Consider the following 115343-nt stretch of genomic DNA (forward strand, 5'->3'; position numbering starts at 1 on the left):
TGGTGAGGAAATCAATAACGCGTTGTAGCGCTTCAGGTGGCTCCTGGCGTTTAATCTGGGTATGAATGGAGTATTTAGCTCGTGTATCGGTCGAACGGGTCTGTTCGGATTTATGCGATACTTTACCGGTCATTTTTGCTTTGAATACGCCCCAACCGACGGAGGCTTCAACAGAGGCTTCCGCTTCGGTGCTGCTTGAGCTGGCTTCGCTCTGGCTGACCTCAAGTTCAAAATCGATCGTCCCTTCTTCAATACAAATGATGGGATGGGTAACCGCCGCCAGCAGCGGAATGCTCATTTTGCGGGTGACACTGCCTTTATTGACACCCTGTTCATCTACCACCGTTTCGTCGTAGTCAAACTCGATAGCGACGGCCTTGCCATCTTTAATACAGACCGAGAGCAGGAAGTCGGTATAAGACTTGCTTGCCTGGACCTGCGCTTTGATCATTGCCTGCAGCGGGCCGCCGATCATGTGTTCCAGCGGCAGGGCATTAATGACTGAACCAATAAATTGTGAATCCATAATGAGAACTCCTTGAGTGAATGAATGCGCGTTTGCGCAGGACTCACATTACGGGAGTAGGAAAGAGGACAATATTGGGTAAATGACAGGGCGGGAGGATGCAAAAAACCTATGCCAATCGCAGGATAATCTGAAGGGGTGGTGTTACGTCCTCTTCCGGTTTATTGTTGAAATCCCTGCCTTATCGAATTCCGGAGAATCATCGCGTGTTTCAGAAAGTAGACGCCTACGCCGGCGACCCTATTCTCTCCTTAATGGAGCGTTTCAAAGAAGATCCTCGCAGCGACAAAGTGAATCTGAGTATCGGTCTGTATTACAACCATGATGGCTTAATTCCGCAGTTGCGGGCCGTGGCCGAGGCTGAAGCACGCCTTAACGCGGCGCCTCACGGCGCCTCGCTTTATTTGCCGATGGAAGGGTTAAACACGTACCGAAATACCATCGCCCCCCTGCTGTTCGGGGCCGATCACGCGGTGCTGGCGCAAAAACGCGTGGCGACTATCCAGACACTGGGCGGTTCAGGGGCGCTGAAAGTCGGCGCGGACTTCCTGAAAAAGTATTTTCCGGATTCTGGCGTGTGGGTTAGTGACCCAACGTGGGAAAACCACGTCGCCATTTTCGAGGGCGCAGGTTTTGAGGTGTCGACTTATCCGTGGTTCGACAGCGAAACCAACGGCGTGCGCGTGGACGCGCTGCTGGAAGAATTGGACACCCTGCCTGAGCGCAGTATTATTCTGCTGCACCCGTGCTGCCATAACCCAACCGGAGCAGATCTAACGAATGCCCAGTGGGATGCTGTCATTGAGGTGCTGAAGGCACGTAATCTGATCCCATTCCTTGATATCGCCTATCAGGGCTTTGGTGCGGGTATGGAAGAAGACGCCTACGCCATCCGCGCGATTGCCCACGCCGGGTTGCCTGCGCTGATCAGTAACTCGTTCTCTAAAATCTTCTCCCTGTACGGCGAGCGCGTGGGCGGTTTGTCCGTGGTATGCGAAGACGCAGAAGCCGCGGGCCGCGTGTTGGGACAGCTGAAAGCCGCGGTTCGGCGCATCTACTCCAGCCCACCCGCCTTTGGCGCGCAGGTGGTGGCGACGGTTCTCGGCGATGAGCAGTTGAAAGCGAGCTGGCTTGCCGAAGTGGACACAATGCGTAACCGCATCCAGGCAATGCGTCAGGCACTGGTTAATGTCCTGAAAGAGGCTGCTCCCGGGCATAACGTCGATTACCTGCTAAAACAGCGCGGTATGTTCAGCTACACTGGTCTCAGCGCCGCTCAGGTCGATCGGCTGCGCGATGAGTTTGGTGTGTACCTGATCGCCAGCGGCCGTATGTGCGTGGCGGGCTTGAATGCAAACAACGTACAGCGCGTGGCAAAGGCCTTTGCTGCTGTAATGTGAGTGCTCACTTACATTTACCCTCTTCCTGTGGGAGAGGTCGAATAGCCTTTTGTTCAATCGCTCAAGTTAAAACGATAATAAACTGAATATAAAGGAAAAATATGCGCAAGACCCTACTGGCGCTCAGCGCCGCCTGCTTATTGTTTTCGCTTAACAGCGCCGTCGTCGCTAAGGCGTCTGCACCAACGCCGCTCTATACCGGCACTTCCGCCGCGATTCTTGCCGAACAGGCTCCCATTCACTGGGTTTCGGTGGCACAGATCGAAAACAGCCTGATGGGCCGTCCGCCCCAGGCGGTGGGATTTGATATCGACGATACCGTGCTGTTCTCAAGTCCGGGCTTCTGGCGTGGTAAGAAAACCTTCTCGCCGGACAGCGAAGCCTATCTGAAGAACCCTGAATTCTGGGAAAAGATGAACAACGGCTGGGACGAATTCAGCATCCCGAAAGAGGTGGCTCGCGCACTGATCGCCATGCACGTTAAACGCGGGGACAGTATTTATTTTGTGACCGGGCGTAGCCAGACAAAAACGGAAACCGTCTCTAAAACGCTGCAGGACGATTTCCAGATCCCGGCCTCCAGCATGAATCCGGTTATTTTTGCCGGTGACAAAGAGGGGCAGAACACGAAAATCCAGTGGCTTGAACAGAAAAGCATCAAAATCTTTTACGGCGATTCGGATAACGACATCACAGCCGCTCTGGACGTAGGCGCCAGAGGGATCAGGGTATTACGTGCCTCTAACTCAACCTATCGACCGCTGCCGATGGCGGGAAAGTTTGGCGAAGAAGTGATAGTAAATTCTGAGTATTAAACCCTGCGCGGCGGTTTGAATCTTTTTTAAGCAAATCTTACCGCGGTGGGTTTTACCTTTCGCTTTCTTGCTGCACACTTAGAAAGATTGATCTTTCATTATCACGGAGCAGCCAATGTGGTATCAACAGATCCTGACATTAAGCGCTAAATCTCGTGGATTTCACCTGGTGACGGACGACGTCATCGACAAGCTACGCGACCTGGCGAGCGTCAAAACGGGTTTACTGCATCTGCTGCTTCAGCACACTTCAGCCTCTCTCACGCTAAATGAAAATTGCGATCCCAGCGTGCGGTCTGACATGGAACGCCATTTTCTCAAGGCCGTTCCGGACAACGCCACCTATGAACATGATTATGAGGGGGCGGATGATATGCCTTCGCACATTAAATCTTCTCTGCTGGGCGTTTCGCTGATGCTGCCAGTACACCATGGGCGGCTGCAGTTGGGGAGGTGGCAAGGGATCTGGCTGGGAGAGCATCGCATCCACGGTGGTCCGCGTAAAATTATCGCAACGCTCCAGGGGGAACAGAGATGACTATTTCGGAAATACTTCAGTATTGCATGAGTAAGCCAGGCGCAGAACAAAGCGTTCATAGCGACTGGAAAGCCACGCAGATCAAGGTGGGTGATGTGCTCTTTGCCATGGTCAATGAAGTCGACGGACGTCCGGCAGCGTCGCTCAAAACCAGCCCGGAATTGGCTGCTTTGTTACGCCAGCAGCATCATGACGTCCGGCCGAGCAAGCATCTCAACAAGGCGCACTGGAGCACCGTCTGGCTCGATGGCTCTCTGCCAGGTTCGCAAATTTATTATCTGGTGGATGCGTCTTATCAGCAGGCGGTTGAGCTACTGCCGGAAACGACCCGGCAGCAACTCTCCGTGTGACAATTACAGTAACGGCTTGAGGAAGCGCGCGGTGTGCGAGGCTTCGCACCCGGCAACGGTCTCTGGCGTACCGGAGACGAGGATTTCACCGCCGCCGCTCCCGCCTTCCGGGCCAAGATCGACAATCCAGTCCGCGGTCTTGATCACGTCAAGGTTGTGTTCAATCACTACAATAGTGTTGCCCTGATCGCGCAACTGGTGCAGAACCTCGAGCAACTGCTGGATGTCGGCAAAATGCAGACCGGTCGTGGGCTCATCCAGAATATACAGCGTTTGCCCCGTTCCGCGTTTAGAGAGTTCACGCGCCAGCTTCACGCGCTGGGCTTCCCCACCGGAAAGCGTGGTCGCGGACTGTCCGAGGCGAATATAGGTCAGGCCTACGTCCATAAGCGTTTGCAGCTTACGTGCCAGCGCCGGGACGGCATCAAAGAACTCGCGCGCCTCTTCGATGGTCATATCCAGCACTTCGTGGATGGTCTTGCCTTTGTACTTAATCTCCAGCGTTTCGCGGTTATAGCGTTTGCCTTTGCACTGGTCGCACGGCACGTAAATATCCGGCAGGAAGTGCATCTCAACTTTAATAACACCGTCGCCCTGACAGGCTTCGCAGCGGCCGCCGCGAACGTTAAAACTGAAACGTCCTGGCGTATATCCGCGTGAACGTGATTCCGGTACGCCGGCAAAAAGTTCACGTACAGGCGTAAATACGCCGGTATAGGTCGCCGGGTTGGAGCGTGGGGTGCGCCCAATCGGGCTTTGGTCGATATCGATAACCTTATCGAAATGTTCCAGCCCGTGGATATCACGGTACGGTGCAGGCTCTGCGAGTGTCGCACCGTTCAACTGCGTCTGAGCAAGCGGGAACAGCGTATCGTTGATAAGCGTCGATTTACCGGAACCAGAAACCCCGGTTATACAGGTAAACAGGCCTACCGGAAGCGTCAGGGTCACGTCTTTCAGGTTGTTGCCGCGTGCGCCCGTCAGCTTCAGCACTTTTTCCGGATTCGCCGCTACGCGTTGTTTCGGCACTTCAATTTTACGCTTGCCGCTCATAAACTGGCCGGTCAGGGAGTCTGGCACCGCCATAATGTCTTTCAGCGTCCCTTCCGCAACCACCTGGCCGCCGTGCACGCCAGCGCCTGGGCCGATATCGATCACGTGGTCCGCGGCGCGGATCGCATCTTCGTCGTGCTCAACCACAATCACCGTATTACCGAGGTCGCGCAGATGAACCAGCGTGCCGAGCAGACGCTCGTTGTCGCGCTGATGCAGGCCAATAGACGGCTCATCAAGCACGTACATCACGCCCACCAAGCCCGCGCCGATCTGGCTGGCCAGGCGAATACGCTGCGCTTCACCGCCGGAGAGCGTTTCTGCCGAGCGGGAAAGCGTCAGGTAGTTCAGGCCAACATTCACCAGGAACTTGAGGCGATCGCCAATCTCTTTCAGCACTTTCTCCGCGATTTGCGCACGCTGTCCGGAGAGCTTCAGGTTGTTGAAGAAATCCATCGCGTGACCGATGCTCATGTCTGAGATGGTCGGCAGCGCCGTATTTTCAACAAACACGTGGCGCGCTTCGCGACGCAGACGCGTGCCCTCACAGGTGGTGCAGGAACGGTTACTGATGAACTTCGCCAGCTCCTCGCGCACCGCGCTGGATTCCGTCTCTTTGTAGCGGCGCTCCATATTGTGCAGCACCCCTTCGAACGGGTGGCGGCGCACGGAAGTATCACCGCGATCGTTCATGTATTTGAATTCGATGTTCTCTTTACCGGAACCAAAGAGCACTACTTTGTGCACATTCTGGCTCAGGCTGGCCCACGGTGCGTCGACATCGAATTTATAGTGCTCTGCCAGCGACTTCAGCATCTGAAAGTAATAGAAGTTGCGGCGATCCCAACCGCGGATTGCGCCGCCGGCCAGCGACAGTTCCGGGTTTTGTATCACGCGGTCCGGGTCAAAATACTGCTGAACGCCCAGACCGTCACACGTCGGGCACGCCCCTGCCGGGTTGTTAAACGAGAACAGACGTGGCTCCAGTTCGCGCATGCTGTAGCCGCACACCGGGCAGGCAAAGTTGGCGGAGAAGAGCAACTCTTCCGCTTTCGGGTCATCCATATCGGAGACCACCGCCGTACCGCCGGAGAGCTCCAGCGCCGTTTCAAAAGATTCAGCCAGACGCGTCGCCAAATCGTCACGTACCTTAAAGCGGTCAATCACCACTTCGATGGTGTGTTTCTTCTGTAGTTCAAGTTTTGGCGGATCTGACAGGTCGCACACTTCGCCATCAATACGGGCGCGGATATAGCCCTGGCTTGCCAGATTCTCCAGCGTTTTAGTGTGTTCACCTTTGCGCTCTTTAATGATGGGAGCCAGCAGCATCAGGCGTTTGCCTTCCGGCTGCGACAGCACGTTATCCACCATCTGGCTCACGGTCTGCGCTGCCAGTGGGACCTCGTGATCCGGGCAGCGCGGCTCACCCACGCGCGCATACAGCAGACGCAGGTAGTCGTGTATTTCGGTAATGGTACCGACCGTTGAACGCGGGTTATGCGACGTGGATTTCTGCTCAATAGAGATAGCAGGGGATAACCCTTCGATATGGTCTACATCCGGTTTTTCCATCAGTGACAGGAACTGACGCGCGTACGCCGAAAGCGATTCCACGTAACGACGCTGTCCTTCGGCATACAAGGTGTCGAAAGCCAGTGAAGATTTGCCAGACCCCGAAAGCCCGGTCACGACAATGAGCTTGTCGCGAGGGATTATGAGGTTGATATTCTTGAGATTGTGGGTGCGGGCGCCCCGAACTTCGATCTTATCCATTCACCTTTCCCGGTTGGAACACGGATTGCCTGGTTTGTTTGAAGGACAAACGGCTGTCTGAAACGGCTAATTATGACACAATTTGACCTGTTTGAATATACAGTATTGGAATGCATTTTCTGATTCGTTGTGTAACAATGTCGAGTTCGCGATAGATTTCTGAAGCTGCTACGCAACTATGCAAATTGCAGCATGGAAATGGTACACTCGCGCGTTTACACTATTAAGAAACGTATTCAGGAGACACGAACATGGCCAGCAGAGGCGTAAACAAGGTGATTCTCGTCGGTAATCTGGGCCAGGACCCGGAAGTACGCTACATGCCGAGTGGTGGCGCAGTTGCCAACATTACGCTGGCTACTTCCGAATCCTGGCGTGATAAAGCGACCGGTGAGATGAAAGAGCAGACCGAATGGCACCGTGTTGTGCTGTTTGGCAAACTGGCGGAAGTGGCCGGTGAATACCTGCGTAAAGGCTCTCAGGTGTATATCGAAGGCCAGCTGCGTACCCGCAAATGGACCGATCAGTCCGGCGCTGAGAAATACACGACGGAAGTGGTGGTGAACGTGGGCGGCACCATGCAGATGCTGGGTGGTCGTCAGGGCGGCGGCTCACCGGCCGGTGGCGGTCAGAGCCAGCAGCAGGGCGGCTGGGGTCAACCTCAGCAGCCACAAGGCGGTAATCAGTTCAGCGGCGGCGCGCAGTCTCGCCCGCAGCAGCAGTCTGCTCCGGCGCCGTCTAACGAACCGCCAATGGACTTCGACGACGACATTCCGTTCTAAATTTGCTATTTTGCTTTGTAAATCAAGTAATTAGCTCAATGCCCTGAGCTGATCACAGGCTGTTGGAGAGCGTAGTGCAAGCCTGGCTTATCCTTACCCAGTCATGGGTTTGAACCTCGAAAGAGGAAGGGGAGTGTAGCATGTCAGGAAAAGGCTGGTTGCGGGGAAATAACTTACTTTGCGCCAGCCATTGCAATTCCCATATGGTTAAGCCTGATTGGTTGAATGATAGTTCATAGTGGGTTTCGGGATGCCTTTGTATACAAAGCAATACGCGATTACCTAAGTTGATTAAGTAATTAACCAATATGCTAACGGACACTCCGTAGTACCCAACGTAGCTCTGTAACGGAGTCGCAATTGGCTAGTATTTATTTCACCGCACTCGCGATATTAAAAAACCGTCAGGTGCCCCCTATCAATTCAGTAAAAAGAAACAACGTCAATTCATTGAATATTATGAGGAACTGAAAGCCACTGCAGGCGATGAACCGGTTCTTTTTATTGATGCTGTCCATCCGATTCAGGCCACTAAAATCAGTTATGGCTGGATACGCAAAGGCCAGAAAAAAGCAGTAAAAACAACAGGCAGCCGCACACGCCTGAATATCATGGGGGCGCTGAATCTGAAAGCACCGGAGTCTTCGTTAAAAACCATTAATGAATAAGTATCCGGGCAGGTTTCTTTCGTCCGAACAGCGCGGCCATATTGCTCAGGACATCCTCGAGTCCTGCTGACTTTCTGGACCTGATCACGGGAGACCTGATAACACGTAAAACTAGAACCCCGCAGCAGCAAGCAGCGCCGTAAAGATCGGTCCCATCAGACTGGTGCCCATCATATTCTCCTTATAGATGGTCATACGGCCATCCGAGGCAGCCAATGACGCAAATATACCCTTTTTATCAATTAGTGCTATTACTCGGTGCGAAAAGTGCTATTTATTATTTTTGGTAATGATATTGTATTTTAATCGCGAAGCATGATTTTTCCTTCGGCTTTCTAACCGAAGATCTGAAAAAAGTATGTCCGGATCTTCCCGAGCCGCACTGTGGCCTCCACAGGGCATATCTTGTGGTCGCTGTCTCTCTCCCGTCGAGAAGTCACCCCATATGTTGTGTTTGACTTTCCCCTCGCCCTCCGGTGCTATACACCATGAAACGGACTTTAGGTAATTTAAATTAGTGACTATATGTCTGATTATTATAATAATGCAAATTATAACATAATGGTAAAATCGCATAACAAAACTTATGGGTAATTAATAGTATGCTTTTTTAAGCTATCACCACAGCATGCCTGTCATCTATACTGATGTGCATATCATAAGTATGTTAGTGGGGGCTTATAATGAAGCAGCGTATTACTGTCACTATAGACAGTGACAGCTATCAGTTACTCAAATCCGCAGACGTAAATATTTCCGGCCTGGTGAATACCGCCATGCAGAAGGAGGCCCGACGTCTTCGCGCGGAACACTGGCTGGCTGAAAATCAGGAAGGGATGGCTGAGGTCGCCCGGTTTATTGACGTGAATGGCTCCTTTGCCGATGAAAACAGGGACTGGTGAGATGCAGTTTAAGGTTTACACCTATAAAAGAGAGAGCCGTTACCGCCTGTTTGTGGATGTGCAGAGCGACATCATCGATACTCCAGGCCGGCGCATGGTGATCCCGTTGGCCAGTGCCCGTCTGCTTTCGGATAAGGTCTCCCGCGAACTCTATCCGGTGGTACACATCGGGGATGACAGAAACCCTAAGTTTTATTAGCCCCAATAAAAATGGAAAGAAAATCGCCTCCATTTTTATTTGTGATACGGTAGAAGCACTTATCTAACGAACTGTTTGCTTCAATAATAACGTTGTTTTTGTGCCCTGGCGCCGCGATTCTTTAAGCTGAAAAAAAGTGTCTTCGACTTCTTCTCTGGATATGTCCGGTTGAGGTTAGCAAAGCTTAAGAATGCATTGCATCATCAATATGATTATTGAAGAAAAATATTTAATTTTTCCCGATGAGTCCAGTTTCGAGAAACTATCAGGCATTTTTGTCTCATGTATTGTCTGGATACTTATGCTGGCTGGTAAAAACACTGAAGCAGAACAAACACCCATAAATTATCTCCATCAACAAGTTTAATTTATTATTTAATCAACTTTCTAATAATTAATAAATACGGTGAGAAATTGAATTGTAGAAAGTTATTGCCAGCAACCATCTTCGAGGAAGATCCATCCATAAACAGTGCGTGCGCTACGTGAAAAATAACTAATGAACAACGTCATTCCCCTGCAGAACTCACCAGAACGCGTTTCGTTATTACCGATCGCCCCGGGCGTAGATTTTGCGACCGCGGTAGCATTACGACGCATGGCCACCTCCACCGGTGCCACTCCTGCTTATCTTCTGGCTCCCGAAGTGAGCGCCCTCCTCTACTCTACGTCTATTAGACGTCCACCATATCACCCCCCCCCCTGAAAACTATTGGCGAGGGCTATAAAATAGATCCGGTCAGGGATAGGGTTCCTCAGTGCCCTAATTGTCACACGATGGTGCACAGGTCGAATGAATCCAGACCATTGTCGGTTGAGGCGCTGCAAAGCATAATCGACACAGCCAAAAAACAGGCCGGTGCTACCGGCTAGTTAACGTTACTTCTTTTATTATGCTTACGCTGGCCGCCTGGGGATTGCGTTAGCAGAAAACAAAAAAGAGCACATGTATTCCATGAACTCTTTCGTAAATGTCTCGGTTATTTTGGCTATCTTTTGCTGAGCAGTACGCAAAGGAGGCTTTTAACATCGCGTTTCACTGAGTCTCTCAGGTAATGACCATCGGCCAGTCCGGTGGGGTATGGCTCATGGCTTCGACCATCACGACTTTGATATTTTCCCATACGGTAGCGATATCCAGTAGCGTGATGCCCAGCAGGCCTGTCGCGAACCAGCACGCTGCGCCCACACCCAGCAGCGTGCTGATTACCGCAAGACCCGCGTAGTCAGATTTACGAAACTGTATGTTTAGCGTGCTGGCTAAAAACATCAAAACCGCACTGAACAGTGGCCAGCGCAGGAGTACCATGCTGGTGGTAATGGTTGCCATAAAATCCATCCTCAACAAAAGAGACTAACTGGAATGAAACAGTGTTTCTCGTTACACGATATGTGTGAACTGTATCACAGTTGCTGTTTTATTCGCCAGACTGTTTTTTAGTAAACTGAAGAATATATCCTTCAGGCCTGAGGCAGCTTGCGTAAGGCAAGGGGCGCTGCGTGGCCGAACCGTGCCGGTTAAGCCTGCTCTGTGTCAGGCGCACGCGAAAAGCAAGAATCACGGAGGTATAATCAACGCTTAAAATACCTGCGAGTAGATAGCTAAAATTTCACCTTCATTTTGTGGCTTTTTTATACTGACAGAAATTGGGCTAAATCAAGGTCCTCTGTTGCGCTATCTTAAAACGTCTTGCTTAATCTGGATAAATATATTCCTTAATAAAAACGGAACGAATACTTTTAGTTTAACTTACGGAAAAATATTATCGTCATAACTCACTTTAAGATTTTTAATACTAAAAGTCAGTTGCTAACTTTTTATGATTCATGCAACGTAATCACCTGTTTATCAAAACATCCGGCCTTCATTACTACAGGCGTATAAAATGCAGGGATATAGGGCGGGAAATGAATCATAGCGCGCGGCGCAAGATGCTCAGGGTAGTAGGGATCATCATGGTAGTTTTACTGCCGGTGATGCTCGCCCTATGGTTTGCCCAGCTAAGAGCCGTGTCGGAAACAAGTGCCCAGCTGCGTACATTCGCTGATCTGGCTTTAGGCAAAACAGAGTTGGTAATACAACAGGTTGATCTGGCGCGTGATGCTGCCGAAAAATATACGGGTGAACATTGTACTGCGAAACATCGTCAATATATGTTGAACGCTGTTCGCGCTCGCCTGTTCGTCGCCGATTTAATTTATGCAGAAGGGCAGGAATTTCGTTGTTCAACCCTACAGTCTCCGGACCTGCCTTACGTTATTTCCGCCGCAAATTTCACGCGTAAACCCGATGTCGCAATCTATTATTATCGCGATACGCCATTTTTTTCTGGCTATAAAATGACATATATGCAGCGTGGGAATTATGTTGTTGTGGTCAACCCGCTTTCATACAGTGAGGTGATGTCGGCAGATCACTCCCTGGCATGGGGCATTTACGATACAGTGACCAATGCATTTTTTTCCGTTAGCCAGCAAGCCAATATTGCTTTATTAAATTCGATGATTCTACACAGGGAACCATCATTTCAAAAAGAAGGCCGTTTCTATACGATCGTCAATTCCGATAAACGTCCTATTGCTGCCATCGTATCGACTTCTGACAAACGCTTTTATGGCGTTCTCTATCACCAGGCAACATTAATGCTGCCGCTAGGGATGATATGCAGCATCATCATTCTGCTGGTGTGGTCGCGTACCCAGCGTGAACTCAACTCCCCGGGACGTTTGCTACAACGGGCGCTACATAAACGTCAGCTTTGTGTTCACTATCAACCCATTATCGATATCAAAAATAATCAGTGCGTGGGGGCCGAGGCGCTGTTGCGCTGGCCGGGATTTAACGGACAGCCGGTGATGAGCCCAGTGGAATTTATTCCGCTGGCAGAAAAAGAGGGCATGAGTGAGCGAATAACCGATTACGTGGTGCAAGAGGTGTTCAGCGATCTTGGTCATTTCCTGGCGATCACTCCGCATCTCTATATCTCAATTAACCTGTCGGCCACCGATTTCCACTCCTCGCGCCTGATCGCCATGATTTCCGACAAAGCCCGGTTCTACAGCGTGAGCGCACAGCAAATCAAAATCGAAGTGACGGAACGGGGATTTATCGATGTGCCTAAAACGACGCCCGTCATTCAGGCTTTTCGCCAGGCTGGCTATGAAGTAGCGATTGATGATTTTGGAACAGGGTATTCCAACCTGCACAATCTCTATTCGCTGAACGTCGATATTCTCAAAATCGATAAATCCTTTGTTGATACCTTAACCACCAACAGTACCAGCCATCTTATTGCCGAGCATATCATCGAGATGGCGCAGAGCCTGCGGCTTAATACCATTGCGGAAGGCGTTGAGACGGCGGAGCAGGTGAGCTGGTTACTCAAGCGTGGCGTACAGTACTGTCAGGGATGGCACTTCGCGAAAGCAATGCCGCCGCAAGAATTTATGACCTGGCAGCAGCAACCTTCACGCTGATTGGCGTTAATTCAACTGGTGGCGGTAATCGCTCGGCGTGCGGTCGAACTCGCGGCGAAACACGCGGGAAAAGGTTTGTTGCGACACATAACCGAGATCCATTGCGATATCAAAAATCGGCCGTTGCGTTGAGCGTAGCGCCTGAGCCGCCAGCAGCAGTCTGCGCTGGCGTATGTACTCACCCAGCGTCTGATGCATAACGGTGCGGAACATCCGCTGAAGGTACCATTTCGAATAGCCCGATTTTTTAGCGACCACATCAATGTTTAACGGTTGGTCGATATGTTCATCAATCCATTCAATAAGTGTCTGAATAATTTGCTGATGCGACATAAGGTTGCCCCTCTGTGGATACAACTATCTTTGTTGATTCGTCGTTTTCTCTGTGGGGGAGTATAATTCCTCAAGTTAACTTGAGGTAAAGGGGTTTTATGGAAAAGAGATTGCCGCGAATAAAAGCGCTTTTAACGCCCGGCGAAGTAGCAAAACGAAGCGGTGTGGCGGTATCAGCGCTCCATTTCTATGAAAGCAAAGGGTTAATTAAGAGCATCCGCAATGGCGGAAACCAGCGGCGCTACACGCGCGATGTCCTCCGCTATGTTGCGATTATCAAAATTGCGCAACGTATCGGTATTCCCCTGGCCACGATTGGCGATGCGTTCGGCGTGCTGCCAGAAGGGCATACGTTAAGCCCGAAAGAGTGGAAACACCTTTCGTCCCAGTGGCGTGAAGAGCTCGACAGACGCATCCATACGCTGGAGGCGCTGCGTGACGAGCTGGATGGTTGTATCGGATGCGGCTGTTTATCACGCAGCGATTGTCCATTGCGTAACCCGGGAGACAGGCTGGGCGAGCAGGGGACGGGCGCACGGCTGCTGGGGGAGGAGTGAGTAGGTGCTATCCGGCGTCAAATGGCTAAAAAACTAAAGCGCCAGACTTAGGCGCTTTAGTTTATTCCCGGTCTTTCTGTCTATCCCGCTGGTTCACGGGAGGGTTTCCCCTGACATCAGCACCCCTTGTGTCGAGCTGGTTGAGAAGGTTCCGGCTTGTGCTGACACTTTAATTCTATGTTCTACCCTGAATTTTGCCAGCCTGACTGGCGCTTATTTAGGCAAAATTTTTTCGCGATGTTGTTCGATTTTCTATAGTTAATATGTATGAATCACAGGAGATAGACATGCTCACGTTACACCACCTTAACCAGTCGCGATCGCACCGGGTTATTTGGGCACTGGAAGAGCTTTCCCTTACCTATGAAATAGTTCACTATCAGCGTGAAAAAACCATGCTTGCCCCTGAATCCCTGAAAAAAGTGCATCCATTAGGAAAATCGCCGGTTCTTGAAGACAACGGGCTGATCCTCGCGGAGTCGGGAGCAATTCTGGAATATCTTCAGGAAACCTACGATCCAGGTTCACGGCTAAAACCGTTAGAGCCCGCCCATAAGGTGCAGTACCGCTTCTGGTTGCATTACGCAGAAGGTTCACTGATGCCGCTGCTGTTAATGAAGCTGGTGTTCAACAGTCTGGGCAAGCCCCCCGTTCCCTTTGGTATCAGAACGCTGGGTAAAGCGCTCGGGCAGGGCGTACAAAAGGCCTATCTCAACCGGCAGATCGAGGCACATGCACGTTTTATCGAATCACATCTTTCACGAAACAGCTGGTTCGCCGGTGATTCACTCAGCATGGCTGACATTCAGATGAGTTTTCCGATATTTGCGCTACTGACCCGTGGCGGTATCGATAATTTGCCGCATACCCAGGCCTGGAAGGAAAAGGTTGAGAGCAGTCCGGGCTGGCGGAGAACGCTCGAACAGGGCGGGCCGTTAAGTCTCCCCGGGTAAGGGTCAAGTGTAACGAAATTGCGCATCGACGATAACGTTTGCGCATCCTCTGCTTTATTCTTCAGCGTCATAAGGTAATTTTAGTGAAAAATGAGAAAGTTCAGTTGAAAAGGGCGGGTATTAGGCTAGATAATCGTTTGCCTTAAATTTACCACCCGTTTTGCAAGTGCGGAGCTAAACGTTTGCTTTTTTTGTGACGCCCTTTCGTCGCAAACGCAGCACAAGGATCTGACGTTTTGCTGGCAGTGGAGTCTCCACCACGCTTACGGACTTTCTATAAAAACTCTCAGGGGATGTTTTCTATGTCTACGCCATCTGCGCGTAATGGCGGTTCACTTGACGCCATGTTTAAAATTTCTGCTCGCGGTAGCACCGTGCGCCAGGAGGTTGTTGCTGGTCTGACAACGTTTCTGGCGATGGTCTACTCCGTCATTGTTGTGCCAGGCATGCTGGGCAAGGCGGGCTTCCCGCCTGCCGCCGTCTTTGTTGCCACCTGCCTGGTGGCGGGTGTTGGTTCCATCGTGATGGGCCTGTGGGCGAACCTGCCGCTGGCGATTGGCTGTGCCATCTCCCTGACTGCCTTTACCGCTTTCAGCCTGGTGCTGGGTCAGCACATCAGCGTACCGGTCGCCCTTGGTGCCGTGTTCCTGATGGGGGTGCTGTTCACCATTATTTCTGCGACCGGCATACGTAGCTGGATTTTACGCAACCTGCCGCAGGGCGTGGCGCACGGTACCGGTATTGGTATCGGCCTGTTTCTGCTGCTGATTGCTGCCAATGGCGTTGGTCTGGTGGTGAAGAACCCGCTGGACGGCCTGCCGGTTGCGCTGGGCCATTTCGCCAGCTTCCCGGTCATTATGTCCCTGATCGGTCTGGCGGTGATTATCGGCCTGGAAAAACTGAAAGTGCCGGGCGGTATCCTGCTGACCATCATCGGTATATCCCTTGTCGGCCTCATTTTCGATCCTGGCGTGCATTTTTCCGGTATTTTCGCTATGCCATCGCTGAGCGATGATCAGGGCAACTCCCTGATTGGCAGTCTGGATATCATGGGCGCCCTGAACCCGGTCATCCTGCCAAGCGTGCTGGCGCTGGTGATGACCGCAGTGTTTGATGCTACCGGGACTATCCGCGCGGTAGCCGGCCAGGCAAATCTGCTGGATAAAGACGGTCAGATTATCGATGGCGGCAAAGCGCTGACCACCGACTCCCTGAGCAGCGTCTTCTCAGGCCTGGTGGGGGCTGCCCCGGCGGCAGTGTACATTGAATCCGCAGCGGGTACGGCGGCAGGCGGCAAAACCGGCCTGACGGCGATCACCGTAGGGGTGCTGTTCCTGCTGATTTTGTTCCTCTCACCGCTCTCTTACCTCGTGCCAGCTTACGCCACTGCGCCAGCGCTGATGTACGTCGGCCTGCTGATGCTGAGCAACGTGGCGAAAATCGACTTTGCTGACTTTGTTGATGCCATGTCTGGCCTGATCACCGCAGTATTTATCGTGCTGACCTGTAACATCGTTACCGGCATCATGATCGGTTTTGCGTCGCTGGTGATCGGTCGTCTGGTCTCCGGTGAGTGGCGCAAACTCAACATCGGCACGGTGATTATCGCTATCGCGCTGGTGGCGTTCTACGCGGGCGGCTGGGCAATTTAAATTGACCTTTGATGCGAAAACGGGTGGCTTTGGCTGCCCGTTTTTATTTTCAGAACACACATCGTTGCCATTTGCGTTACTCTCTGGACGATAGAATAAAAGGCACGACGCCTTCCGTAGTAAATAAGTAACACAGCAAACAGGGAACGCATGGAAATTTTCTTCACAATACTCATCATGACCCTTGTGGTCTCGCTATCCGGGGTAGTCACACGCGTACTGCCCTTCCAGTTACCCCTCCCATTAATGCAAATTGCCATCGGCGCGCTGCTGGCGTGGCCCACGTTTGGCCTGCACGTTGAGTTCGACCCGGAACTGTTCCTCGTGCTGTTCATCCCGCCGCTGCTGTTTGCCGATGGCTGGAAAACGCCGACGCGCGAATTCCTGGAGCATGGCCGGGAGATCTTCGGCCTCGCGCTGGCGCTCGTTGTGGTGACGGTGGTCGGGATTGGTTTCCTGATCTACTGGGCGGTGCCGGGCATACCGTTGATTCCGGCCTTTGCGCTGGCCGCCGTGCTCTCTCCAACCGATGCCGTGGCGCTGTCTGGCATTGTGGGGGAAGGCCGCATTCCGAAGAAAATCATGGGCATTTTGCAGGGAGAGGCGCTAATGAATGACGCTTCTGGCCTGGTCGCCCTGAAGTTTGCCGTCGCGGTCGCGATGGGGACGATGGTCTTTACCGTTGGGGGGGCCACCCTGGAATTCTTCAAGGTGGCGATTGGCGGTATCCTGGCGGGCTTCGTGGTGAGCTGGCTGTACGGTCGTTCACTGGGTTTCCTGAGCCGCTGGGGCGGCGATGAACCGGCGACGCAGATCGTTCTGCTGTTCTTGCTGCCGTTTGCTTCTTATCTGATTGCCGAACATATTGGCGTGTCTGGCATTCTGGCGGCGGTTGCGGCCGGTATGACTATCACCCGTGCGGGCGTGATGCGCCGTGCGCCGTTGGCGATGCGCCTGCGTGCGAACAGTACCTGGGCAATGCTGGAGTTTGTGTTTAACGGCATGGTATTCCTGCTGTTGGGCCTGCAGTTGCCGGGTATTCTGGAGTCCTCGCTGGTGGCGGCCGAAGCCGACCCGAACGTCGAAACCTGGATGCTATTCACCGATATTGTCTTGATCTACCTGGCGCTGATGCTGGTGCGTTTTGGCTGGTTGTGGACGATGAAGAAATTCAGCATGCGCTTCCTGACGAAAAAGCCGATGGAGTTCGGTTCGTGGACAACGCGTGAGCTATTGATTGCTTCCTTCGCCGGGGTTCGTGGGGCGATCACCCTCGCGGGTGTGCTCTCCATTCCGCTATTGTTACCGACAGGCGATGTCTTCCCGGCCCGTTATGAGCTGGTATTCCTGGCGGCAGGCGTAATTCTGTTCTCGTTGTTTGTCGGTGTGGTGATGCTCCCTATTTTGCTGCAGCACATTGAGGTGGGCGACCACACGCAGCAGCAGAAGGAAGAACGCATAGCACGTGCCGCTACCGCTGAAGTGGCGATTGTGGCGATCCAGAAGATGGAGGAACGGCTTGCCGCTGATGCTGAAGAGAATATTGATAATCAGCTACTTACGGAAGTCAGTTCGCGCGTAATTGGTAATTTGCGTCGTCGTGCGGACGGGCGCAATGATGCTGAAAGTTCGATGCTCGCAGAAAACCTGGAGCGCCGGTTCCGCCTGGCAGCGCTACGTTCAGAACGTGCTGAGCTGTATCACCTGCGTGCGACGCGCCAGATAAGCAATGAGACCCTGCAAAAACTGCTACACGATTTGGATTTGCTGGAAGCCTTGTTGATTGAGAACCAGTAACGCTGTTTGTGCCCCTCACCCCTGCGGTAAGGTCCAGGGTGAGGGGAAACTAAACCCCTCACAACATTTCAACCACGCCTGCGCGCTGTGCGACAGGTAAACCCCTTTCCGCCAAATCATACCTAACTGCCAGTGCAGCGGGCTCTCCAGCGGGATCCAGCGCAAGGTATTTTTATCCAGCCGTTCACAAATCGGCTGAGGCAGAATGGCAATCCCCACGCCCGCCTGCACCATCGCCGCGAGAAAATCCCATTGTCCGCTGCGCACGGCAACACGTGGCTTTACGTTATGGTGATTAAACAGCGCCATCAGCTGGCGGCTCAGCGCGAAATCTTCGTTGTAAATCAGTAAAGGGTGCTCGCCGAGCCGGTCGGGTTTTACCGAGTCTACAGTCAGCCAGTCGCCGGAACGCGGCACCAGCACACAAAGCGGGTGGCTAAAGAGCGGCAGAGCCGCCAGGCCGCTCTCTTCTTCCACCGGGAGCGCCGTCATGGCGACGTCCAGCTCGCCGTTGGTAACGGCCTGTTGCACGGTTAAGCCGCCAAACTCGGAAATCTTCAGCTCAACGCCGGGATAGCGCTGGCGAAAGAGGCTAATCGGCCCGGCCATCATCATTCCCACCATCGGCGGGATGCCCAGGCGCAATATGCCTTTTGTCAGGTGATTAATGTCGCCAAGCTCGGATTCCAGCTGACGGAACTCTGCAAGAATAGCCAGCCCACGTTCAAAGACCACGCGTCCGGTATCGGTCAGTAAAAGCTTACGCCCGTCGCGGATCAACAGAGTACAGTTGAGCTCATCTTCGAGGTTTTTCAGCATCTTGCTGATGGTCGGTTGCGTTACAAACAACTTCTCCGCTGCGCGGGTAAAACTCTGCTGACGAACCACCTCGACAAAATAGCGCAACGTTCTTATGTCCATGATTATTCCTCGAAACTATACCTTCGATAATTTTAATTCATTTCAGTCCATTACGTAGGGTCTCTATACTGGCGCCTCGTCTCATTTTGAGGAAAACCCCATGGCCGTGGCGTTAGGTCGTGTTACGCCTGCCGTTGTGCAACGACTTCAGGTACCCGTCCAGGTCCTGCTTTATGCGGGACTGTTTGTTTTCGCGCAATATCTTGTCGGCTGGCTGCATTTGCCGCTGCCTGCCAACCTGGTGGGCATGGTGCTGATGCTGGCCCTTATCCTCTGTCGCGTTATTCCCCTGAATTGGGTACGCGCGGGGGCGCGCTGGCTGCTGGCGGAGATGCTATTGTTTTTCGTTCCGGCGGTGGTCGCGGTAGTGAATTATGCGCAACTACTGATGGCGGATGGGTGGCGTATCTTCGCGGTCATTGCGCTCAGCACGCTGATGGTCCTCGGGGCAACCGCCTGGGTGGTGGATAAAGTCTATCGGTATGAAATCAGCAGGCAAAAGCATGACTCATTTTCAGATTAGCGTTCTGTGCCTGGTTGCCACCCTGGCTATCTACTTTGCTAACAAGCGTCTGTATCGCCGTTTTCATACGTTACCGCTCATGCCGCTGGTCTTCACCCCGCTCCTGCTGGTGTTGATGCTGATTTTCGGCCATATCTCCTGGCAAAACTATATGGGTGAATCTCACTGGCTGCTGTGGCTGCTGTGGCTGCTGTGGCTGCTCGGCCCGGCAACGATTGCGTTTGCGGTGCCCGTTTATGACAATCTCGTAATTATCAAACGACACTGGATGTCGCTGAGCGCTGGCGTCGTTACCGCCACGGTGGTGGCGGTGTGCAGTTCTGTCTGGCTGGCGCGCTTGTTTACTCTTTCTGATGAAATTCAGCGCAGCCTGGCCGTGCGTTCGGTGACCACGCCGTTTGCGCTGGCGGCGGCCAAACCGCTTGGCGGCCAGCCGGACCTGGTGGCATTGTTCGTGGTGGTGACGGGGGTTTTCGGCATGGCGGTGGGCGATATGCTGTTTCTGCGCTTATCGATCCGCGAAGGGATGGCGAAAGGGGCTGGATTTGGCGCGGCATCGCACGGTGCGGGCACGGCACGATCTTATGAACTCGGTCAGCAGGAAGGGGTTGTGGCAAGCCTGGTGATGATGCTGTCGGGCGTGGTAATGGTGCTGGTTGCGCCGCTGGTGGCGTGGGTGATGTTTTAAACTCCCCGGCCTGACGGCCGGGGAGGCGGAGCGGGTCAGTGCGCGCGGCCTTGCTCAACGCCCAGACCTGTTTGTGAGCGGATAAACTGGGCGCGGAATTTCTCACGCTCAAGATTACCCTCCGGCGAGTTATCGGTGGCCGAGAAGAACCAAATACCGATAAACGCCACGGCGATGGAGAATAGCGCCGGGTACTCATACGGGAAGACAGCTTTCTCGTGACCGAGGATCTGTACCCAAATGGTTGGGCCGAGGATCATCAGGAGCACCGCTGTCAGTAGCCCCAGCCAGCCGCCAATCATTGCACCACGGGTGGTCAGTTTTGACCAGTACATGGAGAGCAAAATGATGGGGAAGTTGCAGCTTGCCGCAATTGAGAAGGCCAGCCCCACCATAAAGGCAATGTTCTGTTTCTCGAACAGGATACCCAGCAGAATGGCGACCACACCCAGTATCAGCACGGTAATTTTGGAGACTCTCAGCTCATCACGTTCGCTTGCCCCTTTGCGGAATACGTTGGCATACAGGTCATGCGATACCGCAGATGCCCCTGCCAGCGTCAGACCTGCGACCACCGCAAGGATGGTGGCGAAAGCCACGGCTGAGATAAAGCCGAGGAACAGATTACCGCCCACCGCGTCAGCCAGGTGCACTGCTGCCATGTTATTCCCACCAATCAGCGCGCCCGCCGCGTCCTTAAACGCCGGATTCGCGCCCACCAGCATGATGGCGCCAAAGCCGATGATAAAGGTCAGGATGTAGAAGTAACCCATAAAACCGGTGGCGTAGAAGACACTTTTACGAGCTTCGCGCGCGTCGCTCACGGTAAAGAAGCGCATCAGAATGTGAGGCAGACCCGCGGTACCAAACATCAGTCCCAGGCCGAGCGAGAGTGCGGATATCGGGTCTTTCACCAGCCCGCCCGGGCTCATGATCGCCTCTCCTTTCGGGTGGACAGCCATCGCTTCGGTAAACAGATTATTAAAGCTAAAGCCGACGTGCTTCATCACCATAAAGGCCATAAAGCTGGCTCCAAACAGCAGCAATACCGCTTTGATGATCTGCACCCAGGTGGTCGCCAGCATGCCGCCAAATAGCACGTACATCACCATCAACACGCCCACGAGCACCACCGCAACGTGGTAGTTCAGACCAAAGAGCAATTCAATCAGTTTACCCGCGCCGACCATCTGTGCGATCAGATACAGTGCGACCACCACCAGCGACCCGCAGGCGGAGAGCATGCGGATCGGCCCTTGCTTCAGGCGATAGGATGCCACGTCGGCAAAGGTATAACGGCCCAGATTGCGCAGGCGTTCGGCAATCAGGAACAGTATAATCGGCCAGCCGACGAGGAAGCCGAGAGAGTAGATCAGACCATCGTATCCCGAGGTATACACCAGCGCGGAGATCCCGAGGAACGAGGCCGCAGACATAAAGTCACCCGCAATCGCCAGCCCGTTCTGGAAACCGGTAATGTTGCCGCCCGCAGTGTAGTAATCGTTACGGGAGCGCACGCGTTTCGACGCCCAGTACGTGATGTACAGCGTCAGCACGACGAAAATCAGGAACATGATAATCGCCTGCCAGTTAGTGGGCTGGCGCTGCACCTCGCCGGTAATGGCATCGGCCGCATTGGCAGCAAAGGGCAGTATGGCGGCCAGCGCCGTCAGAACTCGCTTCATGATACTTTTACCTCGCGCAGTACCGCTTTATTGAGACGATCGAATTCGCCGTTCGCACGCCAGACATATACCCCGGTTAGCACAAACGAAATCACAATCACGCCGATACCAATAGGGATCCCGCGCGTCACGCTGGTGCCTGCGTGTAGCGGAGTGCCGAGCCAGTGCGGCGCAAAGGCAATAAGCAAAATAAAGCCGACGTAGATAATCAGCATGATGATGGAAAGGGTAAAGGCAAACCGTTGCCGTTTTTCGACGAGCTCCCTGTAGTGCGCGCTATTCTCTATCTGCTGACAAATATCGTTATTCATCACAGAGTTCTCCAGAGGTAAGGGTGGTTTATTTTTATTCCCTCTCCCCGGATCGTACAGGGGAGAGGGTCAGGGTGAGGACATTACGATGGCATAGCGATGGCCTGCTTCTCTTCGAGCAGTTTTTCCACCACACCCGGATCGGCGAGCGTTGAGGTATCGCCGAGGTTACTGGTATCACCTGCTGCGATTTTGCGCAGGATACGGCGCATAATTTTGCCGGAGCGGGTTTTCGGCAGAGAATCAGTCCAGTGCAGCACGTCCGGGGTAGCCAGCGGACCAATCTCTTTACGTACCCAGTTGCGTACGTCGGCGTAGAGTTCAGGGGAGGGGTCTTCGCCATGGTTCAACGTGACGTAGGCGTAAATCGCCTGACCCTTAATGTTGTGTGGAATACCCACCACGGCGGCTTCAGCAATCTTCGGATGCGACACCAGCGCGGATTCAATCTCAGCCGTTCCCAGACGGTGGCCGGACACGTTTAGCACGTCGTCCACGCGTCCGGTTATCCAGTAATACCCGTCTTCATCACGACGGGCGCCGTCACCGCTGAAGTACATGTTTTTAAAGGTTGAGAAGTAGGTTTGCTCAAAGCGCTCATGGTCGCCAAACAGCGTGCGCGCCTGACCAGGCCATGAGTCTGTAATAACCAGATTGCCCTCGGTAGCGCCTTCCAGCGGGTTGCCTTCGTTATCTACCAGCGCAGGCTGTACGCCGAAGAACGGGTTCGTTGCCGACCCGGCCTTCAACTGAGTTGCCCCCGGAAGCGGCGTAATCATGAATCCGCCGGTTTCGGTCTGCCACCAGGTATCAATCACCGGACATTTCTCATTGCCGATTTTCTTCCAGTACCACTCCCAGGCTTCCGGATTGATTGGCTCGCCGACGGAGCCGAGGATGCGCAGGGAAGAACGGACTGTTCCTTCAATGGCTTTGTCGCCTTCGGCCATCAGGGCGCGGATCGCCGTTGGTGCGGTATAGAGAATGTTAACCCGGTGTTTGTCGACCACCTGACACATCCGTGCCGGGGTCGGCCAGTTGGGTACGCCTTCGAACATCAGCGTGGTCGCGCCGCAGGCCAGCGGGCCATACAGCAGATAGCTGTGACCGGTGACCCAGCCCACGTCGGCGGTGCACCAGTAGATATCGCCTGGATGGTAGTCGAAGGCATATTTAAAGGTGGTGGCCGCATAGACCAGATAGCCGCCAGTGGTGTGCAGTACGCCTTTCGGTTTGCCGGTGGATCCTGAGGTATAAAGGATAAACAGCGGGTCTTCCGCGTTCATCTCTTCTGGCTGATGCTGGTCGCTCGCGTCTTCAATCAAATCGCTCCACCACAAGTCTCGGCCCTCCGTCCAGTCGATGTTGCCACCGGTACGCTTAAGGACGATGACATTGCTGATGGTGGTGACGTTGGGATTCTTCAGCGCGTCGTCGACGTTTTTCTTTAGCGGAATGCCGCGACCAGCGCGTATGCCTTCGTCGGCGGTGATCACAAGCTTAGAGCTGGAATCGACAATACGCCCGGCAACCGCTTCGGGTGAGAAGCCGCCAAAAATAACGGAGTGAATCGCCCCGATGCGCGCGCAGGCCAGCATGGCCACCGCCGCTTCTGGCACCATTGGCATATAGATGGCTACCACGTCGCCTTTTTTAATGCCCTGCGCCAGCAGTACGTTGGCGAAGCGGCACACGTCGCGGTGCAGGGCTTTATAGGTGATATGTTTGCTCGCCGAGGCATCGTCGCCTTCCCAGATGATAGCCGTTTCATCGCCTCGTTCGGCAAGATGACGATCCAGGCAGTTTGCCGCCAGGTTCAGCGTGCCGTCCTCATACCATTTGATAGAGACGTTACCCGGCGCAAAGGAGGTGTTTTTCACCGTATTATACGGGGTGATCCAATCAAGAATGTGGCCTTGCTCACCCCAGAATAGATCCGGGCTGGTGATGGATTGCTGGTACTTCTCGTGGTACTGCTCTGGGGATATCAGGCAACGGTCCGCAATGTTTACGGGAATATCGTGTTTGTGAATTTGGCTCATGGCTTTTTTTCTCCTTGTAAGATGTTAATAATATGTCTCAAAAACGTTAATAGTAGGGGCTTTACAAGCTTTGTTTACTATTTGGGCTACAGATCACGCATTAATTGAACAGGTTGAAAAATGAGCGAATGAAACATTGAAGGAAAATAATTTAGGGTAGGGATTATTCACAAATGAGCGGAAAAAAGCGTTTTTATAACAAAAGGTTATTTATAAGAATTATTACAAACTAGCGTCATAGAGGCTTTTTTGAGTGAAACGCCTCGTTCTTTAAGGCTTGCGCAGCATGCCGTGCAAATGATACTCATACGCCGCGTTAAAAAATCCCATAAACCAACGCAACACAATTCATACCCTTTCAGTATGGCCCCCTGTTCTGGCAGTTTGCATAAACAGGGCGCTTCATTGAGGAAGTCAGTTTTTATGAAAAACGTTAAAGTCAGCCTCGCCTGGCAAATTTTAATCGCCCTTGTGCTGGGCATCTTGCTGGGCAGTTATCTCCATTATCATAGCGACAGCCGCGAATGGCTGATCGTGAACCTGCTCTCTCCGGCAGGCGATATCTTTATTCATCTGATCAAGATGATTGTGGTACCGATTGTTATCTCGACGCTGGTGGTCGGAATTGCAGGCGTCGGCGATGCGAAGCAGTTAGGCCGCATAGGCGCGAAGACCATTATCTATTTCGAAGTGATCACCACAATTGCCATTATCCTCGGCATTACCCTGGCAAACCTGTTCCAGCCAGGCGCAGGGATTGATATGTCGCAACTGGCGACGGTGGATATTTCGAAATACCAAAGCACTACCGCCGACGTGCAGAGCCACGCGCATGGCCTGATGGGTACCATTTTGTCCCTGGTGCCGACCAATATCGTGGCGTCTATGGCGAGGGGTGAGATGCTGCCGATTATCTTCTTCTCGGTGTTGTTTGGTCTGGGGCTCTCTTCTCTGCCCGCGACGCACCGAGAACCGCTGGTGACCGTGTTCCGCTCTATCTCCGAAACCATGTTCAAAGTGACCCACATGGTGATGCGTTATGCGCCTGTCGGGGTGTTTGCGCTGATCGCCGTAACCGTGGCGAACTTCGGTTTTGCCTCTCTGTGGCCGCTGGCGAAGCTGGTGATTCTGGTGCACTTCGCGATCTTGTTCTTCGCGCTGGTGGTGCTGGGCATTGTGGCGCGCTTGTGTGGATTGAGCATCTGGATCCTTATTCGCATCCTGAAAGATGAGCTGATCCTGGCGTACTCTACGGCAAGTTCTGAGAGCGTTCTGCCGCGTATTATCGAGAAGATGGAGGCCTATGGCGCTCCGGCTTCAATTACCAGCTTCGTGGTGCCTACGGGTTACTCGTTTAACCTTGATGGTTCGACGCTGTACCAAAGTATCGCGGCAATCTTTATTGCTCAGCTGTACGGCATTGACCTGTCGCTGTGGCAGGAAATTGTACTGGTGCTGACCCTGATGGTGACATCAAAAGGTATTGCAGGCGTGCCGGGGGTATCCTTTGTTGTACTGCTGGCGACGCTTGGCAGCGTCGGTATTCCACTGGAAGGGCTGGCGTTTATCGCTGGTGTTGACCGTATCCTTGATATGGCACGTACGGCGCTGAACGTGGTGGGTAACGCCCTGGCGGTGCTAGTTATCGCCAAGTGGGAACATAAATTCGACCGTAAAAAAGCGCTGGCGTATGAACGTGACGTGCTGGGTCGTTTTGATAAGACGGCAGATCAGTAATGTTAACTGCCCCCTCTTTCCTGTGGGAAGAGGGGGACATTATTCCCCGCTCAACGCATCAAATTCCTCACACCCGGTATCAAACCCTTCGCTACAGCTCAGGTTTAACCAGTACAGCGCTTTCTGTTTATTGGGGGTGATAAAGCCTTTCTCGCCCTGCTGGAACAGCATGCCAGCCCAATACTCTGCATAACCGGTACGTGTCAGGGACGAGCTTCGCTTGAACCACGAAGCCGCTGTGGCATCGTCCTGGGCGACTTCAACGCCATTGGCATAAACCAGCCCCAGCAGGAGTTGTGCATCGACCGCGGAGTCACTATCACTGTCCTGGGTAGCCGTCTGCAGCAGTCCAATGGCCTGAGGATAATCGGTCTTGCCCGCCTGAGTGTTCACCAGCACGCGTGCCAGCATGATGGCTCCCCGTTTGCTGCCCGCGATAGTGGCCTGTTGCGCGAGGGCTTTAGCTTGAGTGTACTCGCCCCGGGTAAAGAGGATTTGTGAAAGCAGCCCCATCGCGTCGATATCGCCCCCTTTAGCCGCTTTCTCAGCCCAGCGTTCGGCCTGTTGGCTATCGCCAGAGCTGAAGTACGTATCGGCAAGGTAGTACTGGGCGCGGGGATCGCCTGCTTCGGCCTGCTCTTTGTACTGGCTGCCAATCTCGTCTGCATGGACGAGCGAGGTACAAAGTAATAACAGTAATAACAGAGATTTCATGGCTTCTTATCATCGGGGCACATGTCGCGCAGTATAGTCGCGGTCACGGAAGAAAAAAACGGGTGCGTTAAGACCTCAGCATCCTACAAGCCGGGCGCAACTATCGTCCCGCCCGATGAGATTAGCCTGCGTTACCGGCTAGTTTTGCAGACGCCTCCTGATGTTCACCCTTTATTTTCAACTCGCACAATCCCTCTGAATTAAAAGGGCAAAGATGTAAATCTAATCCGCGTTATTGACATTATTTTGCGCGACATCTTCCGCACTCTATATTGTCATGCCTAATAATCCGATAAAAACAAAAAGGGATGAATTTATCATCCCCTTTTCAGCCGATTAATTAACGGCTTCAACCCATTGCGCTTTCACGCAGGCGGGCTTTCAGTTTGTTATATTCATCGATGACATACTGTTCGGCAGCGTGTTGGTCAGCAATTGGCTCAACGCGCACAGCGCAGTATTTATACTCCGGCGTTTTGGTTATCGGGCTGAGATTTTCAGTCACCAGCTCGTTACAGGCTCCAATCCACCACTGGTAGGTCATGTAAACCGCGCCTATGTTTGGACGGTCACTCACTTGCGCACGGGTGATGACCCGGCCTTTTCGCGAGTTTACCCATACCAGCGCTTCATCCTCAATACCAAGACGTCTAGCATCGGCGGTGTTGATCTGAGCATAGCCAGGTTCATCCGCCAGCGCTGCCAGCGCCGCACAGTTACCGGTCATCGACCGACAGGAGTAATGGCCTACTTCACGCACCGTAGAAAGTACCATCGGATATTCTTCTGTGAGTTTATCGATTGGCGCGACCCAGTCGCAGGTGAAGAACTGCGCCAGCCCGTTCGGGGTGTCGAACGTCTCTTTAAACAGATACGACGTACCCTGATCGGCCTTCGACTCATCCCGACATGGCCACTGGATGTACCCCAGCTCACCCATTTTTTCATAGGTGGCGCCGTAGAAATCCGGACACAGATATCGCAACTCATCCCAAATTTCCTGGGTGTTGTTGTAGTGCATCGGGTAACCCATACGGGTGGCGATTTCGCTGATGATCTGCCAGTCGGTTTTCAGATCCCACTTCGGCTCTACCGCTTTAAAGAAGCGCTGGAAGCCGCGATCTGCTGCCGTATAAACGCCTTCATGTTCGCCCCATGACGTCGACGGTAAAATGACATCCGCCGCAGCCGCGGTTTTGGTCATAAAGATATCCTGGACAATGACCAGTTCCAGATCCTCAAACCCTTTACGCACCGCAGACAGCTCGGCGTCGGTCTGGAGAGGATCTTCACCCATGATGTAGGCCGCCCGTACTTCCCCATGCGCCGCCCGGTGCGGCAGCTCGCTAATGCGATAGCCCATACGTTCCGGCAAGCTCTCGACACCCCATGCCTTCGCGAATTTCTCGCGATTTTCCGGGAACTTGACGTACTGATAGCCCGGGTAGGTATCCGGGAGTGCGCCCATATCACACGCGCCCTGCACGTTATTCTGGCCGCGAATCGGGTTAACGCCGACGTGCGCTTTGCCCAGATTTCCGGTCAGCATGGCGAGGCTTGTCAGGGAACGCACGGTTTCCACGCCCTGATAGAACTGGGTTACGCCCATGCCCCACAGAATGGCCGCGGTTTTCGCAGCGGCATATATGCGCGCTGCCTGGCGGATCTCCTGGGCACTGACGCCGGTTATCGCTTCAACCGACTCTGGCGTGTAGCCCTCGACGATTTTCCGATACTCTTCAAAGCCTTCCGTACGGCTTGCGATAAACGCGTGGTCGTACAGGTTCTCCTCAATAATGACGTGCCCTATCGCGTTCAACAGCGCGATATTCGAGCCGTTTTTCAGGGCGATGTGCATATCCGCAATACGCGCTGTTTCGATTTTGCGCGGATCGCAGACGATGATTTTCGCCCCATTTCGTTTCGCATTAATCACGTGATTAGCGACGATAGGGTGAGAATCCGCTGGGTTGTAACCGAAAATAAACACCAGATCGGTGTTGTCTATCTCATTGATGGCATTACTCATTGCGCCGTTTCCGACCGACTGGTGCAGACCTGCAACCGATGGGCCGTGTCAGACGCGAGCGCAGCAGTCGACGTTATTGGTTCCAATAACGGCGCGCGCGAATTTTTGCATCACATAGTTGGTTTCATTTCCCGTACCGCGCGAGGAGCCAGTGGTTTGAATGGCATCCGGGCCATATTTGGCTTTGATCGCGCTCAGTCGCGTGGCGACGTAGTCCAGCGCCTCGCTCCAGGAGACGGCTTCCAGCTTGCCACCGCGCTCGCGGCGGATCATCGGACTTTTCAGGCGCGGGGTCAGGATTTGGGTATCGTTAATAAAATCCCAGCCGTAGAAACCTTTCAGGCACAGCGTGCCCTGGTTGGTTTTCCCCTGTGCCGCCTCTGCCCGTACGATTTTGCCGTTATCGACCACCAGGTGAATCTTGCAACCTGAGGCACAATAAGGGCAAACCGTGACGACTTTTTTCATCAGTCTGCTCCCGTTAATAAATGCTTACGCACCGGATATGCAGCTTTTATGCCATGTTTTTACTGTGGGCATTTCCAGACGTTGCGGCCGACAGGTAGGTCAAACCCTGACGAAAAACAGGCAATCGTCAAAATTGACGTGTCGAAGGGGCGGGGGTTGTGACAGTTGAGTGCCTGCGAAAATGCTTTATCCGTGTAGAGCTGGTGCCGGCGAGGCTGGGGCATTACCCCTCAAACGGCAGGTGCTTTAACACACCTCTACGTGGGTGGTCCGTGGGATCGCCAGCAAGCGCTCGCCGCAGGTCAGGATCAGGTCGATACCGAGCGGGAGCGGATGCGGGCGCTCGATCAGTTCATGGATAACGCACTCCGGCAGTTGCGGCGCGACCATGCGTTCCTCGGCGATACCCGCCCCCGTGAGGCGCAGCATCCGTCCACCGCTCAGGCTGGCAACCTGTAAAATCAGCGTGGTGCTGGTTTCCGGGGCGATAGCCGCGTCTTCACTCAGGGCATTCAGTTGCCCAGGGCTGATTTGTCCATCGGCCACGGCAAAAACCGCCTGTTCAGGCTGTTCAACCAGCGGGGCACCGGTGTGAAAACGCAGATTCTGGCTGGCTATATCATTCAACAATCCCTCTGAGAGCCACACCGGAGTGCTGTTATCAGCCAGGGTCACCAGCACGCTGGTGGTCGCCAGATTTAACGGCATCCAGCCCTGAGTAAGCTGATGCAATGAGACGATCACGCCGGGCTCGCTCATCGCTTTCAGCAGACGACGAACGCTTTGTTGGGCATCCTGGACGGCAAGGGTAAAAGCGGGTTGAAGCGTCATGCAATGTCTCCGCGAACGTATACGTCACTGTAGGCAAGCACGCGTATCTGGCGCGGATGAGGGGGGGTGTGGAATGGCATTCAGTGCTCCATGGTAAATTCAATCATGTCGGCGCTGTACCCAGCCGCGCTCGACCAACTGATCGATGGCACGGCGCAGGGTGTGACGGTTAACGTCGTATCGGTCGGCAAGCTGTTGTTCCGCAGGCAGGTAGTCTCCGCAGCGGTAGTGCGTGCTCAGTTCTACTTCGAGCTTTGCCGCAATCTCTTGCCAGCGGGTGGGATAGCTGGTCGGATGTCTGGATAAGGGCATACAGATCAAAGCCTCGCTTTTCAAGGACGGTTCGCATGGGCTGCGCCTCATGCTACATTGGCCTTATGCTGGCGGATCACTATGACATTTTGGTTAAGTTCTGGTTGCGGGAAGTTGAAGAGTTGAGCGGTATTCGATGACAGGCCTAAGCCCGCAAGGCTTGGTACTGGATAAAAACAGCGCATCTGGTAAGAGCGCCCGGTGGCGCTTCGCTTACCGGGCCTGCAGCATAATGGAGCTAAAAATCAGCTCTTTTTCACAAACTCAGATTTCAGTTTCATCGGGCCAAAACCGTCAATTTTACAATCGATATTATGATCGCCTTCTACCAGACGGATATTTTTCACTTTAGTACCGATTTTGAGCATCGATGAGCTGCCCTTTACCTTCAGGTCTTTCACTACGGTCACGCTATCTCCGTCCGCCAGCAGGTTGCCGTTAGCATCTTTAACGACAAGTACATCAGCATCCTGTGACGGTTGTGCGTCGTTCCATTCGTGAGCACATTCCGGGCAGATGAACATGCCATTATCTTCATACGTGTATTCAGAATTGCATTTCGGGCAGTGTGGTAGTTGCATAGGGGATCCTCAAAAGTGCTTAACAGGCTGGAAAGTGCCAGCTAAATGACAGCAGTGTGCCGAAAAAGGCGGAAAGTATAGCGCAAATCCACAATGTTGTCGGTGCTATTGTTTAGTAAAAAGGTGCGAAAAGCGTCTTTGAGTGTCACTTTTTGTCAGACTGTTAAGCGATGCTTGCGTCATTAAGACGGGGGAAGTAATAGCACTCAATATATCGAATATTTTATTACATCAAATTGCTACGTACCTTCATTTCAGATAAGGTTAAGCAGCCCGTTGTTATTTATCTTCGTTCCTTACCGTCATCCATTCTTATGGCGGCGGCGAAATACCTCTCTTTTTAGGTGGGTAAATATAGGCAATATATCCTGAAGTTTTTTAAACACATGGGCTACGCTTTTTATCTTTTGGCTATCCAATTAGTTATATTTCATTGAACATGTTTTCCACACGTAATCATTTAAGCCAGATCAGAATAATACAAACCCCGTGGCTTAATTAAAGTATTAAATTTGCGTTAAGGAAAGACTTTTATCATGCACACACAGACCATCTTTGAATTAAGCCAGGAAGCAGAACGTTTGCTGCATCTCGCTCTGCAGAACCTCGATACCTTGAAATCAATGCCGATAGCCATGCTGGACGGCACATCGGCAATCCTTGCGGGTCATAAGAATAATGTCTTGCCTTTGCATTTTAGCGCACGTGGCGTCGAAGCACAGCAGGCGATACTGAATAATGAATTACGGAAAATAACCCGTCTGGAAATGGTGGTGGCGATCGTCGGGACCATGAAAGCGGGGAAATCGACCACCATTAACGCGATTGTGGGAACCGAAGTGTTGCCTAACCGCAACCGGCCTATGACGGCGCTCCCAACGTTGATTCGTCATACGGCAGGCCAGAAGGAGCCCGTGCTGCATTTTACGCATGTCTCTCCGATAGATGAACTGATCCAGCTATTACAGAAAAAACTCTGCGATTACGATCGCGGAAAGTTGGCTCAGCGACTTGAGATTGATAAAGACATGCTTACGCTGCTGGAGCGAATTGAAAAAGGTGAAGCGTTTGAGAAGCATCATCTGGGTGCGCAGCCGATATTTCATTGTTTAAAAAGCCTGAATGACCTGGTTCGGCTCTCCCGGTCATTGAGGTCGAGTTCGTCCAACTCGCGGGTCTGGATGCTCATCCTGGTCAGTTGACATTGCTCGACACGCCGGGGCCGAATGAAGCCGGGCAACCCCATCTGCAAAAAATGCTCAGCGAGCAGCTGGCACGCGCATCAGCAGTGCTGGCGGTGATGGATTACACCCAGCTTAAATCAATTTCCGATCACGAAGTCCGTCAGGCGATCTCGGTCGCGGGTAAATCGGTGCCCTTATATGCGCTGGTGAATAAGTTCGACCAGAAAGACCGTAACAGCGATGACGAAGAGCAGGTCAAGGCGATGATTTCCGGGACGCTGATGAAAGGGAATATTTCGCCGGGACAGATTTACCCCGTTTCATCAATGTGGGCGTACCTGGCAAATCGCGCCCGCTACGAAATGAACGCCCACGAGCGGTTGCCGGATCCTCAGGATCAGCGTTGGGTTCAGGATTTTGCCGAGGCCGCGCTTGGCCGCCGCTGGCGCACGGCGGATTTGGACGATATCGAACATATTCGTCATGCAGCCGATCTGCTATGGGAAGACTCGCTCTTTGAACAACCCATTCGCAAACTGATCTACGCAGCCTATGCCAACGCCTCGTTATTCGCGTTGCGCTCGGCGTCGCATAAGCTGCTTAACTACGCGCAAAATGCGAGAGAGTATCTCGACTTTCGCCATCAGGGGCTGACGGTGGCATTTGAGGCGCTGGAGCTGAATATCTCGCGCCTGGAAGAGGATATGGCGCTGCTGCATACGCGCCAGTGTGGGGTCAGCGATGAAGTAAAACATGAAGTTGAACAGATGCTTAATGCCACCGATAACTTTATGACGTTGCAAAAGAACGCGCTTCAACAGGCGATTGCTCATGTTTTCAGTCGCCACACTATTCTTGATTTAGCCGGTATTGATCCGCTCAATCTTCCTCGTGAGGAGTCGGAAGCGATGCACCAGCTGGTGCTGGAAGACGAGGGGCAAGCGCAGAATGTGTTAAGTAAAATCCGCGCCTCCTGCGAGCTCATCATGCTTGATACGCAGGCTAAAATCAGCCGGGAGCTGGCGCTGCGTTTTGATCAACTGGAGTTTGCGCTGGCCCGCTCGCTCAATGAGGCGATGCGGCCTATCGAAACGCGAATCAAACAGCAGCTCAGCCATGCCGGTTTTCGGGCGCGGATTAGCTTCCCGGCGTTTCAGGCGAATCAGCTTAATTTCACTACCCGTGCGCTCTTCAATGATGCCATAGCGGCGGATAACCGCCCGGTGAGCCAGCCAACAGGCGAGGGTAGCATGCGTGAAAACGTTTCGCGCTGGCTGAATAATCCAGGCTGGGGCTGGGAAGATTATGTGGTGGCGCGTACCCGCTATGTTATCAATATCGCGCAATTGCACGATAAATTTAAGCAGCATATCGAACAGTTTTGTGCGCACATTCGTAAAGCATTGGCTGCCCAGGTCGATGTATCTGTTACGGCTGGTATGGCAACGTTCTTTGCAAAATTTTCGTTATGCCTGACCGGGTTACAGGAAAGCTTGCGTGATAGCCTCGCAGTACGCCAGCAAAATGAGCATTCGACCCATGCGCTCAAGACGTTGTTAGAGCAAAGTATTACTACTGCAATGTGGATTCAGGAAGATACCCGACTGTTACGCGATGATATTCAAATTCTTTCGCGGCAGAGTAACCATGACTACACAACTACTGGACGGTCCCGGGCGGACGCTGGAGTGTATCCATCCTAAATTTATGGTCGATCTGGTTCAGGGGGGAGACGCTGCGCGTCCTACCCGCCTGGGGCCGCAACAACTGCAGTTTCGTGAGCGTTTGACTCACGAGATCATGACGCACACCCGGCTTCGGCCCTGGGCTATGGCGGGAATGCTCAACTAATAATGCAGCGCTGCGCCTGGGGCTGGCAGAAAAAATGGTGGTCATGCATGATCCAGGCCATCTGGCGCTGACGCGCATGGCCGACAAACTCATTGTACTGCGTCAGCAGACAAACCCGCGCGTGCAGCAAATTCCTGGGCTGAGTCAACGGTATGATGAACTGTCGTTAAATTTCGTCCAACGTGCCGCGTATAAAGAAAAGGCGCTTAGCCAGCGTGGGCTCATGGTGCAAGCGGGTAACCACAGCGAGCAAATTTTTACCCGCTGGCGAGCCGGAAATTATGACGGCTGGTCTCTGGCCGGACGCTGCTACATTGTTCTGGAAGAGTTGCGTTGGGGAGCGTTTGGCGATGCCTGCCGCCTGGCGAATGCTGACGTTGCGGCCATGCTTAAAGATAACCTTCGCAGCATGGCGGCAGACTATCTTGCGCAGGGAATTGACGCCTCTCCCTCTACCCGCCATTTCTATCACCAATGGCTGACGACGTCAGCGGCTCACGGTTCAATGGATTATAAAGAACTGCTGGGCTGGTTGGGTGACTGGAGTCAGGCTGATAGATATCCGGTGAGTTGGTCGGTGACACAAAACTGGCAGACGGTGGCGCTGGGCATGCCGCGACTCTATTCGGCAAAACGGCTGGTCGATGGGATGGTGGAAGAGATATTTGGTTGAAAACTGTACGAAGCAATAACGTTGTTTCAGCCCGATTGAAGGCTTTCCGCGATGATCTGGTCCGGCTGTAAATCGCTGAGGCGTTTCCTGCAGGCCGGGGTCGCCAGGGGGGAACGACTGAGCCACCAGCCCTCTCCCTCACGGGAGAGAGGGCAGTACGGTCGGTTAGTGATGCATTTTAACAGGCTCAGGCTCTGTCTCTTTGACAGGTGGTATATTCCCGAAACGTTTGGCATATAGCGCGGTGATGATGGGGACCAGAATCGCGGTCACGATGACGCTCGCAGCAACCAGTGCCGTGGCAGAGGCGGCGACCGGTTCGAAGGCGGGGTTAATCTGAGCGATAATTAATGGGTTAGCAACGGCCGCGCCTGCGGCTGAAGACGCCGCGACACCTGCTGTTCCGTTTCCTCCTCCAATCACACGGTCGGCAATGATCAGTGGAACGCCGGTGATGACGATCACCGCAACCCCTAACGCAATTCCCAGCAGGCCGGTATCAAGTATCACGTTCAGGTTGATGGTATTACCCAATGCGAAGCCGAAGAACGGGATCAACACCGGCGTGGCTTTGCTAAAGAAATCGCGCAGATCGGTATCCAGATTCCCCAGGGCAAAGCCTATCAGGAACGGCAGGATCGCCCCGACAAAGTGATGCAGCTCAAAAGAGGCAAGACCGGCAGAACCCAGAATGAGCATTGTCACCAGCGGGCCGGACTCCAGAGACATCAGGACAAACGCGCCTGACTCCTCTTTTGTGCCGTACTGGTTCATCAGGCTGGCATACAGGCCGCCATTAGTCATATCCATCGCCGAGACGATTGCCAGCACGGATAATCCGGCGAAGAAGCCGGTCTGAATACCGTTCTCCGGAATGAACATCGCGCAGATCATCGCCACAATCCAGGCAACCGCAATTTTGGTAAGAACTAAGGTGCCTGATTTGCGTAAAACGGTACCTGTAGCACGTAAATTGATAGAGGCCCCGATACAAAAGAACCATACCGCCAGAATGGGCACGGTACCCGTAATCATACCTTTTGTGAAACCACCAAAATACGCGCCTGTATTCGGTGCCAGCGTATTCAGAATGGCACCCAGTACCAGCGGCACCAGCATCATCCCACCCGGTATGCGCTCTATAGTGGCTTTAATTCTCATGTTCAACCCTCACAAACTCGCTCCGCATGTTTAGCGGAAGGATTTAAAATAAAGCATAAAAATCAACGCATTGAACAATGTGAACCGTGGTTGATTCGTTATCCATGCAATAAAATTCAATGGGTGCAATCCTTATAAAGGGGGCGGAAAGCACTTACGTCCTTTACTTAGGATTAATCATGCGATCATCGGAATAATGATTCAATGAAAATAAAACAATGTTTTAGTTATCTTCGTCACATATTTAATCTAAACAAAGAACGTATCAAGTGATAATTAAAATTTATGTAAATTCGGTGTGAATAAATGTGACTAATTATTGCTCAGGATACGAATAATAACGGGCGTGAGAATATTTATTTGGCATCATTAAGAAAGTGCTGATCCGGGGAAATTGACAAAACCTGAAGCCGTCTGACGAAGCGGAAAGATATGTGTGAAGTTGATCACAAATATAAACACTGGTAGGGTAAAAAGATCATTAACTGCCCAGACAGGCGTCAACAGGTTCGGTTGTATCGGCGTAAAGCGTCAATGTAAGTAAACCTGCTACGCTTGAATAAGGAGATTCGCATGGAGCGAATCCCAGGTTCACAGAGTCCTAAGGGAACTGTGAAACGGACAGGGCTGAGTCTACGAGGAAAGCTATGCTCAGAAGGAAAAAGGTAAAACCTATCACGCTGCGTGACGTCACCATTATTGATGACGCAAAACTGCGCAAAGCGATTACTGCCGCCTCGCTCGGTAATGCGATGGAATGGTTCGATTTTGGTGTTTATGGCTTTGTTGCCTATGCATTAGGTAAAGTGTTTTTCCCCGGTGCCGACCCTGGCCTGCAGATGATTGCCGCGCTGGGTACCTTCTCTGTTCCCTTCCTGATTCGCCCGCTGGGTGGTCTATTCTTCGGGATGCTGGGTGATAAATACGGACGTCAGAAGATCCTTGCTATCACCATTGTTATTATGTCGATCAGTACATTCTGTATCGGCCTGATACCGTCCTATGCCACTATCGGCATTTGGGCGCCAATTTTGCTGCTGCTTTGTAAGATGGCCCAGGGGTTCTCCGTGGGTGGCGAATATACCGGTGCGTCAATCTTCGTTGCTGAATATTCTCCGGACCGTAAGCGCGGATTTATGGGAAGCTGGCTGGACTTCGGCTCGATCGCCGGGTTTGTTATGGGTGCCGGCGTTGTGGTGTTGATTTCGACCGTGGTGGGTGAAGAAAACTTCCTCGACTGGGGCTGGCGTATTCCGTTCTTCATGGCGCTGCCGCTGGGCGTAATTGGTCTGTATCTGCGTCATGCTCTGGAAGAGACGCCAGCGTTCCAGCAACACGTTGAAAAACTGGAACAGGGCGATCGTGAAGGGCTGCAGGACGGTCCTAAAGTGTCGTTTAAAGAGATTGCGACTAAACACTGGCGTAGCCTGCTGACCTGTATCGGGCTAGTTATCTCGACCAACGTCACCTACTACATGCTGTTGACCTACATGCCGAGCTATTTGTCGCATAACCTGCACTACTCGGAAGATCATGGTGTACTGATTATTATCGCTATTATGGTCGGTATGCTGTTTGTGCAGCCTATCATGGGTCTGCTGAGCGACCGTTTTGGACGTCGCCCGTTTATTATTCTGGGCAGCGTTGCGCTGTTTGCGCTGGCAATCCCGGCCTTCATTCTGATTAACAGTAATGTGCTGGGGCTGATTTTCGCGGGTCTATTGATGCTGGCGGTGATCCTTAACTGCTTTATTGGGGTAATGGCCTCTACGCTGCCTGCGATGTTCCCGACGCATATTCGTTATAGCGCGTTGGCGGCCGCTTTCAATATCTCTGTACTGATTGCTGGTTTAACGCCGACGCTTGCCGCTTCGCTGGTGGAAAGTACGCAGAACCTAATGATGCCTGCGTATTACCTGATGGTTATCGCGGTGATTGGTCTGGTCACCGGCCTGACGATGAAGGAGACGGCGAACCGTCCGCTGAAAGGGGCCACCCCTGCGGCGTCTGATATTCAGGAAGCGAAAGAGATCCTGCGTGAGCACTACGATAACGTCGAGCAGAAGATTGAAGATATTGACGTAGAGATTGAAGAGCTGCAGAAAAAACGCTCCCGACTGGTTGACCAGCATCCGCGGATTAACGAATAACGTTTCTTAAAACCCGGCTCACGCCCTGAGGGATCCCCACAAACTCAGCACTAATAGACCAGCACCATACTTCGGTAGGTTTTGGCTAAGTGGTTAAGAACAGCACTGGATGCTGTTCGTTTTAAAATTAGCGGAGAATGTCTCAGGATATTCTCCGCTAATGTCAGATATGAGATAACCCGCCGCGATTTTATACTGTTTGCCTGATAGCTCAGATGTACCCCCTTATTTTATGCATGATATCCCAGCAGCCACACCACGATGGTCATCGACAGCCGGAAGACATCGCTCAGTCCCAGGCGGCTGGCCGGGAGGATATTGGCTTGTGCAGCGACGGGACGTAGGGACGATTTCAAAGCTTAATTCCTTGCCTGTTAACATAAACAGGTAAGGAGGATAGAAATAACTAATATTTACATAGGCTTAACTTGTCATACACCCATGGTTAAAGTTAAGCTAGCATCCTGCTGCGATATAATCGCCATTGGCGCTAACGGGGATGACGGTCAGAAAAAGGAGCGTTGCGAACAGGATCAGAACGATCCCTCCGGCAATCTTGACCACGGGAACCAGCCCGTTCAGGGATGATCCGCCTCCGAAAAAGGCCAGCGTGCGCTCACGGGCGCAACGTACTGTCAGTGACAGACCCATAATGGACAATGCCGTCCCCAGCGACATGGTCATCACCGCCGTAATCCCCCAGGAGATAATACCCAGCGCATTCGAGAACATCAGGATCATGATCGCGCCGCTGCACGGACGCGCACCGATCGCCATCACCACGCCCAGATGTGTTTTCCAGTCGCCTTTTAGTTCGGTTCCCATGCCATGATGACCGCAACCGCACTGTTCATCATGCTGGTGAAGGGGCTTGATGTACGAGATTGTCATTCGACGCGGACGCAGGCTTTTCAGTGCCCGATAAATCATATAGGCGCCGAAGACACCAATAAGCACAGCGCTTATCTTCTCTACATACCATCGACTGGTGCTGATATCCCCGGACGCGAGGTTAAAACCTATTGCCAGAATAAAGACAAAAAGTATGGCGCTCACGCCCTGCATCAGACTGCCAACAAAAGGCACGATGCGGGCCGCAAGCTCGCTTTCTTTATTTGTACTGAGATAAGTGGTGACAATGAATTTACCGTGCCCGGGTCCGATAGCGTGAAGCACGCCATAAAGGAAGGCCCCCATCAGGAGCCATAAACCTCCGCTGTGCTGGTGGTTATTCAATTGCAGCAGGTACATCACTAAATAGCGATGCAAGGTTATTTGTGTGGCCAGGCACCACTGGATGAAGGCGCTCCAGTGTGTATGTAGCACAAATGCAATAAACAGGAGCGCCAGCGCCATGAGCCCTGCAGCAGGAACGCGCCAGTCACGGGTGAGACGTTGTGTGATCATAAGGGGCCTGAAGGGGATATTTGCCGCAAGTATAATTGATTTTACCCCTTCGCACGTAAGGATGCGAAGCGGTAACCGGTTAAATTGTGGATAAGTCTGTGCGTAAAAGGGTATAAGGCGGGGTTTTGCTGTGTAATTCAGCAGTCAGTCATTTTTGTGTCATTTAGCGGTTGCGGTGGCATGAGAACTCCCTATAATGCGCCTCCATCGACACGGCAGATGTGAATCACTTCACAAACACCCCGGTCGGTTGAAGAGAAAAAATCCTGAAATAACGGGTTGACTCTGAAAGAGGAAAGCGTAATATACGCCACCTCGCAACGGTGAGCGAAAGCCGCGTTGCACTGCTCTTTAACAATTTATCAGACAATCTGTGTGGGCACTCAAAGTGACATGGATTCTTAACGTCGCAAGACGAAAAATGAATACCAAGTCTCTGAGTGAACATACGTAATTCATTACGAAGTTTAATTCACGAGCATCAAACTTAAATTGAAGAGTTTGATCATGGCTCAGATTGAACGCTGGCGGCAGGCCTAACACATGCAAGTCGAACGGTAGCACAGAGAGCTTGCTCTCGGGTGACGAGTGGCGGACGGGTGAGTAATGTCTGGGAAACTGCCTGATGGAGGGGGATAACTACTGGAAACGGTAGCTAATACCGCATAATGTCGCAAGACCAAAGAGGGGGACCTTCGGGCCTCTTGCCATCGGATGTGCCCAGATGGGATTAGCTTGTTGGTGAGGTAAAGGCTCACCAAGGCGACGATCCCTAGCTGGTCTGAGAGGATGACCAGCCACACTGGAACTGAGACACGGTCCAGACTCCTACGGGAGGCAGCAGTGGGGAATATTGCACAATGGGCGCAAGCCTGATGCAGCCATGCCGCGTGTGTGAAGAAGGCCTTCGGGTTGTAAAGCACTTTCAGCGGGGAAGAAGGCGGTGAGTTTAATAAGCTCACCGATTGACGTTACCCGCAGAAGAAGCACCGGCTAACTCCGTGCCAGCAGCCGCGGTAATACGGAGGGTGCAAGCGTTAATCGGAATTACTGGGCGTAAAGCGCACGCAGGCGGTCTGTCAAGTCGGATGTGAAATCCCCGGGCTCAACCTGGGAACTGCATTCGAAACTGGCAGGCTAGAGTCTTGTAGAGGGGGGTAGAATTCCAGGTGTAGCGGTGAAATGCGTAGAGATCTGGAGGAATACCGGTGGCGAAGGCGGCCCCCTGGACAAAGACTGACGCTCAGGTGCGAAAGCGTGGGGAGCAAACAGGATTAGATACCCTGGTAGTCCACGCCGTAAACGATGTCGACTTGGAGGTTGTGCCCTTGAGGCGTGGCTTCCGGAGCTAACGCGTTAAGTCGACCGCCTGGGGAGTACGGCCGCAAGGTTAAAACTCAAATGAATTGACGGGGGCCCGCACAAGCGGTGGAGCATGTGGTTTAATTCGATGCAACGCGAAGAACCTTACCTGGTCTTGACATCCACAGAATTCAGCAGAGATGCTGAAGTGCCTTCGGGAACTGTGAGACAGGTGCTGCATGGCTGTCGTCAGCTCGTGTTGTGAAATGTTGGGTTAAGTCCCGCAACGAGCGCAACCCTTATCCTTTGTTGCCAGCGGTTAGGCCGGGAACTCAAAGGAGACTGCCAGTGATAAACTGGAGGAAGGTGGGGATGACGTCAAGTCATCATGGCCCTTACGACCAGGGCTACACACGTGCTACAATGGCGCATACAAAGAGAAGCGACCTCGCGAGAGCAAGCGGACCTCATAAAGTGCGTCGTAGTCCGGATTGGAGTCTGCAACTCGACTCCATGAAGTCGGAATCGCTAGTAATCGTGGATCAGAATGCTACGGTGAATACGTTCCCGGGCCTTGTACACACCGCCCGTCACACCATGGGAGTGGGTTGCAAAAGAAGTAGGTAGCTTAACCTTCGGGAGGGCGCTTACCACTTTGTGATTCATGACTGGGGTGAAGTCGTAACAAGGTAACCGTAGGGGAACCTGCGGTTGGATCACCTCCTTACCTTAAAGAACCTGCCTTTGTAGTGCTCACACAGATTGTCTGATGAATGTAAAGAAGCAAGACGGCTGCGAAGTCGCGACACTCCGTGTCCCCTTCGTCTAGCGGTTAGGACTCCGCCCTTTCACGGCGGCAACAGGGGTTCGAATCCCCTAGGGGACGCCACTTGCTGGGTGTGAGTGAAAGGCACAACCAACCGATATCTCAAAACTGACTCAGTGAGTCACGTTTGAGATAGTTGCTCTTTAAAAATCTGGATCAAGCTGAAAATTGAAACGACACATCTTTAATGGTGTGTTTGAGTCTCTCAAATTTTCACAATCAGAAGCGAAACAGCTTCGGGTTGTGAGGTTAAGCGACTAAGCGTACACGGTGGATGCCCTGGCAGTCAGAGGCGATGAAGGACGTGCTAATCTGCGATAAGCGCCGGCGAGGTGATATGAACCTTTGACCCGGCGATGTCCGAATGGGGAAACCCAGTGTGATTCGTCACACTATCATTATGTGAATACATAGCGTAATGAAGCGAACCGGGGGAACTGAAACATCTAAGTACCCCGAGGAAAAGAAATCAACCGAGATTCCCCCAGTAGCGGCGAGCGAACGGGGAGGAGCCCAGAGTCTGAATCAGTTTGTGTGTCAGTGGAAGCGTCTGGAAAGTCGCAGGGTACAGGGTGATACTCCCGTACACGAAGATACACTTGCTGTGAACTCGAAGAGTAGGGCGGGACACGTGGTATCCTGTCTGAATATGGGGGGACCATCCTCCAAGGCTAAATACTCCTGACTGACCGATAGTGAACCAGTACCGTGAGGGAAAGGCGAAAAGAACCCCGGCGAGGGGAGTGAAACAGAACCTGAAACCGTGTACGTACAAGCAGTAGGAGCCTCCATGTGGGGTGACTGCGTACCTTTTGTATAATGGGTCAGCGACTTATATTCTGTAGCAAGGTTAACCGTATAGGGGAGCCGCAGGGAAACCGAGTCTTAACCGGGCGTTAAGTTGCAGGGTATAGACCCGAAACCCGGTGATCTAGCCATGGGCAGGTTGAAGGTTGGGTAACACTAACTGGAGGACCGAACCGACTAATGTTGAAAAATTAGCGGATGACTTGTGGCTGGGGGTGAAAGGCCAATCAAACCGGGAGATAGCTGGTTCTCCCCGAAAGCTATTTAGGTAGCGCCTCGTGAACTCATCTTCGGGGGTAGAGCACTGTTTCGGCTAGGGGGTCATCCCGACTTACCAACCCGATGCAAACTACGAATACCGAAGAATGTTATCACGGGAGACACACGGCGGGTGCTAACGTCCGTCGTGAAGAGGGAAACAACCCAGACCGCCAGCTAAGGTCCCAAAGTCATGGTTAAGTGGGAAACGATGTGGGAAGGCACAGACAGCCAGGATGTTGGCTTAGAAGCAGCCACCATTTAAAGAAAGCGTAATAGCTCACTGGTCGAGTCGGCCTGCGCGGAAGATGTAACGGGGCTAAACCATGCACCGAAGCTGCGGCAGCGACGCTTATGCGTTGTTGGGTAGGGGAGCGTTCTGTAAGCCGTTGAAGGTGGCCTGTGAGGGTTGCTGGAGGTATCAGAAGTGCGAATGCTGACATAAGTAACGATAAAGCGGGTGAAAAGCCCGCTCGCCGGAAGACCAAGGGTTCCTGTCCAACGTTAATCGGGGCAGGGTGAGTCGACCCCTAAGGCGAGGCCGAAAGGCGTAGTCGATGGGAAACAGGTTAATATTCCTGTACTTGGTGTTACTGCGAAGGGGGGACGGAGAAGGCTATGTTAGCCGGGCGACGGTTGTCCCGGTTTAAGCATGCAGGCGGAGGTTCCAGGTAAATCCGGAACCTTATTAACGCTGAGGTGTGATGACGAGGCACTACGGTGCTGAAGTAACAAATGCCCTGCTTCCAGGAAAAGCCTCTAAGCATCAGGTAACACGAAATCGTACCCCAAACCGACACAGGTGGTCAGGTAGAGAATACCAAGGCGCTTGAGAGAACTCGGGTGAAGGAACTAGGCAAAATGGTGCCGTAACTTCGGGAGAAGGCACGCTGGCGCGTAGGTGAAGTGACTTGCTCACGGAGCTGAAGCCAGTCGAAGATACCAGCTGGCTGCAACTGTTTATTAAAAACACAGCACTGTGCAAACACGAAAGTGGACGTATACGGTGTGACGCCTGCCCGGTGCCGGAAGGTTAATTGATGGGGTTAGCTGTAAGGCGAAGCTCCTGATCGAAGCCCCGGTAAACGGCGGCCGTAACTATAACGGTCCTAAGGTAGCGAAATTCCTTGTCGGGTAAGTTCCGACCTGCACGAATGGCGTAATGATGGCCAGGCTGTCTCCACCCGAGACTCAGTGAAATTGAACTCGCTGTGAAGATGCAGTGTACCCGCGGCAAGACGGAAAGACCCCGTGAACCTTTACTATAGCTTGACACTGAACACTGGTCCTTGATGTGCAGGATAGGTGGGAGGCTTTGAAGCGTGGACGCCAGTCTGCGTGGAGCCATCCTTGAAATACCACCCTTTAATGGCTGGTGTTCTAACGTAGACCCGTAATCCGGGTTGCGGACAGTGTCTGGTGGGTAGTTTGACTGGGGCGGTCTCCTCCCAAAGAGTAACGGAGGAGCACGAAGGTCAGCTAATCCTGGTCGGACATCAGGAGGTTAGTGCAATGGCATAAGCTGGCTTGACTGCGAGCGTGACGGCGCGAGCAGGTGCGAAAGCAGGTCATAGTGATCCGGTGGTTCTGAATGGAAGGGCCATCGCTCAACGGATAAAAGGTACTCCGGGGATAACAGGCTGATACCGCCCAAGAGTTCATATCGACGGCGGTGTTTGGCACCTCGATGTCGGCTCATCACATCCTGGGGCTGAAGTAGGTCCCAAGGGTACGGCTGTTCGCCGTTTAAAGTGGTACGCGAGCTGGGTTTAGAACGTCGTGAGACAGTTCGGTCCCTATCTGCCGTGGGCGCTGGAGAATTGAGGGGGGCTGCTCCTAGTACGAGAGGACCGGAGTGGACGCATCACTGGTGTTCGGGTTGTCATGCCAATGGCACTGCCCGGTAGCTAAATGCGGAAAAGATAAGTGCTGAAAGCATCTAAGCACGAAACTTGCCCCGAGATGAGTTCTCCCTGACTCTCTGAGAGTCCTGAAGGAACGTTGAAGACGACGACGTTGATAGGTCGGGTGTGTAAGCGTAGCGATACGTTGAGCTAACCGATACTAATGAACCGTGAGGCTTAACCTTACAACGCCGAAGCTGTTTTGGCGGATTTGAGACGATTTTCAGCCTGATACAGAATTTGCCTGGCGGCTGTAGCGCGGTGGTCCCACCTGATCCCATGCCGAACTCAGAAGTGAAACGCCGTAGCGCCGATGGTAGTGTGGGGTCTCCCCATGTGAGAGTAGGGAACTGCCAGGCATCAATAAAGAAGAACCCCGTACCGTAAGGTGCGGGGTTTTTTGCTTTGCACGCGTACCCACTCATCTCCATAAACAAGTCACCTATCCCCTTCTATATACGGTAAACTATCTGCGTTTTTGCATCAGGATAGCATCTATGAACCACTCCCTTAAGCCCTGGAATACCTTTGGTATGCAACGGAATGCTAATCAAATTGTACGTGCCAATGATGCCCGGCAGTTGCTGAGCACATGGCAAAGCGCAACAAAAAACGACGAACCCGTACTGATTCTGGGCGAAGGAAGTAATGTCCTGTTTCTCGATGATTTTGCGGGGACGGTGATCGTTAACCGCATCATGGGAATTGATGTTAAAGAGAGCGCCGATTACTGGCATCTGCACGTGGGTGCCGGAGAAAACTGGCACCATCTTGTGCAATATACGCTCGAAAAAGGGATGCCTGGCCTGGAAAATCTGGCCCTCATTCCGGGCTGCGCAGGATCATCACCCATTCAAAATATCGGTGCTTATGGCATCGAATTAAAACATGTCTGCGACTATGTTGACTGTATTGAGCTGGCGACCGGAACGACTCAGCGGTTAACGGCACAACAGTGCCGCTTTGGCTATCGCGACAGTATTTTTAAACACGAATATCAGGGACGCTTCGTCATTGTTGCCGTCGGCCTGCGCTTGTCAAAAAGCTGGCAGCCCGTTCTGTCTTATGGAGATTTAGCCTGCCTCGATCCCGCCACCGTCACGGCCCGACACGTTTTTGACGCTGTTTGCCATATGCGCATGACCAGGCTTCCCGATCCTAACGTGAACGGCAACGCCGGCAGTTTCTTCAAAAACCCGGTGATCGGTAGCGAAGATGCACAAACTTTTCTTGCTGGCTGGCCCGCCGCGCCACATTACCCGCAGGCCGATGGCAGCGTGAAGTTAGCAGCGGGATGGCTTATCGATCAATGCCAGTTGAAAGGCTTCTCGGTGGGAGGCGCTGCTGTTCATCGTCAGCAGGCCCTGGTGCTCATTAACCAAAACAATGCGACCAGCGATGATGTGGTACAGCTGGCGCATCAGGTTCGCCAGCGTGTTGGCGAAAAATTTAACGTCTGGCTGGAGCCTGAAGTGCGCTTCATTGGTCGTACGGGTGAAGTCAGTGCCGTGGAGGCCATCGCGTGAAGGACAATACCATCCCCTTAACCCTGATCGGCATCCTTGCTGACGGTGAGTTTCACTCGGGCGAACATCTTGGCGAGCAGTTGGGCATGAGCCGTGCCGCCATTAATAAACATATTCAAACCCTCCGCGACTGGGGCGTGGATGTGTTTACGCTCCCGGGAAAAGGCTATAGCTTGCCGGAGCCTATCCAGTTGCTGAATGAAGAGCGGATCCGCAGCCAAGTGGGGTCTGGCAACGTTGCGGTATTGCCGGTTATCGATTCCACGAACCAATACCTTATGGACAGGCTAAGCGAGCTGGCCTCGGGCGATGCCTGCGTTGCGGAATATCAACAGGCCGGACGCGGTCGCCGCGGTCGTAAGTGGTTCTCACCTTTTGGCGCCAACCTCTACTTCTCTATGTTCTGGCGCCTTGAGCAGGGGCCCGCCGCAGCCATTGGTCTGAGTCTGGTTATCGGTATTGTGATGGCAGAAGTTTTGCAGGACCTGGGCGCTGAGAAAGTACGGGTAAAATGGCCAAACGATCTCTACCTGAACGATCGGAAACTTGCCGGTATCCTTGTTGAACTGACGGGTAAAACAGGCGACGCGGCACAAATTGTGATTGGCGCTGGTCTCAATATGGTGATGCGTAACGTTCAGAACGATATCGTGAATCAGGCCTGGACTAACCTGCAGGAAGCAGGGATTTCTGTCGATCGCAATATTCTTGCCGTGCGCATGATCAAAGAACTTCGCAGCGCATTATCCCTCTTTGAGCAAGACGGGCTGCCACCGTTCCTGTCCCGTTGGGAAAAAATGGATAACTTTATCAACCGGCCGGTGAAATTACTGATCGGAGATAAAGAGATTTATGGTATCTGTCGTGGCATTGATGCTCAGGGGGCGCTGCTACTTGAACAGGACGGCGTGATCAAGCCCTGGGTGGGCGGGGAAATTTCGCTACGCAGTGCAGAGTAACAAATACCCTCTCCCGGTGGGGAGAGGGTTATAAAGCCGGCTACTGCGGATACGGCACCCAATCACCACCGTTCAGGCGAACGTACGGTTTGTTCTGGTATTGGATCACGACTGCATTTGCGTTCTCAGAGACTTCAGCAGTTTGCGGCAATTTGCTGATGAACTGATCCCAGTTCACGCTATCTTCCACAAACAGCTTACCGTCCACCGCCCGGGCCACCAGTTCTGAAATCGCCAGGTAGCTGGCTGGCTGAGTAATTTCAACAGGTGCGCCCTGATGGGGAGCCTTCATACCAAAGAATTTTATACCAGCGGGCACGTTGGTTATGGACGGGCTTGGAATATCGCGCAGTCCGGATACCTGCATCCTATCACCCTTCAGCGCTCCGCCGTGCTCAGGGACCACAACCACCATCACTTTACGGCCTGATTGCTCCAGTTCGGTGAAGAATGTATCCAGTTCATCGAAGAACTTCTGCGCACGTACTTTGTAATCCGCCGTTTTACTTACCCCCGGATAATGGTTTCCGTCATGCAAGGGCAGGGTGTTGTAGAACGTTGCGCTGCGTGAGTTCCCTTCTTTGTTGACGGTTTGCAGCCAGCGCTGCAGCACAGCGGTATCGTCATACACCGGTGAACCGTCGAAGCCCAGCAGCGTCACCGGCAGACCGGTTTGATCCATCAGTGGTGCTTGCATGCCGCCCTCCTGACGCACCTCTTTGAGGAAATTACCGAACTGGCCGTTATGTCCCAGCATCAGGTGCTGCGTGAAGCCCAGTTTCGCGAGGTTATCGAACAGATAACACTGGTTGCCTGCCGGTTGATACAGGTTCTTATGCGAGGGTTGACCGCAGCTCGCGCGCAGCAGGCGAATGGCTGCCGGGCCGCTGTAGGAGGTGGCAGAGTTGAAATCTTTAAACTGAATATCAAAATGCGACCACAGCGGGTGCGAAGCCAGCCCGGCGGCATCAACGTCAGCCCAGGAGAGAGAGCAGATGTTAATCACCAGCAGTTCAAACGGCTGCGCATCCGCAGGCAGCGCATCCGGAAATTTAGTCTGACGTTTGTCTTCCGCATTGTAGAAACTGGAGAGCCATGCGTTCAGGTTAGTGGACGTTGGCGGCGCGGTCTGCGTGGGGATATCGCCTACCACTGGCGCATCGCCAGACGTCGCGACAGTTGCTACTGTGCTCCCGCCGGTGGTAGTTACTGTTGTCGTTGGTTGACCGGCCGGCCACAGGGAGAATTCCGGCCCTGCCAGCGCCAGCACGTTAAGCCAGAGCAAAATGGCGACGACAAATACCGTTACCCGGATCCACTGCGAGAGGAACAGCCAGGCGACCAGCAGCACGAAGACGGCGCCAATCATCTGCCAGTTAATGAAACGCCCGGTCAGATCGAGAATATAGTCGGAACTGAAGCCCGCAACCTGCGATCCCTGGCTCATAATGCTTTCCGGCCCCGGTAGCCAGGTATCATGCCAGAACAGCGCGAAGCCAATCGGGAGGGCAACCCAGTGACGTAAGCGATGCAGCTTAACGCTCGGAATCGGCATCAGCAGGAACGCCATAAACACCAGATTGAGCAGGGGATGGAAGTTCAGATAGCCTGCCCACAGCAAACCAAACTTCACCAGAAAGTAAAAGTTCCAGCCTGAAAGGCCGCGCCAGTATTGCCAGAGCGGCGATGGCGCCGAAGAGGTGGAGGTAGAATTAGTCATGTTTTCGGTTTGCCTTGACGTGTGATGCCCGTGTCAATGTTCCGGCTGGTTTAACATAGCGAGGTTTAATAAACAGCATTCTGGCCGTGTTGCGCATACGACGCAGCGAATGGCGCGCATAGTAGCCAAGCGGGAAAAAGATCAGCGCACAAACGATGACCAGTTGAATGATATCGCTGATATTCATGATGATACAGTTCCCCCGTTATCGGGTAATAAGCGAAGTGGCTCAGGAACCCGACGCCAGACATGTCCATCATGTTTTGCGTTAAGGATCGGTTTGGGATCGCGGGTCACGGTGAGCGGTTTAACCCAATGTTCCGGTGTGAGCGCCCGCATCTGCACCAGTTCTGCGCCGATCATATTATCTTCAAACCAGATCATACGGTTAGAGAAGATATCGCCGGTAGGCAGGGGGAAGATATGGTTAAGGGCGGTATCGAGATCGTTCACCCGGCAGAAGGATAAAAACAGCACCAGACGGTTGTCGCCAATCGTCATGATATCCCCGGTGCGGTTCGGGCGGCATAAGGTCAGCGCCTGCTCAACGCGGATACCCGGCACAGGGCGCAGGGCAACCATCACCCCTTTTCCGTCCGCTGGCAGCAGCGTGTTATTCACCATATTGCCGACAGCGTCGCAGAAGGTATCCCATTGCTGGTATCCGCGCAGTTTCATCGGCTGGGTCATTGAGAGCAGTGTGGAAATATCTTCAGGCACATGACGAGTGAACTGCTGGCCCTGAATGCTCTCAATAAGCGTCAGGCAGCGGGAAAGCGGCGCATTCCAGGGGATAACCATATTTGCGCCGCAGCCCAGAAGCAGACGCTCATCGGTGGCTCGCAGGCTGGTCGTATTTTCGCGCACCACGATTTTTAAGGCGCTGCCGCGCTGGCGACGTAAGGTGTGGATGTGTTTTGCCAGTGATTCAATCTGGTTATTTTGTGTCAAAGAGAAAACAATGGTCGCCGCCTGCGTTGTGCGGGCCTCATTAAATAGCGCTTCGTTAGTGTCGAACAGTGACCAATTTTCAGAAAGCGCAGGCGCCCCCTCTAACACTGCAATATGGGTCAGGATGCGTTTTTCATCGCTGCGCGGTTGCACCACGGTCTCTTCGAGCCGGGCGAGATGCCACTGACCGTCGAGCTGTTTGAGGTTGAGCTGTTGTCTGGCGCTCACCCCTTTTTCATTGCACCAGAACGCGATGTCGTAGAGGTAGCCGTCGGTCTGGTCACGGAGACTGGCCAGACCGAAAAGAGAACGATATTCAGCCATTAACAGTGAAAATAACTTATCATTATTACTGCCGGGATTAACAACCAATACCGTGCAATTATGTAACTTTGTCCATTTATTGATTTTTTCCAGCCAGCGCAGCAGTTTTTCTGTGGGTATATTTTGAAGCGCGTTATTTGAGCATTTAAGGATCACTAAATAGCGTTCGGGATCGAGAGAACACTGAATGTCACGGGTCAAAAAGAAGAGGCTATCTGCTTTTGTTGACATGGAAAATAAGCGTACGGTCTGTGGACCCCGCTCGCTTTCCAGGGCGATGATTTTCCTCGGCTCTTCACCCATACTCACGACAGCGACTCGGGAATCCACCTCCTGCGCGGCGATCGTCTGGTTTACCAGACTGATGGCACCGGCGTTGCTACCCGTATTAATCCACCAGACTCCTCCGACGGGCATGTGGCGCAATTCATCCCATAACGACTGAATGCCAATAGAAAATATGGGGTCCACGGTTTCCCTCTTTTGATCTAATTTATCTGTCACTCAGTTTACTAGCGAAAGCGTAGAAATAAACCTAACATTGAAATTAAAGGACATCAGATTTAGCATGTAAACGAAATTCCGCCGGCAGGACGCCTCGCGACATCCGACTTTGCGGTTTTCGTCAGAGAGAAACAAAAAGAATGCATAATAATGAATCCGGAACACCCGTCGACTCCAGCCTGGGTTACACCTTCCAAAATGATTTTCTGGCGCTGACGCAGGCTTTTTCCCTGCCTGAAATAGATTACACCGATATTTCCCAGCGGGAACAGTTGGCCGCGGCGATTAAACGTTGGCCGTTATTAGCTGAGTTTGCCCAACAACAATAAGGGAGCCACTGATGGCCATTCTAGGATTACAGGGCGTCCGTGGTGGGGTAGGCACGACATCCATTACCGCGGCGCTGGCGTGGTCATTACAGCTTTTAGGCGAATCAGTCCTGGTCATTGATGCCAGCTCCGACAATTTGTTGCGCATGTCCTTCAACGTTGACTTCACCCGCACGCAGGGCTGGGCCCGCGCGTTGCTTGATGATAAAGACTGGCGGGATGCGGGTATGCGCTACACCACCCAGCTCGATTTACTGCCCTTTGGCCAGTTGACTGAAACTGAACGCGAGAACGAAGCGGCCTATCAACGCCTGTTTTGCCGCTTTACGACCGCGCTGCAGCAGCTAAAAGCGCAGAGCCATTACCGGTGGATTTTGCTGGACCTGCCACACGGCGCCGCCTCGCTGACTCGCCACCTGATGGCGCAATGCGATCATGTGCTCTCCATTGTCAACGTGGACGCGAATTGCCATATCCGCTTGCACCAGCAGGCGCTGCCCGCCAATGCCCATATTCTGATTAACGATCTGCGGATCGGCAGCCAGATTCAGGACGATCTGTACCAGATTTGGCTACAAAGCCAGCGTCGTCTGCTGCCGATGGTTATCCATCGCGATGAAGGGATGGCAGAGTGTCTCGCCTCCAAACAGCCGCTTGGCGAATACCGTAGCGATTCCCTGGCGGCAGAAGAGATCCTGACGCTGGCGAACTGGTGTCTGCTGTACTTCGCGAACAGGGCGGAGCCGGTCGGGAGCGCGGTATGAGCCCGCTCTCCTCCTGGTTACTCATTCCGTCGGTCAATTTACGTTTGAGCGAACGCTACCGGCATTACCGTCGACATGGCGCATCGGCGTTTAGCGCCGCGCTCGGCTGTTTGTGGATGATACTGGCCTGGATGGTCATTCCCCTTGAACACCCACGCTGGCAGCGTATACGTGCGCGGCACCGTGAGCTTTATCCGCACATTAACCCGGACCGGCCACGGCCGCTGGATCCGGCGCGTTATCTTATTCAGGCCGTCTGGCTGGCGGCCACCACGCCCCATCCGGAGAAAAAAAACGGCCCGCTGGCGCAGCGTTGAGCGGGTGGCGAAATTACGTGAACACTACCATGCGTGGCTGGACAGAATGCCCGACAGCGTGAGCGATAAGACCAGCCATCTGGATAATCACAAAGAGCTTGGGCATCTGCACCCGGGCTTGCGGCGTTTTATTCTCGGCATCATTGTCGTCTTCTCGCTCATTCTGGCGCTAGTCTGTATTACGCAGCCCTTCAACCCCCTGGCGCAGTTCACCTTCCTGATCCTGCTATGGGGCGTGGCGTTGCTGGTTCGCCGTATTCCGGGCCGCTTCTCGGCGCTGATGCTGATTGTGCTGTCGCTTACCGTCTCCTGCCGCTATATCTGGTGGCGTTATACCTCCACGCTGAACTGGGATGATCCGGTGAGCCTGGTGTGCGGACTGGTGCTGCTGTTTGCCGAAACCTACGCCTGGATTGTGCTGGTGCTGGGGTACTTCCAGGTGGTCTGGCCGCTTAATCGCCAGCCGGTTCCGCTGCCAAAAGAGACCAATCAATGGCCGACAGTTGACCTGTTTGTGCCCACCTACAATGAAGATCTGAGTGTGGTGAAAAACACCCTCTATGCGGCGCTGGGTATCGACTGGCCGAAAGATAAGCTCAAAATCTGGATCCTTGACGACGGTGGTCGCGCGGAATTTCGTCAGTTTGCCGAAGAAGTGGGCGTGGAGTATATCGCTCGTACCACCCACGAACATGCGAAAGCCGGGAACATCAACAACGCGCTGAAGTACGCCAAAGGGGAGTTTGTCTCGATCTTTGACTGCGACCACGTGCCGACGCGCTCGTTCCTGCAAATGACGATGGGCTGGTTCCTGAAAGAAAAAGAGCTGGCGATGATGCAGACGCCGCATCACTTCTTCTCACCGGATCCGTTTGAGCGGAACCTCGGGCGTTTTCGTAAAACGCCGAACGAAGGCACGCTGTTTTACGGCCTGGTGCAGGACGGAAACGATATGTGGGACGCAACTTTCTTCTGCGGCTCTTGTGCGGTTATCCGCCGTGGACCGCTGGATGAAATTGGCGGCATTGCCGTGGAGACGGTGACCGAAGATGCGCATACCTCGCTGCGTCTGCACCGTCGCGGCCATACCTCAGCCTACATGCGCATTCCCCAGGCGGCAGGTCTGGCAACGGAATCGCTATCGGCGCATATCGGCCAGCGTATTCGCTGGGCGCGCGGCATGGTGCAAATCTTCCGTCTCGATAATCCGTTAATGGGGAAAGGGCTGAAGCTGGCGCAGCGCCTGTGCTACGTCAACGCCATGTTCCACTTCTTATCCGGTATTCCGCGGCTCATCTTCCTGACCGCGCCGCTGGCGTTTTTGCTCCTTCACGCTTACATCATCTACGCTCCCGCGCTGATGATTGCGCTGTTTGTGTTGCCGCACATGATCCACGCGAGCCTGACAAACTCGAAGATTCAGGGCAAATACCGCCACTCTTTCTGGAGTGAAATCTACGAAACGGTGCTGGCCTGGTACATCGCGCCGCCGACGATGGTAGCGCTGATTAACCCGCATAAAGGCAAATTTAACGTCACCGCGAAGGGCGGCCTGGTGGAGGAAGAGTATGTCGACTGGGTCATCTCCCGCCCGTATATCTTCCTGGTGCTGCTCAACATTGTGGGCCTGATTGCCGGTGTCTGGCGCTATTACACTGGCCCCGAAAACGAGACTCTGACTGTCTTCGTGAGCATGGCATGGGTATTTTACAACCTGATTATTCTTGGCGGCGCGGTGGCGGTATCGGTGGAGAGTAAACAGGTACGACGCGCGCATCGCGTTGAAATCAGTATGCCTGCAGCGATTGCCCGTGAAGATGGCCATCTCTTCTCCTGCACCGTGCACGACTTCTCGGACGGGGGGGTAGGGATCAAAATCAACGGCCAGGCGAAGGTACTGGAAGGGCAGAAGGTGAGTCTGTTGCTTAAGCGCGGCCAGCAAGAGTATGTCTTCCCAACGCAGGTCGTGCGGGTATCAGGCAATGAAGTGGGCCTGCAACTGATGCCGCTTACCAGGAAGCAACATATCGATTTTGTGCAATGTACGTTTGCCCGCGCGGATACGTGGGCTCTGTGGCAGGACAGCTTTCCGGAAGATAAACCACTGGAAAGCCTGATGGATATTCTGAAGCTGGGGTTCCGTGGCTATCGTCACCTCGCAGAATTTGCCCCGTCGTCGGTGAAATTAATCTTCCGGACACTTACTTCTCTGGTTTCCTGGGTCGTGTCGTTCATTCCGCGTCGAGTTGAGCGAAATGAAGCGAAGCAGGCGGACCCGGCTATGGCTCAACAATGATGATAACGCGATGAAAACGAAACTTTCCTGGTTATGTGCAGTGGCAATGGGGATGAGTGCGCTCCCCGCAACAATAGCTAACGCAGCGCCTGAGAACCCGGTGGCCACGCCTGCCCCAACGGTTCCTGTGGTTGCACAGGCGACCGACCCGGTTATCACTGCGGCACCTGGTCAAACGGAGAACATTACCCCGAATCAGCCGACGGAGGGAAATATCGTTGGGCAAGTGATGCCGGGCGTTCAGGGCGCCAGTGCGCCCGTCGTCGCGGAAAATGTCCCCTCCCGGGACGTGACGCTGACGTTTGCTCAGATCGCCCCGCCGCCGGGCAGTATGGTGCTGCGCGGCATCAACCCAAACGGCGGCATTGAGTTTGGCATGCGCAGTGATGAAGTGGTTTCCCGGGCGATGCTGAACCTCGAATACACCCCGTCGCCGTCGTTGTTGCCGGTTCAGTCACAGCTCAAGGTCTATCTCAATGATGAACTGATGGACGTTCTGCCCGTGATGAAAGAGCAGTTGGGTAAGAAAACTCAGGCTCAGGTGCCAATCAATCCGCTGTTCATTACCGACTTTAACCGTGTCCGGCTGGAATTTGTCGGCCACTATCGTGACGTCTGCGAAAACCCGGCCAGTAGCACGCTGTGGATGGACGTGGGACGTAACTCCTCGCTGCAGATGACGTACCAGTCGCTGGCGCTGAAAAACGATCTGTCGGCCTTCCCGATCCCGTTTTTTGATCCGCGTGATAACCGTCAACTGACCCTGCCGATGGTGTTTGCGGCCTCTCCGGACGTAACCGAGCAACTGGCGGCGACGATTTTGGCTTCCTGGTTCGGTTCCCGTTCCGGCTGGCGTGGGCAGAATTTCCCGGTGATGTACGACAAAATGCCGGACAGAAACGCTATCGTGTTTGCGACTAACGGCAAGCGCCCATCCTTCCTGCGCAACCACCCGGACGTCAAAGGGCCGACCATTGAAATGATCGCCCACCCGGATAACCCGTACGTGAAGCTGCTGGTGGTATTTGGTCGTGATGATAAAGACCTGGTGCAGGCGGCAAAAGGCATTGCCCAGGGCAATGTCCTGTTCCGTGGCAACAGCGTCATGGTAGACGAGGTGAAGCCCTTGCTGGCGCGTAAACCTTACGATGCGCCGAACTGGGTGCGTACCGACCGCCCCATCACCTTCGGTGAGCTGAAAACCTATGAAGAACAGCTTCAGTCGACGGGGCTTGAGCCTGCGCCTGTTAACCTTTCGCTGAATCTGCCGCCGGATCTGTACCTGCTGCGCACCAACGGGATTGATATCAATCTGAAGTACCGTTATACCGCGCCCGCCACCAAAGACAGCTCGCGCATGGATATCAGCCTGAATAATCAATTCCTGCAATCGTTCAGCCTGACCAGCAACCAGGAGACCAACCAGCTGATGCTGCGTCTGCCGGTGCTGCAGGGGCTGTTGGATAGTAAAACCGATGTGTCTATCCCGGCGCTGAAGCTGGGTGCGGTAAACCAACTGCGTTTTGACTTCCAGTACATGAACCCGATGCCTGGCGGGTCGGCGGATAACTGCATCACCTTCCAGCCGGTGCAAAACCACGTGGTGATTGGCGATGAGTCGACCATCGACTTCTCCAGGTTCTATCACTTCCTGGCGATGCCGGACCTGCGCGCATTCGCTAACGCCAGTTTCCCGTTCAGCCGGATGGCCGACCTGTCTGAAACCATCGTGGTAATGCCTAAAGCGCCAGGCGAAGCTCAGGTTACCACGCTGCTCGACACCATGGCGTCCGTTGGGGCGCAGACGGGCCTGCCGGCCATCAACCTCACCTTGACCGATGATGGCAGCCAGATCCCCAACAAAGACGCAGACATTATGGTGATCGGCACGATCCCGGATAAGCTCAAGAATGACAGGCGTATCGATCTGCTGGTGCAGGCAACGCAATCCTGGGTGAACACGCCGCTGCGTCAGACGGAATTCCCGAGCATCATGCCGGACACCAACGATCGGCAGGCCAGCGTACAGACTGCGGTCACCTCTACAGGCCCGATGGCCGCGATTGTCGGCTTCCAGTCGCCGTTCAACGACCAGCGTAGCGTCATTGCGCTGTTGGCCGACAGCCCGCGCGGGTATGAACTGCTTAATAACGCGATGAACGACAGCGGCAAACGCGCCGCGATGTTCGGCTCCGTGGCGGTGATCCGTGAATCCGGCGTCGATAGCCTGCGCGTGGGCGATGTTTACTATGTCGGCCACCTGCCGTGGTTTGAACGTCTGTGGTATGCCCTGTCAAACCATCCGGTACTGTTAGCTATCCTCGCCGCGATCAGCGTGGTCCTGCTGGCGTGGGTGCTGTGGCGTCTGCTGCGTATCATCAGCCGTCGTCGCCTGAATCCTGATAATGAGTAACGTGTGATGAAAGCCTTTCGCTGGTATCTGGTCGCAGCGTTGATGCTGACGACGATGGATCTTCGCGCCGCCTGTACCTGGCCTGCCTGGGAGCAGTTCAAAAAGGATTACATCAGCGAGGGCGGGCGTGTCATTGACCCCAGTGACACGCGCAAAATTACCACCTCAGAAGGACAAAGCTACGCGTTGTTCTTTGCCCTGGCCGCGAATGACCGCAAGACGTTTGAGCGCCTGCTGGCATGGACGCGTGATAATCTTGCCGAAGGTCATCTGGACGACCATCTCCCCGCCTGGCTGTGGGGGCAAAAAGACAAAGACACCTGGGCGGTGATCGACGCCAATTCGGCCTCGGATGGCGATATCTGGATTGCCTGGTCACTGCTTGAAGCCGGTCGTTTATGGCAAAACCCGGACTACACGCGTACAGGTGAGGCGCTTCTCAAGCGCATCGCCAGCGAGGAAGTGGTGAACGTGCCTGGGCTGGGTTTAATGCTATTGCCGGGTAAAGTCGGTTTTGCCGACGAGAACGGCTGGCGTTTTAATCCCAGCTATCTTCCCCCTCAGCTAGCGAGCTATTTCACGCGTTTTGGCGCTCCCTGGACCACGCTCCATGAAAGCAACCTGCGTTTATTGCTGGAGACGGCGCCAAAAGGGTTTTCTCCGGACTGGGTGCAATATCAAAAAAACAGAGGCTGGCAGTTGAAACAGGACTCCTTGTTGGTGGGCAGCTATGACGCCATCCGTGTCTATCTTTGGGTGGGGATGATGAGCGATAAAGACCCTCAGAAAGCCCGACTGCTGACACGTTTCCAGCCGATGACCGCAATCACGGCGACGCAGGGCGTTCCGCCGGAGAAAGTGGATGTGGCGAGCGGGAAAGCCACGGGAAAAGGGCCGGTCGGTTTTTCCGCCTCAATGCTGCCATTTTTACAAAAACGTGATGCACAGGCCGTCCAGCGCCAGCGCGTTGCGGACCATTTTCCCGATAACGATGCCTATTACAGCTACGTGCTGACGCTCTTTGGCCAGGGATGGGATCAGCATCGTTTTCGCTTCACCGCAAAAGGTGAATTAATACCGGATTGGGGCCAGGAATGCGCAAGTTCACAGTAAATCTCCTCAGTTTATCACTTGGCCTGGTCCTGATGCCGCTGGCTCAGGCCGCCAATTCTCCGCAGCAGCAACAGCTGCTGGAGCAGATACGTCTGGGGGAATCGACACAGCGCGAGGATTTGGTTCGCCAGTCGCTTTATCGCCTTGAGCTAATCGACCCGAACAATCCCGACGTCATTGCCGCACGCTTTCGTTATTTGCTTCGCCAGGGCGATGCTGCCGGGGCGCAAAAAGAGCTGGATCGCCTGAATGGGATCGCTCCTGGCTCCAGCGTCTACCAGTCGTCGCGCAACACGATGCTGCTTTCCACGCCAGAGGGGCGCCAGTCTTTGCAGCAGGCTCGATTGCTTGCCACTACGGGCCACACGCAGGAAGCGATTGCCGCCTACGACACGCTCTTTTCCGGAAATCCGCCGGATGGCGACCTGGCGACGGAATACTGGAACCTGGTGGCGAAAGATCCTGCCCGGCGTAGCGCTGCTATTAATCAACTGAAAAAGAACAATGTCAGCAGTCCAGGCAACACTCAGCTACAGGCCACGCTGGCGCAACTGCTGTTCCAGACCGGACGCCGTGACGAAGGCTTCGCACTGCTGCAGGATATGGCTAAATCCAGCGCGGGCCGCAATCAGGCGTCTGAGATGTGGTACCAGCAGATCAAAGACCAGCCAGCCAGTAGTGCCAGCGTCAGCGCCCTGCAAAAATACCTGAGCGTATTTAGCGATGGAGACAGTGTGACGGCGGCGCGTTCTCAGCTTGACGCCCAGCAAAAGCAGCTCGCCGACCCGGCGTTTCGCGCTAAAGCGGAGGGGTTAGCCGCGGTGGATGCCGGGCAGGGCAGTAAAGCGGTGACGGAGCTGCAGAAAGCGGTCAGCGCAAATCACGCCGACAGCGAAGCCGTGGGCGCGCTGGGGCAGGCGTATTCACAAAAAGGCGATCGCGCCCGCGCGGTAGCGCAGTTAGAAAAAGCGATCGCTCTCGATCCGCAGAGCGATAACCGCAGCAAATGGGACAGCCTGCTGAAGGTGAACCGCTACTGGCTATTGATCCAGCAGGGTGATACGGCCTTGAAAGCCAACAACACGGCGCAGGCCGAACGTTACTACCAGCAGGCGCGTAGCATCGACAATACCGACAGCTATGCGCTACTGGGGCTGGGTGATGCCGCTGCGGCGCGCAAGGATAATGACGCCGCCGAGCAGTATTATCGCCAGGCATTGCGTATGGACAGCGGGAACAGCAATGCGGTACGCGGCCTTGCCAATATCTATCGCGCGCAGTCTCCCGAAAAGGCCTCGCAGTTTATCCAGTCGCTCTCTGCCAGCCAGCGCCGCAGTATTGATGATATCGAACGTAGCCTGGCCAACGAACAATTATTGGCGCAGGCGGAACGGCTGGAAAACCGAGGCAATTACGCGCAGGCGGCAGAAATTCAGCGCCGTCGCCTGGTGCGCTCTCCGGGCGACGTATGGATAACCTACCGACTCGCGCGCGATCTTTACAGCGCAGGGCAGCGCAGCCAGGCCGACACCCTGATGCGTCAACTGGCGAGCCAAAAACCCAGCGATGCGGAACAGGTCTACGCAAATGGACTTTATCTGTCGGGTAACGATCGGGACCACGACGCGCTGGCGCACCTGAACACGCTGGCGCGCGACACGTGGAACGGCAATATCCAGGCGTTGGCCGATCGCCTGCAGGGGAATCAGGTTCTGGAAACCGCCAGCCGCCTGCGTGACAGCGGTAACGAGCGGGAGGCTGAAAATTTGCTTCGCCAGCAGCCCGCCTCAACCCGTCTCGATTTAACCCTCGCTGACTGGGCGCAGCAGCGTGGCGACCGGGCCACGGCGAAAACGGCCTACAACACCGTTCTGCAACGTGAACCGCATAATGAAGATGCGATCCTCGGTCTGACGGAAGTGTCTCTTTCTGAAGGCAATAACGGCGCGGCGCGTGCCGCACTGGCGAAACTGCCTGATGCACAGAACGGCCAGCCGCCGTCGCTCAACATGCAGCGCCGGATTGCGATGGCGCAGGCGGGGCTGGGCGATACGTCGGCGGCAGAGCAGATCTTCAACCCCCTTATTCCGCAGGCCAAATCGCAGCCAGCTTCCATGGAAAACGCGCTGGTACTGCGTGATGCGGCCCGTTTCCAGGCGCAAAACGGCCAGCCTCAGCGGGCGCTCGACACCTATAAAGACGCAATGGTCTCGTCTGGTATCACCTCCACGCGAGCGAAGGATAACGACAGCTTTACCCGTCTGACCCGTACCGACGAAAATGACGACTGGCTGAAACGCGGCGTGCGCAGCGATGCCGGAGAGTTGTATCAGCAGCAGGATGTTAACGTCACGCTGCAACATGATTACTGGGGTTCCAGCGGTACGGGCGGGTATTCCGATCTCAAAGCACACACCACCATGCTACAGGCGGATGCGCCCCTGGCGGATGGGCGGATGTTTTTCCGTAGCGATCTGGTCAATATGGATGCCGGTTCGTTTGCCACCAATAACGGCACCTACGATCCGAAATGGGGAACCTGCGCCGAAACACCGTGTCGCGGCAGCACTAACCAGTCCGCCAATGGCGCGAGCGTCGGCGTGGGCTGGCAGAACAAAACCTGGGCGTGGGACATCGGGACTACGCCGATGGGCTTTGATGTGGTGGATGTGGTCGGCGGCGTAAGCTATAGCAGTGACCTCGGACCGGTGGGTTATACACTCAATGCCCACCGTCGTCCGATCTCCAGCTCTCTGTTAGCCTTCGCCGGGCAAAAAGATAGCAATACTGGCACCACCTGGGGCGGCGTGCGCGCAACCGGGGGTGGGGTGAGCCTAAGCTATGACAAAGGCGAGGCGAACGGTATCTGGTCGAGCCTGAACATGGACAGCCTGAACGGTAAAAACGTGGAAGATAACTGGCGTATTCGTTGGATGAGCGGTTATTACTACAAACTGATCAATGAGAACAACGAACGTTTGACGGCCGGCGTCTCTACTATGATCTGGCATTACGATAAAGATCTCAGCGGCTATACGCTGGGCCAGGGCGGCTATTACAGCCCGCAGGAGTATCTCTCTTTTGCGCTGCCGGTGACGTGGCGTAAGCGCACCGCGAACTGGTCATGGGAACTGGGCGGCTCCGTCTCCTGGTCGCATTCAAAGACAGACGATGCGTTGCGTTATCCGAACCAGGAGTTGCTCCCAACCGATGAACCTGGACGGTATACCGACAGGGGCGAAAGAGAAACGGGCAGTAGCTCTTCCGGCACGGGTTATACCGCCAGGGCGATTATCGAACGTCGCGTAACGTCCAACTGGTTTGTTGGTCTCGGCGTAGATATTCAGGAAGCGAAAGACTATACCCCAAGCCATGCGTTGCTGTATGTGCGTTACTCTGCCGCCGGTTGGCAGGGCGACATGGACCTACCGCCGCAGCCGCTTACACCCTATGCGGACTGGTAATCGGATTTCACTTAATCGATTTGTAAGTCTCTCTTAAAAGCATAGCAATCGGGTATACTCAGGCGCACCAGGTTCACTCCCTGGTGCGCCCTGCGCTTCGAGTTTTTTGGAGAGTCATTTTGCGTCTCAGCCGTTCTTTAACGATCAAACAGATGGCGATGGTTTCTGCCGTTACGATGCTGTTTGTACTACTTTTCTGCGTAATTTTGCTGTTTCATTCCGTACAGCAGAATCGCTATAACACGGCTTCGCAATTAGAAAGCATCGCCCGCGCGGTGCGTGGCCCGCTGTCTGCCTCCATCCTGAAAGGGGATATTCCGGAAGCGGAAACCATTTTAAAGAGCATCCAGCCCGCCGGGGTTGTCAGCCGGGCGGACGTAGTACTGCCCAACCAGTTCCAGGCGCTGCGGATGAGCTTTATCCCGGAGCGTCCCGTTCCGGTAACCGTCATGCGGTTATTTGAGCTACCGGTACAAATCTCTCTGCCTTTGTATTCACTTGAGCGCCCTGCCAATCCGCAACCTTTGGCCTATCTGGTCCTGCAGGCGGACTCATATCGCATGTATAAGTTCGTCATGAGCTGGGTTGTCACGTTAGTGACCACTTGCTTACTTATGACGTTGATCCTGAGCGTGGCGCTAACCTGGTGTATTAACCGTTTGATTGTGCATCCGCTACGACGCATCGCCCGGGAACTGCATGCTCTTTCCCCGCAGGAACAGCATGGCCATCAGCTGGCTCTGCCGTCCCTGCATCACGACGATGAAATTGGCATGCTGGTGCGCAGTTACAACATCAATCAACAGCGGTTGCAGCGCCAGCAGGACGCGCTAAACAACAGCGCCACCCGTTTCCCGGTGTCCGAACTCCCCAATAAAGCGTTCCTGATGGCGATGCTGGAGCAGACCGTGGCGCGTCAGCAAACCACGGCGCTGATGGCTATCGCCTGCGAAACGTTGCAGGACACCGCAGGCGTGCTCAAGGAGAGCCAGCGCGAAGTGCTGCTGCTCACGCTGGTGGAAAAAGTAAAATCGGTCCTTGCCCCGCGCATGGTGTTGACCCAGGTGAGCGGTTATGACTTTGTGATTATCGCTCACGGGGTCAAAGAGCCGTGGCACGCCATTACGCTAGGTCAGCAAGTACTCACTGTTATTAATGAGCGGCTGCCGATCCAGGGTATCCAGCTACGGCCGAGCGCCAGCATCGGCATCGCCATGTTCTATGGCGACCTGACGGCAGAGCAGCTCTACAGCCGCGCCTTCTCGGCGGCCTTCACTGCGCGGCGCAAAGGCAAAAACCAGATCCAGTTCTTCGACCCGGAGCAGATGGAAAAGGCGCAGCAGCGGCTAACCGAAGAGAGCGATATTCTGACCGCGCTGGATAATCATCAGTTCGCCATCTGGCTGCAGCCGCAGGTGAACTTGCTGACCGGGGAAGTCAATAGTGCCGAAGCCTTGCTGCGCATCCAGCAGCCGGATGGCTCCTGGGAGCTACCCGAGGGGCTGATTGAACGCATCGAGTCCTGCGGCCTGATGGTCACCGTCGGCTATTGGGTGCTGGAGGAGTCGTGCCGTCAGTTGGCCGCCTGGCAGGAGCGGGGTGTAAGGCTGCCGCTGTCGGTCAATCTCTCCGCCCTGCAGCTGATGCATCCGACGATGGTCTCTGACGTGCTGGAACTGATTCATCGTTACCGCATCCAGCCTGATACGCTGATCCTGGAGGTGACGGAAAGCCGCCGTATTGACGATCCTAATGAGGCCGTCGCCATACTGAAACCGCTGCGTAATGCCGGCATCCGCATTGCGCTGGATGACTTTGGCATGGGCTACGCCGGGCTGCGCCAGCTTCAGCATATGAAAACGTTGCCGGTGGATGTGCTGAAAATCGACAAAACCTTTGTCGAGGGTTTACCGGAAGACAGCAGCATGGTGGAGGCCATTATCCAGATGGCGCACAGCCTCAATTTGCATGTGATTGCGGAAGGCATCGAAAACCAAACGCAGTGCGACTGGCTGGCCGAAGCGGGCGTAGAGAGCGGACAAGGCTTCTTATTTGCCCGTGCCGTGCCGCCAGATATCTTTGAGCAACGATATCTTTCCAGCGTTGGCAATCAGGTAAACCTGTAATTTTGTTGCTGGCTTGTGCGAGTCAGCTCAAAGTTTTTAACATTTGTGTTTCAAATTTGCGCCGGGTTTATTTCTGTCCTGTTATGTGGGTGTTATTTTAGAGCCGCAGGTTAACCATAACCTTAAAAAACCTGTGGTTTTTCTTCCCAAGGACACCCTATGAAAACCTCAATCTTCAAAAGTCTTTACTTTCAGGTTCTGACAGCCATCGCAGTGGGTATTCTGCTTGGTCACTACTATCCTGAACTGGGCGCCCAGATGAAACCGCTTGGCGACGCGTTCGTTAAGCTCATCAAAATGGTCATTGCGCCGGTTATCTTCTGTACGGTGGTGACCGGTATTGCTGGCATGGAAAGCATGAAAGCGGTCGGTCGTACCGGTGCTGTAGCGTTACTCTATTTCGAAGTGGTCAGCACCATTGCCCTGATCATCGGTCTGATCATTGTTAACGTGGTGCAGCCAGGCGCGGGCATGAACGTTGACCCGGCAACCCTTGATGCCAAAGCGGTGGCCATCTACGCCGAGCAGGCGAAAGATCAGGGCGTTGTGGCCTTTCTGCTGGACATCATCCCCGGTAGCGTGATTGGGGCTTTTGCCAGCGGCAATATCCTGCAGGTCCTGCTGTTTGCCGTGATGTTTGGCTTTGCTCTGCACCGTCTGGGCAGCAAAGGGCAGATCATTTTCAACGTGATTGAAAGCTTCTCGCAGGTCATTTTCGGCATTATCAATATGATCATGCGCCTGGCGCCGATTGGTGCCTTCGGGGCGATGGCTTTCACCATCGGTAAGTACGGGGTGGGTACGCTGGTACAGCTGGGGCAGTTGATTATCTGCTTCTACATCACCTGTATTCTGTTCGTGGTGGTGGTACTTGGTTCCATTGCCCGCGCCACGGGTTTCAGTATTTTCAAATTTATTCGTTACATTCGCGAAGAGCTGTTGATTGTTCTGGGCACATCCTCATCGGAATCCGCGCTGCCGCGTATGCTCGATAAGATGGAAAAACTGGGCTGCCGCAAGTCGGTGGTGGGTCTGGTTATCCCGACGGGCTACTCCTTTAACCTCGATGGCACGTCAATATACCTGACGATGGCGGCGGTGTTTATCGCCCAGGCGACCAACAGTCACATGGATATTTTCCACCAAATAACCCTGCTGGTGGTGCTCCTGCTTTCATCGAAAGGGGCTGCAGGCGTAACTGGCAGCGGCTTTATCGTGCTGGCTGCCACCATTTCGGCGGTGGGACATCTGCCGGTGGCGGGCCTGGCGTTGATTCTCGGTATCGACCGTTTCATGTCTGAAGCCCGTGCGTTAACTAACCTGGTGGGCAACGGCGTGGCGACGGTAGTGGTGGCAAAATGGGTGAAAGAGCTGGATCACAAAAAGCTCGACGACACCTTAAATAACCGCACGTCGGGCGACAAAACGGCTGATTTATCTTCCTGACCTCCTGATAAATGCCCGTATTCCCTTGTCGGGATGCGGGCACCTGCGCATAATAACTGTTCATACCTGTCATAATTCGACAAGATTTTTTTTGGGTATATTTCACTTCTGGCCGTGACGTTTTGCCGAACACGCGGTCTAATCTGTATGTTTTTATCGTTATCTTTTAGAGTGAAGCGCGTCGCGAGACACTCTTTTTTAACCAGGAATGTTGATCAGGGGTTCACATGCAGGGCACAAAAATTCGACTTTTAACCGGCGGTTTGCTGATGATGGCAGCAGCCAGTTATGTGCAGGCAGATGCGCTCCAGCCAGACCCGGCCTGGCAACAAGGGACTCTGGCGAATGGTTTCCAGTGGCAGGTCTTAGCCACCCCGCAGCGTCCCAGTGACCGCATTGAAATTCGTCTGTCTGTGAATACCGGCTCCCTCACCGAAAGCACCCAGCAGGCCGGTTTTAGCCGTTTTATTCCTCGACTGGCGCTCACTCAGAGCGGCAGTTTGCAAGCGGTTCAGGTGCGTTCTATGTGGCAACAGGCCATCGATCCGAAACGCCCGCTGCCTCCGGCTGTTGTCTCCTACGACTACACCATGTTTAACCTGAGCCTGCCTAACAACCGTAACGATCTGCTAAAAGAAGCGCTGACTTATCTCTCCGATGCCACCGGCAATCTGGCGATTACGCCGGAAACCATCAACTATGCACTGAGCAACAGCGATATGGTCGCAACCTGGCCCGGGGACACCAAAGAAGGCTGGTGGCGCTACCGTCTGAAAGGTTCAGCGCTGCTTGGGCACGATCCGGCCGAGCCGCTGAAGCAGCCCGTAGACATTGAGCAGGTCAAATCCTTCTATCAGAAGTGGTACACCCCGGATACAATGACTCTGATCGTGGTCGGGAATGTGGAAAGCCGCGCGGTGGTTGAACAGATCAACAAAGCCTTTGGGGGTCTGAAAGGGAAGCGTGAAACGCCAGCGCCTGTCCCGACGCTTTCGCCCCTGCGCCCGGAGCCTGTAAGCATCATGACGGATACCGTGCGTCAGGATCGGCTGTCCGTGATGTGGGACACTGCCTGGCAGCCCATTCGCGAGTCAGCCGCGCTGCTGCGCTACTGGCGTGCGGATCTGGCGCGTGAAGCCTTGTTCTGGCACGTTCAGCAGACGCTGAGCAAGAATAACGTCAAGAACATCGGTCTGGGCTTCGATTGCCGCGTGCTGTTCCAGCGTGCGCAGTGCGCGGTTAACATTGAATCGCCGGGCGACAAGCTGAATGCAAACCTTGGGACTGTCGCCAAAGAACTGGCGAAAGTGCGTAAAGAGGGCCTGTCAGAAGACGAGTTCAACGCGCTGGTCGCGCAGAAAAAACTTGAGCTGCAGAAGCTGTTTGCAACCTATGCTCGCGCCGATACTGATATTCTGATCAACCAGCGTATTCGTGCCTTGCAGAATCAGGTGGTGGATATCGCGCCTGAGCAGTATCAAAAGCTGCGTCAGGACTTCCTGAATGGTTTGACCGTCGATATGCTCAATCAGGATTTACGTCAGCAGCTATCGCAGGATATGGCGCTTATCCTTCTGCAGCCGAAAGGCGAGCCGGAATACGACATGAAAGCGCTACAGGCAACCTGGAATTCGATCATGACCGCACAGACCCAACCCGCGCAAGCTCAGGCTGCAGCGGCAGATGATTTACACCCGGATGCAACGGATATTCCGCAGGGGCAGTAGCTCCTCACCCCGACTCCTCTCTCCCGACAGGGGAGAGAGGACGTAACACCGTTAAGCTGGCATTGCTTCACGTGGAATAATCGCCCCGCGATACTGAATTACCGTGCTGGCCGTCAGGTGACCGCGCTGTGCCGCCGCTTCAGGTGTGCCACCGGTCAGACGTACAGCCAGGTAGCCTGCGCTGAATGAATCTCCGGCTGCCGTCGTATCAATCACTTTCTCTTTCGCCAGTTTCACTGCCGGAACCTCAACCACAGCCTCGCCCGCAACGGCGACCAGGCAAGACTCTGCGCCGCGCTTAATCACCACTTCCGTGACGCCTGCAGCTAAAGTGCGGGCGATAACCTCATCAACCGGTTTCTCGCCCCATAACGCATCTTCGTCATCCAGTGTCAGGAACGCAATATCGGTACATTGCAGCATGTGTTGATAAACCTGCTGCGTCTCTTCGCGGCTGGCCCACAGGCGCGGACGGTAGTTATTATCGAAAATCACCTTGCCGCCATTGGCGCGGCACTCGCGCAGCAGCGACAGCAGCTTTTCACGGCTGGTGGGGCTTAAAATCGCCAGGCTAATTCCGCTCAGATAGAGGTAATCGAAAGTAGACAGCTCTTCACAGATCGCGGGCGCGGCATCGTTCTCAAGCCAGAATTTGGCCGCCGCTTCGTTACGCCAGTAGTAAAAGGTGCGTTCGCCAGTGCTGTCGGTTTCAATGTAGTACAGGCCCGGCAGGCGGTTTTCCATGCGCTGAATCAGCGTGGTTTGTACATTTTCACTCTGCCAGGCTTCCAGCATTTGCTGGCTGAAGCTGTCCGTTCCCAGCGCCGTCACGTAGTTCACGGCAAGCGCCTCAGGCGCAACCTGACGGGCAATATACACGGAGGTATTTAAGGTATCGCCACCAAAACCGCGGCTGACTTCCGCTCCTTTTTGGGACAACTCAATCATGCATTCGCCTATCACGGCAATTTTTTTAGACATAGTCGTGAACCTGAACAGAGTAATTAAAGGTAGTGTGCGCTGAGTGAATAATGTGGTCAACTATATTAAAACGACGTTCCATTATTTTTTTTGCGCCAGCGCGTGTTCCTGCTAGTTTCTCTCATTTTAATTTCATTTTCCCGGCGAACTGAACATAAAGTTCTTAATTAGCGCGCCGATAACCCAGTGACGAGTCCAGAAAGGTCATCCCCAACAACAGGACATCTGAAATGAAGTCAAAGCAGGTTATCCAGCGGCTGAGCACTACGCCTGAGGCAAGTATTGAGAACTTGCAGGAGCATCGCTACTGGCTGCAATGTGAGCGCACCTATACCTGGCAACCGATCTACCGAACAGACGGACGCCTGATGGCGATAGAAGTTTTAACGGTCGTGACACATCCTTCGAACCCGTCACAGCGCATCGCGCCGGACCGCTATTTTGCTGAGGTTGCCGTGCGCCAGCGTATCGATGTCCTGGAAGAACAGCTACGGATGCTGGCGACGAAGCAAGCCTTTTTCGAGCAGCATAATATTCTCGCCTCGGTGAATGTGGATGGCCCGACGCTGCTGGCGTTGCGCCAGAATCCGAAATTGCAGGAATTGATCGCTTCTCTGCCATGGATGCGCTTTGAGCTGGTAGAACATATCCGCTTACCCCAGGATTCATCCTTTGCGTCGATGTGCGAATTCGGTCCGCTGTGGCTGGATGATTTTGGCACCGGGATGGCAAATTTCTCCGCCCTCAGCGAAGTTCATTACGACTACATCAAAGTGGCGCGCGACCTGTTCATTATGCTGCGCCAGACGCCGGAAGGGCGGAATTTATTCACGCTGTTACTCCAGTTGATGAACCGCTATTGCCAGGGCGTTATAGTTGAAGGCGTTGAAACGCTGGAAGAGTGGTGTGATGTCCAGAACTCGCCGGCCGCTGCCGCGCAAGGCTATTTTCTCTCTCGACCGGTTCCGATGGATACTCTTGAATCGGTGATTACGACGCTCTGATCCGCCCGCTTCCTTTTGTCTGGACTATAGTTTTATAGGCAAGGTCATCAGGAAAGGGGACTAAAATGACAAAAACAACCAGGGTTATTTCCTGGACTGCAGGGATATTCTTGTTGTTGATCGTGGTGCTCATCATCATTATCGCTACGTTCGACTGGAACCGCCTCAAACCAACCATCAACCAGAAAGTCTCAACGGAGCTAAATCGCCCCTTCGCGATCCGTGGCGATTTGGGCGTGGTGTGGGAGCGTCAGAAAGAGGAGACCGGCTGGCGAAGCTGGGTGCCCTGGCCGCACGTTCATGCCGACGATATTATGCTTGGCAACCCGCCGGATATTCCGGAAGTTACCATGGTCCACCTGCCGCGCGTCGAGGCCACTCTGGCACCGTTGGCGCTGTTCACCAAAACCGTCTATCTGCCGTGGATCAAGCTTCAGCAGCCTGATGCGCGTCTCATCCGTCTGTCAGAAAAAAAGAATAACTGGACCTTTAACCTCGCCAGCAGCGACGAAAAAGATGCCAACGCCCAGCCTTCATCCTGGTCTTTCCGCCTCGATAATATTCTCTTCGATCGTGGGCGGATCGCCATCAACGATAAGGTCAGCAAAGCCGATGTTGAGATCCTGGTCGATCCGCTGGGCAAACCGCTGCCGTTCAGTGAAGTCTCCGGCAGTAAGGCCAGGGGCGATAACGCGAAAGCGGGGGATTATGTATTTGGCCTGACGGCGAAGGGGCGTTACAACGACCAGCCGCTAACCGGTAAAGGGAAAATTGGCGGTATGCTGGCCCTCAGGAGCGAAGGCACGCCGTTCCCGGTGCAGGCGGATTTCCGTTCCGCAAACACGCGCGTGGCGTTTGTGGGCACGGTCAGCGACCCGATGAATATGGGCGGCGTAGACCTGCAACTGAAGTTTGCCGGTGATTCGCTGGGGGAGCTGTATGAGCTAACGGGCGTGTTGCTGCCGGATACTCCGCCGTTTGAGACTGACGGACGGCTGGTGGCGAAAATAGACCCTGAGAAATCCTCGGTCTTCACGTATCGGGATTTCAACGGCCGCATTGGCGACAGTGATATCCACGGTGCGCTGACCTACACCACCGGTAAACCGCGTCCGAAGCTGGAAGGGGACGTGGAGTCACGCCAGCTGCGCCTGGCCGATCTGGGGCCGCTGATTGGCATCGATTCGGGTAAAGGCACGAACTCAAAAGAGGTGAAAAAGGACACCCAGCCTGCGGGCAAAGTGCTGCCTTACGATCGCTTCGAAACCGACAAGTGGGATGTAATGGATGCGGATGTACGATTTAAAGGAGGTAAAATTGAGCATGGCAGCACCCTGCCAATCAGTAACCTCTCGACCCATATCATCCTCAAAAATGCTGACCTGCGTCTGCAGCCGCTGAAATTTGGCATGGCGGGCGGGACTATCTCGTCGAACATTCATCTGGAAGGCGATAAAAAGCCGATGCAGGGGCGGGCAGAAATACAGGCGCGCAGGCTGAAGCTGAAAGAGCTAATGCCCAACGTCGAGCTAATGCAGAAAACCCTCGGCGAAATGAACGGCGATGCGGATATTCGCGGGGTGGGAAATTCCGTGGCGGCGCTGTTGGGCACTAGCAACGGTAATCTGAAGCTGTTGATGAACGACGGGTTAATCAGCCGTAATTTGATGGAAATTCTCGGACTTAACGTCGGAAACTTTATCGTCGGACAGATTTTTGGTGACGATGAGGTACGGGTAAACTGCGCGGCGGCGAACCTGGATCTGGTTAACGGCGTGGCGCGGCCGCAAATATTTGCGTTCGATACGGAAAACTCGGTGATCAACGTGACCGGTACGGCCAGCATGGCCTCTGAGCAGCTTGATTTGACCATCGATCCGGAAAGTAAGGGGATCCGTATTATCACCCTGCGCTCACCGCTCTACGTGCGCGGCACCTTTGAAAACCCGCAGGCGGGCGTTAAAGCCGGTCCGCTGATCGCCCGCGGCGCGGTAGCGGCAGCGCTCGCCACGCTGGTCACGCCTGCTGCGGCGTTGCTGGCGTTGATTTCGCCGTCTGAGGGGGATGCAAATCAGTGCCGGAATATTCTGGCGCAGATGAAGAAGTAGCCTTTCGTCGCCCTCTCCCACGGGGAGAGGGCGGGTTTAAGGCAAACAAGTGACTGTGATTTACAGAGCGTGATCCTTCTTCTCATGGGTTAACAGCAGCGCAATCAGCGTCAGCGCCGCCATCGCGGCCAGATAGACCCCTACATACAACAAACCGTAATTCGCCTGCAGCCAGGTCGCAATATACGGCGCAACGGACGCGCCCAGAATGGACGAGACGTTATAGGAAAAAGAGGCGCCGGTATAACGCACTTCCGTCGGGAACAGCTCAGGCAGCAGCGCGCCCATAGGGCCGAAGGTCAGCCCCATCAGGCTCAGGCCAATCAGCAGATACGCCATCACCAGCGCCGGGCTACCTGAACCCAGCAGCGGCGGGAAGACGAACAGGGCGAAAAGGATAATCAGCGAGGTAATGACAATCATGCTCGCGCGACGACCGTATTTATCCGCCAGCAGACCCGCAATCGGCACCATCACACCAAATCCAATAACCGCCATCATCAGCATCCACAGCACTTCGTTACGCGGCAGGCCCAGCCCGACCGGTGCGGCGGCGGTACTGAAGGTCATTGAATATACGGTCATAATGTAAAACAGCGTGTAGGTCGCCAGCATGATAAAGGTGCCTAGCACGGTCACGCGGACGTGTTTGGTCAGCAGCGTACCCAGCGGCACTTTTACCTGCTTTTTCGCCGCCGCGGCTTTCGCAAAAACGGGTGTTTCATGCAGTGAAACACGCACATACAGACCAATCAGCACCAGTACGGCAGAGAAAATAAACGGAATACGCCAGCCCCAGCTCATAAACTGCTCATCCGTCAGCAGCCAGGAGAGCAGCAGGAAGGTGCCGTTTGCGAAGAAGAAGCCGATTGGCGCGCCTAACTGTGGGAAAGAGCCGTACAGCGCACGCTTGCGCGCTGGTGCATTCTCGGTTGCCAGCAACGCAGCACCCCCCCATTCGCCGCCCAGACCGAGACCCTGGCCAAAGCGTGCCAGCGCCAGCAGTACCGGGGCCAGGATGCCAATGGTTTCATAGGTCGGCAGCAGGCCGATCGCAACGGTTGAGATCCCCATCGTCAGCAAAGAGGCAACAAGCGTGACTTTACGCCCCACGCGATCGCCAAAGTGACCAAAAACCGCCGACCCAATTGGACGTGCGATGAACGCGATGGCAAAGGTTGCCAAAGACTGGAGCGTGGCCGCTGTCGGGTCGCCCTGCGGGAAGAAAATATGCGGGAAAACAATAACCGCGGCAGTGGCATAGATATAAAAGTCGAAGAACTCAATGGCGGTGCCAATCAGCGATGCGACGACGACTTTGTTGCGCGAATTTACCGGAGCGGTTTCTGGCTCTGAATCGAGTGTGGTGGCTGTTGCTTGCATAATATTTTCTTATTTTTTGACGAACGAACGGCCATATTACGCACAGCAAAAGCGACATTTCAATCTGTAACAAAGCGGTAGCATGGTGAGAAAAGCAATAAAAAGGGGATAATGTTCAGGCTAGCCAAAACGCTTCTATGAAATGCTTCACAGATTTTAAATATCAGATGATAAAACTGGTTTTTGGTTAAATAAAAGTTACGGTCTGGATTTATATGCTGAAATGGTCAGTCGGGCTGAACGTTTCAGCCCGATAGTACGCTTAACGGTGGGTTTTTCCCGGCATTTGCGGGTCGTCTTTGTACTCGGCGGTGGCAATCCACGCGGCGCAGAACAGCGTCAGGCGGGCGAAGAAGTAGAAGAATGCCATTATTCCCAGTACCGAGCCAAAGGCTGCGCCAGAAGGGGATTTAATCAACGACGGCAGGGTGTAAGTCATCACAATCTTGATCGCTTCAAAACCCACTGCCGCGATCAGCGTGCCGCGGATCAAGGCTTTCTTGCGCGGACGATGGCGAGGCAAGCGCCAGAAGATCCAGAAGAACAACAGGTAGTTTGCGCAGATGGAGATCGCCAGTCCAATCCCGCGCCAGGCAGGCTTAAGCCACTCGATGGAATCAAGATAAAGGGCGGAGATTATCATCTGCTGGGCAGAACCAGCGACTGAGGTGATGGAGAGCGTCACGATGAGCGCGATAAGCAGGCCAATCAGCGAAATAAAGTCGCGAAAATACTTCACCCATATTTTTTCCTGATCCTGCGGGGTGCGTTCCCAGACGTCACGCGACTGGGCGCGAATGGCCTCGCGCAGGTTGCCCATCCAGTTAATCCCGGAGTAAAGCGCAATCAATAAACCGACGATCCCAACGGTGGTACGTTGTTGCACCGCTGTCTTGATGGTGCCCTTGAGCGTGCCCGCCAGCGTCGGGTCGCTAACGTTCAACAGGATTTTATCGAAGATATCCTGTAGCAGCGTCGGGTGCGAGGCCAGCACGAAACCCGCGGCGGCAAAAGAGACCATCAGGATCGGGATCATCGATAAAAAGGAGAAGTAGGTGATGGCTGCACCAAACTGATTCCCCATGCGGTCGTTGAAGCGTTCGGCGGCGCGTATCATATGCGCAATCCACGGGCGGCGCTGAATCTTGTCGGCCGTGTGGGTCACCGTCTCCAGCGCTTTGCTGGCCTTGCCCGGCGATTTCGGCTCTTCAGTCTCGGTTTCCATCTTTTTGATGGGATCATAGTCCAAATTTTGTGTCGGTCGTTGCGGGTTGTTTTCCGGCGTCACGCGCATTTTCCTTTTCGTTGAGCTGGATGTTACTGAATTATAGCTTGCGGTTAGTCCACGTAAGCTTTTGTGAGAGAGGTAAGCCACTCCATAAACAGATGTACGCGTCGGGAGAGGTGACGGCGGTGAGGATAAAACAGGGAAACAGGCAGAGGTTTAGCCCGATATTGCGGCAAAATAGCAATGAGTTTCCTGGCGCGCAAATATTCACGCACGCCAACGCGAGGTGCCTGGATAATGCCCAGCCCGGCGATACAGGCGGCGTGGTAGGTTTCCGTACTGTTGACCGTCAATATTCCGCCGGTTTTCACCCACTGTGTCGCACTGCCGTTAAAAAATGCAAAGCCCTGGGAGCGCGTTCCCGGCGTGGCTGCGTAATGAATGACAGCGTGAGAGCCGAGATCGTCCAGTGACTCAGGGTAACCAAAGCGCGTCAGATAATCCGGACTGGCGCAGTTAATTACTGAGAGTTTACCCAGCGGGCGGGCAATCAACCCGGGATCGTTCAGCGTGCCCACGCGCACGACGCAGTCAAACCCTTCCCGGATAACATCTACCACGCGGTCGCTGCTGCTGAGTTCCAGCTCAATACCGGGATACTGCTGCAAAAAGGCAGGCAGCTTTGGGATGACTAAATTTCGCGCAACGCCAACCGGCATATCGACACGTAAACGACCGCTGATGCTTGAAGGGTCATGCTGGAACATGCCGTCCAGTTCGTCGAGGTTCGACAGCAGATCTTTTGCCCGCTCGTAATAGACCATGCCATCTTGCGTAAGGCTGACGCGGCGCGTAGTCCGGTGCAAAAGCGCAGTACCCAGCCGGTTCTCCAGCGCCTGAATTTGACGCGATACGCTGCCTTTCGGCAGGCTTAACGACTCGGCCGCGCGTGAAAAACTCTCCAGTTCTGCGACCCGAACAAACAACTGCATTGCGTGAATTTTATCCATAGGCGACGCTCATTGTTGTTGGTTGTGAAACAGTGAAGTATTCACTCGCCTGATTATTGATTTTTTATCACCTAATAAGGACATCCGCAATCTCAATTGCAGCCGAAACGAGGTTTATGGCTGAACGTACTCCTTTTTCAACAAACCGAACAGCCAGTCATTATGCCAAATGCCCGCAAGAGAGTAGCTCTCGCGCAATTCACCCTCCAGCCTGAACCCGGTTTTTTCCAGCAATTTCCTTGAGGCCATATTGCCCACCGTGACGGTGGCGGTTAGCCGACGAATATTGCCCTGCGTGAAGGCGAAATCACACAGAGCCTGCAGCGATTCGAAGCCGAAACCTTTCCCCTGTGCTGGGGGAGCGAAAAGGAAACCCACCTCGGCACAGTCCTCTTCCCGATGTATATATCCGGTTACGCCAAGCGGTATCTGGCGGGCGGTATCGCGGACAACCAGACATAGCCAGTGCGTACTGCCGGATATCCATGGTGTCAGGCGGGATTCGAAAGCGTCGCGGATATCTGCCACCGGGCGGTTCTGTGCGACAAAGCGCATCACCGCCGGGTCTTGCTGTAACGAGAGAAAAAAGGGCCAGTCCTGCTCCTGTAGCGGGGAGCAGGTAAGACGAGAAGTTATTAAGGCAGGCATGTCAGCTTCTCCTGAGACAGGTTATTTGATTATAGGGTTGTCACTGTATTTCAACGGAAAGTCAGGTATGTTTAAACATATAAATTAAAAAGAAAAACGGCTGCTTATTCCCGGCAAAGATGTCTTTGTTGCCTCTGAAGGAAAATAATGATTCTCAGCACATCACATCACAATCGCGAACAGTTTGAACGCTGTCTGGCGGTCATTCGTCAGGCATCTGTCGAGATCCTGCTTCTCCTGAATGTACATGTTTCTGAAGCTAAAGATCCATGCTGGTTCCTGGAACAGCTTGATAACGCACGCTTAGCGTGGGGGGGATGGACTGCCGTTGCGAAGCAGTTCCACCTCAATGATGCTGAAATGTCGGCCTTCACGCTGCAGCTGCGCCTGTTAAAGCAACGGGTTCCACAGTATGAAAGCGGGCAGGATGTCAGTGACAATCAGCTTATTGTGGCGATGCGGTTCGTCACGGCGCTGGAACATCTTCGTTTGCAGCAGCCTTTGCTGACTTACAGTACCGAGCTTGCAACCGGTAGTGAGCTCCAGCAGCAGCAGGCGCACAAGCAGGTACGTGCCATTGAGCTGATGATAAAAGGGCTTATCCAGCAGGCATGGCCCGATCAGGTGCGGCTCAATAACCATCTCAAGACCTTATTTAACGCCGATCGCGTGCGTCGCTGGCTAAAGCTTGGCGAAATTCACGATGTGCTCAGCGGCATGCTGTTTAGTGAGCTGGCCCAGTTGTTGGTGGACAAAAAAGAGTTCAGCCGGTATTACGCATCGTTGTTTAACGACTCGTCGATGCTGACGCTGATGGTGGATCCGCGTAAAACGCTGCAAATCTTTCTCGATGACATTCGCCAGATCCGCAACAGTATTACCGTGCAGCAGACCCTAAGCTCGGCGCAAATTCAGCTGCTGGATAGCTACTATTCACAAATCACGCGCCCCATTCAGCGTGCGTTTGAAGAGGGAAGAACCCGGATCAATCCGACCGGGTTCATGGCGGTGGATGCCAGCGAACTGCATACGTTCTGGAAAAATGCACAGAAAATGGACCGGGTCACAGGCAGCGATCTGTTTGAAGTCCGTGACACAATAGAAAAACCAACCCAACGCGCGGCCAGGACGCCGGAGCAGCGCGAGCAACTTATATCCGGGATGCTGTGGGCCGCCGTCGCGGTGATGGTTATCGTCATTGTGGTAGGTGGAGTCTGGCTGGTGACCAGCGGTAAACCGCAGCCAGCCGTGGTGAACGCCGCAGAACCCGCCCAGCCTCAGGAGATGCGTGAAACGCCTTCCTCGCGTGAGACGCTGACGCGCATGGGCGTGACCTGGGATGAAAATAATTTCCGCTCAGCCATCAACCGTAACGATACCCGCGTGGCGCTGCTTTTTTTACAGGGTGGTATGGACTGGAAGCTATCCTGGACCGAAGAGGCGATGTCGGCAGAGTATGACGACGTGCTAGAGCTGTTGTTGCGCTACCGGAACAGGATGGTGGAAGAGAAGCCATGCCGGCGCTTTATCAATACGCTCAGTCACGCCATGTCTAACGGTGAAGCGCTCACTTCTGTACGCAAACAATACCTGAAAGCGTTTTGCACCGTACCCGCGGTGGTGAAACGCCAGCAGCATGAAGCCGATATGGCAACACGCCGCGCTAAGGCACAGCCCGATGCGACCAGCAAAAAATGGCAGACTATTCAGTCGGCTATTTATGAGGTGATTAAGTAATATTGCCCTCATCCTGACCCGCTTCGCAAAAGGCCGGGATAAGGGGGAGCAGACTGCACTCTCTCAAGGCTCGCCATACAACCCTATCAACCGCCGTACCACGCCGTTCGTCCAGCCGAAGCCATCCTGCAGGGTATATTCTCCCCCGCCTCCTTCACGCGGCGTGTTGCTGGCAATGTGATACTTCTCAATCAGTTTATGATGGGTCTTATAAAAATGGTTCACCGTCTGCAACCAGCTCCAGGCGATCTCATCGCCCAGAGAGTCGTTGCCATACTGTTTGAACCCCTGGATTGCCATCCACTGCAATGGCGCCCAGCCATTGGGTTTATCCCACTGTTCACCGGTTTCGTACTCGGTAGCCATAATTCCGCCCGGGGTGAGCAGGCGTGCTTTAACCGCATCCGACAGGCGCTCTGCCTGCTCATGCGTCGCCATACCGACGTACAGCGGTACGATGCTGGCCGCTGAGAACAGGGCCATTTCTCCACGTCGCCAGTCGTAATCGCGGTAGCAGCCATTCTCTTCATCCCACAGAAAACGATTAACCGCAGCGCGGCGGTCGCTGGCTTTCTGGCGGAACAGTTCGGCAGTCTCTTTGTCCCCTTTCGAGGCTGAGATATTGGCGATAGCGCTTTCGAGTTTGAACAGGAACGCGTTTAAATCGATGGGGATAAACTGTGTTGTCCGGATGCTGGCAAGCCGACCGGGATTGCGCAACCAGCGCGAGGAGTAATCCCAGCCCGAGGCCGCACCGGCACGCAGATCCCGATACACTTCATTTGGCGGACGACCGGAATGGCGCGCGGTTTCTACGTCCTCAATCCAGGACTCGTCCCGCGGCGTATCACGGTCATCCCAGTAGCGGTTAAGCAGTGAGCCATCCGGCATGCGCACTGCGCTGCGGTAGGCCTGATTGAGCAGGAGAGACTCCGCTCCATCCATCCAGAAAGCGTATTCCATTTTCAGGTGGTCCAGGTAGCGCTTCGCGCCGCGCACGCCGTCCTCTTCGAACAGCTCGACCATTAAAGCAAAAACCGGCGGCTGGGAACGGCTAAGGTAGTAGGTTCGGTTGCCATTCGGGATGTGGCCATAACGCTCAATCATCCACGCAAAGTTATCCGCCATGCACTTAAGCATGTCGTGGCGACCGCTTTCAGCCAGCCCCAGCATGGAAAAATAAGAATCCCAATAGTAGGTCTCGCTGAATCGCCCGCCGGGTACGATATAAGACTGCGGCAGCGCCAACAGGGATGACCAGGGAATATGATCCTGCGGCTCGCGCGTTAGTACTGGCCACAGGCTATCGATGTGCTCTTTAAGCGACAGGCCCGGGTCGGAGACATATTCGGTGCCGTAGGTTTCAGGCAGCCAGAAGTGGTTCTCCACAAAGCGCGCCAGGTCGAAATCGCGGTGTCGGCGCACTTTACGGTAGCGAATGAGGATATCCAGCGGATCCATCTTAGGCGCGCAATCCGGGAAGGTTTTGCTATCCGCAAACAGCCGCGACGACTGCACGTGTTCGAACAGTTCCAGGTAACGATCGGCGGGCGTCAGGGCGTCGGAGGCGGGCAGGCCCTCGATCATTTCGGGCTCCGGCTCCGCCTCAATCATTTCATCCAGTTTTAACTCGCAGGGATCGGTTTCGTAGCAAAGTTCTGCTTCAATCCCGAATTCGATGGCGTCTGCAGGGCGTAGTTTCTGGTTGAACATGGCGATAAAAACCTCCGGTTGTGTGTTCTCGTTAGACAAGTTTTCCGGGTATCTTTTAAGCGTAGACATTCGCTTCGGTAATGGGTGAGGGAAATGTGCGCTTAGTCACATTTTTATGGTATTGCATTTTTGCTGGTTTAGATTCAAGGCGCTGAAAGTACTAATAATAATTCAATACTATCCTGGGCGGAGTCGATCGAAAATTCAGAGCATTTACTCTGCAACAGAGTGTAAATAGCGCAGCATTTTACGTTGAGTACGTTGGATTGTCGTTCACCGATACTGAAAACATATCCTGCTTCACCGGGGCATAAGAAAAAACTATTTTTACACTTATTTGAAAATAATACATTATGAAAAATGATGAAATAAATTGATTAATCTGGATGGTATAAACGTTACATTAATGTTCTCAATAAAACAAAACGAATACCTTTCAGCAACATGTGTCTAAAATAAAGAGTTGAGAGCATCAACGACACCTCGTTTTTTTCGCGTGATTTAAACGATGGTAAAACGTAATGGCATCAATCCTTTAAATGTGTTTATTAATTAAATTAATATTTTAGTAGTTAAAAAATTCGCGTGTGGAGGTTTTAAATAGAAATAATATGAGTTTTAATTGTCGCGATTACTATTATTCAGCTAATCATGCTGTTTATAACAGTCTGACTATTCAGTTTTTTTAGGTTTTGAATGGAAGTTATGGCGAAGTATGGCTAAATTTGTTAAAAGAATCCTCATTCCTGTCATATTCATAATTCTGGTATTTATTCTTGAAAGTTGTCTCTCTGACAGCGTGGATATTGATTTCTTCCGGACATTGCATCGGAACGAAAATTATATCTATTTCCTGTAGCAATAATTATCAAGCATAATAATCTGGTCAGATTATTACTGACCAGATTATCGTGGTATGAATTGACCTTAACGCATGGTAACGCAATACCCATACAACTTTAAAACTTCTAATTCTGAAAATTGTTAAAAAACAATAGATTAAGAATTCCTGTAAGACTGGCCCGGTGAATCTCCAGACAGTTGTTATCACTTAAATTAGTGATAGTCTTAATACTAAAGTGTTGGTGCTGCTCTGCGCCATACCAGACCCGCAGAGGGTAACCAGCGGCGAACGGTTACGGCATGTAACTGACAGCCGGTTATCTCTTTGATTTTTATTGCAAGAAGTTCTGTACTCCACCGTGAACGCTGGTAGCCAAAATCGCCGGGAGCATGTTTTACCAGCTCACGTAACAGTGTGCAGATAGGCTCAAAAGGCCAGCGACGGGCACGTCCGGCAGCCGACAGTGGAACGGGCGCAGGGCAACGTCACTGACGCGAGCGCCCCGGTGCAGCATCAGCATGGCTGTCAGCCTGCAGGCATGATTTTTATCGTGCGTTTTATGGATGGCTCTCTGCATCAGGCGTCGTTCGTCACGGGGAATGGGTGCTGTGATCGGTATCGCTCAGTCCGGTTGGTGATTTTGGTTGGTTTGGCGATTGATCAGATCGGACAATCCGGGCTGAGTTCCCTTCCAGTGATCTACTATTTTGCGAAGCTATTTAGTTTTGCCGACTGGCGTCAACTACTCTGGCCGCATCCATTGAGTGATGGTTTTAAGCCATGCGAGTTACTGCCTTCGCTGTCTTTGTCCGGTAACTTTCTCCTTATTTAATTAACATATTTTAACCGCATGTTTAATATGAAATATCATAATAATTGTTTGTTATAACGTGAATAATTTAGAACCATATAATGCCCGAGATTGGCAAGCGACTAATTCATCTCTGTGGGATGGAGTATGAATATTGGGGGTGGCTTTTCTAATTTCAATTTCGTTTTGCGGACCGAATTCAGTTCTTATTTTTACCGTTCTTCCATGAAGAAACCGATTGTATGCATCAGGTGCCGTAAATACTTCACCTCCGGTATCGTAAGTAATGACATCTCTGTCCAGTAGGTCAGCCAGTGCATTGGCAAACCCTTCAGGATCATCAATTGCGCCACCAAGATGGCAACATATCAGATGCAATGGCTTTTTATTCGTGCTTAGATCTATATTCATATCTTCAAAGAAATTAATAACGCGATATGCGGACATCTTCTCACCGGCAATAATAATAGATCTGCCATCTTCAGAGCCATGGGTTAAAATTACATCCTCTCCATCACCTATACAACCTGGCTGATAAAAACATTTAAACCGTTGACCTGAAACCTTATCAATATCACTGGAGAAAAAAAGACCGCCTCCAAGCCTCCTGCTCACAGGCCCCCCCGCTGCTGCCGTCGCCCCGTTCCCTCCCCCCAGCGCCACAAGACGGGCAGGTTGTGACACCATCTGCATAATTTTCCGCACCGCTTTACAGGTGTCTTTACCAATAAGATAAGCGGACACCGCCACGCCCAGCCCCAGAGCCGCCCACTGCAGGTTACGGGATGCCTGCGGATTACTTTCCTGCGTCTTGTTACTGGCCACCTGCAGGGAGACAGCCAGTGAGGCAATACCGGTGCCAATGGCGATTTTCCTCGCATTGCGCTGGGCTACCATGGCGGCGGTCACCAGGGTGTAGGTGGCGGCATCGGCCGCGCTGATTTCCCCGGCCAGGGTACCGGCCAGCACGGTCCACAGGGCCGGCCCGTGGCCGCTGGGGTCGGTCCGGTTAATCGGGTCACCGCTGCAGTAGGCATAGGGGTTCACCCCGCCGTTACCGAACGGGCTGTGGGAGTCCGGGCAGGTAAAGCGCATCAGGGTCGGGTTATAGGCCCGGTAGCCGTTGCCCAGATGGGTGACGCCGGTAAGCGGGTCTGCGCGTTCGCCGTTAAAGCCGGGCAGGAGGGCAGACTGCCCGGCGCGTGCCGGGCTGTTGCCGTACGGAGACCAGGTGAAATTCTGGGCGCTCCCCTGGCTGAGGGATAACAGCGGACTGCCGCTACGGCTAACCCCGGTTAGTTGTATCGTCATCAAATTATTCCTTATTGTATTGTAAAATTGCACAGTTATTCAGGCAGATTCTTTTTCAGCATATAAAAAGGGATGATCCCCCGCATCAATAAAACCATCAGGATACTATTTGATATCAGCTTATGGACAAATAGATAATCCATTATTGATTAATAAACTTAATAAAAAAGCACTTAACTTATTGAAAAATTACCGCCAAAATCCCTCAGTAATTCGGGGGGGGCCACATAAGATACTCAGACAAACATACTTTTTTTTACCAGACACCCATACTAAAAAACATTCAGTTCTGTTTAATTGGTATTAAACATAATCGTAAGGGGGCATATTTAAATATCAATACTGGCCTGAAGCATTGCACGACGTCCGGGATCATGCATATTCACGAAATCCACACTGGTATATTCTATTCTAATAGGATCAAAAAGAAGAAGATCTAATGCTTCATGCCGGGTCAGCCTTTCCAGCATATTGCCGGGAACAACCACCCCCTGTCCCTGCCCATAAGTAATGATGGTCCGCCCTAATTTTTCAGCCAGTATGTTAACAAACCCATCAGCCACATCCAGATCATTCGCCATACAGCAGGTAACCAGATGGAGTGCTCTTTGATTAGCCCTGAGATCAATGCCAATATTGTTAAAGAAATCAATGAAAGCATCAGGTCCCAGAATTTGCCCCCCTATACCCACGCCTTCACGGGATGAAGGACTATGGACAACAATAACATCCTCACCAGATCCTAAGTAATCTGACACAAAATATTGTGTAATACGCTGCATGCACCTGGTCACTGGATGTTTCCTGTAACCGATATCAAAGATACTACCCTGTGCCGAACGAGTTATTTCCTGTCCGCCTGCTGCACCTGCAGCATCATGCATCATGATCTGCAGCTCCCGGGACGGCTGTGAAATCATACGCATTAGTTTCCGTGCCCCTTTATAAGCACCCAGCACGGCCAGCGAGACCCCCACCGTAATCCCCAGCCCGCGGGCGACCCACTCCAGCGCCCGGGAAGCCTGCGGGTTACTCTCTTCGGTCTTATTACTGGCCACCTGCAGCGAAACAGCCAGTGAAGCAATACCGGCACCGATGGCAATTTTCCTCGCATTGCGCTGGGCCACCATCGCGGCAGTGACCAGGGCGTAGGTGGCGGCATCGGCCGCGCTGATTTCCCCGGCCAGGGTATCGGCCAGCACGGTCCACAGGGCCGGGCCATGACCACTGGGGTCGGTCTGGTTAATCGGGTCACCGCTGCAGTAGGCATAAGGATTCACCCCACCGTTACCAAACGGACTGTGGGAGTCCGGGCAGGTAAAGCGCATCAGAGTCGGGTTATAGGCCCGGTAGCCGTTGCCCAGATGGGTGACGCCGGTAAGCGGGTCTGCGCGTTCGCCGTTAAAGCCGGGCAGGAGGGCAGACTGCCCGGTGCGTGCCGGGCTGTTGCCGTACGGAGACCAGGTGAAGTCCTGAGCGGTTCCCTGACTGAGGGATAACAGCGGACAGCCGGTACGGTTAACCCCGGTAAGCTGAATGGTCATAATGGTATTCCTTCATGTCTGTGTGAAATATCTGTCTGTGGCAGAAAATTGTGTTCAGATACAGTCAAATATTCTCTGACCAGTGTACTTGAGCCGGTTACTTTCGATCTGTATATAATTAGTCAGCTTGCTGACTGACGTTAAATATTGTACTGGAAATATTGGTTTCTATTTATATTCCTATCAGAGCCTGATTCCAACAATTGCCTCAGTATGTGTGGCATCATGTCTGTTGATACGCGCATCAATGTATGCGCCATCACTATCTCTGGTGGAAACAGATATATATTCATCATCAATCATTTGTTCTAAAACATCAATGTCCAGCCAGATTTCTTCACCACAGCCAAATGTATAGATAGTGCGATTCAGCAACGCGCTCAGTGTATTAGCAAATCCCTCAGGATCCATGAATCCGCCGCCGATGTGGCAAGCGAGAAGAACCAGTGGTGTTTTATTTCTCCGAAGGTCTATAGCGAAGGAGGAAAAATATGAAACAAGTTGCTCAGGAAAGAGATGATAATCCCCGATATCAAGAAATTGACCATCAGAATCAGTGGAAATAACGTCACACAACTCGCCCCATCCAGTGTAACCCTCGAGATAAAAATTAATATTCAGGTATGATTTGCCAGAGATAGTATTGAACTTTGTCTCTTCCCCCAGTCCGAGGAGCCGTCGAGGGGCCGCCGTCAGTGGTGAGGGTGAAAAAGGTGGTTCAACCTTCGCCAGTCGCGCAGGCTGTGAAAACATCCGTATCAGTTTCCGCACCCCTTTATAAGCACCCAGCACGGCCAGCGAGACCCCCACCGTAATCCCCAGCCCGCGGGCGACCCACTCCAGCGCCCGGGAAGCCTGCGGGTTACTCTCTTCGGTCTTATTACTGGCCACCTGCAGCGAAACAGCCAGTGAAGCAATACCGGCGCCAATGGCAATTTTCCTCGCATTGCGCTGGGCCACCATCGCGGCAGTGACCAGGGCGTAGGTGGCGGCATCGGCCGCGCTGATTTCCCCGGCCAGGGTACCGGCCAGCACGGTCCACAGGGCCGGGCCATGACCACTGGGGTCGGTCTGGTTAATCGGGTCACCGCTGCAGTAGGCATAGGGATTCACCCCACCGTTACCAAACGGACTGTGGGAGTCCGGGCAGGTAAAGCGCATCAGAGTCGGGTTATAGGCCCGGTAACCGTTACCCAGATGGGTGACGCCGGTGAGCGGGTCCTGGCGTTCGCCGTTAAAACCGGGCAACAGCCCGGCCTGTGCGGAGCGCGCCGGGCAGTTGCCATACGGGGATCAGGTGAAGTCCTGAGCGGCTCCCTGGCTGAGGGATAACAGCGGACTGCCGGTGCGGTTAACCCCGGTTAATTGGATAGCCATAATTATATTCACCTTGTTTATTTAGAATATCAAAAGTAGTAAGTATATAAACCAATAAACTTACTCAAAACAATGAAGCTGAGGGCGTATGAATCAGCCCTCGGATTAGTTTAATAACCGTTAACCTTATATTTAACCTTAAGGCTTTATGACCGATTAAATAAGCCTCCAGGCGGACACTGGATGCCTTGTAAGGAATAAAAGGCATTTGGAGAGTGAGTGTGTGGTTGAGCAATACGGGAAAACATAACAATATCAAAAGGAAGGCATGGGAATCTGCGCTCATATACAGTGATTCCATTTCCAGCAATAGCGTTCTCCACATAATCTGCTAAAAGACCTATATCACCTCCTCGACCATAAGTAATGACCGGTCGATTAATTACTGCTGCAAGTAAGTTGGCAACTCCAAAAGAGTTGCCTGATGCACCGGCTGCGCCACATGAGATAAGGTGCAGTGGTGTTCTGTTTGCACGTAAATCTATATTGTACTGACCAAGGAAATACTCAAGACCAAATGCATTCATGGTATTGCCATTAATTGCGACAAGATCACTATTTTCAGTACCATGTACAACAATTACATCTTCACCATTTGCCATTCCTCCAGGTATATAGGCATTAGGCGCACCGCCATCGTTCTCGAAGATTAAGCCATGTCGAACGGCCCCTTCCAGTGGGCGCGGTTCTCGCCTGTTCTCAGGGGCTGCTGGGGCGGTCCCTTCTCCGCTCATCATCACGAGGCGGGATGGCTGCGACACCATCCGCATGATTTTGCGCACGACTCTATAGGTATCTTTACCAACAAGATAAGCAGACACCGCCACGCCCAGTCCCAGAGCCGCCCACTGCAGGTTACGCGACGCCTGCGGGTTACTCTCTTCGGTCTTATTACTGGCCACCTGCAGCGAAACAGCCAGTGAAGCAATACCGGCACCGATGGCAATTTTCCTCGCATTGCGCTGGGCCACCATCGCGGCAGTGACCAGGGCGTAGGTGGCGGCATCGGCCGCGCTGATTTCCCCGGCCAGGGTACCGGCCAGCACGGTCCACAGGGCCGGCCCATGGCCACTGGGGTCGGTCTGGTTAATCGGGTCACCGCTGCAGTAGGCATAGGGATTCACCCCACCGTTACCAAACGGACTGTGGGAGTCCGGGCAGGTAAAGCGCATCAGAGTCGGGTTATAGGCCCGGTAACCGTTACCCAGATGGGTGACGCCGGTGAGCGGGTCCTGGCGTTCGCCGTTAAAACCGGGCAACAGCCCGGCCTGTGCGGAGCGCGCCGGGCAGTTGCCATACGGGGACCAGGTGAAGTCCTGAGCGGCTCCCTGGCTGAGGGATAACAGCGGACTGCCGGTGCGGTTAACCCCGGTAAGCTGAATGGTCATATTTCATTCCTTCGTGAAGTAAGCCGGGCCTGAGCCCGGCGGTTGCAGGCTGCACCGGGTCCTCAGGAGGACAGTTCACCCTCGCTGACGGCCGCACTGCCACTCATCCCCTGGCGCATCCGGCTGTACTGATTTTTTTCGACCTGAATCTCGTTAACCAGTTTGCTTCCGGCGTAGTACAGCAGGCGGGTGTCATCATCGGCCAGGGACTGTAATACCAGGGTGTTGTGCGCATCGTAGCCATAACTGCAGGGTGAGCCAGCAACCGGAGTGACGGTACTCAGGCGTCCGGCTTCATCATAGGTCAGAATTCTGCCAGCCTCGTCCAGTGTCATCCGGCCATTGTCGTCATAATGCAGAGTGATGCTTGCCGGATAGCTGTCGTTGCCGGAATGCGTGACGGATGTCAGCTGGGTTGGATCATCGGGATTGCCATAAATGAATGTTGCGGTATCAACCAGTCCGTCCGGCGTGGTGGTAACACAGGTCTGGATATTATTAATTACATCCATGGTAAAGACCTGGGAAACGATTTCCTGACCATATCCATCCACCGGAAGGGATGTTCCGCTACAGGAATAGGTTTGCAGGCGGTTGCGGGAGTCGTAATAGAAATGTTCCTTGCGCAGGGTAACGCCATCACGGGAAACGGTGATGGTCTCAACCTGGTCGTTATCATAATAGGTCGTCACAATACTGACTGAGGAGCCGTCTGATGCATCGAGCTGTCGGATCCCTTCACGGTTGAAATCATCAGGAATAATTGTTGTCGTCAGCGTACTCTGGTTCGTCAGATCTTTTGCGACCTGGTGATCAAAGCGGCCGTCATCACGCCAGCCCATGGTCAGCAGAACTTCATCATCGCCGACAGTGTATAACCGGCCGAATTCATCCGGCGTGATGGTCTGAAGGTTTCCGGTGACGTCCTGGTAAGTCAGCAGATTACCGGCCAGCGTCCAGGAATAAGAGGCAGTTCGTTCTGCCCCGGTTGTTGAAGTCACGGTCTGGTATTGTGAACGACTGGAAGGGTACCACCCGGAAACGGTCGCCTGCCCACCCACTTCCTCATCGCTCTGCAGCTCTGCACTGGCCGGATCAAAGGTGAAACTCTGGAATAACTGCTGACCAGTAACGTGCTCCAGGGCATTACCAAGTTCCGGAATATACTGGTAGGTCAGTGTCTGGTTCAGGTTATCCGTGACGGTAAGGGGCATATCAAACGTATCGTCATAGGTACAGGTGGTGGTACGACCGCCACAGGTAGTTGTCAGTAACCGGCCCAGGCCATCAAACGTCTGCTCGCCGAGCAGTGGGTATTGAGTACCATCGCTCGCGGTGACACTGATTGTCTTATCCAGTGGAGCACCGGATTGTGGAGCGTAGGTTCGGGTGACAACGGTACTATCCGGCAAAGTCTGGGTGCTGACACGGCTGAAAGGATCATATGTCCAGCTGGTTGTATGGTTGAGTTCGTCAGTGGAAGAGCGCAGACGGCCCAGCCCATCATAGGTTTTGGTGAGGCTGCCTTTGCTGTTACCATTAATATCAATCTGCGTCACAGAGGTGGGGAGCTTCTGAATATTGTATTGCGTGCAGACCTTACCCATTTCCTGCGTTGTGTCACTGGTTGCGCAGAACCAGGAGGTGGAGGTCATATTGACCGGATCATTGGTTTGATACTGGTTCTGCCCGCTGCTGACCTGGCTCAGATAAGGCTGGCCCCAGCTATCATACTGCGTGGTCGTTTCAAGTTGAGTAATGTTCTTTGGATCATTCAGCGGGTCAATAAAATCTGTGGTAACCGTCTTATATTTCCGACCCATGGCATCATATTCATTGCGCTTCATTTCGAAGAAGGTATCGACAAGGTTATTATCGATATTGTTTTGCTCAATGAAGAGTACCCGGCCTGGCCCATCAAAATGCAGATTCTGAACATTCCCGTATCGGTCAGTAATGGTAGTCATGATATCGATGACATGACCATTCTCATCAACAGCCAGAGAATAAGCGGACTGCTCGGCGCTTTCATACTCTGTTCCTGAACAGGTGACCCGATGTTTCAGACGGCCCAGAGAGTCATACTCATAAACTGTTTCAATGCCCTGGGCGTTAATATGATAATGAAGTTTACCGTTGTATTTATTATTTGCGCGCTGAACGGTCAATGTGATGCCATCATAGGTAGTCAGCGTGGTGGATTCGAGGATATCGGTATCCTGTAGCTGATAGTCTTTATGTTCTGTCAGAACATATGACGAACCGTTATCAGCAAAGACCGTCGCAGTAACATCCCGGGTACGACCATAAAAAGCGGAGGTGGAGTCATCCGTGTTGTAGGCATACTCCTGTGAGGTCAGCTGGATAGCATCGGCATATTGTACTGCTCTTAATGGCAGCACGTTATACGAGACCGGTGCACCGGTTAACGTATCGACGGCAGTGAATTTGACATATTGTGCCTGCACGGGAACATCGTCATAATCTGATGGTGCCGGTGTGTGTGTGACTTTTTTAACGTAACGAACAAATCCACTCGGTTCGGCAGGGCACCCGGTATCACCGGCATCACTTTCACCTGCGGCAGGGTAATACTCAATATCGATGACGGTGCCATCCGGAGTGGTTTTTTGTGTCAGCAGACACTCGTCATTATAGGATGTCAGCGTCACTTCGCTGCGTGACTGTTTCCCTTCCGGCAACGACGTATCCATCCAGGTCACTGTCTGCGAACGAAGACACTGATACTGATTAGGCTGGTCATCAAAAACCAGCCCGACTTCAGCGTAATACTCCATTTCTGTTAACCGGGAGGTTGTCCCACAGAACATATTACTGTTTACCATCAGATGATAATTATTGTAGCTGTATGACGTATTGACAACTTCCTCACCATTGCGGTTCGTCACTGTTGTGCCATACAGGTAATCGCTCATGATGTTATAGAGGTTATCACTGCTGGCAGACCATTCCCGGTCAAAATTGCCGCCATAGCCCAGATAATTATTCTGTCCGTGCAAGGTGTAATCATAGGTCGTAGTTAGTTCAGGCTGATCCATTCCCGGTGTCACCGTATAGGTGACTACTGCCGGCAGGCCTCCCGACATCCCGGAGTCCGCAGGAAACCGGAAAACATTCTGTTCATAGGTTGCTTGTTTTACCACACCGGTCGGGGATGTGATTTTGGTCAGGGTCTGGTTAATATCGGGAACTAACTGAGTGTCATAGCCAAGAGACCAGGTCAGTGTGGCATCGGTACTGATATGTGAAACTGACTGTAAATAGTCATTTTGGAGCTGTAACTGTACGGAATAGTATTCATCCGTATCCGGGAAAACAGCGATATTAACGACTGCGCCACTCGGGTATTCAAGCTGGCACAGTAATTCCGTTTCATCGCTGATACTGAGCAACCGGACATGCACGTCGCTGTCATCCCACGCCAGCGACAATGAATATCCCAGTGGGCTGTAAATGGTGACGGGAAGGAAAAGATGGTCGCCGTACAGGCTTAATTTTTCGACAACACCGTTATCGTAGCAAATCTGATAATGGTTGCTGCCGGTTTTCGTGAAGATGAAACTGGCATTTTTTAACTGATGGATAATGACATCATCACCATCTTCTTCTGTCGTATACTGCTCACCGGTGTTCAGGGTAAGTGTATTATTGGGTTTATCGTACAATGTAAATCCGGCTAAAACCCCCACACCGAATCCCTGATTAATATCTGATGTCGGGGAGTAGGATAAACCTAATGAAACCTCCGGTCCCATCGACTGGTTACCGGTGATCTTTGCCAGTTCCATATTGAATGAAAATAGGCCGGTACGGGGGTCGACATCACCGATGGAGGCGCTGGAGAAATTTTTGGTCTGGGTGAAATAGTTATTATTCATAACAATCCATTATAAAATATAATGACATAATGTTGGATAAACCTCCTGCCAGGATTAACAGGAGGTTCGTTAATTTTTGCGACTTCTTATTACTGTCCGGTAATGGCCGGTTCAAAGGAATCTCTGCCGAAGGTGATTACAATAGTGCCGGTATTACCGTAAGTATCGAAAACTGTCACGGTGACCGGTTTGCAGATATCAGCCCAGTGCTCCTGATTAATATCACTACCTCCATCTGCCGGAATCGTTGCATCCAGGCAATAGAGAGTAATACAGCCCTCGGCATTACTTAACTGAGTGGTTAATGTCTGTTTCGTGTCTTCAACATCCAGAGCATATTCCCATTTACCCTTAGTAAAACATGGTCGGTTTTTATCTGACTCATGATTTGAGTACGTATCCACGCCCCATTCAGCGTTCGTAATATTAACGCCCCAGCAGGTAATGTGCGGGTAACTGTTAGAATCATCGGCCCTGCAGTCAATACAGGCAACCATCTGAGAGGTACTATCATTGCCTGAATGAGGTACAATCCATTCCTTATCTGCACCATCAGTGCAGATATTACTCTCATTCAGAAAACCATCATATTCGAATTTATTATTCGAATTAATAAATGCCATGGTGTAATTATTATACGTGACAGGCAGGATTTGTATCTGTTTCCATCGTGTAGACGCGTTATTGTAATTATACTTACCGATATTCCAGACGCACCACATAATGCCGGAGTGCAATGTCGACCACTCACTGTCCTGAATATACAAATTCGAGGTATCACCATAGTTAATCGCTTCAAGTGCCTGTAGCGAAATATGCCATGGATTGCCACCGCTCGCGGTGGAATCTACCGCATCAAAACCCGGTGGCGTGACCCTGACTGCAATATCTTTATTGGTAATGTTTTTACTACTATAGACATAAAAATTGATGAGCACATCACCGTCTTCGGTCACTGTGGTAGTCGGTAAGGTTGATGAATACGCCAGGGGATTTGAATAATAATTACTCTCATCAGAATAACTTACACCATCATCTGTGGTGGTGTCGCCATAACCCAGTTCAGCGCCGGTAGAATAATCCACTAATTGTATAATACCGGCATAATCTTCAGTATTTAATGGCAGGGGGTTATCACTGGTGTCGATAGCGTTTGCCAGCACCGTCACGCCGACCTGATTAAGCCCATTGGCAAAAATATCAGCTTTAGCACTGTCCTGACTATCTGTGAAATAGATTTTAAGAGTACTAAATTTGCTGAAATTATCCCATGCTGGGGGGGTGCTATTTGAATCTTTCATTTGTATATCCTTGTGTTAAAAGTGTTAATTTCACGGTTGGCCGAGTCTTAATTTTAGATGGATAAAATAATTAACTGATTGTACTGTCATTGGTGATGAATCAATTATCAGTCACAGCCTCACTGCAATTAGTCAGTACATTTTTACAATGTAGCGGTTAAATTCAGGGATTGTGTTCTAATTTTGAAAAAATTGATTCAAAAAAAGAAATGCAACCTTTTTGTTTTTTTTCGACCCTGAAATTCAGGGGCAACTTCTCATAGCATACGTATCATAGATTAATGTCCGCAGCTGCTGATGCGTGATTTCATCCCCGACATCAGGTCATCTGACCCGGTGAAAGTCTGTAGTAACAGAAGCAAATCTGCATCTCAGAAATATAATCCATCATCACCGGGATGGAATATTGAGCATCGTTGTGAGAATAATAAAAGGTCAGACCGGATATTTCTGCCACGATAGCTGGAAATGAACGCCGTCTCTGCTTTTCCAGTCACCACCCCATTCAACGTCGGTATCCATTTCATTTCCTGCCTGTTTAAATGCAGCGGCAATCAGTTCATAATCTGAGAAATCCCACGATCCATGAGGAGTCGGGTAAGCCATAACATCAATCGCATGACCTGTCAGATGGCGACTGTTCAGGGTTTCCGTCTTTCCTTCACGGTAAAGCTCATTTTGACGCTCCCGGGTTCTGAGACCTTCAGTGATCCCGAAATCAATTGGGCTTACTTCCAGAGCGCGTTCTGCCAGTGAAATAAGCAGGGGGTTAACACCTTGTAGCCTGGAAAGACTCTTCCGGCTAAATTGAAATTTTTCCATAATTAGTCCTTATTGTCCTCCAAAAATATTGAATACACCATATTCTTTTTCACTTGACAAGATAACTAAAAAATGAATAAATTAATTCATTTTTGGAAAGACAGAGAGGTTTATATTTTCTCTGAGGAGGTGAAACATGCACCCAACTGTGTAATAAAACATTTCATTATGTATCAATATAATTATATGAATGTCTTTCTATTATGTCATTAAAATCAAATAATTATATTTAAATTGAAGTTCTGCATGAACATTTATCGATCAAGAATCTATTCTAACTCATTAAAAAAAATCGTATTTTTATAATCAAAAATTGTCTTAATCCCGAAGCTGGATATTGTTATCTAACCCTGCTCAGATGCTGGTGAATTAATTGTTATGAAATGTTGTTTCTTTTGCTGTTAAATAGTGTTTGTTGTATCTTAATGGCATTTTTGGATGTCATTGTTCTATTCTTCACATTTCATAAAAGGAAACTGTTTTTTCCTAAAATGACAACACCGTGATCATTTGATGTAGATTAATAGTTTTCATATATAGTTTTATTTAAATTACTCTAAATAACAGGAGGATCAATGAGGGTTTTTCTTTCGAAGAAGATGCATTACTTTATGGTTATCATGGAACAACGTCACTTCGCAAAAGCGGCAGAAATTCTCTGCATTAGTGCTTCAGATTCAGCCCCTAATGACCCGGCAATACCGATCACCAGAATCCCAGGCTGACGGCTTTGTGGGCAATACCAAACGGCGTTTTTACCTGCAAAGTTTGATTATCCATCTGTCCCTCGCCAGTAATCACTAAATCAGCACCCTGACCCGCCCTCTGGGCGGGTTTGATAGCGGAAATTTACAGGGTAAAGAGGAACGATTTGACCTGGCAGGGGTTCAGCGTGCCAAACGAGGCCGTTTCAACCTCAGAGGAACACGTCAGCTCATCGAGGCGGGTCTCTTTCCAGGAGGTCACTTCCCTGATGAACGAGAGATTGTCCTGAATGGACGTTCGTTCTGATGGATTGTAGACACGGAGGATCAGCGCATTAGCATCTTCTGCTTTTTTCAGTACGCTCAGCACGGCTCCGGTTTTTGACTTACTCAATAAGCTGTAGCTAAGAGGCAGGTTCTGCTCTCCTACGTTCAGCTTCATCGCGTTGTAAGGAATTTTGTTATAGCACTGAATTGGCGTCACATTATCGCGAGCAGCCGCCATAACGTTGGCCTCGATATGGTCCCCTGCATAACCATAGAGCGAGAAGTTACAGATAATTTTACCGCGCACCTGAGAATCTGGCGTCGGGATCTTGATGCCGGATGGGCGGCCCGGACGCAGCAACAGATTCTCTTTGCCCAGCACGCCGACGCCGCGTAACAGGGTAAGCGCAAACGTATCTTTTTTCTCATTGCCCTGGCTTGAAATCACTTCGAACTCTCGTAGGCCATTGCTCATAATGGCAAGCCCACCGCGTTCGTTTTCCAGCGCCGCAAAGTTCATGAGCTGGTATACTGGAACAGGCGCTTCTTTCCAGCCATGGGCTTCCCAGTTCGCCATTTCCGGATCGCTTGTTGGGCGAGTCAGGGTGCCAAACTGGTTATCTGCTACGACGGTTTGAGAAATGTATGGCACAGGAATAAGAACCCTGACGCGGTGATCGTCTGCCTGATTATCCAGAGTCATGCTGACATCAATGTGGCGCGATCCCTGTTTCAGGGTGACCTGACAGTCAACGTCTAAATATCCCTCCTGCCCGGATCGGGTTTCACGCTGCGGAAGATTTTTCGGTATTTCCATGCATAACTTAATCGTGGCCAGAGACTGGAAACCCTCATGCCTGATGTTAATATCCGCCGCGAAGTCATCCGAGTAAATCAGCCACTCCTTGCGGGACGGAGAGTAGTCGTACTCATCACCGTCGTCAGAGCCATCTTCAAGACGCAGCACCTGTTCAAAGCAGTGCCGGGTCTCTTTATCAAATATCGTGAGCGTACCGTTTGGATTAATCACAATTCGGTAGAATTCATTCTCCAGCTCAGGCGCTTTTTGCCCGACAGCTTGCTGACTTCCCTCTTTGTTGGGCTGGATAAATAATGTGGTAAAGCCCATCGCCGGAACAGGATGTTTGATTTGAATGTCGTACTCAATGAAAGGATCATAATTGCCGTAGTGAACAATTTGGCGGTCAATCTTACCCGGATCGATAATACGGCGGTCGCTGATGTAGTAGTTGACCGGTTTGCCCTGCTCATCGGTGATGCTGAATGTTTCGGCTCTTATGGTGATAGTGGTGTTGATGACTTCATCGCGGGGGTAAGGTGAAAGATTGAACAGCACCAGTTTGTCGTCTCCTTCCCCGGCAGGCATATGATCGACAATCTTGCGTTTATAGAAGTTAATCAGATTGGTTGCCATATCGTCAGCCAGGATGTAACGGCTCAGAATTTCGGCATGCACTTTGTCTGAACAGCAACAGCCGATGGAGTCGTGAGCATGGTTTTTCATGCTCTCTTTCCACATTTTCTCAATCAGGCCGTGGTGGTATTCAAAGCCAAGCGCCCAGGCGATGGAGGCCATCGGTTCAAGAATGTTGACGATCTTGTTCTCTACCTCCGCGTGAATAAGTTTGATGTCCATCCGCGTGGAGGAAATGGTGCGATGAACGCGCATGTACTTGCCGTCGTTGAACTCTCCTTTGACGACATCCAGCCGATCGCGTTGCGCTTCGATACGTTCAAATACTTCTTCGAAGCGGCTCATGACAAACTCTTTGTCCGGATAGATTTCGCGCAGTTTTGCCATAACCTCAAAAATATCTTTTTGCAGGGGCATCTGATCGTGGCCATTTGGCAGTAGGATATCTTTCGTCACGGAAGGTTTTTCAAGAACCGGGAAATATTTATCAAGGCGCGCTCTTAGCGCTGCTGCATCCGGCGGCAGATATTTACCAATCGCATAACCCAACGGCAGAACCTGAGCTATGACTTCGCTTCCGTCGTTAGACTGCCAGATAAACTCCGTTTTGTCGGTGCCGTGGCGTTCAGAACAGCCGCGCCAGAACATCGCACGGGTGATACCAAAGCCATTATAAATCGCAGGCAGTTGCGAGCTCATTGAGAAGGAGTCAGGCAAGTAACCAATCTTCATCGGTTCGCCCAGCGTCAGGCAATCACGCAGGCCGTAAAGCATGTTACGAACAATAGATTCGCCTGAAACCTGCATGGTATCGGTCTGCGAATACCAGGGACCGACAATGAGTTTACCAGCCTGCACCAGCCTGCGGACGCGCGATTTGTTTTCAGGTTTGATGGCGAAATAATCTTCAAGCACCGCCGTCTGACCATCGAGAACGTAATATTTATACTCAGGATCGCTTTCCAGGCGCTCCATTATTTCTTCCATATTATTCATCAGCAAGATGCGTGACTCTTCCGTAGTGAAATACCATTCGCGATCCCAGTGCATGTGAGGAGTAATATGGACACGAGTTTTGGTCATAACTTTTTACCGTCTTAGCTGAATATGCCGCTAATGTATTTTGACTTAGCCCGTAGCGACTTAGGGACTAAGTGGGCACGGGCCCGATGTTTTGCAGGTAATCTCTATTTCTGTGGCGTAGCGGTGTCGGTAATAAATTTCCCCTTTTTAATCGCATGCGCTCTCCAGATGAGAAGTGTCAATGTGGAGATCGCGGCGCCGATGAGCGCAGAGCCAAACCAGATTGCCGCAGCCATAAATGCGCCAATGCCCGCGTCATGTAATAAGAAAATCGAGAAGATCCCTGCGCCAGGCGTTGACAGACCGATGCCAGCTGCCCCGACGATGGCCCCGGTGACCACAGAACCTAAAAGGAATGAGCCAATGACGCGAATCGGATCTTCAATCGCCATAGGAATCGCCCCTTCCGTAATACCGGCCAGGCCAAGTAACCAGGTCGATTTACCGGTTTCGATTTCAAAATCTCTGAACAGGCGTGGAGCCAGAAGTGTTGAGGCGGTAACGGTGAAAGCGGACACCATTTTGACGGCGCCAAAGATGGCATATGGCCCGTAAACCCCATTTGCCATAGCGCCCAGGCAGAAAGCATAAGCCGCTTTGTTGACCGGGCCTCCGAGGTCGAAAGAGACAAAAAAGCCGATCACCGCGCCCAGTAACAATGCATTGGAACCGGACAAACTGTTTAACCAGTCCGTCAGCCCGTGGTTAATCCAGGCGACAGGTTTACCAATCACAAACAACATGAGTGAACCGGCAACCAGCGTGCCGATAACCGGGTAGAGGTAGAAAGTGAGGAACCCATTGAAGGCTGGCGTTAAGCGAACGTTGGCTTTTATCCAGCGCATGACATAACCCGCAATCAAGCCGCCCGCAACACCGCCAAGGAAACCGGCACCGATAAGGTTCGCGGCGATACCGGCAGCAAATCCCGGGCCTAATGCGGGTTTATCGGCAAGAGAATAAGCAGTGTAGGCCGCCAGTACAGGCACCATTAAGGTTCCCAGCAGGCCAGCGCCCAACTTTCTGTACATCCATAACCACGATTCTTCTTCGCCAAATAAATGTTGCAGGTTGAACATTTGCGCCAGCAGAACGGCAACTGCCAGTACCGTACCACCGGCAACAATCAACGGAACGGCATAGGAAATCCCTGAGAGCAACGCCTGTTTTAACTCTGTTTTAAGCGGTAACTTTCTGATTAGGTTATCCGTTGCAAGCGGACGTGCCGCTCCCGCACCTTTTTTGCCTGACTCGCAGGCCTCTTGTAAAATGCGTTCAGCGTGTTTGATAGGCTCAGCAACAGGAACCTCAATGCGAGGCAGCCCGGCGAAGCGCTCAACTTCTTTAATCGCAACTTCAGCAGCAAACACAACGGCGCTGGCGCGGTTTAACTGCTCTGCGCTTAAACGATTTTCAATCCCATTAGCGCCCTGTTTTTCCACATAGACGTTATATTCCAGTTTGTGACCCGCTTTTTCCAGATATTCCGCCGCCATATAGGTATGGGCAATGCCTGCGGGGCAAGCTGTCACGCAGACAATAGTCGGTTTGTTGGTGTCTACGACCTCGTTATGAGTCTCTTTTTTATCCTCCCCTTCAAGCAATGCTATAACTTCACTGATTTCGGTAGCCCGTAATACCGCTTCGCGAACGTCATCATCAACGAGCCTGGTAGTAAGCATTGTCAAAAGTTGCATGTGGATTGAACCGGCTTCCGCTTCAGGAATCGCCAGCAAAAAGATCAGGTTCACCTCTTCGTCTTCGTCTATCCCTTTCCATTTGAGCGCCTTGTCTAAGGTCGCTACGGCAAAGGCGGCTTCTTTCACCGCATTGGTTTTGCCATGAGGTACTGCTAGTCCTTCACCTAGAGCCGTTGGACCCTGCTGCTCGCGCGCAAAAACAGCCTTAAGGAATGTGCCCTTGTCGTGCAGTATTCCCTGCTGATCCAACTTGTTTGCCAGGGCGATTATCGCCTCATCACGGCTTACAAACCTTGTTTGCAGCGCGATCAGCGACGGATTGGTAAGAGAGGTCAGGTTCATCTTTTTTTCCCAGAAACTGGTTCATGCGGTTGCCATTATTAATACATATATAATACCAATTCACTCACATAAAACGGTGGCTGCGATCTCGTTTGTGTTAAAATTTGTATTTCTTTGGTATTGATATGGGCGAGGTTAGGTAGTGATTGCTAAGGTATTGAAATTTAGTATCATCGCTAGGGCGTACAACCTGTACAAATTGATATATCGAAAACGAGGTAATGATGACCAGGCTGCCAATGTACCGACAGATTGCTAATGCGATCAGGGAAAAGATCAGCTCCGGTGAATATAAGGTTGGTGAAGCTCTGCCGACGGAAGCGCAGCTTCGCCAGACATTTTCAGTTAGCAGAGTGACCGTGCGTCAGGCGATAAAACTGCTGGTTGAGAATGAAGAACTTGAAAGCGTTCAGGGCAGCGGCACGTATGTGAAGGCGAGTAAAGTTAACTACGATATTTACCAGCAAAGCAGCTTTTCAGAGAAGTGGGCACACCTGGATAAAGTCACTCACAGCGATGTATTAGCTTTCGAAGTGCAGCCCGCGACCTTAACGATTGCGGAGTATCTGAATATTGATGAAGGGGTGCGGGTCTACTTCATTAAGCGTGTACGTTTTATTGACGATACGCCGATTACGGTAGAAGAAACATGGATGCCTCTTAGTCTGTTCCCGGACCTGACCTATCAGATTATGCAAGGCTCAAAGTACGCTTATATTGAAAATCAAAAACACTATACCATCGTAAGAAGCGAACAAGAGATCTCCCCCATTCTGCCCCCTGCGGATACGGCTGGCTTACTGAAGATCGATCCGGGCATGCCAATCATTGAGAAGAAAACGAAAGGCTTTTTATCTGACGGCACTATCTTTGAATTCAGCAAAAATCATATCAGCCCGGTCGGATACAAATTTACGTTAATCGCAAAAAGGAGAAAGCCCTTCTGAGCAGATCTGTTTTCCAACCTGGGCATTTATTCTAAATAGCTTCGCAAAATAGTAGATCACTGGAAGGGAACTCAGCCCGGATTGTGCGATCTGATCAATCGCCAAATTAAAACAAATCACCAACCGGACTGAGCGATGCCGATCATAGCAGCAATCTCTGATGAAGAGCGAATATCGATGCGTAAAGAAGCGCAGCAAACCCGCGATAAAAACTATGCCAGACATCTCATTCCCATGCTGATGCTGCATCAGGGAATGACCGTCACTGAGGTCGCTAAATTGCTCTGTGCTGCACGCTCATTCGTCGGCAGATGGATAAACTGGTTAACTTTACATGGCGCTGAAGGACTCAAAAGCCTCAGACCCGGACGTGCCGCACGATGGGCGGTCAGGGAGATCTTGCACATTCTGCCTCTTCTGGTGCGGCGCTCTTCGCAGGATTTTGGCTGGCTGCGCTCCCGCTGGAGTACGGAACTGCTGACACTCATCGTCAACCGGCTTTTTAACGTAACTCGTAAGCGTCGTCTGAGTACCGTCTGGTCCCGAATTCAGGATCCTGTAACTTAAGCACCCACTTATTTTGCAGGTGGACACCTCATTCGCGTCAAAGAACGACTTCCCCGAAAACGCTATTCTCCTGAATTTAAAATGGAACGGGTCAGCCTGGGCCGCAAAAACTACCTGTTCTTCGGTTCGGATCATGGAGGAGAGCGCGGAGCGTTGCTGTACAGCCTGATCGGAACGTGCAGACTGAACGGAGTGGAGCCAGAACGTTACCTTCACCATGTCCATGATGTCATTGCTGACTGGCCGGTAAACCGCTCCCCTGGCGCGTCGCACTGTCAACTAAATAACACATCCCCGTCAATACGGTTCTCGCTGGACGCTTACAAAAAACATAACCATAATATTCTTAATTGCATGAAAAAACTGGCCGCTTGTGGCCAGTTTTTCAGAGATAAAAAAGGTGTGGGGATGAATTTTCTACACTAACCTGTCATGGTAACAAACTCTTCCGCCGCGGTCGGGTGAATAGCCACGGTGTTATCAAAGTCTTTTTTGGTTGCGCCCATTTTCAGTGCCACCGCAAAGCCCTGCAGGATTTCGTCCATGCCAAAGCCAATGCCGTGGATACCGACAATCTTCTCTTCTGGCCCAACGCACACCAGCTTCATGCGACACGGCTGGCGGTGGGAGGTCACTGCGGTATACATCGCGGTAAAGGACGATTTATATACTTTCACCTGTTCGTCACTATACTGCTCACGCGCCTGCGGCTCGGTTAAGCCAACGGTGCCGATCGGCGGATGGCTGAAGACCACGGTCGGAATGTTGCTGTAGTCAAGATGCTCATCCGGCTTGTTGTTAAACAGGCGCTCGGAGAGGCGACGGCCTGCCGCCACGGCAACCGGGGTCAGTTCAACGGCACCGGTATTGTCCCCGACGGCGTAAATGCCGGGCACGCTGGTGTTCTGGAACTTATCGACAACGATATAGCCTTTGTCGTTTGTTTCAACACCGGTGGCGGCAAGGTTGAAATTATCGTTGGCAGGCTCACGACCAATCGCCCAGACCAGGCAATCAACGGTCTGGCTGCGGCCATCTTCCAGCGTAAGCACAAGGCTACCGTCAGCATTCTTCACCACCGCTTTTGGCACGGCCTGGGTATGCAGGGTTGGGCCTTCGGCATTCATCACCTCTACCAGCGTCTCGACGATCAGCGGGTCAAAGCTGCGCAGCGGGGCGTGTTTACGCACGAACAGGTGCGCTTCAGCGCCCAGGCCGTTAATCACACCGGCCAGTTCCACCGCGATATAGCCCGCGCCGACTACGGCAACGCGTTTTGGCAGGGCAGGCAGCGCGAAGAAACCGTCTGAGTCGATACCGAATTCCGCGCCAGGAATGGCCGGATGGCATGGACGCCCCCCGGACGCGATCAGGATATGATCGGCAGTGATCGTCTCACCGTTCACTTCGACGGTCTTTGCATCGACGAAGCGGGCAAAGCCACGAATGACGTCGACGTTGTTTTTGCCCAGCACATTATCGTAAGAGGTGTGAATACGGTCGATATAGGCCGTACGGCTGGCAATCAGTTTATCCCAGTCGAGGCTATTGAGGGTGGTATCAAAGCCGTAATCCGGGCCGTACAAATGGATAGCTTCACGGATTTGCGCTGCATGCCACATCACTTTTTTTGGCACACACCCGACGTTCACGCAGGTGCCGCCCAGCGCTTTGGCTTCAATCAGCGCACACTTCTGGCCGTACATAGCCGCACGGTTGATGGAGGCGATACCGCCGCTACCGCCGCCGATTGCGATGTAGTCATAATGCTTAGTCATAGATTTTGTCCTTAATCGTGAATTGCCGCGATTGTATACCTGAAATCAATAGTTTCCACCGATGGCTACGATTACTCAGGCACGATCCAACTGACGGTGGCATGGCCTGTACCGGCAGGCACCAGCTTTTTGTGCAGCCACGGCAGCACGGCGTTCATCTGCGCTTCGAGCTTCCACGGCGGGTTGATCACAATCATGCCGGAAGCGGTCATGCCGCGCTGGTCGCTGTCCGGACGGACGGCCAGCTCAATCTGCAGAATTTTGCGGATGCCGGTCGCTTCCAGGTCTTTGATCATGCGTTTGATCTGTGCACGCAGCACTACCGGATACCACAGCGCGTAGGTGCCAGTGGCAAAGCGTTTGTACCCTTCATGGATACCGGTTACGACGGCCTGGTAATCGGTTTTAATTTCGTATGGCGGGTCAATCAGCACCAGGCCACGGCGGGAAACCGGCGGCAATTTGGCTTTCAACTGCTGATAACCATCCGCTTTTTCTACACGGGCACGGTTATCTTTCTGAAACTCAGAACGCAGCAGAGGGAAATCGCTCGGGTGCAGTTCCGTCAGTTGAAGGCTGTCCTGCTCGCGCAGCAGCTGGCGGGCAATCAGCGGAGAGCCAGGGTAGTAGCGCAACTGGCCGCTACGGTTGAAGTGATTCATCACGCCGATATACGGCTCCAGTTCCCCCGGCAGGTCGTCCTGCTGCCAGATGCGGGCGATCCCTTCGAGGTATTCACCGGTACGCCCGGCATGCTCGCCGCTCAGTTGATAACGCCCCGCGCCTGCGTGAGTGTCCAGATAGAGAAACGGCTTATCTTTCTCTTTGAGCGCCTCGATGATCAGGCTCTGAACGGTATGTTTAAGGACGTCGGCGTGGTTGCCTGCGTGAAAGCTGTGGCGATAACTGAGCATGGGTAATGGTATTCCGCTGAAATGACGATTCGCCACAGTTTACAGCAGAACGGTACAGATTACCCGTCGGCCCGATAAGCGCAGGCATTGAAATCCTCTACACTTAACCCCATTCTAGATCCCATATGCACAGCGCCGGATACGCGCTTCATTCATCTTCTTCAACAGGACAGCGCTTATGACCAATCCATTACTGACCCCTTTTTCGTTGCCTCCGTTTTCTAAAATCCTCCCTGAGCATGTTGTTCCAGCGGTCACGCAGTCACTGGAAAACTGCCGTGCGGCGGTTGAAAGCGTGGTAGAACAGGGCGCGCCGTACACCTGGGAAAATTTGTGTCAGCCCCTGGCGGAAGTGGATGACGTGCTGGGGCGCATTTTCTCCCCGGTGAGCCACCTTAATTCGGTGAAAAACAGCCCGGAACTGCGCGAAGCCTACGAACAAACCCTGCCGCTGCTCTCGGAGTACAGCACCTGGGTCGGACAACATGAAGGGTTGTACAACGCGTACCGTGACCTGCGCGATGGCGATCATTATGCGTCCCTGAATACCGCGCAGAAAAAATCGGTCGATAACGCCCTGCGTGACTTTGAGTTGTCCGGGATTGGCCTGCCAAAAGAGAAGCAGACCCGTTACGGCGAAATCGCGGCGCGCCTGTCCGAACTGGGTAATCAGTACAGCAACAACGTGCTTGATGCCACCATGGGCTGGACGAAATTAGTCACCGACGAAGCCGAACTGACCGGGATGCCGGAAAGCGCGCTGGCGGCAGCCAAAGCCCAGGCAGAAGCGAAAGAGCAGGACGGTTACCTGTTAACGCTGGATATTCCAAGTTATCTGCCGGTGATGACCTACTGTGACAACCAGGCATTGCGCGAAGAGATGTACCGCGCCTACAGCACCCGCGCTTCCGATCAAGGGCCGAATGCCGGTAAATGGGATAACAGCCCGGTGATGGCTGAAATTCTCGCCCTGCGCCATGAGCTGGCGCAACTGCTGGGCTTTGAAAGCTACGCGGTTAAATCTCTCGCCACCAAAATGGCGGAGAACCCCCAGCAAGTGCTTGAGTTCCTGACCGATCTGGCCAAACGCGCCCGTCCACAGGGTGAAAAAGAGCTGGCACAGCTGCGCGCTTTCGCGAAAGCGGAGTTTGGCGTGGACGAACTGCAGCCGTGGGATATCGCGTACTACAGCGAAAAACAGAAACAGCATCTTTATAGCATCAGCGATGAACAACTGCGCCCGTACTTCCCGGAAAACAAAGCCGTAAACGGTCTGTTTGAGGTGGTGAAACGCATTTACGGCATCACCGCCAAAGAGCGTACCGATATCGACGTCTGGCATCCGGATGTGCGCTTCTTCGAACTGTATGATGAGAAAAACGAGCTGCGCGGTAGCTTCTATCTTGATCTCTACGCGCGTGAAAACAAACGCGGCGGGGCGTGGATGGATGACTGCGTGGGCCAGATGCGCAAAGCAGATGGTTCTCTGCAGAAGCCGGTTGCCTATCTGACCTGTAACTTCAATCGTCCGGTGAGCGGTAAACCCGCGCTGTTTACCCACGATGAAGTGATCACCCTGTTCCATGAATTCGGTCACGGCCTGCACCATATGCTGACCCGCATTGAAACCGCAGGTGTGGCTGGTATCAGCGGCGTGCCGTGGGACGCGGTCGAGCTGCCAAGCCAGTTTATGGAAAACTGGTGCTGGGAGCCGGAGGCGCTGGCGTTCATCTCCGGTCACTACGAGACGGGCGAAGCGTTGCCGCAGGCGCTGCTGGAGAAAATGCTGGCGGCGAAGAACTACCAGGCGGCGATGTTTATCCTGCGTCAGCTGGAGTTCGGCCTGTTCGATTTCCGTCTGCACGCCGAGTTTAGCCCGGAACAGGGTGCGAAAATTCTCGACACGCTGGCTGAGATTAAAAAGCAGGTCGCGGTTATTCCAGGGCCAACCTGGGGCCGCTTCCCGCATGCGTTCAGCCACATCTTCGCAGGCGGTTATGCGGCAGGTTACTACAGCTACCTGTGGGCCGACGTGCTGGCGGCGGATGCCTTCTCTCGCTTTGAAGAGGAGGGTATTTTTAACCGTGAAACCGGCCAGTCGTTCCTTGATAACATCCTGACGCGCGGTGGTTCTGAAGAGCCAATGGTACTGTTCAAACGCTTCCGTGGCCGTGAGCCGCAGCTGGACGCGATGCTTGAACATTATGGAATCAAAGGCTGATTGTTCCGTGAAGATCTGCTTAATGGATGAAACAGGCGCCGGAGACGGCGCCTTATCCGTTCTGGCGGCCCGCTGGGGGCTGGAACACGATGAACAAAACCCGATGGCCCTGGTGATGACTACAGCGCATCTTGAATTACGTAAGCGTGATGAACCAAAGCTCGGCGGGATTTTTGTCGATTTTGTCGGCGGGGCGATGGCGCACCGGCGCAAGTTCGGCGGTGGCCGCGGTGAAGCGGTGGCGAAAGCAGTCGGTATTAAGGGAAGCTATCTCCCGGACGTGGTGGACGCTACGGCAGGACTGGGGCGCGATGCCTTTGTGCTGGCGTCGGTAGGCTGTCACGTACGCATGCTGGAGCGTAATCCGGTTGTGGCGGCGCTGCTCGACGACGGGCTGTCGCGCGGCTATGCCGATCCGGAAATTGGTGCGTGGTTACAGGCGCGTTTGCAGTTGATCCACGCTTCCAGCCTGACGGCGCTGACGGATATCACGCCGCGCCCGCAGGTGGTCTATCTCGACCCGATGTTCCCGCATAAGCAGAAAAGCGCGCTGGTGAAGAAAGAGATGCGCGTGTTTCAGGCGCTGGTGGGGACGGACTCAGACGCGGATGGTTTACTTGAGCCTGCTCGCCAGTTAGCCACGAAGCGCGTGGTGGTGAAGCGTCCGGATTACGCGCCACCGCTGGCGGAAGTCGCCACGCCCAATGCGGTGACCACCAAAGGGCACCGGTTTGATATTTATGGCCCCTCACCCTCTCCTCTGTGGGGAGAAGGTGAGGGGTAAAGACTGACTTACTCGTCTTCATCATCACGCAATGGAACAATCAGCATATCCACGTGAACAGTGTTGATCAACTGACGCGCTGAAGACATCAGCTTGCTCCAGAAATCCTGGTGATGGCCGCAAACCACCAGGTCCATATCGTATTTCTTAATTGCATCAACCAACACCTGACCCAAATCGCCGCTACCGCTTAAGGTTTCGGTGATTGGGTAGCCTGCGTTGGTCGACAGTTCGCTCAGGGCGTGGTGCGTCTCTTCGGAGATGCGTTTTTGCATATCACCGAGGTTGACGTCAATCAGGCCGGTGTAGAGATCGGAGTAATTCACGTCAACGTGAATCAGAGAAACTTTCGCATTGTAAGGGCGAGCCATGGATACTGCTTTATCAACCAGCACTTTGCTCTCCGGGGAGAGGTCTACCGCGATAAGAATGTGTTTATAAGCCATAGTGTTACTCCTTCCTTAAGTTATCGATGACTAAAGGGGAAAGCCGTCGTCTGATGCCTTCATTACGGCCCAGTTAAACAAATTTTTCAAGCTTTGGTGTTGATAACGATTAACCATGTGGCAAAAAAATTAACTGATCTCCTACACTATTGGATGAGCCGTTCGGAGAGTAAAACGCGAACCGGATCAACATTTGCTCATTCTTTCACTGAACTGTCTGTCAGGGCATTGGGACGCAGCCGCCAGAAGCTTTGCTTCGCGAGCGGATGCCGGGGAGGATGTATGATTAGCACCGTCGCTTTGTTTTGGGCGTTATGCGTGGTTTGCATAGTGAATATGGCGCGCTATTTTTCATCGTTACGTGCGCTACTAGTGGTACTTCGTGGTTGCGATCCGCTGCTTTATCAGTATGTGGACGGTGGAGGATTCTTCACCTCGCATGGACAGCCCAGCAAACAGATGCGTCTGGTGGGCTATATCTACTACCAGCGCTACCGCGACCATCACGATGAAGAGTTTATTCGTCGTTGCGAGCGCCTGCGTCGTCAGTTCATTTTGACCAGCGCCCTGTGCGGGTTGGTCGTGGTCAGTATGATTGCATTGATGATTTGGCACTGAGCATCACAGCAGGCGGGGAAGCCCCGCCTTCTTTCATCTGGCTCAGGGCTTAACTGAGAACCGGAGACCGGAGATGTTACTCTCAATCGAAATAACCTTCCCGCTATAGTTAATTTTCACTTCCCCGCTTGTATCCTTACTGGCAGCGGTAACCGTGCCTGTACCCTCGATGACAGGATGCTTCATAGCAAGCTGCTGGATAATGTCGGTATCTTTACCTGCGATCTCCCCCGAGAGATAGTAACGGTAGATTGTTAGTACGGTTGAGCCACCCTGACTATTCACGGTCATATAGAGCCAGAAGCGAAACGGTAACAAGGCGATGGATCCATTTAATAGCCGTTTTGAATGGCATAGTCTATTCCTTCTCTGATGTTGCGTTGGTCCGTTGGGTCGTCTCCGTAAAGTGGCTTTTCGTACCATTTTCCCCATTCCTGTTTTGAGGTGCCTGTCCGGCCTTTCGGACTTTTTGGTAGAACCAATATTACGTTGAGGGCGTGGCCATATTGCGTGACATTTCGTTAAGGCGTGCTTCACGCATATTGTTCGCTATCACGATTGAACCTGGCTCTGAAATAGGGACAGAAGCCATACATTCTCTTTTGTCTGGATATCAAGCACCTCCTGGCAAATAGCAGCCATAAAAAAAGCGGGTCAGTTTCCTGACCCGCTTTTTTGTCGCCTTCAACCGATTAAATCAGCTTCAGCGAAATCCAGTACAAACCGCCAGACAGCAGGATAGAAGCCGGAAGGGTGAATACCCAGGCCATTAGAATGTTGGTCACGGTTTTGCGTTGCAAACCGCCACCGTCAACAATCATGGTCCCTGCCACGGATGAGGAGAGGACGTGGGTGGTAGAGACCGGCATCCCGGTGTAGCTCGCCAGACCGATAGAAACAGCCGCCGTCATCTGCGCGGACATCCCCTGCGCATAGGTCATGCCTTTCTTACCAATCTTCTCGCCGATGGTGGTTGCCACGCGACGCCAGCCAATCATCGTACCAATACCCAGCGCCAGCGCGACGGCCATGATAATCCAGATTGGCGCGTACTCAATGGTATTGAGCATATCGCCTTTCAGTTTCTTCAGCAGACGCTGGTCGTCAGCACTCACATCTGGCAGCTTCGCGACTTTATCCGTCACGTCAGAGATGCAGAGCATAATACGGCGCAACTGACCACGCTGTTCAATCGGCAGCCTGTCGTAGCTTTCGATATCGCCAAGCATAGCTTTTGCACGTTCCAGCGCGTTAATCGCGTTTGCCGGATGGCAGTGGAACTCGCCAGGGGCAGTGGCTGCGCCCGCTTCAGGAGACGGGATCAACTGGTCTACGCCGGTCGCTTTCTTCAACAGCTGAGGATGCTGCTGGAAGTAAACTTCAACGTTGTTGATGGCATCACGGGTACGGGTGATTTCGTAACCGGAGGCATTCATGTTAACCACGAAGCCCGCCGGTGCGACGCCAATCAGTACCAGCATAACCAGGCCAATGCCTTTCTGACCGTCGTTCGCGCCGTGTGAGAAGGCCACGCCGATAGCGGAGATGATCAGGGCGATACGCGTCCAGAACGGCGGCTTTTTCTTGCCGTCTTTCTTTTCACGCTCTGCAGGAGTGAGGTGAATACGGGAGCGTTTTTTCGTATTGCTCCAGTAACGGCGCAGAATGAAGATTAAGCCGCCTGCAACCACCAGACCGACGACAGGAGAGATGATCAGAGAAGCGAAAATCCCAATCACTTTCGGGATATTCAACGCATCGACGACGGACGTGCCGGTCATTAGAGCATTGGTTAACCCGATACCGATAATCGCGCCGATGAGGGTGTGAGAACTGGATGCAGGCAGGCCGAAATACCAGGTACCTAGGTTCCAGATAATTGCAGCAAGCAGCATTGAGAACACCATGGCAAGGCCATGGCCAGAACTAACGTTAAGCAGCAGATCCGTTGGCAACATATGCACAATGGCATACGCGACGCTCAGTCCGCCCAGAAGGACACCAAAAAAGTTAAATACCGCCGCCATAACGACCGCAACCTGCGACCGCATTGCGCGAGTGTAAATAACCGTTGCTACTGCGTTTGCCGTGTCGTGGAAGCCATTGATCGCTTCGTAAAACAGAACAAAAATCAGTGCAAGCATGAGTAAAAGCCCGGTATGTAAATCCAGGCCAGCGAACAAATGTAGCATAGGACGTTACGCCATTTTGAGGACATGAACGCGGCGCATTATCCAGGACAAATGCGCAACGGGCAAAGTGAAATATAGCTTTTTTTGAAATTCCTTCGGCTTTGTCAGTCCATGGTAAAGAAATATATTTTATATTTCAGCTATATGACTGACATCTCGCCTATTTGCGCTGGTGTGACCACAGAGGAAACTTTACAATCCGCGGCAGTTAACGAAGAGGGTTTTGACGTGGAAAGGTTTGATGCCGTAGTCATTGGCGCCGGTGCGGCGGGTATGTTTTGTGCGGCGATGGCCGGACAAGCGGGTTGTCGTGTGCTGTTACTGGATAATGGTAAAAAACCTGGCCGCAAGATCCTGATGTCCGGCGGCGGGCGCTGCAACTTTACTAATCTCTATGTCGAGCCTGCGGCCTATTTGAGTCAGAATCGTCATTTTTGTAAATCTGCCCTGGCGCGTTATACCCAGTGGGATTTTATCGATCTGGTGGGAAAGCACGGTATCGCATGGCATGAGAAAACGTTGGGCCAGCTGTTCTGTGACGACTCCGCGCAGCAAATTGTCGATATGCTGGTGGCCGAGTGCGAGAAAGGCGGCGTGGTCATGCGCCTGCGCACGGACGTTCTGGAGGTCTCTCGCGACGAGCAGGGCTATACGCTGCAGTTGAACGGCGAAACCGTCAGCGCTGCGAGCCTGGTGATTGCCAGCGGCGGCCTGTCGATGCCGGGGCTGGGAGCCTCGCCGTTCGGCTATAAAATTGCCGAACAGTTTGGCCTGAAGGTCTTGCCAACGCGCGCGGGCCTGGTACCGTTCACGCTCCACAAACCGCTTCTGGAACAGCTTCAGACGCTTTCTGGCGTCTCTGTGCCTTCTGTTATCACCGCCGAAGATGGTACGGTGTTCCGTGAAAACCTGCTCTTTACCCATCGTGGCCTCTCCGGTCCGGCGGTGCTGCAAATCTCCAGCTACTGGCTGCCGGGCGAGTTCGTCACGGTAAACCTGCTGCCGGATTGCGATCCCGACAGCTTCCTTAACGAGCAACGAACCGCGCATCCGAATCAAAGCCTGAAAAATACCCTGGCGATGCAGCTACCGAAGCGTCTGGTAGAGTGTCTCCAGCTTCTGGGACAGATCCCTGACGTGTCGCTTAAGCAGTTGAACAGCCGTGAACAGGAGACGCTGGTGCAGACGCTAACCCACTGGCGCGTCCAGCCAAACGGTACCGAAGGCTACCGCACGGCGGAAGTGACGCTCGGCGGCGTCGATACCGACGCGCTTTCTTCGCGCACTATGGAAGCCCGCAACGTGCCGGGGCTGTACTTTATTGGCGAAGTCATGGACGTTACCGGCTGGCTCGGCGGATATAACTTCCAGTGGGCGTGGGCCAGCGCCTGGGCGTGCGCGCAGGCGCTGGCTGAGAAAAACGGTTAATATTTATTTTTTTAGAGTGTGGCGTCTTTTAGGGGCCACTCTGTTTCTTTACCGGGTATCCCGGTTTGCATGGTGTTGTGTTTTGCCTCCAGAAAAGGATTCTGTATGTCTGCAGCTCATCTCGGTTTCCCGACGGAAACCGTTGTTGTCTTTGTGGTGATGGCCGTCGGGGCGATGTTTATCGACCTCTTTATGCATCGTCACGATAAACCTGTCTCGCTGAAAAGCGCGGCATTGTGGTCCATTTTTTGGTTCTCGATGGCGATGGCATTTGCCGGGTTCTTGTATGTACATCACGGTGCTGAGATGGCGAGCTTGTTCCTCACGGGCTATGCGCTGGAGGAAGTACTTTCCATCGATAACCTGTTTGTGATGATGGCGATCTTCGCCTGGTTCGGGGTGCCGAATAAGTACCGTCATCGCGTCCTCTACTGGGGGGTGCTGGGGGCGATTGTGTTCCGCGGCATCTTTGTGGCGATTGGTACCAGCCTGCTAAGCCTGGGGCCTTACGTAGAGGTTCTGTTCGCGCTGGTCGTGGGCTGGACGGCGGTGATGATGCTTAAACGCAATGAGGAGAGCGACGACGTCGAAGATTACTCCGGTCACCTGGCGTATCGTCTGGTGAAACGCTTCTACCCTGTCTGGCCAAAAATCAGCAGTAATGCCTTTATTCTGACGCAGAAAGAGGTCGATGCGGAGCTGGAAAAGCCTGAAAACCAGGACGTGATGGTCGGGCGCGTGAAGAAGGCGAAGCGCTACGCAACTCCGCTACTGCTCTGCGTGGCGGTTGTCGAACTCTCTGACGTGATGTTTGCGTTTGACTCTGTACCGGCCATTATTGCTGTCAGCCGCGAGCCGCTGATTATCTATAGCGCGATGATGTTCGCCATCCTCGGTTTGCGTACCCTCTACTTTGTGCTGGAAGCGCTGAAGCAGTATCTGGTGCATCTGGAGAAGGCGGTCGTCGCGCTGCTGTTCTTTGTGGCGTTCAAGCTGGGTCTCAATGCCACCGACCACTTCTGGCACCACGGTTACAGTATTGGCGCAACCGCGAGCCTGTTTGTGGTGCTGGGCGTCCTGGCGCTGGGGATTATCGCGAGCGTGATGTTTCCGGGGAAACGTGCGGCCTGACGTCCTGAACTCATCTGTGTGAAGAACTGTCCCCTCACCCCGAAGAGGGAGAGGGGGCAGCCAGTGTTACTGTTCTGCATTTATTTAAGCGGTGAATTTCGGCGCTTGCGCGGGTGGTGGAAATGTCGCCAGTGCGGATCCTGCGCCGCCGCGAGCAGTTCGTGGTCGCCACGGGTATCACCCCAGGCACGCAGGTGGTAATCGTTCAGGTTGCCATACACCTTTTCCAGCCTCGCTACCTTCTGCGCACAGCGACAGTTGTTGCCCGTAATACGACCGGTCAGCGTGCCGTCTTTCACTTCCAACTGGGTGCCAATTAGCTTGATGCCGAGCTTGTCGGCCCACGGTTGCAGCACCAGCGCCGGAGAGGCGGAGCAGATGGTCACTTCCGCACCCGAATTCACTTCAGCCGCTACCGCCAGCACGCCTTCAGGGCGCATCAGTTTGTTCCAGTACTTTTCACAAAAAAGTTCGGCCTGTTGACGTAGCCAGTGTTCATCGACCCCCGTCAGGAAGGTTCTGATCAATACCTCTTTCAGCTCATCGCGCGTCAGCTTGCGGCGCACACAGTGCAGCGTTGGCAACGCCATGCGCACCAGTCGTCCCGCGAAGTAACGTTTACCAAAGGCAAAACGCAGAAAAGGGATAAAGCTGTCGTGGTGAGTCAGGGTGCCATCAAAGTCAAAGACAGAGAGCACGCTGGACTTCGCCACTGCGTCGTCGGCAATCATATTGGTCATAGATACGTCTTAGCTGAAATACACATTCTTGCTCATTAGTTTACCTGCTTTACTTTAACAGTCCTCATACCACATCTCATTTTTTCACGAACATGCAGCGGGACGATCTCAGATGATGTCATCCACCACGCCACCATCAACGCGCAATGCCGCGCCCGACGTGGCGGAGGCCTGAGTCGAGCAGACATACACCACCATATTGGCGACCTCTTCAACCGTGGCGGCACGCTGAATAACCGAACTCGGACGATTTGCCATCACAAACTCTTTCGCCAGCTGTTCGAGCGATTTACCGGTTTTCTCGATTTCATCTTTCATCATATCGGCGAAACCGTCCGACATCGTTGGGCCGGGCAGCACGCTGTTCACCGTGACGCCGCTTCCTGCCACGAACTTCGCCAGCCCGCGCGCCAGCGAAAGCTGCGCCGTTTTGGTCACGCCATAGTGGATCATATCGGCAGGAACATTGCAGGCCGACTCGGAGGAGATAAACACCACGCGCCCCCAGCCTTTTTTCACCATATTCGGCAGCAACGCGCGGGAGAGGCGTACCCCGGACATTACGTTGGTCTGCCAGTAACGATCCCAGGTCTCGTCGTCGGTGGCATAGAAATCCTGCGGGCCGTAAATCCCGGCGTTGTTGACCAGAATATCGACGTCGGACGCCACCCTCAGCAGGGCTTCAACGCCCTCATGTGAGCTGAGATCGGCAACGGCGGCGCGGACCTGCACGCCAGGCACCACCTGCTGGAGCTGCTGAATACCTTTGTTCACCGATTCAGTGCTGCGCCCATTGACGATCACCTCCGCACCGCTTTCGGCCAGTCCTCTGGCAATTGCAAAGCCAATCCCGCCGGTTGAGGCGGTCACTAACGCGACTTTCCCCGTAAAATCGATTTTCATCATCTGCGCCTTGTCGTTTTAACGTTCGGACCTTAAAGCGTAGCAGTTGCTGGTTAGGGATCCTGGCGAAAAAGGCGTAAGAGCGTTTCGACTGCTCATCAAGCGGGGCCAGAGATCGCTTGTCTATCAAGTGCAGCGGCGTGGCACGACGTATGCAGTGGCTTAGCGGCAACACCTTCAGCGTACCCTGTTCCAGCTGCGTTTGAATTCGTTCTTCCGGCAGCCAACCGTAGCCGACCCGATACATCACCGCCTCAATGGCGGCATCGATGGTAGAAAATGTCCAGGATTCGCCCGCAGGGCGTGCCGTGGGCAGGTTATCCGCAATCTGAATCAGCGGCCACGGACGCAGCATGTCGTCATTCAGCGGGGCGTGGAGGTCAAAGAGCAGCAGGCTTACATTGTGCGGGTAGGGGAGAGCATCTATAAAATTTCCCGGACCGAGCCAACCGGTACCGACGTCAGCCTGATCGTTAATCTGGACGATAAACTGTTCCATGGCACGATTTTCTTCCCGCGCTGGGTTATTAACAATCCGGAGAAAACCGTCTGCTTCCAGAACGATCACATTCTGCTAATGAATGCATATCGCGACGCAGGTCCGGCGTATCCAACGGAAGGGATAGATGAATTTGCCACCATTACGCTTGTGCGCGAATGTGGCACCAACAATGAAAGGGTTATTGATTGCGCCGCCAGCGCGTTACCGAAAACCTTTCCCGACAATTTAAAATAAGCGCGACCATTAACTAAAAACAAAAGTTCCCGGAGTATTTTTAATTTATTAGAAATGTCCGGCTTTTTTTTGTTTGTTTATCTTTGGTTTAAAATTACATCGTCTTAGGTGAGGTAAATCACATAATAAAAGACGATAGCTTATAACTCATTGAATAATAATATATTAAAGCTCGCTTTGGCTTTTTCTTAGCACTCATCTTAATTTTTTCTTAAGAAATGAACGTTACCTTGATATGAGTTTATGATTCGTTGAAATAAACATGACGATATTTGGTTAATATCCCAAAGCTGCCATTCATATCACAAGGAAATAATAGATGAGTGATTTTCTGCCATTTTCCCGGCCCTCTATGGGGCCGGAGGAAATAGCGGCATTACAGGAGGTAATGACCTCAGGCTGGATCACGACCGGGCCGAAAAATCAGGCGCTGGAAGAGGCGTTCTGTCAACTGACGGGAAACCAGCATGCGATTGCCGTCAGTTCCGCCACCGCAGGAATGCATGTCACGCTGATGGCGCTGGGGATAGGGCCGGGTGATGAAGTCATTACCCCCTCCCTGACCTGGGTATCGACGCTGAATATGATTGTGCTGCTGGGCGCAACGCCGGTGATGATCGATGTGGACCGCGATACGCTGATGGTCACGCCTGAGTTAGTCGAAGCCGCCATTACGCCGCGCACCAAAGCGATTGTGCCTGTTCATTACGCCGGCGCGCCTTGTGATATCGACGCCATTCGCGCCCTCGGCGCCCGCCACGGCATTCCCGTTATCGAAGATGCGGCCCATGCAGCGGGAACCTATTACAACACCCGTCACGTTGGCTGGCAGGGCACCGCGATTTTCTCTTTCCACGCCATTAAAAACATGACCTGCGCCGAAGGCGGGTTAGTGGTCACGGATGATACGCAACTTGCTGTAAAGATCCGCAGCCTGAAATTTCACGGACTGGGTGTCGATGCCTATGATCGCCAGACGCATGGCCGCGCGCCGCAGGCGGAGGTGATCTCCCCGGGCTTCAAATACAACCTGGCAGACATCAACGCCGCCCTCGCGCTGGTGCAGTTAGGCAAACTATCAGAGGCCAATAAGCGCCGTCGGGCGATTGCCGAACGCTATTTGCTGGAACTTGCCGATACGCCATTCCAGCCGTTAACCCTGCCGTCCTGGCCGCATCGCCACGCCTGGCATCTGTTTATCATTCGTGTTGACGACGCGCGGTGTGGCATCTCGCGCGATAACCTGATGGCGTCGCTGAAAGAGAAAGGCATTGGTACTGGCCTGCATTTTCGCGCCGCGCATACGCAAAAATACTACCGCGAGCGTTTTCCAGAGGTATCACTCCCACACTCTGAATGGAACAGCGCGCGTATTTGTTCTCTCCCTCTTTTCCCGGATATGACTCATGACGACACAACCCGCGTCATTACCGCACTCCATCAGCTTGCAGGATATTGAGATGTTCAGCGCCCCGCCAGTACAAAAAGTGTCTGTGGTAATCCCGATTTTTAACGAGCAGGAGAGCCTGCCCGAGTTGATCCGCCGTACCACGGCGGCCTGCGACACGCTGGGCAAGGCGTATGAAATCCTGCTGGTGGATGACGGCAGTATCGACGATTCCGCGCAGATGTTGACCGAGGCCGCCCAGGCCGAAGATAGCCATATCGTTGCCGTACTGCTTAACCGTAACTACGGCCAGCACTCGGCGATCATGGCCGGGTTTAGCCACGTGACGGGCGATCTGATCATCACCCTGGATGCCGATCTGCAAAATCCGCCGGAGGAGATCCCGCGCCTGGTCGCCAAAGCCGATGAGGGCTATGACGTTGTGGGTACGGTACGACAAAACCGCCAGGACAGTCTGTTTCGCAAGCTGGCTTCACGCACCATCAATCGCCTGATCCAACGCACGACCGGCAAAGCGATGGGCGATTACGGCTGCATGCTGCGCGCTTACCGTCGCCACATTATCGACGCCATGCTGCACTGCCACGAACGCAGCACCTTCATTCCCATCCTGGCGAATACCTTTGCCCGCAAAGCGACGGAGATCCCGGTGTTGCATGCCGAGCGTGAGCATGGTGATTCGAAGTACAGCTTTATGCGTCTCATCAACCTGATGTACGACCTGATCACCTGCCTGACCACCACGCCGCTGCGCTTGCTGAGCGTTTTCGGCAGCTTCATCGCCGTAGCCGGGTTTGGGCTTTCCGTTCTGCTGGTCATACTGCGGCTGGCCTTTGGCCCGCAGTGGGCGGGGCAAGGGGTCTTTATGCTGTTTGCCGTCCTGTTCATGTTCATCGGCGCCCAGTTCATTGGTATGGGCCTGCTGGGTGAATACATCGGCCGTATCTATAACGATGTTCGCGCACGTCCGCGCTATTTTATTCAACGTGTTGTCCGTCAGGAACACACTGTATCTCAAGAGGAAAAACACCCATGAAAGCTGTCGTATTCGCCTATCACGATATGGGGTGCACGGGCACGCTGGCCTTGCTGGATGCGGGCTATGACATTGCTGCAATCTTTACCCATCCGGACGCGGCCGGAGAAAACACCTTTTTCGGCTCAGTGGCGCGCGTGGCTGCCGAGCGCGGTATTCCGGTCTTTGCCCCGGACGATGTAAACCATCCGCTGTGGGTGGATCGCATTCGCGCCCTTTCCCCGGATGTGATTTTCTCATTCTATTATCGCAACCTGCTGTGCGACGAGATCCTGAACGTGGCTCCAAAAGGCGCGTTTAACCTTCATGGTTCCCTGCTGCCCGCTTACCGGGGTTGCGCGCCGCTGAACTGGGTGTTGGCGAACGGTGAAACACAAACCGGCGTCACCTTGCACCGTATGGTGCGTCGCGCGGACGCGGGCGGCATTGTGGCGCAACAGCGGCTGGCTATCGGTGCGGATGAAACCGCGGTGGAGCTGCATCTTAAGCTGTGTGGCGCGGCGCAAACGCTACTGCGTGACGCATTGCCAACGATCCTTAACGGCACCTTCAGCGAAACCGCGCAGGATGAGAGCCAGGCCAGCTATTTTGGCCGCCGCACGCCGGAAGACGGGCGTCTGGACTGGAACAAGCCTGCGCGTCAGTTGCACAACCTGGTGCGTGCTGTCACCGACCCGTGGCCGGGTGCCTTCAGCTTTGCCGGGGTCAATAAATTTATCGTCTGGAAATCCCGCG

The 115343-nt window shown here is 53.0% G+C and carries 76 protein-coding genes, 1 tRNA gene, 3 rRNA genes and 13 pseudogenes (2 of these 93 only partly in view); 50 read left to right on the forward strand and 43 right to left on the reverse strand.

What is annotated here, in order from left to right; genetic code table 11:
- A protein-coding gene (locus NL510_RS01910) for a DUF2589 domain-containing protein (RefSeq protein ID WP_253381145.1) crosses the window boundary here: on the reverse strand, positions 1-526 show its 5' portion. It extends 32 nt beyond the left edge of the window; the window shows 526 of its 558 coding nt (coding positions 1-526); it begins with the start codon at positions 524-526; its stop codon lies off the left edge, out of view.
- 206 nt (positions 527-732) lie between these two features.
- Here NL510_RS01910 and tyrB point away from each other — a divergent pair, with 206 nt between their 5' ends.
- From tyrB to NL510_RS01930, 4 genes are all read left to right on the forward strand, one after another.
- Positions 733-1926 (forward strand): aromatic amino acid transaminase, encoded by a 1194-nt coding sequence (tyrB, locus tag NL510_RS01915; protein WP_253381147.1) that lies wholly within the window; start codon positions 733-735, stop codon positions 1924-1926.
- A gap of 101 nt (positions 1927-2027) precedes the next feature.
- Complete coding sequence (gene aphA, locus NL510_RS01920; protein WP_253381149.1) at positions 2028-2741, forward strand: acid phosphatase AphA; 714 nt, start codon at positions 2028-2030, stop codon at positions 2739-2741.
- 115 nt (positions 2742-2856) lie between these two features.
- Positions 2857-3279, forward strand: coding sequence for a secondary thiamine-phosphate synthase enzyme YjbQ (locus NL510_RS01925; protein ID WP_253381151.1), 423 nt, complete (start codon positions 2857-2859; stop codon positions 3277-3279).
- Positions 3276-3629 carry an MmcQ/YjbR family DNA-binding protein gene (locus tag NL510_RS01930; RefSeq protein WP_253381153.1) on the forward strand — a complete coding sequence of 118 codons (354 nt, stop codon included), beginning with the start codon at positions 3276-3278 and terminating at the stop codon, positions 3627-3629. Before NL510_RS01925 ends, NL510_RS01930 begins: the two co-directional genes overlap by 4 nt.
- Positions 3630-3632: 3 nt before the next feature.
- Here the strand turns inward: NL510_RS01930 and uvrA are convergent, their stop codons facing one another.
- Positions 3633-6455, reverse strand: coding sequence for an excinuclease ABC subunit UvrA (gene uvrA, locus NL510_RS01935; protein ID WP_253381155.1), 2823 nt, complete (start codon positions 6453-6455; stop codon positions 3633-3635).
- Positions 6456-6706: 251 nt separating this feature from the next.
- Here uvrA and ssb1 point away from each other — a divergent pair, with 251 nt between their 5' ends.
- From ssb1 to NL510_RS01960, 5 genes and pseudogenes are all read left to right on the forward strand, one after another.
- Positions 6707-7237 carry a single-stranded DNA-binding protein SSB1 gene (gene ssb1 / locus NL510_RS01940; protein ID WP_253381157.1) on the forward strand — a complete coding sequence of 177 codons (531 nt, stop codon included), beginning with the start codon at positions 6707-6709 and terminating at the stop codon, positions 7235-7237.
- Between the two features lie 395 nt (positions 7238-7632).
- A pseudogene (locus tag NL510_RS01945) lies at positions 7633-7872 on the forward strand (transposase); the annotation flags it as partial.
- Between the two features lie 716 nt (positions 7873-8588).
- Positions 8589-8807, forward strand: coding sequence for a type II toxin-antitoxin system antitoxin CcdA (ccdA, locus tag NL510_RS01950; RefSeq protein ID WP_253381159.1), 219 nt, complete (start codon positions 8589-8591; stop codon positions 8805-8807).
- 1 nt (position 8808) lies between these two features.
- Positions 8809-8985 (forward strand): annotated as a pseudogene (locus NL510_RS01955) (CcdB family protein); the annotation flags it as partial.
- A 520-nt stretch (positions 8986-9505) separates the two neighbouring features.
- Positions 9506-9670 (forward strand): annotated as a pseudogene (locus NL510_RS01960) (tyrosine-type recombinase/integrase); the annotation flags it as partial.
- Between the two features lie 384 nt (positions 9671-10054).
- Here the strand turns inward: NL510_RS01960 and NL510_RS01965 are convergent.
- The gene (locus tag NL510_RS01965) at positions 10055-10336 is read right to left on the reverse strand and encodes a YjcB family protein (RefSeq protein WP_253381161.1); all 282 of its coding nucleotides are present in this window, start codon (positions 10334-10336) and stop codon (positions 10055-10057) included.
- A 578-nt stretch (positions 10337-10914) separates the two neighbouring features.
- On the opposite strand from NL510_RS01965, the gene NL510_RS01970 reads away from it, so the two are divergent.
- Positions 10915-12483 (forward strand): cyclic di-3',5'-guanosine monophosphate phosphodiesterase PdeC, encoded by a 1569-nt coding sequence (locus NL510_RS01970; RefSeq protein WP_253381163.1) that lies wholly within the window; start codon positions 10915-10917, stop codon positions 12481-12483.
- Positions 12484-12489: 6 nt separating this feature from the next.
- Here the strand turns inward: NL510_RS01970 and soxS are convergent, their stop codons facing one another.
- The gene (gene soxS / locus NL510_RS01975) at positions 12490-12816 is read right to left on the reverse strand and encodes a superoxide response transcriptional regulator SoxS (RefSeq protein WP_013095071.1); all 327 of its coding nucleotides are present in this window, start codon (positions 12814-12816) and stop codon (positions 12490-12492) included.
- Positions 12817-12914: 98 nt separating this feature from the next.
- Here soxS and soxR point away from each other — a divergent pair, with 98 nt between their 5' ends.
- From soxR to NL510_RS01995, 4 genes are all read left to right on the forward strand, one after another.
- Positions 12915-13373, forward strand: coding sequence for a redox-sensitive transcriptional activator SoxR (gene soxR, locus NL510_RS01980; protein ID WP_253381165.1), 459 nt, complete (start codon positions 12915-12917; stop codon positions 13371-13373).
- Positions 13374-13660: 287 nt separating this feature from the next.
- On the forward strand, positions 13661-14326 hold the full coding sequence (locus NL510_RS01985; RefSeq protein ID WP_253381167.1) for a glutathione S-transferase family protein: 666 nt from the start codon (positions 13661-13663) through the stop codon (positions 14324-14326).
- Positions 14327-14628: 302 nt separating this feature from the next.
- Positions 14629-15978, forward strand: coding sequence for a guanine/hypoxanthine transporter GhxP (gene ghxP, locus NL510_RS01990; protein WP_253381169.1), 1350 nt, complete (start codon positions 14629-14631; stop codon positions 15976-15978).
- A 150-nt stretch (positions 15979-16128) separates the two neighbouring features.
- Entirely contained in the window at positions 16129-17775 is a 1647-nt protein-coding gene (locus NL510_RS01995) for a Na+/H+ antiporter (RefSeq protein ID WP_253381171.1), read from the forward strand.
- Between the two features lie 15 nt (positions 17776-17790).
- Here NL510_RS01995 and NL510_RS02000 read toward each other — a convergent pair whose 3' ends face one another.
- Positions 17791-18696, reverse strand: coding sequence for a LysR family transcriptional regulator (locus NL510_RS02000; RefSeq protein ID WP_253381173.1), 906 nt, complete (start codon positions 18694-18696; stop codon positions 17791-17793).
- Positions 18697-18796: 100 nt separating this feature from the next.
- Here NL510_RS02000 and NL510_RS02005 point away from each other — a divergent pair, with 100 nt between their 5' ends.
- Together NL510_RS02005 and NL510_RS02010 are read left to right on the forward strand one after the other, a co-directional pair.
- Entirely contained in the window at positions 18797-19219 is a 423-nt protein-coding gene (locus tag NL510_RS02005; RefSeq protein ID WP_253381175.1) for a CidA/LrgA family protein, read from the forward strand.
- Entirely contained in the window at positions 19200-19907 is a 708-nt protein-coding gene (locus tag NL510_RS02010; protein ID WP_253381176.1) for an LrgB family protein, read from the forward strand. The genes NL510_RS02005 and NL510_RS02010 overlap by 20 nt, the downstream gene beginning before the upstream one ends.
- Positions 19908-19942: 35 nt before the next feature.
- Here the strand turns inward: NL510_RS02010 and actP are convergent, their stop codons facing one another.
- From actP to acs, 3 genes are all read right to left on the reverse strand, one after another.
- Complete coding sequence (actP, locus tag NL510_RS02015) at positions 19943-21592, reverse strand: cation/acetate symporter ActP (RefSeq protein ID WP_253381178.1); 1650 nt, start codon at positions 21590-21592, stop codon at positions 19943-19945.
- Positions 21589-21903, reverse strand: a complete 315-nt coding sequence (locus NL510_RS02020; RefSeq protein WP_253384707.1) for a DUF485 domain-containing protein — start codon at positions 21901-21903, stop codon at positions 21589-21591. Before NL510_RS02020 ends, actP begins: the two co-directional genes overlap by 4 nt.
- Positions 21904-21986: 83 nt before the next feature.
- A complete protein-coding gene (gene acs, locus NL510_RS02025) occupies positions 21987-23945 on the reverse strand; it encodes an acetate--CoA ligase (protein WP_253381180.1) in 1959 nt (652 codons plus the stop codon).
- Between the two features lie 423 nt (positions 23946-24368).
- Here acs and gltP point away from each other — a divergent pair, with 423 nt between their 5' ends.
- Positions 24369-25682, forward strand: coding sequence for a glutamate/aspartate:proton symporter GltP (gltP, locus tag NL510_RS02030; RefSeq protein ID WP_253381182.1), 1314 nt, complete (start codon positions 24369-24371; stop codon positions 25680-25682).
- Positions 25683-25721: 39 nt separating this feature from the next.
- On the opposite strand, the gene NL510_RS02035 is transcribed toward gltP, so the two are convergent.
- The 5 genes and pseudogenes from NL510_RS02035 to NL510_RS02055 all read right to left on the reverse strand — a co-directional run bounded on the left by NL510_RS02035 (position 25722) and on the right by NL510_RS02055 (position 30617).
- Positions 25722-26396, reverse strand: coding sequence for a tetratricopeptide repeat protein (locus NL510_RS02035; RefSeq protein WP_253381184.1), 675 nt, complete (start codon positions 26394-26396; stop codon positions 25722-25724).
- Between the two features lie 349 nt (positions 26397-26745).
- The gene (gene fdhF / locus NL510_RS02040; protein ID WP_253381186.1) at positions 26746-28893 is read right to left on the reverse strand and encodes a formate dehydrogenase subunit alpha; all 2148 of its coding nucleotides are present in this window, start codon (positions 28891-28893) and stop codon (positions 26746-26748) included.
- A gap of 246 nt (positions 28894-29139) precedes the next feature.
- A complete protein-coding gene (phnH, locus tag NL510_RS02045) occupies positions 29140-29724 on the reverse strand; it encodes a phosphonate C-P lyase system protein PhnH (protein ID WP_253381188.1) in 585 nt (194 codons plus the stop codon).
- A 108-nt stretch (positions 29725-29832) separates the two neighbouring features.
- Positions 29833-30036 (reverse strand): annotated as a pseudogene (locus NL510_RS02050) (GntR family transcriptional regulator); the annotation flags it as partial.
- 245 nt (positions 30037-30281) lie between these two features.
- On the reverse strand, positions 30282-30617 hold the full coding sequence (locus NL510_RS02055; RefSeq protein WP_253381190.1) for a zinc ribbon domain-containing protein YjdM: 336 nt from the start codon (positions 30615-30617) through the stop codon (positions 30282-30284).
- A gap of 536 nt (positions 30618-31153) precedes the next feature.
- On the opposite strand from NL510_RS02055, the pseudogene crfC reads away from it, so the two are divergent.
- Positions 31154-33504: pseudogene (crfC, locus tag NL510_RS02060) on the forward strand (clamp-binding protein CrfC).
- A pseudogene (locus NL510_RS02065) lies at positions 33449-34325 on the forward strand (diguanylate cyclase regulator RdcB family protein). The pseudogenes crfC and NL510_RS02065 overlap by 56 nt, the downstream one beginning before the upstream one ends.
- Before the next feature lie 165 nt (positions 34326-34490).
- Here NL510_RS02065 and kdgT read toward each other — a convergent pair.
- Positions 34491-35486 carry a 2-keto-3-deoxygluconate transporter gene (gene kdgT / locus NL510_RS02070; protein WP_253381192.1) on the reverse strand — a complete coding sequence of 332 codons (996 nt, stop codon included), beginning with the start codon at positions 35484-35486 and terminating at the stop codon, positions 34491-34493.
- Positions 35487-36133: 647 nt separating this feature from the next.
- Here kdgT and proP point away from each other — a divergent pair.
- Positions 36134-37636 (forward strand): glycine betaine/L-proline transporter ProP, encoded by a 1503-nt coding sequence (gene proP, locus NL510_RS02075; protein WP_253381194.1) that lies wholly within the window; start codon positions 36134-36136, stop codon positions 37634-37636.
- A 50-nt stretch (positions 37637-37686) separates the two neighbouring features.
- Here the strand turns inward: proP and NL510_RS02080 are convergent.
- Together NL510_RS02080 and NL510_RS02085 are read right to left on the reverse strand one after the other, a co-directional pair.
- Positions 37687-37902, reverse strand: a pseudogene (locus NL510_RS02080) (IS4 family transposase); the annotation flags it as partial.
- A 190-nt stretch (positions 37903-38092) separates the two neighbouring features.
- On the reverse strand, positions 38093-39043 hold the full coding sequence (locus NL510_RS02085; RefSeq protein ID WP_253381196.1) for a nickel/cobalt transporter: 951 nt from the start codon (positions 39041-39043) through the stop codon (positions 38093-38095).
- Positions 39044-39532: 489 nt separating this feature from the next.
- Between NL510_RS02085 and NL510_RS02090 the strand changes: the two genes are divergently transcribed.
- From NL510_RS02090 to birA, 6 genes are all read left to right on the forward strand, one after another.
- A 16S ribosomal RNA gene (locus NL510_RS02090) occupies positions 39533-41072 on the forward strand.
- A gap of 87 nt (positions 41073-41159) precedes the next feature.
- Positions 41160-41234 (forward strand) — tRNA-Glu (locus NL510_RS02095).
- A 184-nt stretch (positions 41235-41418) separates the two neighbouring features.
- Positions 41419-44325: ribosomal RNA gene (locus NL510_RS02100) — 23S ribosomal RNA — on the forward strand.
- A 58-nt stretch (positions 44326-44383) separates the two neighbouring features.
- Positions 44384-44499, forward strand: a 5S ribosomal RNA gene (rrf, locus tag NL510_RS02105).
- Together the 16S, 23S and 5S rRNA genes with 1 tRNA gene alongside form the textbook arrangement of a ribosomal RNA operon.
- A gap of 138 nt (positions 44500-44637) precedes the next feature.
- Complete coding sequence (gene murB / locus NL510_RS02110; protein WP_253381198.1) at positions 44638-45666, forward strand: UDP-N-acetylmuramate dehydrogenase; 1029 nt, start codon at positions 44638-44640, stop codon at positions 45664-45666.
- Positions 45663-46625 (forward strand): bifunctional biotin--[acetyl-CoA-carboxylase] ligase/biotin operon repressor BirA, encoded by a 963-nt coding sequence (gene birA / locus NL510_RS02115; RefSeq protein ID WP_253381200.1) that lies wholly within the window; start codon positions 45663-45665, stop codon positions 46623-46625. Before murB ends, birA begins: the two co-directional genes overlap by 4 nt.
- A 40-nt stretch (positions 46626-46665) precedes the next feature.
- Here the strand turns inward: birA and bcsG are convergent, their stop codons facing one another.
- From bcsG to bcsE, 3 genes are read right to left on the reverse strand one after another with little or no spacing between them, the layout of a single operon-like run.
- On the reverse strand, positions 46666-48345 hold the full coding sequence (gene bcsG / locus NL510_RS02120) for a cellulose biosynthesis protein BcsG (RefSeq protein WP_253381203.1): 1680 nt from the start codon (positions 48343-48345) through the stop codon (positions 46666-46668).
- Positions 48338-48532, reverse strand: a complete 195-nt coding sequence (bcsF, locus tag NL510_RS02125) for a cellulose biosynthesis protein BcsF (RefSeq protein WP_253381205.1) — start codon at positions 48530-48532, stop codon at positions 48338-48340. The genes bcsG and bcsF overlap by 8 nt, the downstream gene beginning before the upstream one ends.
- Positions 48529-50091, reverse strand: a complete 1563-nt coding sequence (gene bcsE, locus NL510_RS02130) for a cellulose biosynthesis c-di-GMP-binding protein BcsE (RefSeq protein ID WP_253381207.1) — start codon at positions 50089-50091, stop codon at positions 48529-48531. Before bcsE ends, bcsF begins: the two co-directional genes overlap by 4 nt.
- Positions 50092-50264: 173 nt before the next feature.
- Here bcsE and bcsR point away from each other — a divergent pair, with 173 nt between their 5' ends.
- The 9 genes and pseudogenes from bcsR to NL510_RS02175 all read left to right on the forward strand — a co-directional run bounded on the left by bcsR (position 50265) and on the right by NL510_RS02175 (position 66119).
- On the forward strand, positions 50265-50453 hold the full coding sequence (bcsR, locus tag NL510_RS02135; RefSeq protein WP_010426045.1) for a cellulose biosynthesis protein BcsR: 189 nt from the start codon (positions 50265-50267) through the stop codon (positions 50451-50453).
- An 11-nt stretch (positions 50454-50464) separates the two neighbouring features.
- Positions 50465-51217, forward strand: coding sequence for a cellulose biosynthesis protein BcsQ (gene bcsQ, locus NL510_RS02140; protein ID WP_253381209.1), 753 nt, complete (start codon positions 50465-50467; stop codon positions 51215-51217).
- A pseudogene (gene bcsA, locus NL510_RS02145) lies at positions 51214-53830 on the forward strand (UDP-forming cellulose synthase catalytic subunit). Before bcsQ ends, bcsA begins: the two are co-directional and overlap by 4 nt.
- A 10-nt stretch (positions 53831-53840) precedes the next feature.
- Positions 53841-56243, forward strand: a complete 2403-nt coding sequence (gene bcsB, locus NL510_RS02150) for a cellulose biosynthesis cyclic di-GMP-binding regulatory protein BcsB (RefSeq protein WP_253381212.1) — start codon at positions 53841-53843, stop codon at positions 56241-56243.
- Between the two features lie 6 nt (positions 56244-56249).
- Complete coding sequence (gene bcsZ / locus NL510_RS02155) at positions 56250-57356, forward strand: cellulose synthase complex periplasmic endoglucanase BcsZ (RefSeq protein ID WP_253384709.1); 1107 nt, start codon at positions 56250-56252, stop codon at positions 57354-57356.
- Positions 57338-60820: a cellulose synthase complex outer membrane protein BcsC gene (gene bcsC / locus NL510_RS02160; RefSeq protein ID WP_253381214.1), complete on the forward strand. Its 3483-nt coding sequence runs from the start codon at positions 57338-57340 to the stop codon at positions 60818-60820. The genes bcsZ and bcsC overlap by 19 nt, the downstream gene beginning before the upstream one ends.
- 119 nt (positions 60821-60939) lie before the next feature.
- On the forward strand, positions 60940-62946 hold the full coding sequence (gene hmsP, locus NL510_RS02165; protein ID WP_253381216.1) for a biofilm formation regulator HmsP: 2007 nt from the start codon (positions 60940-60942) through the stop codon (positions 62944-62946).
- A 159-nt stretch (positions 62947-63105) separates the two neighbouring features.
- Positions 63106-64392 (forward strand): dicarboxylate/amino acid:cation symporter, encoded by a 1287-nt coding sequence (locus NL510_RS02170; RefSeq protein WP_253381218.1) that lies wholly within the window; start codon positions 63106-63108, stop codon positions 64390-64392.
- Positions 64393-64619: 227 nt separating this feature from the next.
- A complete protein-coding gene (locus NL510_RS02175) occupies positions 64620-66119 on the forward strand; it encodes a M16 family metallopeptidase (RefSeq protein ID WP_253381220.1) in 1500 nt (499 codons plus the stop codon).
- A gap of 51 nt (positions 66120-66170) precedes the next feature.
- Here NL510_RS02175 and kdgK read toward each other — a convergent pair whose 3' ends face one another.
- A complete protein-coding gene (gene kdgK, locus NL510_RS02180; RefSeq protein ID WP_253381222.1) occupies positions 66171-67100 on the reverse strand; it encodes a 2-dehydro-3-deoxygluconokinase in 930 nt (309 codons plus the stop codon).
- Positions 67101-67330: 230 nt separating this feature from the next.
- Here kdgK and pdeH point away from each other — a divergent pair, with 230 nt between their 5' ends.
- Both pdeH and NL510_RS02190 read left to right on the forward strand, forming a co-directional pair.
- Positions 67331-68104, forward strand: coding sequence for a cyclic-guanylate-specific phosphodiesterase (pdeH, locus tag NL510_RS02185; RefSeq protein ID WP_253381224.1), 774 nt, complete (start codon positions 67331-67333; stop codon positions 68102-68104).
- Between the two features lie 65 nt (positions 68105-68169).
- Complete coding sequence (locus tag NL510_RS02190) at positions 68170-70212, forward strand: AsmA family protein (protein WP_253381226.1); 2043 nt, start codon at positions 68170-68172, stop codon at positions 70210-70212.
- 60 nt (positions 70213-70272) lie between these two features.
- Here NL510_RS02190 and NL510_RS02195 read toward each other — a convergent pair whose 3' ends face one another.
- From NL510_RS02195 to NL510_RS02210, 4 genes are all read right to left on the reverse strand, one after another.
- Positions 70273-71595 carry an MFS transporter gene (locus NL510_RS02195; RefSeq protein ID WP_253381228.1) on the reverse strand — a complete coding sequence of 441 codons (1323 nt, stop codon included), beginning with the start codon at positions 71593-71595 and terminating at the stop codon, positions 70273-70275.
- A gap of 262 nt (positions 71596-71857) precedes the next feature.
- Positions 71858-72883, reverse strand: a complete 1026-nt coding sequence (gene yhjD / locus NL510_RS02200) for an inner membrane protein YhjD (protein WP_253381229.1) — start codon at positions 72881-72883, stop codon at positions 71858-71860.
- A gap of 50 nt (positions 72884-72933) precedes the next feature.
- On the reverse strand, positions 72934-73833 hold the full coding sequence (locus NL510_RS02205) for a LysR family transcriptional regulator (RefSeq protein WP_253381231.1): 900 nt from the start codon (positions 73831-73833) through the stop codon (positions 72934-72936).
- Between the two features lie 114 nt (positions 73834-73947).
- Complete coding sequence (locus tag NL510_RS02210; protein ID WP_253381234.1) at positions 73948-74481, reverse strand: GNAT family N-acetyltransferase; 534 nt, start codon at positions 74479-74481, stop codon at positions 73948-73950.
- Positions 74482-74628: 147 nt separating this feature from the next.
- Here NL510_RS02210 and NL510_RS02215 point away from each other — a divergent pair, with 147 nt between their 5' ends.
- Complete coding sequence (locus tag NL510_RS02215; protein WP_253381236.1) at positions 74629-76218, forward strand: STY4199 family HEPN domain-containing protein; 1590 nt, start codon at positions 74629-74631, stop codon at positions 76216-76218.
- 63 nt (positions 76219-76281) lie between these two features.
- Here the strand turns inward: NL510_RS02215 and NL510_RS02220 are convergent, their stop codons facing one another.
- From NL510_RS02220 to mngA, 12 genes and pseudogenes are all read right to left on the reverse strand, one after another.
- Positions 76282-77931: an alpha,alpha-trehalase gene (locus NL510_RS02220; protein WP_253381239.1), complete on the reverse strand. Its 1650-nt coding sequence runs from the start codon at positions 77929-77931 to the stop codon at positions 76282-76284.
- A gap of 1077 nt (positions 77932-79008) precedes the next feature.
- Positions 79009-79394, reverse strand: a pseudogene (locus tag NL510_RS02225) (IS630 family transposase); the annotation flags it as partial.
- A gap of 264 nt (positions 79395-79658) precedes the next feature.
- Entirely contained in the window at positions 79659-80897 is a 1239-nt protein-coding gene (locus NL510_RS02230) for an RHS repeat-associated core domain-containing protein (protein WP_253381241.1), read from the reverse strand.
- A gap of 329 nt (positions 80898-81226) precedes the next feature.
- Entirely contained in the window at positions 81227-82441 is a 1215-nt protein-coding gene (locus tag NL510_RS22970; protein ID WP_253381243.1) for an RHS repeat-associated core domain-containing protein, read from the reverse strand.
- 1053 nt (positions 82442-83494) lie between these two features.
- Positions 83495-83698 (reverse strand): annotated as a pseudogene (locus NL510_RS22975) (RHS repeat-associated core domain-containing protein); the annotation flags it as partial.
- A 266-nt stretch (positions 83699-83964) separates the two neighbouring features.
- Positions 83965-85206, reverse strand: a complete 1242-nt coding sequence (locus NL510_RS02245) for an RHS repeat-associated core domain-containing protein (protein ID WP_253381246.1) — start codon at positions 85204-85206, stop codon at positions 83965-83967.
- A 62-nt stretch (positions 85207-85268) separates the two neighbouring features.
- Entirely contained in the window at positions 85269-89105 is a 3837-nt protein-coding gene (locus tag NL510_RS02250) for an RHS repeat domain-containing protein (RefSeq protein WP_253381248.1), read from the reverse strand.
- A gap of 89 nt (positions 89106-89194) precedes the next feature.
- Positions 89195-90406 carry a hypothetical protein gene (locus tag NL510_RS02255; protein WP_253381250.1) on the reverse strand — a complete coding sequence of 404 codons (1212 nt, stop codon included), beginning with the start codon at positions 90404-90406 and terminating at the stop codon, positions 89195-89197.
- A 435-nt stretch (positions 90407-90841) separates the two neighbouring features.
- Positions 90842-91231 carry a M15 family metallopeptidase gene (locus tag NL510_RS02260; RefSeq protein WP_253384711.1) on the reverse strand — a complete coding sequence of 130 codons (390 nt, stop codon included), beginning with the start codon at positions 91229-91231 and terminating at the stop codon, positions 90842-90844.
- Positions 91232-91868: 637 nt separating this feature from the next.
- Positions 91869-92044: pseudogene (locus NL510_RS02265) on the reverse strand (glycerate kinase); the annotation flags it as partial.
- A gap of 33 nt (positions 92045-92077) precedes the next feature.
- Positions 92078-94717, reverse strand: coding sequence for a mannosylglycerate hydrolase (gene mngB, locus NL510_RS02270; RefSeq protein WP_253381252.1), 2640 nt, complete (start codon positions 94715-94717; stop codon positions 92078-92080).
- 104 nt (positions 94718-94821) lie between these two features.
- The gene (gene mngA, locus NL510_RS02275) at positions 94822-96759 is read right to left on the reverse strand and encodes a PTS 2-O-a-mannosyl-D-glycerate transporter subunit IIABC (RefSeq protein WP_253381254.1); all 1938 of its coding nucleotides are present in this window, start codon (positions 96757-96759) and stop codon (positions 94822-94824) included.
- A gap of 224 nt (positions 96760-96983) precedes the next feature.
- Here mngA and NL510_RS02280 point away from each other — a divergent pair, with 224 nt between their 5' ends.
- The 3 genes and pseudogenes from NL510_RS02280 to NL510_RS02290 all read left to right on the forward strand — a co-directional run.
- Positions 96984-97706: a GntR family transcriptional regulator gene (locus NL510_RS02280; protein ID WP_253384713.1), complete on the forward strand. Its 723-nt coding sequence runs from the start codon at positions 96984-96986 to the stop codon at positions 97704-97706.
- A 135-nt stretch (positions 97707-97841) separates the two neighbouring features.
- Positions 97842-98228, forward strand: a pseudogene (locus NL510_RS02285) (helix-turn-helix domain-containing protein); the annotation flags it as partial.
- 132 nt (positions 98229-98360) lie between these two features.
- Positions 98361-98560, forward strand: a pseudogene (locus NL510_RS02290) (transposase domain-containing protein); the annotation flags it as partial.
- A gap of 135 nt (positions 98561-98695) precedes the next feature.
- Here the strand turns inward: NL510_RS02290 and gorA are convergent.
- Complete coding sequence (gene gorA / locus NL510_RS02295; protein ID WP_253381256.1) at positions 98696-100051, reverse strand: glutathione-disulfide reductase; 1356 nt, start codon at positions 100049-100051, stop codon at positions 98696-98698.
- Between the two features lie 71 nt (positions 100052-100122).
- Positions 100123-100965: a 23S rRNA (adenine(2030)-N(6))-methyltransferase RlmJ gene (locus NL510_RS02300; protein ID WP_253381258.1), complete on the reverse strand. Its 843-nt coding sequence runs from the start codon at positions 100963-100965 to the stop codon at positions 100123-100125.
- Positions 100966-101143: 178 nt separating this feature from the next.
- Between NL510_RS02300 and prlC the strand changes: the two genes are divergently transcribed.
- Together prlC and rsmJ are read left to right on the forward strand one after the other, a co-directional pair.
- Entirely contained in the window at positions 101144-103186 is a 2043-nt protein-coding gene (gene prlC, locus NL510_RS02305) for an oligopeptidase A (protein ID WP_253381260.1), read from the forward strand.
- 7 nt (positions 103187-103193) lie between these two features.
- The gene (gene rsmJ / locus NL510_RS02310) at positions 103194-103970 is read left to right on the forward strand and encodes a 16S rRNA (guanine(1516)-N(2))-methyltransferase RsmJ (protein WP_253381262.1); all 777 of its coding nucleotides are present in this window, start codon (positions 103194-103196) and stop codon (positions 103968-103970) included.
- Positions 103971-103978: 8 nt separating this feature from the next.
- Here rsmJ and uspA read toward each other — a convergent pair whose 3' ends face one another.
- Entirely contained in the window at positions 103979-104416 is a 438-nt protein-coding gene (gene uspA / locus NL510_RS02315) for a universal stress protein UspA (protein ID WP_253381264.1), read from the reverse strand.
- 282 nt (positions 104417-104698) lie between these two features.
- On the opposite strand from uspA, the gene uspB reads away from it, so the two are divergent.
- Positions 104699-105034: a universal stress protein UspB gene (uspB, locus tag NL510_RS02320; RefSeq protein ID WP_003861224.1), complete on the forward strand. Its 336-nt coding sequence runs from the start codon at positions 104699-104701 to the stop codon at positions 105032-105034.
- Between the two features lie 42 nt (positions 105035-105076).
- On the opposite strand, the gene NL510_RS02325 is transcribed toward uspB, so the two are convergent.
- Both NL510_RS02325 and pitA read right to left on the reverse strand, forming a co-directional pair.
- Complete coding sequence (locus NL510_RS02325; protein ID WP_253381267.1) at positions 105077-105325, reverse strand: hypothetical protein; 249 nt, start codon at positions 105323-105325, stop codon at positions 105077-105079.
- A 401-nt stretch (positions 105326-105726) separates the two neighbouring features.
- A complete protein-coding gene (pitA, locus tag NL510_RS02330) occupies positions 105727-107226 on the reverse strand; it encodes an inorganic phosphate transporter PitA (RefSeq protein ID WP_253381269.1) in 1500 nt (499 codons plus the stop codon).
- 228 nt (positions 107227-107454) lie between these two features.
- On the opposite strand from pitA, the gene NL510_RS02335 reads away from it, so the two are divergent.
- Together NL510_RS02335 and NL510_RS02340 are read left to right on the forward strand one after the other, a co-directional pair.
- Positions 107455-108654, forward strand: a complete 1200-nt coding sequence (locus tag NL510_RS02335) for a BaiN/RdsA family NAD(P)/FAD-dependent oxidoreductase (protein ID WP_253381271.1) — start codon at positions 107455-107457, stop codon at positions 108652-108654.
- A gap of 105 nt (positions 108655-108759) precedes the next feature.
- Positions 108760-109785 (forward strand): TerC/Alx family metal homeostasis membrane protein, encoded by a 1026-nt coding sequence (locus NL510_RS02340; protein WP_253381273.1) that lies wholly within the window; start codon positions 108760-108762, stop codon positions 109783-109785.
- An 80-nt stretch (positions 109786-109865) separates the two neighbouring features.
- On the opposite strand, the gene NL510_RS02345 is transcribed toward NL510_RS02340, so the two are convergent.
- Positions 109866-110525, reverse strand: coding sequence for an HAD family hydrolase (locus NL510_RS02345; RefSeq protein ID WP_253381276.1), 660 nt, complete (start codon positions 110523-110525; stop codon positions 109866-109868).
- A 108-nt stretch (positions 110526-110633) separates the two neighbouring features.
- On the reverse strand, positions 110634-111428 hold the full coding sequence (locus tag NL510_RS02350) for an SDR family NAD(P)-dependent oxidoreductase (protein WP_253384715.1): 795 nt from the start codon (positions 111426-111428) through the stop codon (positions 110634-110636).
- A 202-nt stretch (positions 111429-111630) separates the two neighbouring features.
- On the opposite strand from NL510_RS02350, the gene NL510_RS02355 reads away from it, so the two are divergent.
- The 4 genes from NL510_RS02355 to arnA all read left to right on the forward strand — a co-directional run.
- Entirely contained in the window at positions 111631-112164 is a 534-nt protein-coding gene (locus NL510_RS02355; protein WP_253381278.1) for a phenolic acid decarboxylase, read from the forward strand.
- 319 nt (positions 112165-112483) lie between these two features.
- On the forward strand, positions 112484-113623 hold the full coding sequence (gene arnB, locus NL510_RS02360) for a UDP-4-amino-4-deoxy-L-arabinose aminotransferase (RefSeq protein WP_253381279.1): 1140 nt from the start codon (positions 112484-112486) through the stop codon (positions 113621-113623).
- A gap of 1 nt (position 113624) precedes the next feature.
- Positions 113625-114608, forward strand: a complete 984-nt coding sequence (gene arnC / locus NL510_RS02365) for an undecaprenyl-phosphate 4-deoxy-4-formamido-L-arabinose transferase (protein ID WP_253384717.1) — start codon at positions 113625-113627, stop codon at positions 114606-114608.
- On the forward strand, positions 114605-115343 hold the start of the coding sequence (gene arnA / locus NL510_RS02370) for a bifunctional UDP-4-amino-4-deoxy-L-arabinose formyltransferase/UDP-glucuronic acid oxidase ArnA (protein WP_253381281.1). The gene runs 1244 nt beyond the window's last position; the window shows 739 of its 1983 coding nt (coding positions 1-739); its start codon is at positions 114605-114607; the stop codon falls past the right edge of the window. The genes arnC and arnA overlap by 4 nt, the downstream gene beginning before the upstream one ends.

Origin of the sequence: unidentified bacterial endosymbiont (genome assembly GCF_918797525.1) — a bacterium.
In the GTDB taxonomy this organism is placed as follows: domain Bacteria; phylum Pseudomonadota; class Gammaproteobacteria; order Enterobacterales; family Enterobacteriaceae; genus Enterobacter.

Bases quoted from the DNA above. Each gene is read 5' to 3' on its own strand.
- NL510_RS01925 (WP_253381151.1), top strand. From the start codon at position 2,857: ATGTGGTATCAACAGATCCTGACATTAAGCGCTAAATCTCGTGGATTT.
- NL510_RS02280 (WP_253384713.1), top strand. From the start codon at position 96,984: ATGACCAGGCTGCCAATGTACCGACAGATTGCTAATGCGATCAGGGAA.
- arnB (WP_253381279.1), top strand. From the start codon at position 112,484: ATGAGTGATTTTCTGCCATTTTCCCGGCCCTCTATGGGGCCGGAGGAA.
- bcsG (WP_253381203.1), bottom strand. From the start codon at position 48,345: ATGACTAATTCTACCTCCACCTCTTCGGCGCCATCGCCGCTCTGGCAA.
- NL510_RS02245 (WP_253381246.1), bottom strand. From the start codon at position 85,206: ATGACCATTCAGCTTACCGGGGTTAACCGCACCGGCAGTCCGCTGTTA.
- proP (WP_253381194.1), top strand. From the start codon at position 36,134: ATGCTCAGAAGGAAAAAGGTAAAACCTATCACGCTGCGTGACGTCACC.
- NL510_RS02205 (WP_253381231.1), bottom strand. From the start codon at position 73,833: ATGGATAAAATTCACGCAATGCAGTTGTTTGTTCGGGTCGCAGAACTG.
- NL510_RS02350 (WP_253384715.1), bottom strand. From the start codon at position 111,428: ATGAAAATCGATTTTACGGGGAAAGTCGCGTTAGTGACCGCCTCAACC.
- NL510_RS02175 (WP_253381220.1), top strand. From the start codon at position 64,620: ATGCAGGGCACAAAAATTCGACTTTTAACCGGCGGTTTGCTGATGATG.
- ssb1 (WP_253381157.1), top strand. From the start codon at position 6,707: ATGGCCAGCAGAGGCGTAAACAAGGTGATTCTCGTCGGTAATCTGGGC.
- phnH (WP_253381188.1), bottom strand. From the start codon at position 29,724: ATGACGCTTCAACCCGCTTTTACCCTTGCCGTCCAGGATGCCCAACAA.
- NL510_RS02210 (WP_253381234.1), bottom strand. From the start codon at position 74,481: ATGCCTGCCTTAATAACTTCTCGTCTTACCTGCTCCCCGCTACAGGAG.
- NL510_RS02325 (WP_253381267.1), bottom strand. From the start codon at position 105,325: ATGACCGTGAATAGTCAGGGTGGCTCAACCGTACTAACAATCTACCGT.
- bcsF (WP_253381205.1), bottom strand. From the start codon at position 48,532: ATGAATATCAGCGATATCATTCAACTGGTCATCGTTTGTGCGCTGATC.
- NL510_RS02000 (WP_253381173.1), bottom strand. From the start codon at position 18,696: ATGGACATAAGAACGTTGCGCTATTTTGTCGAGGTGGTTCGTCAGCAG.
- bcsC (WP_253381214.1), top strand. From the start codon at position 57,338: ATGCGCAAGTTCACAGTAAATCTCCTCAGTTTATCACTTGGCCTGGTC.
- NL510_RS01965 (WP_253381161.1), bottom strand. From the start codon at position 10,336: ATGGCAACCATTACCACCAGCATGGTACTCCTGCGCTGGCCACTGTTC.
- uspA (WP_253381264.1), bottom strand. From the start codon at position 104,416: ATGGCTTATAAACACATTCTTATCGCGGTAGACCTCTCCCCGGAGAGC.
- NL510_RS02005 (WP_253381175.1), top strand. From the start codon at position 18,797: ATGGCCGTGGCGTTAGGTCGTGTTACGCCTGCCGTTGTGCAACGACTT.
- NL510_RS01985 (WP_253381167.1), top strand. From the start codon at position 13,661: ATGCTCACGTTACACCACCTTAACCAGTCGCGATCGCACCGGGTTATT.
- NL510_RS02170 (WP_253381218.1), top strand. From the start codon at position 63,106: ATGAAAACCTCAATCTTCAAAAGTCTTTACTTTCAGGTTCTGACAGCC.
- soxS (WP_013095071.1), bottom strand. From the start codon at position 12,816: ATGTCGCATCAGCAAATTATTCAGACACTTATTGAATGGATTGATGAA.
- bcsB (WP_253381212.1), top strand. From the start codon at position 53,841: ATGAAAACGAAACTTTCCTGGTTATGTGCAGTGGCAATGGGGATGAGT.
- uspB (WP_003861224.1), top strand. From the start codon at position 104,699: ATGATTAGCACCGTCGCTTTGTTTTGGGCGTTATGCGTGGTTTGCATA.
- prlC (WP_253381260.1), top strand. From the start codon at position 101,144: ATGACCAATCCATTACTGACCCCTTTTTCGTTGCCTCCGTTTTCTAAA.
- gorA (WP_253381256.1), bottom strand. From the start codon at position 100,051: ATGACTAAGCATTATGACTACATCGCAATCGGCGGCGGTAGCGGCGGT.
- NL510_RS02010 (WP_253381176.1), top strand. From the start codon at position 19,200: ATGACTCATTTTCAGATTAGCGTTCTGTGCCTGGTTGCCACCCTGGCT.
- mngA (WP_253381254.1), bottom strand. From the start codon at position 96,759: ATGAACCTGACCTCTCTTACCAATCCGTCGCTGATCGCGCTGCAAACA.
- actP (WP_253381178.1), bottom strand. From the start codon at position 21,592: ATGAAGCGAGTTCTGACGGCGCTGGCCGCCATACTGCCCTTTGCTGCC.
- bcsZ (WP_253384709.1), top strand. From the start codon at position 56,250: ATGAAAGCCTTTCGCTGGTATCTGGTCGCAGCGTTGATGCTGACGACG.
- kdgK (WP_253381222.1), bottom strand. From the start codon at position 67,100: ATGTCTAAAAAAATTGCCGTGATAGGCGAATGCATGATTGAGTTGTCC.
- NL510_RS02220 (WP_253381239.1), bottom strand. From the start codon at position 77,931: ATGTTCAACCAGAAACTACGCCCTGCAGACGCCATCGAATTCGGGATT.
- NL510_RS02020 (WP_253384707.1), bottom strand. From the start codon at position 21,903: ATGAATAACGATATTTGTCAGCAGATAGAGAATAGCGCGCACTACAGG.
- NL510_RS02215 (WP_253381236.1), top strand. From the start codon at position 74,629: ATGATTCTCAGCACATCACATCACAATCGCGAACAGTTTGAACGCTGT.
- bcsR (WP_010426045.1), top strand. From the start codon at position 50,265: ATGCATAATAATGAATCCGGAACACCCGTCGACTCCAGCCTGGGTTAC.
- NL510_RS02190 (WP_253381226.1), top strand. From the start codon at position 68,170: ATGACAAAAACAACCAGGGTTATTTCCTGGACTGCAGGGATATTCTTG.
- NL510_RS01995 (WP_253381171.1), top strand. From the start codon at position 16,129: ATGGAAATTTTCTTCACAATACTCATCATGACCCTTGTGGTCTCGCTA.
- NL510_RS02195 (WP_253381228.1), bottom strand. From the start codon at position 71,595: ATGCAAGCAACAGCCACCACACTCGATTCAGAGCCAGAAACCGCTCCG.
- NL510_RS02340 (WP_253381273.1), top strand. From the start codon at position 108,760: ATGTCTGCAGCTCATCTCGGTTTCCCGACGGAAACCGTTGTTGTCTTT.
- NL510_RS02250 (WP_253381248.1), bottom strand. From the start codon at position 89,105: ATGAATAATAACTATTTCACCCAGACCAAAAATTTCTCCAGCGCCTCC.
- NL510_RS22970 (WP_253381243.1), bottom strand. From the start codon at position 82,441: ATGACCATTCAGCTTACCGGGGTTAACCGTACCGGCTGTCCGCTGTTA.
- soxR (WP_253381165.1), top strand. From the start codon at position 12,915: ATGGAAAAGAGATTGCCGCGAATAAAAGCGCTTTTAACGCCCGGCGAA.
- NL510_RS02085 (WP_253381196.1), bottom strand. From the start codon at position 39,043: ATGATCACACAACGTCTCACCCGTGACTGGCGCGTTCCTGCTGCAGGG.
- NL510_RS01970 (WP_253381163.1), top strand. From the start codon at position 10,915: ATGAATCATAGCGCGCGGCGCAAGATGCTCAGGGTAGTAGGGATCATC.
- bcsQ (WP_253381209.1), top strand. From the start codon at position 50,465: ATGGCCATTCTAGGATTACAGGGCGTCCGTGGTGGGGTAGGCACGACA.
- kdgT (WP_253381192.1), bottom strand. From the start codon at position 35,486: ATGAGAATTAAAGCCACTATAGAGCGCATACCGGGTGGGATGATGCTG.
- ghxP (WP_253381169.1), top strand. From the start codon at position 14,629: ATGTCTACGCCATCTGCGCGTAATGGCGGTTCACTTGACGCCATGTTT.
- NL510_RS02055 (WP_253381190.1), bottom strand. From the start codon at position 30,617: ATGCAACTACCACACTGCCCGAAATGCAATTCTGAATACACGTATGAA.
- mngB (WP_253381252.1), bottom strand. From the start codon at position 94,717: ATGACCAAAACTCGTGTCCATATTACTCCTCACATGCACTGGGATCGC.
- pitA (WP_253381269.1), bottom strand. From the start codon at position 107,226: ATGCTACATTTGTTCGCTGGCCTGGATTTACATACCGGGCTTTTACTC.
- NL510_RS01930 (WP_253381153.1), top strand. From the start codon at position 3,276: ATGACTATTTCGGAAATACTTCAGTATTGCATGAGTAAGCCAGGCGCA.
- acs (WP_253381180.1), bottom strand. From the start codon at position 23,945: ATGAGCCAAATTCACAAACACGATATTCCCGTAAACATTGCGGACCGT.
- NL510_RS02345 (WP_253381276.1), bottom strand. From the start codon at position 110,525: ATGACCAATATGATTGCCGACGACGCAGTGGCGAAGTCCAGCGTGCTC.
- NL510_RS02300 (WP_253381258.1), bottom strand. From the start codon at position 100,965: ATGCTCAGTTATCGCCACAGCTTTCACGCAGGCAACCACGCCGACGTC.
- NL510_RS02035 (WP_253381184.1), bottom strand. From the start codon at position 26,396: ATGAAATCTCTGTTATTACTGTTATTACTTTGTACCTCGCTCGTCCAT.
- ccdA (WP_253381159.1), top strand. From the start codon at position 8,589: ATGAAGCAGCGTATTACTGTCACTATAGACAGTGACAGCTATCAGTTA.
- gltP (WP_253381182.1), top strand. From the start codon at position 24,369: ATGAAAAACGTTAAAGTCAGCCTCGCCTGGCAAATTTTAATCGCCCTT.
- aphA (WP_253381149.1), top strand. From the start codon at position 2,028: ATGCGCAAGACCCTACTGGCGCTCAGCGCCGCCTGCTTATTGTTTTCG.
- uvrA (WP_253381155.1), bottom strand. From the start codon at position 6,455: ATGGATAAGATCGAAGTTCGGGGCGCCCGCACCCACAATCTCAAGAAT.
- pdeH (WP_253381224.1), top strand. From the start codon at position 67,331: ATGAAGTCAAAGCAGGTTATCCAGCGGCTGAGCACTACGCCTGAGGCA.
- NL510_RS02255 (WP_253381250.1), bottom strand. From the start codon at position 90,406: ATGAAAGATTCAAATAGCACCCCCCCAGCATGGGATAATTTCAGCAAA.
- murB (WP_253381198.1), top strand. From the start codon at position 44,638: ATGAACCACTCCCTTAAGCCCTGGAATACCTTTGGTATGCAACGGAAT.
- arnC (WP_253384717.1), top strand. From the start codon at position 113,625: ATGTTCAGCGCCCCGCCAGTACAAAAAGTGTCTGTGGTAATCCCGATT.
- NL510_RS02230 (WP_253381241.1), bottom strand. From the start codon at position 80,897: ATGACGATACAACTAACCGGGGTTAGCCGTAGCGGCAGTCCGCTGTTA.